This window comes from Crossiella sp. SN42 (assembly GCF_023897065.1).
GTDB lineage: Bacteria > Actinomycetota > Actinomycetes > Mycobacteriales > Pseudonocardiaceae > Crossiella.
This window is the reverse complement of the sequence record NZ_JAMHIV010000036.1, coordinates 1-108,237: the sequence shown is the minus strand read 5'-3', so window position 1 is coordinate 108,237 and position 108,237 is coordinate 1. Positions and strand designations below refer to the sequence as shown.

General features: G+C 71.1%; 94 protein-coding genes, 3 tRNA genes and 2 pseudogenes. 59 read left to right on the top strand and 40 right to left on the bottom strand.

Annotated features, from left to right (window positions below; all coding sequences use genetic code 11):
* Window positions 1-63 precede the first annotated feature (63 nt).
* Genes M8C13_RS35375 through M8C13_RS35365 form a run of 3 tightly spaced genes read left to right on the top strand, consistent with a single transcriptional unit; the run spans window position 64 to window position 2,498 of the window.
* Entirely contained in the window at window positions 64-690 is a 627-nt protein-coding gene (locus tag M8C13_RS35375; protein WP_252485143.1) for a TetR/AcrR family transcriptional regulator, read from the top strand.
* 27 nt (window positions 691-717) lie between these two features.
* Complete coding sequence (locus M8C13_RS35370; RefSeq protein WP_252485142.1) at window positions 718-1,662, top strand: ATP-binding cassette domain-containing protein; 945 nt, start codon at window positions 718-720, stop codon at window positions 1,660-1,662.
* An 11-nt stretch (window positions 1,663-1,673) separates the two neighbouring features.
* Complete coding sequence (locus M8C13_RS35365) at window positions 1,674-2,498, top strand: ABC transporter permease (RefSeq protein ID WP_252485141.1); 825 nt, start codon at window positions 1,674-1,676, stop codon at window positions 2,496-2,498.
* Between the two features lie 16 nt (window positions 2,499-2,514).
* Here M8C13_RS35365 and M8C13_RS35360 read toward each other — a convergent pair whose 3' ends face one another.
* A complete protein-coding gene (locus tag M8C13_RS35360) occupies window positions 2,515-4,479 on the bottom strand; it encodes a cytochrome c oxidase assembly protein (RefSeq protein ID WP_252485146.1) in 1,965 nt (654 codons plus the stop codon).
* A 152-nt stretch (window positions 4,480-4,631) separates the two neighbouring features.
* On the opposite strand from M8C13_RS35360, the gene M8C13_RS35355 reads away from it, so the two are divergent.
* From M8C13_RS35355 to M8C13_RS35330, 6 genes are all read left to right on the top strand, one after another.
* Window positions 4,632-4,705, top strand: a tRNA-Arg gene (locus M8C13_RS35355).
* A gap of 118 nt (window positions 4,706-4,823) precedes the next feature.
* Window positions 4,824-5,588, top strand: a complete 765-nt coding sequence (locus M8C13_RS35350) for an SDR family oxidoreductase (protein ID WP_252485140.1) — start codon at window positions 4,824-4,826, stop codon at window positions 5,586-5,588.
* 99 nt (window positions 5,589-5,687) lie between these two features.
* Complete coding sequence (locus M8C13_RS35345; protein WP_252485139.1) at window positions 5,688-6,419, top strand: SDR family NAD(P)-dependent oxidoreductase; 732 nt, start codon at window positions 5,688-5,690, stop codon at window positions 6,417-6,419.
* Between the two features lie 65 nt (window positions 6,420-6,484).
* The gene (locus M8C13_RS35340; RefSeq protein WP_252485138.1) at window positions 6,485-7,933 is read left to right on the top strand and encodes an MFS transporter; all 1,449 of its coding nucleotides are present in this window, start codon (window positions 6,485-6,487) and stop codon (window positions 7,931-7,933) included.
* 199 nt (window positions 7,934-8,132) lie between these two features.
* Window positions 8,133-12,002: a hypothetical protein gene (locus tag M8C13_RS35335; protein ID WP_252485137.1), complete on the top strand. Its 3,870-nt coding sequence runs from the start codon at window positions 8,133-8,135 to the stop codon at window positions 12,000-12,002.
* 14 nt (window positions 12,003-12,016) lie between these two features.
* Window positions 12,017-12,532 carry a DUF2165 domain-containing protein gene (locus M8C13_RS35330; RefSeq protein ID WP_252485136.1) on the top strand — a complete coding sequence of 172 codons (516 nt, stop codon included), beginning with the start codon at window positions 12,017-12,019 and terminating at the stop codon, window positions 12,530-12,532.
* On the opposite strand, the gene M8C13_RS35325 is transcribed toward M8C13_RS35330, so the two are convergent.
* From M8C13_RS35325 to M8C13_RS35315, 3 genes are read right to left on the bottom strand one after another with little or no spacing between them, the layout of a single operon-like run.
* Window positions 12,483-13,238, bottom strand: a complete 756-nt coding sequence (locus M8C13_RS35325; RefSeq protein ID WP_252485135.1) for a MerR family transcriptional regulator — start codon at window positions 13,236-13,238, stop codon at window positions 12,483-12,485. The two genes, M8C13_RS35330 and M8C13_RS35325, sit on opposite strands and share 50 nt — an antisense overlap.
* 5 nt (window positions 13,239-13,243) lie before the next feature.
* Window positions 13,244-13,861, bottom strand: coding sequence for a hypothetical protein (locus M8C13_RS35320; protein WP_252485134.1), 618 nt, complete (start codon window positions 13,859-13,861; stop codon window positions 13,244-13,246).
* Between the two features lie 46 nt (window positions 13,862-13,907).
* Entirely contained in the window at window positions 13,908-14,456 is a 549-nt protein-coding gene (locus tag M8C13_RS35315; protein WP_252485133.1) for an NADPH-dependent FMN reductase, read from the bottom strand.
* A 74-nt stretch (window positions 14,457-14,530) separates the two neighbouring features.
* Here M8C13_RS35315 and M8C13_RS35310 point away from each other — a divergent pair, with 74 nt between their 5' ends.
* From M8C13_RS35310 to M8C13_RS35285, 6 genes are all read left to right on the top strand, one after another.
* Entirely contained in the window at window positions 14,531-15,187 is a 657-nt protein-coding gene (locus tag M8C13_RS35310) for a 4'-phosphopantetheinyl transferase superfamily protein (protein ID WP_252485132.1), read from the top strand.
* Window positions 15,188-15,299: 112 nt separating this feature from the next.
* Entirely contained in the window at window positions 15,300-16,178 is an 879-nt protein-coding gene (locus M8C13_RS35305; protein WP_252485131.1) for a hypothetical protein, read from the top strand.
* 74 nt (window positions 16,179-16,252) lie between these two features.
* Window positions 16,253-16,924: a hypothetical protein gene (locus M8C13_RS35300; RefSeq protein ID WP_252485130.1), complete on the top strand. Its 672-nt coding sequence runs from the start codon at window positions 16,253-16,255 to the stop codon at window positions 16,922-16,924.
* A complete protein-coding gene (locus M8C13_RS35295; RefSeq protein ID WP_252485129.1) occupies window positions 16,921-17,625 on the top strand; it encodes a DUF4166 domain-containing protein in 705 nt (234 codons plus the stop codon). Before M8C13_RS35300 ends, M8C13_RS35295 begins: the two co-directional genes overlap by 4 nt.
* The gene (locus M8C13_RS35290) at window positions 17,618-18,262 is read left to right on the top strand and encodes a TetR/AcrR family transcriptional regulator (protein ID WP_252485128.1); all 645 of its coding nucleotides are present in this window, start codon (window positions 17,618-17,620) and stop codon (window positions 18,260-18,262) included. The genes M8C13_RS35295 and M8C13_RS35290 overlap by 8 nt, the downstream gene beginning before the upstream one ends.
* A 196-nt stretch (window positions 18,263-18,458) precedes the next feature.
* Window positions 18,459-19,202, top strand: coding sequence for a trypsin-like serine protease (locus M8C13_RS35285; protein WP_252485127.1), 744 nt, complete (start codon window positions 18,459-18,461; stop codon window positions 19,200-19,202).
* Between the two features lie 75 nt (window positions 19,203-19,277).
* On the opposite strand, the gene M8C13_RS35280 is transcribed toward M8C13_RS35285, so the two are convergent.
* The 3 genes from M8C13_RS35280 to M8C13_RS35270 are packed head-to-tail and all read right to left on the bottom strand — an operon-like array spanning window position 19,278 to window position 21,840.
* Entirely contained in the window at window positions 19,278-19,871 is a 594-nt protein-coding gene (locus M8C13_RS35280; protein WP_252485126.1) for a DUF6875 domain-containing protein, read from the bottom strand.
* Window positions 19,868-20,482 carry a hypothetical protein gene (locus M8C13_RS35275; protein WP_252485125.1) on the bottom strand — a complete coding sequence of 205 codons (615 nt, stop codon included), beginning with the start codon at window positions 20,480-20,482 and terminating at the stop codon, window positions 19,868-19,870. The genes M8C13_RS35280 and M8C13_RS35275 overlap by 4 nt, the downstream gene beginning before the upstream one ends.
* A complete protein-coding gene (locus M8C13_RS35270; RefSeq protein ID WP_252485124.1) occupies window positions 20,479-21,840 on the bottom strand; it encodes an aminotransferase class I/II-fold pyridoxal phosphate-dependent enzyme in 1,362 nt (453 codons plus the stop codon). The genes M8C13_RS35275 and M8C13_RS35270 overlap by 4 nt, the downstream gene beginning before the upstream one ends.
* 142 nt (window positions 21,841-21,982) lie before the next feature.
* Between M8C13_RS35270 and M8C13_RS35265 the strand changes: the two genes are divergently transcribed.
* The 4 genes from M8C13_RS35265 to M8C13_RS35250 all read left to right on the top strand — a co-directional run bounded on the left by M8C13_RS35265 (window position 21,983) and on the right by M8C13_RS35250 (window position 24,489).
* Window positions 21,983-22,639 (top strand): PadR family transcriptional regulator, encoded by a 657-nt coding sequence (locus M8C13_RS35265; RefSeq protein ID WP_252485123.1) that lies wholly within the window; start codon window positions 21,983-21,985, stop codon window positions 22,637-22,639.
* 137 nt (window positions 22,640-22,776) lie between these two features.
* Window positions 22,777-23,175 (top strand): SgcJ/EcaC family oxidoreductase, encoded by a 399-nt coding sequence (locus M8C13_RS35260; protein WP_252485122.1) that lies wholly within the window; start codon window positions 22,777-22,779, stop codon window positions 23,173-23,175.
* 70 nt (window positions 23,176-23,245) lie between these two features.
* Entirely contained in the window at window positions 23,246-23,734 is a 489-nt protein-coding gene (locus M8C13_RS35255; RefSeq protein ID WP_252485121.1) for a hypothetical protein, read from the top strand.
* A complete protein-coding gene (locus tag M8C13_RS35250) occupies window positions 23,719-24,489 on the top strand; it encodes an alpha/beta fold hydrolase (protein ID WP_252485120.1) in 771 nt (256 codons plus the stop codon). The genes M8C13_RS35255 and M8C13_RS35250 overlap by 16 nt, the downstream gene beginning before the upstream one ends.
* A gap of 50 nt (window positions 24,490-24,539) precedes the next feature.
* On the opposite strand, the gene M8C13_RS35245 is transcribed toward M8C13_RS35250, so the two are convergent.
* On the bottom strand, window positions 24,540-25,385 hold the full coding sequence (locus tag M8C13_RS35245; RefSeq protein ID WP_252485119.1) for a triacylglycerol lipase: 846 nt from the start codon (window positions 25,383-25,385) through the stop codon (window positions 24,540-24,542).
* Window positions 25,386-25,564: 179 nt separating this feature from the next.
* On the opposite strand from M8C13_RS35245, the gene M8C13_RS35240 reads away from it, so the two are divergent.
* The 3 genes from M8C13_RS35240 to M8C13_RS35230 all read left to right on the top strand — a co-directional run bounded on the left by M8C13_RS35240 (window position 25,565) and on the right by M8C13_RS35230 (window position 27,798).
* The gene (locus tag M8C13_RS35240) at window positions 25,565-26,764 is read left to right on the top strand and encodes a CdaR family transcriptional regulator (protein ID WP_252485145.1); all 1,200 of its coding nucleotides are present in this window, start codon (window positions 25,565-25,567) and stop codon (window positions 26,762-26,764) included.
* 2 nt (window positions 26,765-26,766) lie between these two features.
* The gene (locus tag M8C13_RS35235; RefSeq protein ID WP_252485118.1) at window positions 26,767-27,450 is read left to right on the top strand and encodes a TetR/AcrR family transcriptional regulator; all 684 of its coding nucleotides are present in this window, start codon (window positions 26,767-26,769) and stop codon (window positions 27,448-27,450) included.
* Between the two features lie 69 nt (window positions 27,451-27,519).
* A complete protein-coding gene (locus M8C13_RS35230) occupies window positions 27,520-27,798 on the top strand; it encodes a DivIVA domain-containing protein (protein WP_252485117.1) in 279 nt (92 codons plus the stop codon).
* Between the two features lie 39 nt (window positions 27,799-27,837).
* Here the strand turns inward: M8C13_RS35230 and M8C13_RS35225 are convergent, their stop codons facing one another.
* Window positions 27,838-29,913, bottom strand: a complete 2,076-nt coding sequence (locus M8C13_RS35225; protein ID WP_252485116.1) for a phosphocholine-specific phospholipase C — start codon at window positions 29,911-29,913, stop codon at window positions 27,838-27,840.
* Window positions 29,914-30,069: 156 nt separating this feature from the next.
* On the opposite strand from M8C13_RS35225, the gene M8C13_RS35220 reads away from it, so the two are divergent.
* The 4 genes from M8C13_RS35220 to M8C13_RS35205 are packed head-to-tail and all read left to right on the top strand — an operon-like array spanning window position 30,070 to window position 34,612.
* On the top strand, window positions 30,070-30,879 hold the full coding sequence (locus M8C13_RS35220) for an SAM-dependent methyltransferase (protein WP_252485115.1): 810 nt from the start codon (window positions 30,070-30,072) through the stop codon (window positions 30,877-30,879).
* Entirely contained in the window at window positions 30,876-31,679 is an 804-nt protein-coding gene (locus tag M8C13_RS35215; protein ID WP_252485114.1) for an SAM-dependent methyltransferase, read from the top strand. The genes M8C13_RS35220 and M8C13_RS35215 overlap by 4 nt, the downstream gene beginning before the upstream one ends.
* Window positions 31,676-32,491, top strand: coding sequence for an SAM-dependent methyltransferase (locus tag M8C13_RS35210; protein WP_252485113.1), 816 nt, complete (start codon window positions 31,676-31,678; stop codon window positions 32,489-32,491). Before M8C13_RS35215 ends, M8C13_RS35210 begins: the two co-directional genes overlap by 4 nt.
* 6 nt (window positions 32,492-32,497) lie before the next feature.
* Window positions 32,498-34,612 carry a bifunctional diguanylate cyclase/phosphodiesterase gene (locus M8C13_RS35205; RefSeq protein WP_252485112.1) on the top strand — a complete coding sequence of 705 codons (2,115 nt, stop codon included), beginning with the start codon at window positions 32,498-32,500 and terminating at the stop codon, window positions 34,610-34,612.
* Window positions 34,613-34,787: 175 nt separating this feature from the next.
* Here M8C13_RS35205 and M8C13_RS35200 read toward each other — a convergent pair whose 3' ends face one another.
* Complete coding sequence (locus M8C13_RS35200) at window positions 34,788-35,669, bottom strand: LysR family transcriptional regulator (protein ID WP_252485111.1); 882 nt, start codon at window positions 35,667-35,669, stop codon at window positions 34,788-34,790.
* A gap of 110 nt (window positions 35,670-35,779) precedes the next feature.
* Between M8C13_RS35200 and M8C13_RS35195 the strand changes: the two genes are divergently transcribed.
* The 4 genes from M8C13_RS35195 to M8C13_RS35180 are packed head-to-tail and all read left to right on the top strand — an operon-like array spanning window position 35,780 to window position 40,149.
* Window positions 35,780-36,175 (top strand): nuclear transport factor 2 family protein, encoded by a 396-nt coding sequence (locus M8C13_RS35195; protein WP_252485110.1) that lies wholly within the window; start codon window positions 35,780-35,782, stop codon window positions 36,173-36,175.
* A gap of 18 nt (window positions 36,176-36,193) precedes the next feature.
* Entirely contained in the window at window positions 36,194-37,285 is a 1,092-nt protein-coding gene (locus M8C13_RS35190; protein WP_252485109.1) for a quinone-dependent dihydroorotate dehydrogenase, read from the top strand.
* Between the two features lie 48 nt (window positions 37,286-37,333).
* Window positions 37,334-38,890, top strand: coding sequence for a glycoside hydrolase family 10 protein (locus tag M8C13_RS35185; RefSeq protein ID WP_252485108.1), 1,557 nt, complete (start codon window positions 37,334-37,336; stop codon window positions 38,888-38,890).
* On the top strand, window positions 38,890-40,149 hold the full coding sequence (locus tag M8C13_RS35180) for a C39 family peptidase (protein ID WP_252485107.1): 1,260 nt from the start codon (window positions 38,890-38,892) through the stop codon (window positions 40,147-40,149). The genes M8C13_RS35185 and M8C13_RS35180 overlap by 1 nt, the downstream gene beginning before the upstream one ends.
* 7 nt (window positions 40,150-40,156) lie before the next feature.
* On the opposite strand, the gene M8C13_RS35175 is transcribed toward M8C13_RS35180, so the two are convergent.
* Window positions 40,157-40,333 carry a hypothetical protein gene (locus M8C13_RS35175; protein WP_252485106.1) on the bottom strand — a complete coding sequence of 59 codons (177 nt, stop codon included), beginning with the start codon at window positions 40,331-40,333 and terminating at the stop codon, window positions 40,157-40,159.
* Window positions 40,334-40,472: 139 nt separating this feature from the next.
* On the opposite strand from M8C13_RS35175, the gene M8C13_RS35170 reads away from it, so the two are divergent.
* The 3 genes from M8C13_RS35170 to M8C13_RS35160 are packed head-to-tail and all read left to right on the top strand — an operon-like array spanning window position 40,473 to window position 42,921.
* Window positions 40,473-41,327 carry an ABC transporter substrate-binding protein gene (locus M8C13_RS35170; protein ID WP_252485105.1) on the top strand — a complete coding sequence of 285 codons (855 nt, stop codon included), beginning with the start codon at window positions 40,473-40,475 and terminating at the stop codon, window positions 41,325-41,327.
* Complete coding sequence (locus M8C13_RS35165; RefSeq protein WP_252485104.1) at window positions 41,324-42,175, top strand: amino acid ABC transporter permease; 852 nt, start codon at window positions 41,324-41,326, stop codon at window positions 42,173-42,175. Before M8C13_RS35170 ends, M8C13_RS35165 begins: the two co-directional genes overlap by 4 nt.
* A complete protein-coding gene (locus tag M8C13_RS35160; RefSeq protein ID WP_252485103.1) occupies window positions 42,172-42,921 on the top strand; it encodes an amino acid ABC transporter ATP-binding protein in 750 nt (249 codons plus the stop codon). The genes M8C13_RS35165 and M8C13_RS35160 overlap by 4 nt, the downstream gene beginning before the upstream one ends.
* Here the strand turns inward: M8C13_RS35160 and M8C13_RS35155 are convergent.
* The 6 genes from M8C13_RS35155 to M8C13_RS35130 form a co-directional block, all read right to left on the bottom strand.
* Window positions 42,918-44,048, bottom strand: coding sequence for a N(5)-(carboxyethyl)ornithine synthase (locus M8C13_RS35155; RefSeq protein ID WP_252485102.1), 1,131 nt, complete (start codon window positions 44,046-44,048; stop codon window positions 42,918-42,920). The genes M8C13_RS35160 and M8C13_RS35155 overlap by 4 nt on opposite strands.
* A 23-nt stretch (window positions 44,049-44,071) precedes the next feature.
* Window positions 44,072-44,230: a DUF6307 family protein gene (locus tag M8C13_RS35150; RefSeq protein WP_252485101.1), complete on the bottom strand. Its 159-nt coding sequence runs from the start codon at window positions 44,228-44,230 to the stop codon at window positions 44,072-44,074.
* Between the two features lie 11 nt (window positions 44,231-44,241).
* A complete protein-coding gene (locus tag M8C13_RS35145; protein WP_252485144.1) occupies window positions 44,242-44,373 on the bottom strand; it encodes an RGCVC family protein in 132 nt (43 codons plus the stop codon).
* Between the two features lie 140 nt (window positions 44,374-44,513).
* Window positions 44,514-45,014 (bottom strand): hypothetical protein, encoded by a 501-nt coding sequence (locus tag M8C13_RS35140; protein ID WP_252485100.1) that lies wholly within the window; start codon window positions 45,012-45,014, stop codon window positions 44,514-44,516.
* 49 nt (window positions 45,015-45,063) lie between these two features.
* On the bottom strand, window positions 45,064-45,759 hold the full coding sequence (locus tag M8C13_RS35135; RefSeq protein WP_252485099.1) for a M23 family metallopeptidase: 696 nt from the start codon (window positions 45,757-45,759) through the stop codon (window positions 45,064-45,066).
* A gap of 321 nt (window positions 45,760-46,080) precedes the next feature.
* Complete coding sequence (locus M8C13_RS35130; RefSeq protein ID WP_252485098.1) at window positions 46,081-46,557, bottom strand: MarR family winged helix-turn-helix transcriptional regulator; 477 nt, start codon at window positions 46,555-46,557, stop codon at window positions 46,081-46,083.
* 56 nt (window positions 46,558-46,613) lie between these two features.
* Here M8C13_RS35130 and M8C13_RS35125 point away from each other — a divergent pair, with 56 nt between their 5' ends.
* The 3 genes from M8C13_RS35125 (at window position 46,614) to M8C13_RS35115 (ending at window position 49,502) form a co-directional block, all read left to right on the top strand.
* On the top strand, window positions 46,614-47,699 hold the full coding sequence (locus tag M8C13_RS35125) for a serine hydrolase domain-containing protein (RefSeq protein WP_252485097.1): 1,086 nt from the start codon (window positions 46,614-46,616) through the stop codon (window positions 47,697-47,699).
* Window positions 47,700-47,736: 37 nt separating this feature from the next.
* Complete coding sequence (locus M8C13_RS35120) at window positions 47,737-48,417, top strand: hypothetical protein (protein ID WP_252485096.1); 681 nt, start codon at window positions 47,737-47,739, stop codon at window positions 48,415-48,417.
* An 89-nt stretch (window positions 48,418-48,506) separates the two neighbouring features.
* Complete coding sequence (locus tag M8C13_RS35115; protein ID WP_252485095.1) at window positions 48,507-49,502, top strand: sporulation protein; 996 nt, start codon at window positions 48,507-48,509, stop codon at window positions 49,500-49,502.
* Window positions 49,503-49,659: 157 nt separating this feature from the next.
* Here the strand turns inward: M8C13_RS35115 and M8C13_RS35110 are convergent, their stop codons facing one another.
* Window positions 49,660-50,412, bottom strand: a complete 753-nt coding sequence (locus M8C13_RS35110) for a thioesterase II family protein (protein ID WP_252485094.1) — start codon at window positions 50,410-50,412, stop codon at window positions 49,660-49,662.
* Between the two features lie 204 nt (window positions 50,413-50,616).
* On the opposite strand from M8C13_RS35110, the gene M8C13_RS35105 reads away from it, so the two are divergent.
* The 7 genes from M8C13_RS35105 to M8C13_RS35075 all read left to right on the top strand — a co-directional run bounded on the left by M8C13_RS35105 (window position 50,617) and on the right by M8C13_RS35075 (window position 55,588).
* Entirely contained in the window at window positions 50,617-51,258 is a 642-nt protein-coding gene (locus tag M8C13_RS35105) for a hypothetical protein (RefSeq protein ID WP_252485093.1), read from the top strand.
* Between the two features lie 100 nt (window positions 51,259-51,358).
* Window positions 51,359-51,925, top strand: a complete 567-nt coding sequence (locus M8C13_RS35100; protein ID WP_252485092.1) for a DUF3558 domain-containing protein — start codon at window positions 51,359-51,361, stop codon at window positions 51,923-51,925.
* 110 nt (window positions 51,926-52,035) lie between these two features.
* Window positions 52,036-52,365, top strand: coding sequence for a hypothetical protein (locus tag M8C13_RS35095; RefSeq protein WP_252485091.1), 330 nt, complete (start codon window positions 52,036-52,038; stop codon window positions 52,363-52,365).
* Window positions 52,366-52,375: 10 nt separating this feature from the next.
* Entirely contained in the window at window positions 52,376-52,963 is a 588-nt protein-coding gene (locus M8C13_RS35090) for a DUF3558 domain-containing protein (protein ID WP_252485090.1), read from the top strand.
* A gap of 13 nt (window positions 52,964-52,976) precedes the next feature.
* Window positions 52,977-54,230, top strand: a complete 1,254-nt coding sequence (locus M8C13_RS45175) for a WXG100 family type VII secretion target (protein ID WP_305884038.1) — start codon at window positions 52,977-52,979, stop codon at window positions 54,228-54,230.
* 3 nt (window positions 54,231-54,233) lie between these two features.
* Window positions 54,234-55,022, top strand: a complete 789-nt coding sequence (locus tag M8C13_RS35080; RefSeq protein ID WP_252485089.1) for an ESX secretion-associated protein EspG — start codon at window positions 54,234-54,236, stop codon at window positions 55,020-55,022.
* Complete coding sequence (locus M8C13_RS35075; RefSeq protein WP_252485088.1) at window positions 55,022-55,588, top strand: hypothetical protein; 567 nt, start codon at window positions 55,022-55,024, stop codon at window positions 55,586-55,588. Before M8C13_RS35080 ends, M8C13_RS35075 begins: the two co-directional genes overlap by 1 nt.
* A gap of 8 nt (window positions 55,589-55,596) precedes the next feature.
* Here M8C13_RS35075 and M8C13_RS35070 read toward each other — a convergent pair whose 3' ends face one another.
* Entirely contained in the window at window positions 55,597-57,306 is a 1,710-nt protein-coding gene (locus tag M8C13_RS35070; protein WP_252485087.1) for a thiamine pyrophosphate-binding protein, read from the bottom strand.
* Window positions 57,303-60,017 (bottom strand): aldehyde dehydrogenase family protein, encoded by a 2,715-nt coding sequence (locus M8C13_RS35065; protein ID WP_256510219.1) that lies wholly within the window; start codon window positions 60,015-60,017, stop codon window positions 57,303-57,305. Before M8C13_RS35065 ends, M8C13_RS35070 begins: the two co-directional genes overlap by 4 nt.
* A 736-nt stretch (window positions 60,018-60,753) precedes the next feature.
* On the opposite strand from M8C13_RS35065, the gene M8C13_RS35060 reads away from it, so the two are divergent.
* Window positions 60,754-61,203, top strand: coding sequence for a hypothetical protein (locus tag M8C13_RS35060; protein WP_252485085.1), 450 nt, complete (start codon window positions 60,754-60,756; stop codon window positions 61,201-61,203).
* Here M8C13_RS35060 and M8C13_RS35055 read toward each other — a convergent pair.
* The 4 genes from M8C13_RS35055 to sph all read right to left on the bottom strand — a co-directional run bounded on the left by M8C13_RS35055 (window position 61,200) and on the right by sph (window position 66,675).
* The gene (locus M8C13_RS35055) at window positions 61,200-62,255 is read right to left on the bottom strand and encodes a tetratricopeptide repeat protein (RefSeq protein ID WP_252485084.1); all 1,056 of its coding nucleotides are present in this window, start codon (window positions 62,253-62,255) and stop codon (window positions 61,200-61,202) included. The two genes, M8C13_RS35060 and M8C13_RS35055, sit on opposite strands and share 4 nt — an antisense overlap.
* A 44-nt stretch (window positions 62,256-62,299) precedes the next feature.
* The gene (locus M8C13_RS35050) at window positions 62,300-64,072 is read right to left on the bottom strand and encodes a GMC family oxidoreductase N-terminal domain-containing protein (RefSeq protein ID WP_252485083.1); all 1,773 of its coding nucleotides are present in this window, start codon (window positions 64,070-64,072) and stop codon (window positions 62,300-62,302) included.
* Window positions 64,072-64,968 carry a hypothetical protein gene (locus tag M8C13_RS35045; RefSeq protein ID WP_252485082.1) on the bottom strand — a complete coding sequence of 299 codons (897 nt, stop codon included), beginning with the start codon at window positions 64,966-64,968 and terminating at the stop codon, window positions 64,072-64,074. The genes M8C13_RS35050 and M8C13_RS35045 overlap by 1 nt, the downstream gene beginning before the upstream one ends.
* Window positions 64,969-65,724: 756 nt before the next feature.
* Window positions 65,725-66,675, bottom strand: coding sequence for a sphingomyelin phosphodiesterase (gene sph, locus M8C13_RS35040; RefSeq protein WP_252485081.1), 951 nt, complete (start codon window positions 66,673-66,675; stop codon window positions 65,725-65,727).
* 168 nt (window positions 66,676-66,843) lie between these two features.
* On the opposite strand from sph, the gene M8C13_RS35035 reads away from it, so the two are divergent.
* From M8C13_RS35035 to M8C13_RS35010, 6 genes are all read left to right on the top strand, one after another.
* The gene (locus tag M8C13_RS35035) at window positions 66,844-67,044 is read left to right on the top strand and encodes a hypothetical protein (protein ID WP_185002021.1); all 201 of its coding nucleotides are present in this window, start codon (window positions 66,844-66,846) and stop codon (window positions 67,042-67,044) included.
* Window positions 67,045-67,046: 2 nt separating this feature from the next.
* Window positions 67,047-67,571, top strand: coding sequence for a GNAT family N-acetyltransferase (locus M8C13_RS35030; protein ID WP_252485080.1), 525 nt, complete (start codon window positions 67,047-67,049; stop codon window positions 67,569-67,571).
* A 61-nt stretch (window positions 67,572-67,632) separates the two neighbouring features.
* Complete coding sequence (locus M8C13_RS35025) at window positions 67,633-69,537, top strand: SDR family oxidoreductase (RefSeq protein ID WP_252485079.1); 1,905 nt, start codon at window positions 67,633-67,635, stop codon at window positions 69,535-69,537.
* A 25-nt stretch (window positions 69,538-69,562) separates the two neighbouring features.
* A complete protein-coding gene (locus tag M8C13_RS35020) occupies window positions 69,563-71,197 on the top strand; it encodes an AMP-binding protein (RefSeq protein ID WP_252485078.1) in 1,635 nt (544 codons plus the stop codon).
* A gap of 248 nt (window positions 71,198-71,445) precedes the next feature.
* Window positions 71,446-71,967 carry a PH domain-containing protein gene (locus M8C13_RS35015; protein WP_252485077.1) on the top strand — a complete coding sequence of 174 codons (522 nt, stop codon included), beginning with the start codon at window positions 71,446-71,448 and terminating at the stop codon, window positions 71,965-71,967.
* Entirely contained in the window at window positions 71,964-73,580 is a 1,617-nt protein-coding gene (locus M8C13_RS35010) for a PH domain-containing protein (RefSeq protein ID WP_252485076.1), read from the top strand. The genes M8C13_RS35015 and M8C13_RS35010 overlap by 4 nt, the downstream gene beginning before the upstream one ends.
* On the opposite strand, the gene M8C13_RS35005 is transcribed toward M8C13_RS35010, so the two are convergent.
* Window positions 73,577-75,088 (bottom strand): helicase HerA-like domain-containing protein, encoded by a 1,512-nt coding sequence (locus M8C13_RS35005; RefSeq protein ID WP_252485075.1) that lies wholly within the window; start codon window positions 75,086-75,088, stop codon window positions 73,577-73,579. The genes M8C13_RS35010 and M8C13_RS35005 overlap by 4 nt on opposite strands.
* A 118-nt stretch (window positions 75,089-75,206) precedes the next feature.
* On the opposite strand from M8C13_RS35005, the gene orn reads away from it, so the two are divergent.
* The gene (orn, locus tag M8C13_RS35000) at window positions 75,207-75,827 is read left to right on the top strand and encodes an oligoribonuclease (protein WP_252485074.1); all 621 of its coding nucleotides are present in this window, start codon (window positions 75,207-75,209) and stop codon (window positions 75,825-75,827) included.
* Between the two features lie 66 nt (window positions 75,828-75,893).
* A tRNA-His gene (locus tag M8C13_RS34995) sits at window positions 75,894-75,966 on the top strand.
* A 218-nt stretch (window positions 75,967-76,184) separates the two neighbouring features.
* Here the strand turns inward: M8C13_RS34995 and M8C13_RS34990 are convergent.
* The gene (locus M8C13_RS34990; protein WP_252485073.1) at window positions 76,185-77,402 is read right to left on the bottom strand and encodes an Ig-like domain-containing protein; all 1,218 of its coding nucleotides are present in this window, start codon (window positions 77,400-77,402) and stop codon (window positions 76,185-76,187) included.
* A gap of 296 nt (window positions 77,403-77,698) precedes the next feature.
* On the opposite strand from M8C13_RS34990, the gene M8C13_RS34985 reads away from it, so the two are divergent.
* Window positions 77,699-77,771, top strand: a tRNA-Lys gene (locus tag M8C13_RS34985).
* 433 nt (window positions 77,772-78,204) lie between these two features.
* Window positions 78,205-78,682 (top strand): annotated as a pseudogene (locus tag M8C13_RS34980) (hypothetical protein); the annotation flags it as partial.
* A 4-nt stretch (window positions 78,683-78,686) separates the two neighbouring features.
* Here the strand turns inward: M8C13_RS34980 and M8C13_RS34975 are convergent.
* Window positions 78,687-79,471: pseudogene (locus M8C13_RS34975) on the bottom strand (IS5 family transposase); the annotation flags it as partial.
* Between the two features lie 182 nt (window positions 79,472-79,653).
* Here M8C13_RS34975 and M8C13_RS34970 point away from each other — a divergent pair.
* Window positions 79,654-80,016, top strand: a complete 363-nt coding sequence (locus tag M8C13_RS34970) for a hypothetical protein (RefSeq protein ID WP_252485072.1) — start codon at window positions 79,654-79,656, stop codon at window positions 80,014-80,016.
* A 185-nt stretch (window positions 80,017-80,201) separates the two neighbouring features.
* Here the strand turns inward: M8C13_RS34970 and M8C13_RS34965 are convergent, their stop codons facing one another.
* The 6 genes from M8C13_RS34965 to M8C13_RS34940 all read right to left on the bottom strand — a co-directional run bounded on the left by M8C13_RS34965 (window position 80,202) and on the right by M8C13_RS34940 (window position 86,520).
* A complete protein-coding gene (locus M8C13_RS34965; protein ID WP_252485071.1) occupies window positions 80,202-80,663 on the bottom strand; it encodes a hypothetical protein in 462 nt (153 codons plus the stop codon).
* Between the two features lie 30 nt (window positions 80,664-80,693).
* Window positions 80,694-84,848, bottom strand: coding sequence for a hypothetical protein (locus M8C13_RS34960; protein WP_252485070.1), 4,155 nt, complete (start codon window positions 84,846-84,848; stop codon window positions 80,694-80,696).
* Window positions 84,849-85,068: 220 nt separating this feature from the next.
* The gene (locus tag M8C13_RS34955) at window positions 85,069-85,413 is read right to left on the bottom strand and encodes a hypothetical protein (RefSeq protein WP_252485069.1); all 345 of its coding nucleotides are present in this window, start codon (window positions 85,411-85,413) and stop codon (window positions 85,069-85,071) included.
* Between the two features lie 4 nt (window positions 85,414-85,417).
* Window positions 85,418-85,792, bottom strand: a complete 375-nt coding sequence (locus M8C13_RS34950) for a hypothetical protein (protein ID WP_252485068.1) — start codon at window positions 85,790-85,792, stop codon at window positions 85,418-85,420.
* Between the two features lie 42 nt (window positions 85,793-85,834).
* A complete protein-coding gene (locus M8C13_RS34945) occupies window positions 85,835-86,170 on the bottom strand; it encodes a hypothetical protein (protein ID WP_252485067.1) in 336 nt (111 codons plus the stop codon).
* Window positions 86,167-86,520 (bottom strand): hypothetical protein, encoded by a 354-nt coding sequence (locus M8C13_RS34940; protein WP_252485066.1) that lies wholly within the window; start codon window positions 86,518-86,520, stop codon window positions 86,167-86,169. Before M8C13_RS34940 ends, M8C13_RS34945 begins: the two co-directional genes overlap by 4 nt.
* A gap of 319 nt (window positions 86,521-86,839) precedes the next feature.
* On the opposite strand from M8C13_RS34940, the gene M8C13_RS34935 reads away from it, so the two are divergent.
* Window positions 86,840-87,343 (top strand): DUF2690 domain-containing protein, encoded by a 504-nt coding sequence (locus tag M8C13_RS34935; protein WP_252485065.1) that lies wholly within the window; start codon window positions 86,840-86,842, stop codon window positions 87,341-87,343.
* Between the two features lie 708 nt (window positions 87,344-88,051).
* Here M8C13_RS34935 and M8C13_RS34930 read toward each other — a convergent pair.
* The 3 genes from M8C13_RS34930 to M8C13_RS34920 form a co-directional block, all read right to left on the bottom strand.
* Entirely contained in the window at window positions 88,052-89,512 is a 1,461-nt protein-coding gene (locus M8C13_RS34930) for an alpha/beta hydrolase (RefSeq protein ID WP_252485064.1), read from the bottom strand.
* A gap of 55 nt (window positions 89,513-89,567) precedes the next feature.
* Window positions 89,568-90,284 (bottom strand): MerR family transcriptional regulator, encoded by a 717-nt coding sequence (locus M8C13_RS34925; RefSeq protein ID WP_252485063.1) that lies wholly within the window; start codon window positions 90,282-90,284, stop codon window positions 89,568-89,570.
* A gap of 382 nt (window positions 90,285-90,666) precedes the next feature.
* Complete coding sequence (locus M8C13_RS34920) at window positions 90,667-91,887, bottom strand: YncE family protein (RefSeq protein WP_252485062.1); 1,221 nt, start codon at window positions 91,885-91,887, stop codon at window positions 90,667-90,669.
* 187 nt (window positions 91,888-92,074) lie between these two features.
* On the opposite strand from M8C13_RS34920, the gene M8C13_RS34915 reads away from it, so the two are divergent.
* The 3 genes from M8C13_RS34915 to M8C13_RS34905 all read left to right on the top strand — a co-directional run bounded on the left by M8C13_RS34915 (window position 92,075) and on the right by M8C13_RS34905 (window position 94,302).
* Window positions 92,075-92,458 carry an MmcQ/YjbR family DNA-binding protein gene (locus M8C13_RS34915; RefSeq protein WP_252485061.1) on the top strand — a complete coding sequence of 128 codons (384 nt, stop codon included), beginning with the start codon at window positions 92,075-92,077 and terminating at the stop codon, window positions 92,456-92,458.
* Window position 92,459: 1 nt separating this feature from the next.
* Window positions 92,460-92,822 (top strand): MmcQ/YjbR family DNA-binding protein, encoded by a 363-nt coding sequence (locus tag M8C13_RS34910; protein WP_252485060.1) that lies wholly within the window; start codon window positions 92,460-92,462, stop codon window positions 92,820-92,822.
* A 319-nt stretch (window positions 92,823-93,141) separates the two neighbouring features.
* Window positions 93,142-94,302, top strand: coding sequence for a serine/threonine-protein kinase (locus tag M8C13_RS34905; RefSeq protein WP_252485059.1), 1,161 nt, complete (start codon window positions 93,142-93,144; stop codon window positions 94,300-94,302).
* Between the two features lie 9 nt (window positions 94,303-94,311).
* Here the strand turns inward: M8C13_RS34905 and M8C13_RS34900 are convergent, their stop codons facing one another.
* The 4 genes from M8C13_RS34900 to M8C13_RS34885 form a co-directional block, all read right to left on the bottom strand.
* On the bottom strand, window positions 94,312-103,491 hold the full coding sequence (locus M8C13_RS34900; RefSeq protein WP_252485058.1) for a type I polyketide synthase: 9,180 nt from the start codon (window positions 103,489-103,491) through the stop codon (window positions 94,312-94,314).
* Between the two features lie 69 nt (window positions 103,492-103,560).
* The gene (locus M8C13_RS34895; protein WP_252485057.1) at window positions 103,561-104,604 is read right to left on the bottom strand and encodes a ketoacyl-ACP synthase III family protein; all 1,044 of its coding nucleotides are present in this window, start codon (window positions 104,602-104,604) and stop codon (window positions 103,561-103,563) included.
* 27 nt (window positions 104,605-104,631) lie between these two features.
* A complete protein-coding gene (locus M8C13_RS34890; protein WP_252485056.1) occupies window positions 104,632-105,822 on the bottom strand; it encodes a cytochrome P450 in 1,191 nt (396 codons plus the stop codon).
* Between the two features lie 75 nt (window positions 105,823-105,897).
* Window positions 105,898-108,165: an ATP-binding cassette domain-containing protein gene (locus M8C13_RS34885; RefSeq protein ID WP_252485055.1), complete on the bottom strand. Its 2,268-nt coding sequence runs from the start codon at window positions 108,163-108,165 to the stop codon at window positions 105,898-105,900.
* Window positions 108,166-108,237: the final 72 nt, after the last annotated feature.

Genomic DNA, 108,237 nt, shown 5'->3' with positions numbered 1-108,237 from the left:
GGGGATGTCGGTGGTGGGTGGTAGTGGGTTGACTGAGTGAGCACTCACTCATAAGTTGGTGGCATGGTGGTGGACGGAGAGGGCGTGGGCAGGCGGCGGCGGGCGCCTGCGATGAGTCCCGAGCAGCGGCGGGCGGAGATCGTGCGCAGCACGCTGCCGCTGCTGGCCACGCACGGTCTCAACGTGACCACCAGCCAGATCGCCAAGGCGGCCGGGATCGCCGAGGGCACCGTGTTCCGGGCCTTCGCTGACAAGTCCGAGCTGATCGCCGCCTGCGTGGAGGCAGCACTGCGGGTGGACGAGCTGGTCGAGCAGCTGGCCGTGATCCCGGCCGAGGGTCAGCTGGACCGGCGGCTGGCCGCGGCGGTGGGCACCATGGACGCCTACTTCTTCCGGATGGGCTCGGTGCTCAGCGCCCTGGCCACCAGCGGATACCGGCTCGACGACGCCAAGCACCGCGCGCAGACCAAGAAGAACGAGGACATGGCCCACTTCCGGCCGGTGCTGACCGCGGTGGCCGAGCTGATCGGCGCGGACGCCGGGCGGCTGCGCGTGCCACCGGAGCAGGCGGTGCGGTTCCTGTTCGGCCTGGTCATCTCCAGCGGACTGGGCGGCACGCCCAAGCAGCTCAGCGAACCGGAGATCGACGAGGTCGTCGACTTCTTCCTGCACGGCGCACTCACGAACTGACGTCCACACCTCTTGGGGGACTTTCCGATGACCGAACCGATGATCAGAGCCACGGCGGTGACCAAGACCTTCGGCAAGGTCACCGCGCTCGACCGGGTCAGCGTGGAGGTGCCGCAGGGCACCGTGCTCGGCCTGCTCGGCCACAACGGGGCAGGCAAGACCACGCTGGTCAACATCCTCAGCACGATGTTCCCGCCCACCTCCGGCACGGCCAGCGTGGCCGGGTTCGACGTGGTCGCCCAGCCCATCGAGGTGCGCCGCCGGATCGGCCTGACCGGGCAGTTCGCCTCGGTGGACGAGGACCTGACCGGCACCGAGAACCTGGTGCTGATCGCCAGGTTGCTCGGCGCGGGCCGGCGGGCGGCCCGGCTGCGCGCGGCGGAACTGCTGGAGACCTTCAACCTGGCCGACGCGGCCGGGCGGCCGGTCAAGACCTACTCCGGCGGCATGCGCCGCAGGCTGGACCTGGCCGCGAGCCTGGTCGGGCAGCCCAGCATGGTGTTCCTGGACGAGCCGACCACCGGCCTGGACCCCTCGGCCAGGGTCGGCATGTGGGAGGTGGTCGAGGGCCTGGTCGCCGGCGGCACCACGATCCTGCTGACCACCCAGTACCTGGACGAGGCCGACCGGCTGGCCGACTCGATCACCGTGCTGAACAAGGGCAGGGTGGTCGCCCAGGGCACCGCGGCGCAGCTGAAGGCCGAGGTCGGGCAGCGCACCGTGGCGGTCTCGCTGGAGCCCGGAGCCGACCCGTGGCAGGCGGTGGAGGCGATTCGCCGCGGCGGCAAGCAGCCGGTCTTCGACCCGGAGCGCAACTCGATCACCGTGCCGGTGCTGGCCTCCAAGGAGCTGGTCACCGTGGTGCGCGCGCTGGACGAGGCCGGCATCGAGCCCGCCGGGCTGGCGCTGACCGAGCCGACCCTGGACGACGTGTACCTGGCCCTGACCCACAGCTCTCCGAGCGCGGCCTGAGAGGAATCGTGATGACCACGACCATCGCCCGCCCGGAGGTGCCCGAAGTGGCCACCCCGTGGCGGGGCAGCAGCCTGTTCACCCAGATCATGGTGCTCACCGGACGTTCGCTGCGCCCGGTGCTGCGCGACCCCAAGACCCTCGTGTTCAGCCTGATGCAGCCACTGCTGATGCTGGTGCTGTTCAGCCAGGTGTTCCGGGTCATCGCCGAGGGGCCGATGTTCCCCAAGGGCGTCGCCTACATCGACTACTTACTGCCCGCGATCATGGTCACCACCGCGACCATGGTCGGCGTGCAGGCCGGTGTCGGCCTGACCAGCGACATGAAGAACGGCGTGCTGGCCAGGTTCCGCTCGATGCCGGTCAGCCCGGTGGCGGTGCTGATCGCGCGCAGCATCGCCGACCTGACCAGGGGCCTGATCGAGCTGGTGGTGATGCTGATCGCGGCCGCGCTGTTCTTCGGCTTCGCCCCGGCGGGCGGGATCCTCGGCGTCACCGGCGCGCTGCTGCTGGCGCTGGCGGTCGGCTGGAGCCTCGGCTGGCTGTTCCTGGCCGCGGCGGCCTGGCTGCGGGAGAGCACCACCGCGCAGATGGTGGGCATGATGGCGCTGTTCCCGCTGCAGTTCGCCTCCAGCGCGTTCGTGCCGATCCAGAGCCTGCCCAGCTGGCTGCAGGTGGTGGCCGAGGTGAACCCGATCTCCTACGCCATCAACGCCTCCCGCGACCTGGCGCTGAACAACCCGGTCGGCTCCGGCGTGACCTCGGCCCTGGTGGTCAGCGCGGGGCTCGCGGTGGTCGGCGCGGTGCTGGCCGAGCGCGGGTTCCGTCGCCCCTGAGCGAGGCGGCCGGGGGTCAGCCGTCGCGCTTGCCCCCGGCCATCCGCTTGAGCATCTCGTTGTACGCGGTCAGGTCGGCGTCCCCGTCGGCCTCGGCGTGCCGGTCGGAGCGCTTGGCGTCCCTGTCATCGGCCTTGGCCCACTGGGCGAGCAGCGCGATCACCACCACCAGCAGCGGCAGTTCGCCGGAGGCCCAGGTCAGGCCGCCGCCGAGGCGCTGGTCGGAGAGCAGGTCGCTCACCCAGGGCAGGTTGAGCTGGTGGTAGAAGGACTCGCCGATCACGGTGGAGCCGCTCATCAGCGCGATGCCGAAGAAGGCGTGGAAGGGCATCGAGGCGAACACCAGGCCGAGGCGGCCCAGCGGCGGCAGCCTGCGCGGCGCCGGGTCGATGCCGATCACCGGCCAGTAGAAGACGTATCCGGCGAGCAGGAAGTGAGCGTTCATCGCCAGGTGCGCCCAGTGCAGCGGCAGCGCGGCGTCGAACAGGCCGGAGAAGTACAGGCCGTAGAAGGAGCCGACGAACAGCGCGAGCGCGACCAGCGGGTGGGTCAGCACCCGGCTGACCGGCGAGTGCACCAGCGCCAGGATCCACTCCCTCGGCCCGCTCGGGGCGTCCTTGCCCGCGGTGGGCAGCGCGCGCAGGGCCAGCGTGACCGGGCCGCCGAGCACCAGCAGCACCGGGGCCAGCATGGACAGCAGCATGTGGCTGCCCATGTGCACGCTGAACATCGCGGGCGAGTAGCGGCCGATGCCGGAGCTGGTGGCGATCAGGATGGTCAGGCAGCCCGCGACCCAGGCGATGGTGCGGCCGACCGGCCAGCGGTCGCCGCGCTTGCGCAGGCGGCGGACGCCCAGCAGGTAGACCAGCGCGGCGGCGATCGAGAGCGTGCCGAAGAGCAGGTCGAACCGCCAGTCCAGCAGCAGTGCCAGGAAGGTCGGCGGGCCGTCCAGGTCGTAGCCGATGAGCAGTTCGGTGGTGCTCGGCCGCGCGCTGATCTCCCCCGGCGGCGGGGTGCCGCCCAGGGCCACCGCGATGCCGACGGTGGCCAGCATCAGCAGCATCTCGATGCCGCCCAGGCGCATCAGCACCGAGCGGGACTCCGCCGCGCCCAGTGCCAGCACCCCGCGCCGCCGCTGGAAGAAGCCGATCACGCCGAGCACGCCCAGCGCGCCGATCTTGGCCAGCACCAGCGCGCCGTACGGGGTGGTGAAGACCTCGGCCGGGGTGATCCGCACCAGCGCGTTGACCACGCCGGAGACGGCCAGGGTGATCCAGCAGACCAGGGCCAGCTTGGAGAAGCGGCGGTAGGCGAGCTGGAGGTGGCCGCCGCCGCGGTAGGCGTGCGCGACCAGCGCGACCAGGCCGCCCACCCAGAAGCCGGTGGCCAGCAGGTGGAAGATCAGCGAGTTGGTGCCGACGTCGTGCGAGCCGCCGGAGGCCGAGTGCCCGGTGACCGCGACCGGCATCAGGCAGAGCAGGCCGAAGGCGAAGGTGGCGAAGGTCCAGCCCCAGGACAGCACGATCCGGCAGGCGATGGCCAGCAGCCCGGCCAGCAGCGCGGTGGCCACCCACGCCTTGGCCTGCTCCAGCGCGTCGATGTAGACGATCAGCTGGGCCGGGTCGAGCACGTCGGTGACCGGCTTGCCCAGCGCGTTGGCCACGAACAGCGGCACCATGGCCGAGGCGGCCAGGAACCAGCCCAGCGCCGCCCAGCCCGCGGCCCGCACCGCGGCGTACCCGTCGGCGGCCAGCAGCCCGCTGCGCTGGGCCGGGGTGAGGAAGACCGCGAACAGCAGCGAGCCGACCGCGATCGCCGCGCACACCTCGGCGATGGCCCTGACCAGCGACTGGCCGAACCGGGTGACATCGCCGGGATCGGGTAGCCCGTACTCGGCGTACACCCGCCCGGGCGATAGCGCGGTGAGCGCGACCGCGACGCTCAGTGCCAGCAGGATCCCCACGACCACCAGCACCGCCATGCCGCCGGTGGGACGTCGAACGGGGGTGGGGTCGACCTCGTCGGTGCGCTCGGGTGCCACAGGACGAGCGTAGGCAACGAAGAACCTGGAAGGGGGCGCGACCCCGGGCCGGGTTCCGGCTACGATTTCGCCCGGCGGTTTCCAACCGCCGTGCCCTCATAGCTCAGCTGGATAGAGCGAGAGACTTCTAATCTCTAGGTCGCAGGTTCGAGTCCTGCTGGGGGCGCTCTCTCAGCACGCCTTTGTCCGCGGCGCCCCCGCCCCGAATTCGCCGGAGTTCCGGCCACTCACCGCATAGCCTGGACGGGCACCTGGCCCATCTGGAGAGAACGGTGAGTACTTCCGTGACCACTCAGGCGAAGACCGTGTTCGTGACCGGCGCGTCCACCGGGTTCGGGGCGGCGATCGCCCGCCGGTTCGCCGGTGAGGGCAGTCGTGTGATCGCGACCGCGCGGCGCAAGGACAAGCTGGCGGAGCTGGCCGGGGAGTTCGGGGACCTGGTGTTGCCGGTGGAGCTGGACGTGCGGGACAACCACGCGGTGGAGCAGGTGGTCGCCGGGTTGCCCGCGGAGTTCGCCGAGGTTGACGTCCTGGTCAACAACGCGGGGCTGGCGCTGGGGCTGGAGCCTGCGCAGCGGGCCTCGCTGGCGGACTGGGAGCAGATGATCGACACCAACTGCAAGGGGTTGCTCTACTGCACCAGGGCGGTGTTGCCGGGGATGGTCGAGCGGCGGCGCGGGCACGTGGTCAACATCGGGTCGGTGGCGGGCACGCACCCCTACCCCGGCGGCAACGCCTACGGCGGGACCAAGGCGTTCGTGCACCAGTTCAGCCTCAACCTGCGCAGTGACCTGCACGGCACCGGGGTCCGGGTGACCTGTGTGGAGCCCGGCATGTGCGGCGGCACCGAGTTCTCCCTGGTCCGGTTCCAGGGTGACGCGGGCAAGGCGGCCGGGGTGTACGACGGGATGCAGCCGCTGACCGCCGAGGACATCGCGGAGACCGTGCACTGGGTCACCGGGCAGCCCGCGCACGTGAACGTCAACACCATCGAGCTGATGCCGGTGGCGCAGAGCTTCGCCGGGTTCCAGGTGCACCGGGAAGCGTGACGGGGCGCACTTTTTAACGAACGGTACATAACGGCCTTGACGGGTAGGTGACACGTCGACTACTTCTGTACTTGCCATTACAGAAGTAGGGAGCTGGTCATGAGCAAGCAGCTTGCGGGCAAGGTCGCGCTGGTCACCGGGGGTTCGCGGGGGATCGGCGCGGCCACCGCGCTGGCGCTGGGCGCGGCGGGGGCGGAGGTCGCGATCAGCTACACGGCGAATCCGGACAAGGCCGAGGCGGTGGTCTCGGAGCTGAAGGAGGCCGGGGTCAGGGCACTCGCGGTGCAGGCGGACCAGGCCGACCCGGCACAGGTGAAGGAGCTGGTGCGGACCGTGCACGAGCACTTCGGGCGGCTCGACGTGCTGGTCAACAACGCCGGGGTGGCCGCGAGGGACACCGGGGACGAGGAGCTGGACCGGCAGCTGGCGGTCAACATCGGCGGGGTGGCGGCCACGGTGCGCGCGGCCACGCCGCTGCTCAGCGACGGTGGCCGGATCATCAACGTGGGCAGCGTGCTGGCCACCCGGCAGCCCTTCGGCGGCATGGCCGAGTACTCCGGCACCAAAGCCGCGATCACCGTCTTCGCCAAGGGCTGGGCACGGGACCTCGGCGGGCGCGGGATCACCGTCAACACCGTGCACCCCGGTCCGATCGAGACCGACATGAACCCCAACGAGGGCGAGGCCGCGGCGCAGCGGACCGCGCTCACCGCGCTCGGCCGCTACGGCAGGCCCGCCGAGGTGGCCGCCGCGATCGTGTTCCTGGCCGGGCCGGACGCCGGCTACATCACCGGCGCCGAGCTGCACGTCGACGGCGGGCTCGGCATCTGAGCCGAATCGTTCCCACCTGGCGGAACGAGTTGCCCACGGCGTGGCGGGGTTCGCAGACTGCCCCGGTGAGCCAGGCCGAACCCGTGCTGATCCGCTCGGCCCGCGATGTCACCGACCTGGTGAACTCGGGGGCCGCGCGGGGCAGCCACGCCACCATGATCGTGATCATCGCGCTGGGCGGCATCTTCATCGACGCCTACGACTTCAGCTCGCTGGCCTACGGCATGCGGGACATCGCCGCGCAGTTCGGCCTGAGTCCGGTGGGCGCGGGCGTGGTCAACGCCTCGATCATGGTCGGTGCGGTGGTCGGCGCGCTCGGGGGCGGCTACCTGGTCGACAAGATCGGCCGGTACCGGGTGTTCATGGCGGACATGCTGTTCTTCGTGGTGGCCGCGCTCGGCTGCGCGCTGGCGCCCAGCGCCGAGGTGCTGGTGCTGTTCCGGTTCCTGATGGGCGTCGGCGTCGGCATGGACCTGCCGGTGGCGATGGCCTTTCTGGCCGAGTTCTCCCGGCTGCGCGGCAAGGGCAGCAAGGGCTCGCGCACCGCGTCCTGGTCGGCGGCCTGGTTCGTGGCCACCAGCGCCTGCTACCTGATCATCCTCGGCCTGTACTTCCTGATCCCGGCCGAGAACCACGGCGTGCTGTGGCGGTTCACCGTCGGCTTCGGCGCGGTGCCCGCGCTGGTCGTGCTGCTGGTGCGGCACCGCTACATGAACGAGTCGCCTGCCTGGGCCGCCGGCCAGGGCGACCTGGAGGGCGCCGCGGCGATCCTGCGCAGGTCCTACGGGGTCAACGCGGTCGTGGCGCCGGAAGCGACCGTGGTCACGGCGCCGAAGCGGTCGGTCCGGGCGGAGTTCGGGCGGCTGTTCAACCGCACCTACCGCCGCCGCACCTGGCTCTCCCTCGCCGTGGCGCTGGCCCAGACCTTCGGCTACAACGCGGTCGCCTACGGCCTGCCGGTGATCATCGCCGGGTTCCTCGCCCAGGGGCCGCTGACCACGATCAGCGCCTCGCTGGTGCTCAACGTGTGCTTCGCGGTCACCGGCGGCCTGCTCGGCATCCGCTGGGTGCGCAGCCGGGGCGCGTGGCAGCTGACCGCGCTCGGGTTCGCGGTGCAGCTGGCCGCGCTGGTCGCGCTCGCGCTGATCGGGCGGCCCAGCGGGCCGGAGCTGGCGGTGGCCGCGCTGCTCGCGCTGGGGGCGTTCCTGTTCGCCCAGGGCTGGGGGCCGGGCGCGAACTACATGACCTTCGCGACGCTGAGCTACCCGACCTCGCTGCGCGGGATGGGTGTCGGGTTCAACCAGGGGATGCTGCGCATCGGCTCCACGGTGTCCCTGTTCCTGTTCCCGGTGCTGAGCGCGAGCCTGGGGACCGGCGTGTTCTGGGTCATCGCGCTCGCGCCCGCGCTGGGGCTGCTCGCCCTGCTGCTGGTGCGCTGGGAGCCAGTCGGGTATGACGTGGATGCCGAAGACGCGGAAGGTGTCCCGGTGGAGGAGGCAGAGACGCGCCGCTGAGAAGTACCCCCAGTTGGACTCTCAGCAGCGCTTCCCGCCGATCCCATGGACACCTCTTCGCTGGGTCAACCTTTCAAGCCCCGGTTGTCCGCCGCACTGTCCGCACCGGACCGGATGCCCGAAGGTGCAGGTCACCTGCATAGGATGAGTTTTCCGGTCCGGATTGGCGGAGCGCTGGGGAGCGGGGAGAGCATGTCGGTTGTCGGTCGCATCCGGGGCCCGCGCGGCCTTCGCCGAACGATTCGCGCTGCTGTACGCCGAAGCCGGTGACCCACCGCTGAAGCGGGTCGCCGAGTCGGTGGCGCGTGCCAGGCGCACCGACGAGCGCGGCAGGCCGGTCCAGGTGACCACCCAGCGGATCAGCGACTGGCGGCGCGGCCGCAACGTGCCTGCCCGGTTCGCCGGGCTGGCCGTGGTGCTGGAGATCCTCATCGGCGAGGCGCGGGCCCGGCGGTCGGTGCCCGTGCTGCCCGGCCTCTACGACCGGGACGGCTGGCGGGAGCTGTGGTCGGCCGCGCAGGCCAGCCCGGTGGAGGAGGCCGAGCCGCCGCCGGATGAGACGCTGTGCCCGTACCGGGGACTGGCCGCCTTCCAGCCGGAGAACTCGCCGCACTTCTTCGGCCGGGAACGGGCCACCGCCGCCCTGCTCCGCCTGCTGCGCGCCGGCGACGGGCTCGCCATGCTGGTCGGCGCGTCGGGGGCGGGCAAGTCCTCGCTGCTGCGGGCCGGGCTGGTGCCCGCGCTGGCCACCGGCGCCGAGACCGTGGACTGGCCGGTCACCCTGCTCACCCCTGGCGTGCACCCGGTCAAGGAGCTGGACCGGCACCTGCCCGGGATGGCCGAGGCGGAGACCGCGGCGCAGGTCCAGGAGGCGCTCGGCGAGCAGCGCCGGGTGATCATCGTGGACCAGTTCGAGGAGGTCTTCACCCTCTGCCCCGACCAGGAGGCCCGGCGCACCTTCATCCGGCTGCTGCACCTGGCCGCCACCGAGGGGCCCGCCCTGGTGGTGCTCGGGCTGCGCGCCGACTTCTACGGCCGCTGCCTGGACCACCCCGAGCTGGTCGCCGCGTTGCAGGACCGGCACCTGGTGCTGGGCCCGATGACGGTGGCCGAGCTGCGCGCCGCGGTCACCGCCCCGGCCCGCGCGGTCGGCCTGCAGCTGGAGACCGGGCTGGTCGAGCTGCTGCTGCGCGATCTCGGCGTGAGCGAGCGGCGCGGCCGGGTGCGCGGGGAGAAGGACACCTACGACGCGGGCGCGCTGCCGCTGCTCTCGCACGCGCTGCTGGCCACCTGGCAGCACCGCCAGGGCGGGCGGCTGACCGTGGCCGGGTACCGGGCGGCCGGCGGCATCCAGGGCGCGGTCGCGGCCACCGCGGAACGGGCCTGGGCCGAGCTGGACGCCGCGGGGCAAGCAGCGGCCCGGCCGCTGCTGCTGCGGCTGGTCCGGATCGGCGAGGACACCGAGGACACCCGCCGCCGGGCCAGCCGGGACGAGGTGCTGGCGCAGGCGCCGGACCGGGCCGCGACCGAAGCCGCGCTGGAGACCCTGGTCTCGGCCCGGCTGGTCACCCTGGACGCGGAGTCGGTGGAGATCACCCACGAGGCCCTGCTGCGGGCCTGGCCCCGGCTGCACGGCTGGCTGGACCAGGACCGCGAGGGCCACCTCACCCGGCAGCGCCTGGAAGAGGACGCCAAGACCTGGGCCGCGCAGGGCCGGGACGCCTCGCTGCTCTACCGCGGCGCCCGGCTGCAGACCAGCAGGCAGGCCGTGGCCAGCGCCGGGCCGACCGAGCTTGCCCGGCAGTTCCTGGCCACCTCCACCCGGCAGTGGCGGCGCGCGGTGTGGCTGCGCCGGGCCGCGGTAGCCGCGGTGTGCGTGCTCGCGCTGATCGCCTCGGTGGCCGCGGTGGTCACCCTGGAGCAGCGGGACGAGGCGCAGTTCCGCCAGGTGATGGCCGAGGCGGACCGGGTGCTGGACACCGACCCCTCGCTCTCGGCCCAGCTCAGCCTGGTCGCGCACCAGCTCCGCCCTGGCGACACCGAGGTGCGCAGCCGGGTGCTGGCCACCCAGCAGCTGCCCCTGGCCACCGGCCTGACCGGGCACAAGGGCGCGGTCTACCTGACCTCGTTCAGCCCGGACGGCAGGACCCTGGCCACCGCGGGCTACGACGGCACCGCGCGGCTCTGGGACGTCACCGACCGGACCCGCCCGCGCCAGCTCGGCCAGCCGCTGACCGGGCACGCCAAGTGGCTCAGCTCCGCGGTGTTCAGCCCGGACGGCAAGACGCTGGCCACCACCGGCGCGGACAACACCATCCGGCTCTGGGACGTCACCGACCCGGCGAGCGCGCGGCTGCTCGGGCGGCCGCTGAACACCGGCGGTGGCACCGCGTACCTGCTCGCGTTCAGCCCGGACGGCCGCACCCTGGCCACCGCGAACGAGGACCAGACCGCGCGGCTGTGGGACGTCCGCGACCCGGCCCGGCCGGCCAGGATCGGTGAGCCGCTGGCCGGGCACAGCGGCCAGGTCCGCTCGCTGGCCTTCAGCGCGGACGGGACCATGCTGGCCACCGGCAGCGACGACACCCAGATCCGGCTGTGGGACGTGCGCGATCCGGCGCGGGTCACCCCGATCGGCCGCCCGCTCACCGGGCACCTGGCCGGACTGCACTCGGTGGCCTTCAGCCCGGACGGCAAGCTGCTGGCCTCCGGCAGCGACGACCGGACGATCCGGCTGTGGGACCTCAGCGATCCGGCCGCGGTCAACCCGGCCGGTCCACCGGTGGTCGGGCATTCCGCGCAGGTGTGGTCGGTGGCCTTCAGCCGCACCCAGAACCTGCTCGCCTCCGCCTCCGCGGACGGCACCGCGCGGCTGTGGAACATCAGCAACCCGGCCGGGGTCACCCAGTTCGGGCCGCAGCTGACCGGCCGCAACAACGAGCTGTACGCGGTCGCGTTCAGCCCGGACGGGCGCAGCCTGGCCGTCGGCGGCGAGGACGGCGCGGCCCGGCTGTGGTCGCTGCCCAGCGGCGCGCTGGTGGGCCACGCGGTCGCGGTCGGCACGCCGGAGTTCCGCCCGGACGGCCGGGTGCTGGCCACCGGCGGCGGCGACCGCACCATCCGGCTCTGGGACGTGGCCGATCCGAACGCGCCCCAGGCGCTGGCCGCCATCGACAACGCGCACACCGACCCGGTGTGGTGGGTGACCTTCCGCGGCGACGGCAAGCTGCTGGCCTCGGCCTCCACCGACCGCACCATCCGGCTCTGGGACGTCACCGACCCGGCCAAGCCGGCCCCGGTCGGCGCGCCGATCCCCGGCGGGCAGAAGTACAGCCTGCCGATCCGGTTCAGCCCGGACGGCAAGCTGCTGGCCGCGCCCATGGACAACAACATGATCCAGCTCATCGACGTCAGCGAGCCGGCCCGCCCGCGCCCACTGGGCACGCCCACCGAGGCGCACACCGGGTCGATCACCTCGCTGCGCTTCACCCCTGACGGCAAGACCCTGGTCTCGGCCAGCGACGACCACCGGATCCGGCTGTGGGACCTGACCGACCCGGCCCGGCCGGCCGCGATCGGCGAGCCGCTGAGCGGGCACACCGAGGCGGTGCGCACCGCCGAGCTGAGCCCGGACGGCAAGACCCTTGCCAGCGGCGGCGGGGACAACACCATCCGGCTCTGGGACCTGACCGATCCGCGGCATCCGGTGCCGGGCAAGGTGCTGACCGGGCACACCGAGAGCGTCAACCGGGTCAACTTCAGCCCGGACGGGAAAACACTGGTCAGCGGCAGCGCGGATCGCACCGTGCGGCGCTGGTCGGTGCCCGGGGGCGAGCCGGTCGGCGTGCCGCTGACCACCAGCTTCGCCACCTGGAGCAGTCCGGTGTACAGCCCTGACGGCCAGTTCCTGGCCACCCCGGGCTCGGACAACACGCTGCGGCTGTGGGACCTGAACCTGGAGAACGCGCGGCAGCGGGTGTGCGCGCGCACCAGGGACGTGCTCACCGAGGACCAGTGGCGTCGTCACCTGCCCCAGCTGGACTACGAGCCTCCCTGCCAGGACCAGTGACCTAGAGTCCGGCTATGCGTCTCCTGATCGGTTTGGGCGGACCGCGCACCGTGGGCGCGGTGCTGACCGGCGTCACCGCGCTCTACCTGGCCCTGGTGGTCTTCAACAACCTCACCGACTTCGGCACCAACCACGCCTTCGTCCAGCACGTGTTCGCCATGGACACCACGTTCAAGTCGCCGAACACGATGTGGCGGGCGATCACCAGCCCCGCGCTGGTGAACATCGCCTACGTGCTGATCATCGCCTGGGAGGCGGCCACCGCGATCGTGCTGGTCATCGCCACGGTCAGCTGGGTGCGCGCCGATGTGGAGGTCGCGCGCCGGATCAGCGGCCTCGGGCTGAGCATGCAGCTGCTGCTCTTCGGCGGCGGGTTCATCGCCATCGGCGGCGAGTGGTTCTGCATGTGGCAGTCCAAGCAGTGGAACGGATTGCAGGCCGCGCTGCAGAACGTGATCATCGGCGGGCTGGTGCTGATCGTCACCCAGGTGGCCGGGCGGGTGCGGGCAGCCGTTCCGCCAGCAGCGTGAGCGCCCGGCGCTGGGCCGGGGAGAACCCGCTCAGGTAGTCGGCCATCAGCGCGGGGCCGTGCCGCTCGGCCGAGCCGCCGGTCACCGCGCCCCACTCCCCCGTCTGGACCAGCGCGGCCAGGTCCTCGACCAGCAGCTCGATCCCAGGGTCGTCCACCGGCGCGTCGGCGAGGGCCTGGAGGCGGTCGGCGATCCGCTGGGACAGCTCGCGGTGCTCCTGCCACACCTGCCGGCAGAACCCGGCCACCGCGCCGGCGTGCTCGGGGGCCAGCGCGTGCAGCAGCAGCACCGCGCTCTTCTCCAGCTCCAGCATCTCGGCCGGCACGCCGTCGAGCTCCAGCCGGTCGAAGACCGCGGCCACCGGCTCCGGCAGGTCGAGGTCCACTGTGGACGATCGCAGTTCGGCGATCTTCCCGCGCTGTTCCTCGATCTCGCGCTGCCGCCGCGCCAGCTCCCGGTCCAGCTCGTCCAGGGCCGCGCGCACGGTGGCCGGGCCGTCGCCGAGCAGTTCGCGGATCCGCGGCACGGACAGGCCCAGTTCGCGCAGCCGCCGGATCCGCAGCAGCCGGACCAGGGCCGTTGCCCCGTAACGCCGGTAGCCCGCGTGGTCGCGGCCGGGTTCGGGGAGCAGGCCGTGCGCGTGGTAGTGCCGCACGGCCTTCACGGTGGTGCCCGCGAGCCGGGCCACCTCCCCGATGGTCAGCACGATCCTCACGGTAGCCGGGCGCCGCTGAGCACCGCCACCGCGGCGGCCGGATCGTCGGCGTGCAAACGGATCCGCTCGATCCGGTGCCGTCCGCGCTTGCCGAGGTCGACCTCGTGCGGCTCGGTCAGCTCGACCAGCACGCCGGTGGTGCCCAGCGAGGCGAAGGACAGCGTGCCGCCGTCCACCTCGATCATCCGCTCGTGCCTGCCGCAGAACTCCTTGCGCGCCGCGCCGAGCTTGGTCAGCGGCACCACCACCTCGGTGAAGCAGGCGAACCGCAGCCGCAGCTCCGCCGGGCCGACCGCGTGCGGGTAGACCCTGGTGGCGGCGAGCAGGCCCAGCACCCACAGCAGGCCGTAGGCCCCGATCGCCAGCAGCACCAGCCGCAGCCAGAGCCAGGGCGCCAGCAGCTCACCGGCGACGATCTCGATCACCGCCGCCGCCACCGCGACCAGCAGCGGCGCGGCCAGCCCGCCCGCGTAGTCGATGGTCCGCGCGCCCGCCGGCACCAGCCGACGTCCGCGCAGCCGGTGCCACAGCGCTCCGAACACCTGGATCTCCCGCACGCTGTCCCCCTTCTCCTCGAGCGACAGCGTGCGGGCCTGCCCCAGGGACAGGGTCAAGTCACCCGGGCTGCGGACCCCCATCCGCAGCCCGCGGACCGCTCACTCAGGCCGCGTACGGCCGCTTGGCGCGCGCTTCCCGCAGTGCGACGCCCCACCAGGTCAGCTGGTCCAGCAGCACCTTGGCCGCGGTCGCGCTGTGCTCGAACTCGGCCAGCGGGCCGTTGGCGTCGAACTTCTCGTAGACGGAGTGGAAGCTGACGGTGTCCCTGATCGTGGTGGCGTGCATCTCCGCCAGCACCTGGCGCAGCTGCTCCACCGCGCGCAGGCCGCCGGACATGCCGCCGTAGGAGACGAAGGCGACCGGTTTTGCCCGCCATTCGGCGTAGGAGCTGTCGATCGCCTCCTTCAACGGGGCCGGATAGCCGTGGTTGTACTCGGGGGTCACGATGACGAAGGCGTCCGCGCCGGCGATCCGGGCGGCGAAGCCCTCGACCCCGTCGGCCACGTCGACCAGGTCCAGGTCGACGTCGTGGTTGGTCGCCGCCTCACCGAGGAACCAGCGGGCCACCGCGGGGCCGAGGCGGCCCTCCCTGGTGCTGCTGATGATGACGGCGATCTTGAGTCGGTCAGTGCCAGTGGCTGAAGTGGTCATGAGGTAAGCCAACAACCTCGACCTAACTTGAAGTCAAGCGCCGGATTCCGTGCGGGTACAGGTATTTTGATCGCGTGCTTGAGAAGATCCTGCCGAACAACATCGCGGTGTCCGAGGCCTTCGACGACCCGGCCGAAGCCGTGCTCTTCGCGGAGGAGGAGGCGCTGCTGGGCCGCTCGGTGGAGAAGCGGCGGCGCGAGTTCACCACCGTGCGGCACTGCGCCCGGCGCGCGCTGGCCGAGCTGGGCCGGCCGCCCGCGCCCCTGCTGCGCGGTGAGCGCGGGGCGCCGATCTGGCCCGCCGGGATCGTCGGCAGCATGACGCACTGTGACGGGTACCGGGCGGCCGCGGTGGCCGAGGACTCCGTTGTCCAGACCATCGGGATCGACGCCGAACCGCACGCCCCACTGCCCGAGGGCGTGCTGGAGGCGGTCTCGCTGCCCGAGGAGCGGAGCTGGCTCAACACCTTGTCCCGCACCGACCCCGAAGTTCACTGGGACCGGTTGTTGTTCAGTGCTAAGGAGTCGGTCTACAAGGCGTGGTTCCCGCTCGCCCGGCGCTGGCTCGGCTTCGAGGAAGCCAGGCTCACGGTCGACCCCTCCGGCGGCACTTTCCGCGCTGACCTGCTGGTTCCCGGTCCGGTCGAGGGCTTTTCCGGGCGCTGGCTGGTGGCCGACGGGCTGGTCGTCACGACCATCGCCGTCCCCCGATCGAATGGCCAAAATCTGTGACGAAATCTGTTAACTGAACGTGTACTCGGTGACGTCTCGCTGGAGTTTCCGCGAGGGCAAGAAGGTTGCCTTTCAACAGGTAGTCTCGCCCTCGCCGGAGGGAGGGGCGGGCATGACGGATCCGTTTTCGGACAAGGACTTCAGCAGCACGCGGGACCCGCTCGCCGGGGCCCTGGCCGACGGACCGTTCGGCCGGGCGCTCGACCTGGCCATCCAGCGCAGCGAGCTGACCCTTGAGCACATCCAGCGCGAGCTCTCCGCCCGCGGCGCCCGGCTGGATCCGAACACGCTCAGTGACTGGCGGTGCAGCGACGCCCTCCCGGCCGAGGACGGCGAGCGGCCGGAGATCGCGGCCCTGGAGAGCGTGCTCAGCCTGCCACCGGGTTCGCTCGGCGCGCTGCTGGCCGATGAGGACCCGGCGGATCCGCGCACCGACCTGGCCCAGTTGCAGCGCCGGATGCGCACGCCGCGACTGGAACGCCTGATGGTGCAGGAGAACTACCACCTCGGCCCGGACTTCCGGCACCGGCTGCTGCGGGTGCGCGAGGTGGTGCGGGCCAAGCGGGACGGCGTCGGCCGGGCTTTTGTCTACTACCACGGCGATTCGCCACTGCCCGCGCTGACCGCGGCAGGCGGCTGCCGGATCGGCCGGGTCCGCACCGACCCCAACGCCGGGCTGCTGCTGGCCGAACTGCTGCTGGAGCGCCCGCTCGCGGTGGAGGAGACCGCGGTGCTGGACTACGAGCTGGCCTTCCACGGTGGCAAGCCGGTCGACCACCACGAGCGGCGACTGCCACTGGGCGCGCGGGACTACCTGCTCCAGGTGCACTTCGACCCGGCCGCGGTGCCCGCCGACTGCCTCGGCTACCTGCGCCCGGACGGCGAGTCCGAGACCGCGCACCAGCTGTGGGTCGGCCAGTACCACACCACGCACCTGGTCGTGCCGCAGCCGGAACCCGGCAACTACGGCATCCGGTGGATCACCAGCTAGTTACTTGAGCACTCGCTCAAAAAGAGTTACGCTCCGCCCGTCGAATTGAGCAGACGCTCAAGAACGGGGCTGACATGCGGCTCTACATCGAGACCACGATCAGGGCGGACCTGGCGGAGCTGTGGGCTCGCACCCAGGACCCGGCCCAGCACCAGCGCTGGGACCTGCGCTTCCACCGCATCGAGTACCTGCAGGCGGAAGCCGGTGCGCCGCAGCGGTTCCGCTACGCGACCTTCGGCATCGCCGGGGTCGGCATCAGCGTCGGCGAGCGGCGCACCCCGGACGGATCGAGCACCTCGGCGCTGCGGTTCGCCTGCGCGCACCCGCTGTCGCTGATCCGCGCCGGCTCCGGTTACTGGCGCTACCGGCCGGGTCCGGACGGCGTCCGGTTCTGCACGGGCTATGACTACCGGCCCGGCTGGGGCAGGCTCGGACCAGCGGCCGACCTGGTGTTCCGGCCGCTGATGGGCTGGGCCACCGCCTGGTCCTTCGACCGGCTGCGGCTGTGGCTGGAACACGGCATCAGCCCGGAATCGTCGTTGCGCCGCGCCGTGTTCGAGCTCGCCGCCCGCCTGCTGCTGACCACCGCCGCCCTGCTGCTCACCCCGCTGCCGGTCGCGCTCGCGACCGCGGCCCTCGCGCTGTTCCTGCCGCCCTCGGCCCGCACGCCTGCTGCCCGGCGCTGCCTGCGCACGGCCCGCGACGCCACTCCCCCAGCCACCCTTGCCCGACTGGAGCTGCCATGACCACCACCCTGACCACGACCGGCTCGATCTTCCGCAAGGCGCTGGGCGAGGACTTCGACCGCCTGCACCCGCAGTTGCGGCGCCGTTTCGGCTTCAGCGCGGCCGACGGGGTGGCCTGCGTCGGCGAGGGCGTGATGGAGGAGATCTGGCGCGGCTCCGCGTTCACCGTGCCGTTCCTGCGCCTGGGCGCGACCCGCAACATCCTGTTCCCGGAGACCGGCAGGGACGTGCCGTTCGTGATCGAGAACTACGCCTACCTCGACGACTTCGGCCGGGACACGGTCACCTTCGTGCGCACCTTCGAACTGGGCGGCGGCCTGCGGCGGCGCTTCGACGCCACCATGGTGCACAGCGCGCGGCGCGGCCGCGTGGTCGACTACCTTGGCACGCACCAGCACGTCGCGGTCGACCTGGACCTGTCGGTGGACAGCAGGGGCGGGCTGGTGATCCGCAGCGGCGAGCAGCGGCTGCGCGCCGGCCTGCTCGACCTGCGGGTGCCCAGGGCGCTGCTGGCGCGGGCCGAGGTGCGCGAGTGGTATGACGAGCAGGCCGGGGAGTTCCGGATCGAGGTGCGGGTGGCCAGCAGCTGGGCCGGTCCGCTGTTCGGTTACCGCGGCAGGTTCACCGCCCGGTACTGGGACACCGCGGCGGCTCGGGTGCCGGCGACGGTCCGGCCCTATCGGGAGGAGCTGCGTGAGTAAGGACGCCCGCACCGCGGAGACCCGCAGGCGGCTGATGGACGGCGCGATCGACACCATCCGCGCACACGGCATCAGCGGCGTCTCGGCGCGCTCCATCGCGACCACCGCGGGCGTCAACCAGGCGCTGATCTTCTACCACTTCGGCAGCGTGGACGAACTGCTCGGCACAGCCTGCCTGACCAGCACCAAGGCCAGGGTCGAGGCCTACCGCGACCGCTTCGCCACCGTCTCCGACCTGCGCGCCCTGCTGAACCTGGGCCGCGCCCTGCAACAGGAGGAACGGGCCGCGGGCAACGTCACCGTGCTGGCCCAGATGCTGGCAGGCGCCCAGGGCGACCCGAAGCTCGCCGAGGCCACCCGCACCGCACTGGACCTCTGGGTCGCCGAGATCGAACTGGTGCTGCGCCGCATCCTGGCCGCCTCCCCGGTGGGCGAGCTGGCCGATCCGGCCGGGCTGGCCCGCGCGGTGGCGGCCAGCTTCATCGGCGTGGAGCTGTGGGCGGCGGCCGACCCGCAGGGAGCCGAGGACGGGCTGGCCGCGCTGGAACAGCTGGCGGTGCTGGCCGAGGTGGTGGACAACCTGGGACCGGTGGCCCGGCGCGCGCTCAAGGCCAAGCTGCGCGGGGTGCGGCAATAAAACACACGTTTGCGCTGACCGGACCCGGCCATAAGTAGGAACCGTTTCACTCCCCGGAGTGTGAAATTCCGGGCCTTCCCCTGGCGCGGACCGGTGTCGGATGCTCTGTGCGAAGCCCGAACACCACCGTCCGATTAACGGTCCCCGCTCTCCCCTGCTTCGCGGGGCATCGCGGACGGGAAGGAGCGCTTTTCTCATGAAGATCCGTCGTATCGCGATGAGCCTGTTCGTCGCCGCGGCCGCCGCCGTCGGTGGCCTCGCCGGTTCCGCCTCGGCCGCCCCCGCTCCGAGCGACGATGTGTCGCCGCTGATCGTGGGTGGCGGCAACGCGACCCAGACCTACTCGTTCATGGTGTCGCTGGACACCGGCTGTGGTGGCTCGCTGATCAAGCCCACCTGGGTGGTGACCGCCAAGCACTGCACCAACACCGCGCCGCGGCAGGTGCGGGTCGGCTCGCTGTACCGCAACCAGGGCGGCAGCACCGCCGCGGTGAAGCGGGTCGTCCGGCACCCCTCGATCGACCTGGCCCTGCTGGAGCTGTCCTCCCCGGTGAGCCAGGCGACCGTGCCGGTGGCCGCCACCTCCGGCCCGGTGGGCACCGCGACCCGCATCATCGGCTGGGGCGCCACCCGGGCGGACGGCTCGGGCGCGGCGACCTACCTCAAGGAGCTGAACACCTCGATCGTGGCGGACACCCGCTGCACCAACGGGATGAACGCGGCCGCGGAGATCTGCACCAACAACACCGGTGGCAACCAGGGCGCCTGCTACGGCGACTCGGGTGGCCCGCAGGTCAAGCAGGTCGGTGGGGCCTGGCAGCTGGTCGGCGCGACCAGCCGCTCCGGCAACGGCGACCCGCGCTGCGCCACCGGCCCGTCGATCTACGTGGACGTGCCCTACTTCCGCAGCTGGATCAGCCAGTACGCGGGCACTGTGTGATCTGTCCTTAGTGGACCGTCTGGCCCGGCTGCCCGCGCAGCCGGGCCAGACTGCGGAAAAGTGGCCGCTGCCGGTTCAGCGCGAGATGAGCTGGGCGCGCAGCCTGGCCGGGATGCCGGGGGCGAACCTGGCCAGATAGGCGTCCAGCTGACCGTTGTCGGCCAGCAGGAACGGCAGGTCCACCGGCAGCAGCCGCCGGATCGCCAGCAGCGGCACCGGCGAGCGCAGCGGGCGGAAGTCCTGGTTCCACAGGCCGGGTTCGGCGCAGTGCGGGTGGAACTGGCCGAGCATCAGGCCCTCGGCGACGAACTCCGGCTTGAGCTCCCGCTGCACCGCGTCGACCTGGCCGGGGTCGGCCGCCGGCAGCACCAGCAGGTAGGTGAGCAGGTCGGCGCCTTCGGGGTCCATTGTGGACAGTGTTGCGGTGTACTCGGTGCGCAGGGCGGTCAGGGCCTGGCGCAGGTCGCCGGAGCCGATGCCGAGGTGGAACAGGTCCCGGCGCAGCGCGGGGCGGGTGTACGGGCAGACCGGGCCGCTGCGGCCGAGGTCGGGGTGGCCGGGGATGAGGAAGTCCTTGGCCCAGCGCAGGACCAGCTCCAGCGGCGGTCGCTCGGCCAGTGGCGGCCGACCGGCTTCGACCTCGGAGGCGGTCCAGAGCCGGGGGTTCACCGGACTGTCCTGGGCGCGCGCCACATCGGTCGCAGACTCGGACCGTCGGGCAGCCGGATGTCCTGGCCGTGCGCGGTGAAGCCGAGCAGCCGGGCCGCCGCCTCGCCGCCCGGTGAGCTGGCCTCCAGGTAGATGGGCAGGTCCAGCTGGTCGCAGCGGTCGATGACGTACGGGGCGAGCAGCCTGCCGCGGCCGGTGTGCTGGAGGTCGGGGGCCACGCAGGCGAAGCTGAAGTAGCAGTGCGGCTCTTGTTGCGGGTGCGCGGCGTCCTGGAGCGCGCTGATGGTGCGCAGCCTGGCCGCGTCCTCGCCGAGGGCGGCGGTGAACCGGCGGTCCAGCTCGCGCTGCTGGAACTCGCTCAGCGCGGTGGCCCCCGGCGGCAGGGTGAGCAGTGCGCAGTCCAGGTCGACGGTGGTGTAGACGCCGTGGTTGGCCAGGGACAGGTCCAGGAACACCCGGAACATCCTCGGCGACAACCGCGCCCGCCGCAGGGGGTCCGGGAAGATCCATTCCACCAGTGGGTCGGTGGCGAAGGACTCGGCGAGCAGGCGGGTCAGCGCCGGGACGTCGGCCGGGGTGCCCTTGCGCACCAGGCGGTCCAGGGTGATCATGTGTCCTCCCGTTGTCGGACGAGTTGGGTGACCCGGCGGTGCAGCGCCTCGATCGCCGGCTCCGCCTCGGGTTTGAGCAGCACGCTGCGCAGCACCCGGGCCGCGGCGGCGTCGGCGCGCACGCCGGGGTGGCGGCGGCCCAGCTCGGCCGCGGTGACCCGCAGGGTGCTGAGGTAGATCGGATCGGCCTCATCGGCCATGCCCTCGGCCAGCGCCCGCGCCGATGCTCCGTCCACTTCGGACAGTGTGTCGCGGCGCGGGAAGTAGGTGAGGATGTCCAGTTCCGGCTGCTGGTAGAGCACCAGCTCCTCGGACTTCTCGATCAGCTCCGCCCAGTGCAGCGCGGCTCGCCGCCCGGCCGCGAGCACCTCGCCGAGGCCAGTCCTGGTCAGCGGCAGCACCTTCAGCGTCAGCCACAGCGCGGCCGCGGCGGCCCCGGCCCGGCTGCACTCCAGGGAGATCTCGCCCAGGTGCAGCTCGTCGGAGGTGAAGTAGGTGTAGGGCGAGTCGTGCCGGTAGAAGCGGCCGACCGCCGGGTCGGCGAAGAGGACCGCGCCGCAGCCGTAGGGCTGGAGGCCGTGCTTGTGCGGGTCGATGGTCACCGAGTCGCAGCGCCGGATCGCGGCGAACGGCTCGGCGGGCACGCCCAGTTCCCCGGCCAGCAGGGCGAAGAAGCCGCCGTAGGCCGCGTCCACGTGGATGCGCACGCCGTACTTCTCCTTCAGCGCAAGGACTTCGTGGATGGGGTCCACCGCGCCCAGTCCGGTGGTGCCGGGGGTGAGCACCACGGTGCCCACGTCGCCTCGGCGCAGTCTCCGTTCCAGCGCAACCAGATCCATCCGGCCCAGGCCGTCGGCGGGCACCGGTTCGCTGGGCACGCCGAGCAGCCGGCACATCCGGCCGTGCGTGTAGTGCGCCTCCGCGCTGTGCAGGATCAGCTTGCCGGGACGGGTTTCCCGCGCCACGAACAGCGCTTCCAGGTTGGCGATGGTGCCGCTGGTGGTGAGGTGTCCTAAATGGACTGGCAGGCCGAACATCCCGGCCAGCGCGGCGATCACCTCGCGTTCCATCCGCGCGGTCGCCGGGCCGCCGTCCAGGGCGTGGTTGTTCGGGTTGACCAGCATCGCGGCCAGGTAGCCGACCACGGCGGCCGGGTGCGGCGGCTTGACCATCTGCGCGGCGTAGCGCGGGTGGCCGAACGGGTAGTTGGCCCGCATCCGGTCGCCGAACTCGGCGAAGGCGCGGCCGAAGTCGGCGTCGGTGACCGCGTTCGCCGGGTGCGGGGCGACCGGGCCGAAGCTCGCCGCCCAGTTGTCCACCAGGTCGACCGCGCTGCCCAGCCAGTGTCGGAGATCCACGAGAACCAGCCTCGCCACTGGCTCCACGTGGAACCTCCCGCTGAGAGGGGACCCGCCACTACCGCAGCGGGAGCGGAGTCCCGGTTGCCACGGGACCTCCGGACCCGTATACTCGGATACGAGTACTCGGAACGGAGCAGAGATGGCCACCACCTACCGCCGCTCGAACCCGCTGGCCCTCGCCCTGCTGTCGCTGCTCTGGGAACGCGAGATGCATCCCTACGAGATGGCCACCACGCTGCGCGAACGGCACAAGGACGAGAGCGTCAAGCTCAACTGGGGCACGCTGTACACGGTGGTCGAGTCGCTGGCCAAGCACGGGCTGATCGAGGCGGCCGGGGCCGAGCGGGACGGGCGGCGGCCGGAACGCACCCCGTACCGGCTGACCGAGGCCGGGCTGGCCGAGCTGAACGACTGGCTGCGCGAGCTGATCGCGGTGCCGCATAAGGAGTATCCGCGGTTCGAGGCCGGGGTCTCCCTGCTCGGCATCCTGCCGCCTGAGGAGGCGGCGCGACTGCTCGGTCAGCGCGCGGAGACCCTGGCCGGACAGGCCGAAGGGCTGCGCTCGGTGATGGCCGACCTACGCGCCCAGGGCTTGCCCGCGCTGGCCTGGATCGAGCTGGAGTACCGGGTGGCCATGATCGAGGCCGAGCACCGCTGGGTCTCCGGCGTGGTCGAGGGCATCGAGCAGCACACCATCGAGGGCGCGGACTGGTGGCGCGACTGGCACGCGCGGGGCGCGAAGCCGGGTCAGCTGCCGCCGTTCGGCCCACCAGACGCACAGTCCGAAGTGGACTGACGCGCTTCTCGGCGCGGTGCGCCAACACCGCGCCGAGAAGTGGACACACAAGCACCGCGTGGCGGCCCTCGCGCCCGGTAACGCGAACCCAGGATAGCCGGGGACGCCACGCGGACCATCCGAGAAGGAGCATCCGCATGTCCGAGATCAACGAGACCTTCCAGCGCCTGGTCGAGGCCTGGAACAACGGCGACGCCACCGCCTACGCCGCGCAGTTCACCGAGGACGTCGACTACGTCACCTTCCACGGCCTGCACATCCGCGGCCGCGCGGAGCTGGCGGCCGGGCACGCCAAGCTGTTCGCCGGTCCACTCAAGGGCGTCAAGCTCGGCGGCGGGTCGGCCGGGGCGGTGCCGCCCTCGGTCAAGTTCCTCGCCCCGGACGTCGCGGTGGTGGTCAACTCCGGCGGCAGCAGCCTGCCGGGGCAGGACGCCCCCGCCCCGGAGCGCGACTCGGTGACCACCGCGGTCGTGGTGCGCACCGAGGACAGGTGGCTGATCAGCGCTTTCCAGGTGACCCGGCGGCAGGCACTCTGACGCACCGGCTCCTTGACGCCCGGTGTCAAGTACTTTACGTTTGCCGTCAAGTAGCAAGCGGAGGTACTCGATGCCCAGTCCGACGTCCGCGCACACCGCCCTGGTCGAGCAGCTGCTGCGACTGAGCGAGCAGCGGCTGCTCGACCCGCTGGAGATCCTGCTCCAGTCGGCCGAACCCCTGGCCACCGCGCGCACGTACCTGCGCGCCGCGGTGGAGACCCAGGCGGCGCAGCTGCTCGGGCGGGACGAACAGCTGGCCCGGCAGGCGGCCGCCAGGGTGATCGGCGCGCTGTACCCGGGTGATCAGCCGTTCGACCCGCCGCTGGAGTGGTGGCGGACGCCGCTGGGCCAGGTCGTGGCCCGCCGGGTCGGGCACCCGGCCACCGAGGCGGTTCCGTACTCGGTGGCCGGGGCGATGCTCGGCGTCACCCGGCAGGGCGTGCACGACCTGGTCAACCGGCACAAGCTCGACCGGCACCCCGACGGCGGCGTGCGCACCGAGTCCGTCCGCGCCCGGCTACTCGCCAGAGAGGACGGAAACACATGGGGGACAACATGATCGAGCTGACGGTCGAGTCGGGTCCGGTACCCATCGCGGTGCGGGACCACGGCGGCGACGGCCCGCCGGTGCTGCTGCTGCACGGGCTCGGCGGGTCGATGGCGCACTGGGACCCGGTAGTGCCGGAGCTGACCGGAACCCACCGGGTGGTGCTGATGGACCTGCGCGGGCACGGCGGTTCCGGGGTGGGGCCGTGGAGCTGGCCGGCCGCGCTGGCCGACGTCGAGGCGGTGATCGCCGCACTCGACCTGGGCAGCCCGGCGGTGGTTGGCATGTCGCTGGGGGGCATGGTCGCCACCCGCTGGGCGGCCCGGCCGGGCTGTCCCGGCGCGGTCAACCTGGACGGCCTGCGCGGGTACCTGACCGCGCCGGAGAACTACCCCGGCCTCGATCCCGCCTTGCGGGAGAAGGAACTCGCCCGGCTGCGGGCGCTGTTCGACGAGCAGGCGGCCGCGGTCACCGGGCCGCTGGCGGAGATCATCGACGACCTGCGGGCGGCCGTGGAGGAGGACCACCTCGCCGCCTGCCGGGCGGCCCGCTCACCGCTGCTGGTGGTCGCGGCCACCGAGAACCTGCCCGCACAGGACCAGTTCCCCGAGCTGACCGAGGCGTACCGCCGGGGACTGGACCGGGATCTGGCCACGCTGGCCGAGGTGTGGCACGTGCAGGTCGAGCGGATCGGCAGCAGTCACGCCATGGTCCGGGAGCACCCGGCCGAGGTGGCCAAGCTGATCAGGGAGTTCCTGGCGGTCTGAGCGCACCGCGGCCCACCATCCACAGTGGACGGTGGGCCGCGGTGGTCAGCTCAGCAGCGGATCGGCTTGGCGTTGGCCGGGTCCAGCGAGTTGGCCACCAGCTGGTGCACCAACGGGTCGATCGCGACCAGGATGTGCTCGGAGATGTTGAACCGGCACAGGTCCTGCAGCACGTAGTTGGTGGCGTTGGGCGCGTGCATGTACCCGCTGGTGTAAGGCACCACCGCCTCGTCGTAGCGGGTCATCACGTTGGTGTAGGTCACCCCCGGCACCGCGACGCCGTCCTGGTTGAGCTTGCGCAGGAACTCCGAGCCGTGCAGGAACTGCAGCGCGGAGGGGAACACCGGGCCCATGATGCCGTCGATGACCGGGCCGAGGCCGAGCTTGCGGGCGAAGTCCAGCAGCTTGGGCAGGGCGAGCAGCTGGCTGCCGTCCCACAGCGGGGTCAGCGCCACGTAGCGGTTGACCTTGTCCTTGCCGCCGAGGAACTTCACGTAGTAGTTGGGCATCAGGCTGCCCTCGGAGTGCCCGACGATGTTCACCTTGCGCGCACCGGTGTGCTTGAGCACCCGGTCCACGAACGCGCCGAACTCCTGGGCGCTCTGCTCCATGGGCAGCCGGCCACCGATCTGGTTGATCGGGAACGGAGTCCCGGCAGGCACCCCGTAGGTCAGCGCGAACACGCAGTGGCCCTGTGCCTTCAGCTTCGGCGACAGGGCGAACCAGTTGAGCGTCATGTTGGCGCTGGCGCCATGCGCGAGCACCACCGGTTCGGGGTGGGCCTTGCTCGGCTTGCACGCCCAGTCGTTGGCGCCGGGCGGCGAGCCCGGCTCGGTGGGCGGCACCGCGGCCGACGCCGCCCCGGCGCCCACCACCAGCACGGTCAAGGCTGTCACCAGGGCAAATACCAGGGCACGCAACGTCCTCATCGACACCAGGTGTCCCTTCCATCAGCGGGTGGCCCCGGGCTAATCGTGATCGTGGTCACGCTGTGGTGGAATGGGTGCGAGCACAGCCTTGGCCCGGCCGCGGTTGTGCTCACGCACAACGACGAGGTTGGGCGGTCCCCCAGGTGATGACTCCGACTTTCCCGGCCGCGGTGCGCAGGCTGGCCAGGGAGCTCGCCGGCCGCGTGCCCGAGCTGGCCTTCGCCCTGGCCACCCGGATCCGCGCCGAGGTGCCCGTCTACCAGGACGAACGGCTGGTCGCCTTCGCCGACCTGGTGGCCGAGTGCCAGGCCAACCTGGCGCAGGGCCTGCGCGATGTGGACAGCCCGTCCTGGAACGGCACGGACGCGGCCCGTCGCCTCGGCCGCCGCCGCGCCGAGCAGGGCTTCCCGGTGGAGGCGACCCTGCGCAGCTACCGCATCGGCGGGCAGTTCATGTGGGAGACCTTCGTCAGCGCGGCCGGCGCCGACCTGGGCGACCAGCGCGCGGTGCTGGCCGCCGCGACCACGCTGTGGACCTTCATCGACACCTACTCCGCCGCACTGGCCGAGGGGCACCGGCAGGCCAGCGAGGACCGGGCGCGCACCGACACCGAGGTCCGCTCCGCGCTGCTGGAGGCGCTGTTCGCGGGCAACTCCGCGGCCGGCCGCTCGCTGCTGGACTGCGCGGCCGACCTGCGGCTGCCCGCGGCGGGACGGTTCCTGGTGGTGGTCGCGGACACGCACGCGCTGCCCAGGATCGAGGAGCGGCTGCGGCTGCGCGGCACCGTGTCGGTGTGGCGGCAGGAGATCGACGCCCAGGCCGGCATCGTGCTGCTGCCGCCGAGCGGCTCGCCGGAGCAGCTGTGCGCGCACCTGGCCGGGCACACCAGGGCCAGGGTCGGGGTCAGCGCGGAGTACCACCAGATCGAGGCCACGCCCGGCGCCCGGCACGCCGCCGGACTGGCCCGCGCGGCGGTGGGCACGCACGGTCCCGGGGTGCTCCGGCACGACCAGGCCCCGGTGCCGATCCTGTTGGCCAGCGCGCCGGAGGCGGCCCGCGCGGTGGCCCAGGCCGCGCTCGGCCCGGTGCTCGACCTGCCCGCGCGGGACCGGGAGCTGGTGCTGGAGACCTTGCGGGTCTGGCTGGCGCACGACGGCGCGACCAGTGCCGCGGCGGCGGAGCTGCACTGCCACCGCAACACGGTCCGGTATCGGTTGCGCAGGCTGGAAGAGCTCACCGGACTGGCACTGACCAGCCCGAAAGCGTTGAGCCAGTTGCATTTGGCGTTGGAGGCACTGCGGTTGTCACCCCCGGCCGACCACCCCGCCGAGCGGGTAGGTTCTTGATCGTGACTACCCCACCGCCGACACCCGGCCGACGCAGGCCGGGTCCCGCACCCCGGTTGAGCCGGGACCTCATCGCCGAGGCGGTGCTGGGGGTCGGCTTCGAGGAGGTCACGGTCACCGCGGTGGCGCAGCGGCTCAACGCCACGCACGCCGCGCTGTACCGGCACGTCACCGACCGGGACGACCTGGTGCGGGCGGCGATCGAACGGGTCGCCGACCGCGCGCCGCAACCGCTGCTGGGCCCGGACTGGGAGGAGCTGCTGCGCGGCGAGGCCTGGGTGCGCTGGCGGATCTTCACCGAGTACCCGGGCATCCGCCAGGCCATCTCCGGCCTGGCCTCGCCCACCGATCCCTTCGCCGCCCGCGCCCTGCCCGTCATCCGGCACCTGGTGGTGCTGGGTTTCGCGCCGGACGCGGCAATGCTGGCCACCGACGTGGTGGTGGACATGGTGGACGAGTCGGCGGTGACCGCGGTGGACGCCCGGCGGCTGGGCCCGGACGCGGTGGCCGAGCAGCTGCGCGAGACCTTCCCCGGCCCGGACGACGAGGAGCTGCGCCGGATCGCCTTCGAGGCCATGGTCGAAGATCAGGACGAGTGGTTCGGCGCCAAGCTGGACGTGGTGCTCGCCGGGATCCGCGTCACACTCACTCCGGGGACAGCGGCTACCCCGAAGGGTGACGCCTGACCCACTCATGCCGCGCACACCCCCCGCCGGCGTGATACTGCCCCGGTCACCCACCCGGGGAGGACTGCCATGAACGAGCGGGGACTCACCCCCAAGGACATCCGCGAGGTGGAGTTCAGCATGTCCACGCTGCTCCGCCGCGGCTACGACGAAGGCGAGGTCGACGCCTTCCTGGACCGCGTCGAGGCCACCCTGCGGGGCGCCGACTCGGTCACCGCCCGCCAGGTCGACGAGGTCACCTTCAGCAGGCCGCCACTGGGCCGCCGCGGCTACAACGTCGACGAGGTGGACGCCTTCCTCGACCAGGTCGTGGTCACCCTCAGCGCGGTGGACGAAGCCACCGGCTGACCGCCCGCGGGCCGGGGCGTCCGGCCCGCGGGAGCCGGGTCAGCCGCTGGTGCTGTCGCGGCCGTTCTCGATGTGGCCGCACAGGCGGCGGTGGAAGGCGCCGTCGCCCTGGACGCGGATGGTCAGGTCGTACCAGCCGCGGGTGGCCGCGGCCGAGTGGTGCACGGTGCGGCTGGACGAGGGCGCGACCCGGATCTTGCGGCCGTCCAGGTCAAAGGTGAGCGGGGTGCCGCCGGTGTTGCGCAGGGTCAGGCGGAGCAGGCGGGAGATCGCCGCGATCTCGCTGACGACCTCGGCGGCGGAGTTCTTGTCGCCGCCGAACTCGCGGCGGAAACCGTTGGGGCCCAACAGGGTCAGCCGGTACGCGGAGCCAGTGAGCGGGACTGAGTCGGTCTTCGCGCCCGCCACGTCGTAGTGCCGGGGCGCCGGGAACTCGCCGCCGTAGGAGTGCAGGGACAGGTGCGCGCTGGCCCGGCCGGAGTTGGTCAGGCGCAGCAGCAGGTGGGTGCCGGTGGCGTCCAGGGCGGCCGTGGCGTCCGGCTGGTAGGGCAGCGGGCGAGCGGGGCGGGCGCCCGGTTCGGGGGTGGGCAGCACGCCCTTGGCCGGGGGCGACGGACGCCAGCGGGAGATCGCGGGCGGGGTTTTCACCGGCTGCGCGGGCACCCGGCCCGGACGGCGGCCGTGGAAGTCGAAGACCGAGGTCAGGTCGCCGGTGACGGTGCGCCGCCAGGTGCTGATGTTGGGTTCGCGGACGCCGAGCCAGGTCTCCAGGAAGCGCAGCACCGAGGTGTGGTCGAAGACCTGGGAGTTGACGTAGCCGCCGACCGTCCACGGGGACACGATGGTCGCGGGCACCCGGAAGCCCAGGCCGATGGGCAGGCCGTCCACGAACTCGTCCGCGGTGCCCGGCGGCGGGACCGGCGGGGGCACGTGGTCGAAGTAGCCGTCGTTCTCGTCGTAGTTGATGATCAGCGCGGTGTGCCGCCACACCTCCGGGTCCGAGGCCAGCGCGTCCAGCACCTGGTAGGTGATGCCGGCGCTGGCCGCGGGCGAGGACGCGCCGGGGTGCTCGGAGTCCAGCGCCGAGGGCACCAGGTAGGACACCTCCGGCAACCGGCCCGCGGCGATGTCGGCGCGCAGCGAGGCGGCCAGCTGACCGGTCGGCACCCGGTGCAGGCCGCGGTCGTAGAGCGCGCGCTCCTCGGCGGTCAGCGTGGCCACGCCCTTGGCCAGCAGGTCCAGCAGTCGTTGCCGCTCAACGGGTTCGGCCTTGCGGACCTGGCCGAAGAAGGTGTCCATGCTCTTGAAGTCACCGGCCGGCGCCAGCGCCTTGCGCGCGATCGCCTTGAAACGACTGAAGAACTCCAGCGCGTTGTCCTGGAAGTTGTCCCACTCCTGGTAGACCTGCCAGCTGCGGCCCGCTTCCTGCAGGCGTTCCGGGTAGGTGGTCCAGTCGTACCCGGGGTGCTTGTCCTCGTCGTAGGCCCAGTTGCGCACCGCGCGGCGCTGCTGGTTCGGCGGCGGCTCGAAGCCGACCGTGCCGCTCATCAGGTACATCCGGTTCGGGTTGGTCGCGCCGAAGACCGAGCAGTGGTAGGCGTCGCACAGGGTGAAGGTGTCGGCCAGCTCGTAGTGGAACGGGATGTCGGCGCGGTCGTAGTAGGCCATGGTGGCCGGGGACTTCGCGGCGATCCAGCCGTCCAGCCTGCCCTGGCCCCAGGCCTTGTGCCCGCCGTCCCAGTCGTGGTCCAGGTCGCCGATGTAGTGCACCGCGTCCCCTGGCCGCTGGCTGTCCTTGGCCGCCTGCCGCACCGAGAACGGCAGCACCGGCTCGCCACCGGCCCTGGGCTGGGCGAAGACCGAGCCGCCACCGGGCAGTTCGAGCGCGTTGCGGTCGCCGAAGCCGCGCACCCCGCGCAGCGTGCCGTAGTAGTGGTCGAAGGCCCGGTTCTCCTGCATCAGCACCACCACGTGCCGCAGGTCGCGCAGGCCCCCGGCCGGGGCGGGCAGGGCGAGCGCGCGGTGCAGGGACGGGGGCAGCAACGAGCCGAGCGCGGCGGCGCCGAGGGTGGCGGCTCCGGTGGTGAGCACCCGGCGGCGGGAGACAGCGGTCATTCCGCCAACTTCACCCGGCAGGCGTGGGTTGGGTAGGGGCGAAGGGATGACCATCGAGTGAATGAATGGCCCGCGCCGCGCCGGTCAGTACACTCACCGCTACGGACCGGGCGCACTCGGTTCCGTTCGGTCACCGGTGTCAGGGGAAGGTGAGCCGTGGAGCAGCGGCCGAGCTGGGTGCCGAAGGAAGTCGATGTGTCCAAACCGAGCGCGGCCAGGGTCTACGACTACTTCCTGGGTGGCAGCTACAACTTCGCGGTGGACCGCGCCTTCGCCCAGCAGCTGCTCTCGGTCGCGCCGACCATGCCGATGGTGTGCAGGCAGAACCGCTCCTTCCTGCGCCGCGCGGTGCAGTACATCCTCGGCCACGGCGTGCGGCAGTTCCTGGACATCGGCTCCGGCCTGCCCACCACCGGCAACGTGCACGAGATCGCCCAGGCGGCCTACCCGGACGCCAAGGTGGTCTACGTGGACAACGAGCCGGTCGCGGTGGCGCACAGCGAGTTGATGTTGAAGGACAACGACAGCGCGACCATCCTGCACGCCGACGTGCGCGACCCGGACTGGATCCTCAACGCCCCGCAGACCAGAGCCCTGATCGACTTCGACCAGCCGGTGGCGCTGCTCATGGTGGCCCTGCTGCACTTCGTGCCCGATGCCGACGAGCCCGCGGCGTTCATGCGCCGGTACCGGGAGGTGCTCGCGCCGGGCAGCTTCCTCGCGCTGTCCCAGGGCACCGAGGAGCGGCAGCCGCCACAGGTGCACGCGGTGCGCGACCTGTACAACCAGCGGGCCAACCGGGTGACCACCCGCACCAGCGCGGAGATCACCGCGTTCATGGGCGACTTCGAGATCGTCGAGCCCGGTCTGGTGTTCACCCCGGAGTGGCGGCCGGAGTCGCCCTCGGACGTGCCGGACGAGCCGGAGCTGGCCGGGTTCTACGCGATTGTGGGGCGCAAACCGTGACCGTGGCAGACCGCCGGCTGTGGGTGCCGACCGAGGTGAACGTGGACGCGCCGAGTGCGGCCAGGGTCTACGACTACCTGCTGGGCGGCAGCTACAACTTCGCCGCCGACCGGGCCTTCGCGCAGCAGGCCATCGCCATCCACCCCGGCCTGCCCATGGTGTGCCGGGAGAACCGCTCCTTCCTGCGCCGCGCGGTGCGTTTCTGCGCGGACAACGGGATCCGGCAGTTCCTGGACATCGGCTCCGGCCTGCCCACCTCCGGCAACGTGCACGAGGTGGCCCCGGAGGCCAGGGTGGTCTACGTGGACAACGAGCCGGTCGCGGTGGCGCACAGCCGGATGATGCTGCGCGGCTCGGACCGGGCCGCGATCGTGCACGCCGACCTGCGCGACCCGGACACGATCCTGAACGCGCCGGAGACCAGGCGGTTACTCGACTTCGACCAGCCGGTCGGGCTGCTGATCGTGGCCGTGCTGCACTTCGTGCTGGACACCGAGCTGGTGAAGTCGGTGCTGGCCCACTACCGCGAACAGTTGGCGCCGGGCAGTGTGCTGGTGCTCTCGCACGGCACCCTCGAGGAGCAGGCGCCCTCGGCCCGGAAGATCCAGGAGCTCTACAACCGCAGCCCCAACAAGGTCATCACCCGCACGAAGCAGGAGTGCGTCGAGCTGATGGACGGATTCGAGATCATCGAGCCCGGCGTGGTGTTCACCCCGCTGTGGCGGCCCGAGCCGCTGGCCGAGCGCCCGGCGCGCCCGCAGGACGCGGGCTGGTACGGCATGGCGGGCAGGTTGCCATGACCGAGAACCCGAGGTCGAGCTGGGTGCCCCAGGGCGTGGACGTGGAGCGCCCCAGCGCCGCGCGCATCTACGACTACTACCTCGGTGGCGGCTACAACTTCGAGTCCGACCGGCAGTTCGCCCGCAAGGCCATCGCGCTGCTGCCCAGCCTGCCGATGATCGCCCAGCAGAACCGGGTGTTCCTGCGGCGGGCGGTGCGCTTCTGCGTGCAGCACGGGATCCGGCAGTTCGTGGACATCGGCTCCGGCATCCCGAGCGTGGGCAACGTGCACGAGGTGGCCCAGCAGATCAACCCGGAGGCCAGGGTGGTCTACGTGGACAACGAGCCGGTCGCGGTGGCGCACAGCCGGATGATGCTCTCCGGCGACCCGCGCACCGCGGTGGTGCAGGCCGACGTGCGCGACCCGGACTCGATCCTCAACGCCCCGGAGACCAGGGCGCTGATCGACTTCGACGAGCCGGTCGGGCTGCTGATGGTGGCGCTGCTGCACTTCATCCCGCCCGCCGACGAGCCCAAGGCGTTCCTGGCGCAGTACCGGGACGCGATCGCGCCGGGCAGCTACCTGGCCCTCTCGCACGCCACCGTGGAGCACCAGCCCGCGATCACCGAGCAGGTCCGGCAGCTCTACGAGAGCAGCCAGAACCCGATGACCTCGCGCACCAAGGCCGAGCTGGAGGTGCTCTTCGACGGGTTCGACCTGGTCGCGCCGGGCATCGTGTTCACCTCGGCCTGGCGGCCGGAGAGCCCGGAGGAGGTCGGTGACGACCCGGAGCGGTCGGTGATCTACGCCGCGGTCGGGCGACGGCGGTGACCGTGGATGCCTGACCACGCGGCGTTCGCCAGGGCCTGGACCGCACAGGTCTACGGCACCAGCTTCGTCTCGATGTCCCGGCCGGAGACCGAGCACTTCCTGCTCGGCCTGACCGACCGGCTGGTCGCCGCGCTGACCGCGGAGCCGTTCAGCGCGGTGCCCGCCGCGCAGGTGGCCGAGGACCTGGTCGCCGCGCACTACACCGGCCCCACCGTGCTGGACCGGACGTTACGCCTGGTCGGCGACCAACTTCTGTCCACAGTGGACTTACCTGCGCACGGCGAGCTGCCCAGCCGGGTGGTCGCGCTGATGGCCGCGCTGGCCGCCGGGTACGCCGATGCCTTGCGCGAGCGCACCTTCGACGAGCAGGAGACCATCAAGCGGGCCGTGCTGCGCGCCCGTGACGACGCCGAGACCGCCTTGCGCGCCAGCGACGCCCGGTTCCGGGCGGTGTTCTCGGTCTCCCCCATCGGCATCGCGATCACCGACCTGCACGGCCGGATCGTGGAGGCCAACGGCGCGCTGCAGGAGATCCTGCGCAGCCAGGCGAGCGCGCTCATCGGCTGCACGCTGGCCGAGCTGGTGCACCCGGAGGACGCGGCCGCGCTGACCCGGTGCGAGGCCGAGCTGGAGCGCGGCGAGATCGAGCTGTACCGCACCGAGAAACGCTTCCTGCTGCCCGACGGCGACCTGGTGTGGGCCTTCCTGTCGGTGGCGCTGATCCACAACGCCCGGGGCCTGCCGACCTACCGGATGGCGATGGTGGAGGACATCTCCCAGCGCCACCTGCTCTACGAACAGCTGCGCAGGCAGACCCTGCACGACCAGCTCACCGGCCTGCCCAACCGGGCCAGGTTCACCAGCGCGGTGGACGGTCTGCTCAGCCAGGCCGGGCCGAACGCGCGGGTGGCGCTGTGCCTGTTCGACCTGGACGGGTTCCGGGTGGTCAACGGCGGGCTCGGGCCGGTGGTGGGCGATGAGGTGCTCAAGGAGGTCGGCGGCCGGATCAGCGACGGCGTGGCCGCCGAGCCGGAGTCGCTGGCCGCCTACCTCGGCGGGGACCGGTTCGCGGTGCTGCTGCCCCGCAGCTCCGGCGCGCAGGCCGCGGTCGCGCTGACCGAGCGGGTGCTGACCGCGATCGGCGAGCCGATCCAGGTGGTCGGGCACCGGCTGACCGTCTCGGCCAGCGCCGGGGTGGTGGAGCGCCCCGCGGCCGGGGTGCGCACCCCGGACCTGTTGCGCGACGCCGACCTCACCCTGCACTGGGCCAAAACCGACGGGCGTGGGCAGTGGACGCTGTTCGACACCGAGCGGGCCCGGCGGGAGCGGGTGCGCTACGAGATGGCCACCACCATGGCGCTGGCCATGGACAACGAGGAGTTCTACCTGGAGTTCCAGCCGGTGGTGCGGCTGCGCGACGGCCTGGTGCGCGGGGTGGAGGCGCTGCTGCACTGGGACCACCCGGAGCTGGGCGTGCTGGTGCAGGACGACTTCTGCGAGCTGGCCGAGGACATCGGGCTGATCGTCCGGCTGGGCCGCTGGGTGCTGCGGGAGGCCTGCGCGCAGGCCGCGGCCTGGGCCGCCGAGCTGGGTGAGCGGGCGCCGGCGGTGAGCGTGAACCTGTGCCCCCGCCAGCTGCGCGACGCCGACCTGGTGCGCGATGTGCAGGCCATCCTGCGGGACACCGGGCTGGCCCCAGACCGGCTGTGGCTGGAGATCCCGGAGAGCGCTGTCCCGGTGGAGGCCACCGAGGCCATCGAGACGCTGACCATCCTGGCCGAGATGGGCGTGGAGATCCTGCTGGACCGCTTCGGCAAGTCCCCCGCCGACCCGGCCCACCTGCGCAACCTGCCGCTGCACGCGGTGAAGGTGCACCGGGTCCCGCTGTCGGGCTCCGGCAACGGCGCCGACCCGGCGCGGGAGCGGATGGTCGCGGACCTGATCGCGCTGGCGCACGTGCTGGAGCTGCCGGTGATCGTGGCGCACGTCCGCGACGCCGAGCAGGTGCGGCGGCTGACCGAGCTGGGCTGCGACGCGGCCCAGGGCCCCTACTTCGGGGTGGCCGGCACGCCGGAGGACGCGCGGGCGCTGCTGTCCGGGCAGTCCCCCAGCCGAGGTTGAGTAGTTCCCCGCTGTGCCGCGCCGCCGGTCTCGGCGAGTATTTGCCGCAGACGACGCGCCCGGACCTCAGGGGGAGGGCGATCATCAGGGGGATCCGGCGCGGGGAGGCGCTGGTCGGGGGTGATCCGGTCGGGCGCGTCGTCTATGGGGGCTCTGCCGCTACGAGACTCTGCCGCTACGAAGACTCCGCCGCCAGCTCCCGCGCGATCCGCAGGAACCGCGCGATCCAGGGGGCGCGGGAACCGGCCGGCCAGGCCAGCACGGTCCGGTACGGGGCGGCGTCGCGCACCGGCCGGTACTCGATGTCCGCCCGTGCGCTGTGCCTGGCCAGCGAGGACGGCACCAGGGCGATCGCCTGGCCGAGCGCGACGGTCTCCAGCAGCAGCGAGTTGTCGTGCGCCTCGGGCCCGTCCGGCAGATCGTGGTCCCGGCCCGCCCAGTAGGCCCGCGCGGCCGGGGTCGCGCCCGGCCACTGCGGCATCGGGTGGCCGCGGAGGTCGGCGCAGTCCAGCACCGCCCGCGCGGCCAGCGGGTGCCCCAGCGGCAGCGCGGCCACCCTGGGTTCGCACAGCAGCGGCTCGACGTCGAACCCGGTGTGCTCGGCGGGTGAGCCGATCAGGGCCAGGTCGGCACGGCCATCGCGGAGCATGGCGGTCTGCTCGCCGTACCCGCTGATCACCACCTCCACCCGCGGGGCATCCGGCAGCGCCGCGTGCGCGGTGACCATGCGGCGCAACAGTTCGGTGGCCACGCCGGCCTTCGCGGTGATCACCACCGTCGGGGTGGGCGCGCCCGCGCGGCGGGTGCGGTGCACCGCGGCGGAGAGCGCGTCCAGCACCCGGCCGGTCTCGGTGAGCAGGGCCTGCCCGGCGTCGGTCAGCTCGACCCTGCGGGTGTCCCGCAGGAACAGCGGCACGCCGAGCCGCCGCTCCAGCTGGCGGATCGCCCTGGACAGCGCGGGCTGGGCGATGCCGAGCCCGGCCGCCGCCCTGGAGAAGTTGAGCTGCTCGGCCACGGCGCGGAAGTACCGCAGCTCGCGCACCTCCACCTCGCTCATGCCGCCAGGGTATAAGCACAGACCAAGCCGGTATTTCCGGCCGCGCCCCGGCCCTGGTGGGGTGAGCGCATGAGCAATTCGGTGGCGCTGGTGACCGGCATCATCCCGTGGTGACCGAGGTGGGAGAGATGAGCGAACAGCACAAGCGGACCGTCCAGGACTTCCTCAACCTGGCCTTCAACTACAAGCGCCCGGCGGAGGCCTTCGCCCGGCACGTGCACCCGGACTACGTCCAGCACAACCCGCACGCCCCGGACGGCGCCGCCGCCTCGGCCGCGCACCTGACCGACTTCGTCGCCCGGTTTCCCGCGCTGAGCCTGGAGATCAAGCGGGTCTTCGCCGACCGGGACCACGTGATCACGCACTGCCACCTGAAGCTGACGCCGGAGAGCAGGGGCACGGCCATCATGGACATCATGCGGCTGTGGGAGGGACGGATCGTGGAGCACTGGGACGTGGCGCAGGAGGTGCCTGAGCAGGCGGCGAACAGCAACACCATGTTCTAGGACCTAAGCTGGGCACTCGTGCTCTACCGACTGATCCTCTCCCTGGTGCTGCGGCGGTTCGACGCCGAGCGGGTGCACCACCTGAGCTTCGGCGCGCTGAAGCTGCTGGCCGCGATTCCCGGGGTGCTGCCGCTGGTGCGCCGCCTGCTCGCGCCGAGGGACCCGGCGCTGCGGACCAGGGTGCTCGGGCTGGACCTGCCGGGGCCACTGGGGCTGGCCGCCGGGTTCGACAAGGACGCCACCGGGCCGGACGCGCTGGCCGCGCTGGGTTTCGGGTTCGTGGAGATCGGCACGCTGACCGCGCACGCCCAGCCGGGCAACCCGAAGCCGCGGCTGTTCCGGCTGTTCGCCGACCGGGCCATCGTGAACCGGATGGGCTTCAACAACGGTGGCGCGGCGGCGGCGGCCCAGCGGCTGCGGGCCCGGCGAGCACGCGGGCAGTCCGGGGTGGTCGGGGTCAACATCGGCAAGACCAAGGCCACGCCCGAGGCCGAGGCGGTCGGCGACTACGTGACCAGCGCGAAGCTGCTGGCCGGGGTCGCCGACTACTTCGTGGTCAACGTCAGCTCGCCCAACACCCCCGGCCTGCGCAACCTCCAGGCCGTGGACCAGCTGCGACCGCTGCTCACCGGGGTGCGGGCGGCGCTGGACGAGGCGGGCCGGCGGGTGCCGCTGCTGGTCAAGATCGCGCCGGACCTCTCCGACGAGGACGTGGACGCGGTCGCCGACCTGGCGCTGGAGCTGGGCCTGGACGGGATCATCGCGACCAACACCACCATCGGCCGGGACGGGCTGGCCAGCCCCGCCGCCGAGGTGGCGCGGGCCGGGGCCGGCGGGCTGTCCGGGGCGCCGCTGAAGCAGCGGTCGCTGGCCGTGCTGCGGCGGCTGCGCGCCCGGACGGGTGACCGGCTGGTGCTGGTCTCGGTCGGCGGCATCGAGTCGGCCGAGGACGTGTGGCAGCGGCTGCGCGCCGGTGCGAGTCTGGTGCAGGGCTACACCGGCCTGATCTACGGCGGCCCGCTGTGGCCGTGGCGGATCCACCGAGACCTGTCCAGGAGGCTGCGTGCCAGTGGTTACCGCTCCCTCGATGAGGTGGTTGCCCGCGACTGACCCGGTCAGCGGTTTACAAGGTCGGGCCGGTTCTTGAAAATCACCGGCATGCTCCGCCTCCTGCGCATGCTCCTGTGCCTGCTGCTGGTGGCGCCGTTGCTGGCCTCCGGACCGGCGGGCGCGACCGCTCTGGCCGCCTGCCCGGAGCCCGCCCAGCCCAAGCGGCAGCTGCGCGGGCTGTGGATCGCCAGCGTGTCCAACATCAACTGGCCGTCCCGGCCCGGCCTGACCGTCGCGCAACAACAGGACGAGTACCGGCGGCTGCTGGACCGGGCCAAGCAGCTGCGGTTCAACGCGGTGTTCGTGCAGGTCCGCCCGGCTTCGGACGCGTTCTACCCGTCCACCCTGGAACCGTGGTCGCAGTACCTGACCGGGACCCAGGGCCAGTCCCCCGGCTACGACCCGCTGGCCTTCCTGATCGCCGAGGCGCACGCCAGGGACCTGGAGTTCCACGGCTGGTTCAACCCGTACCGGGTGAGCACCCAGCCCGATCCGGCCAAGCTGGTGCCCAGCCACCCCGCACGGGTGAACCCGGACTGGGTGATCCGCTACGGCAACGGGCTGGTCTACAACCCCGGCCTGCCCGCGGTCCGCGCGCACGTGCGCAACGTGATCAGCGATGTGCTCGGCCGCTACGACCTGGACGGCGTGCACTTCGACGACTACTTCTACCCCTACCCGGTGGCCGGTCAGGAGTTCCCGGACGAGGCGACCTACCGCCAGCACGGCGCGGGTTTCCCGGTGAAGGCGGACTGGCGGCGGGACAACGTGAACCGGCTGATCAGGGAGATCGGCGAGCAGATCGGCGCGAGCAAGCCCTGGGTGTCCTTCGGGGTCAGCCCGTTCGGCGTGTGGCGGGACAAGCGGCACGACCCGACCGGCTCGGAGACCACCGCTGGCGTGCACAACTACGACGACCTCTACGCCGACACCCGGACCTGGATCCGCAACGCCTGGATCGACTACGTGGCGCCGCAGGTGTACTGGAGCATCGGCTACCCGCCCGCCGCCTACGACAAGCTGATCCCCTGGTGGGCCAAGGAGGTCGAGGGCACCGGGGTGTCCCTCTACATTGGACAGGGCGCCTACAAGATCGGCACCAGCAACCCCGCGGCCTGGACCGACCCGGAGGAGATGCCCAAACACCTGGCGCTCAACCGGTCGCACCCGCAGGTCGGCGGCGACATCTACTACAACGTCAACAGCGTGTTCGCCAACCCGCTGGGCTTCGCCGACCGCCTTAACACCGACCAGCACCGCTACTCCGCGCTGGTGCCGATCCGCCGCACTGTCCCCGGCACCGCGCCCGGCGCACCGGTCTCCGTACGCGCCGAACCGAACCCCGGCGGCGGCTACCGGCTGAGCTGGCAGGCCACCGCGGGCGCGAGCGGGTACGCGGTGTACCGGCTGCCCGGCCACCAGTCCGTCACCGAGTGCTCCACCACCGACCCGGCCACCCTGCTGGGCACCACCCGCGACCTGTCCCTGCTCGACGCGGGCGCGCCGCCCGACCGCCGGTTCACCTACCTGGTCACCGCCCTGGACCGCACCCACCGGGAGGGCACGCCGCGCCCGGTCTGGGTGCCCGCCTTCTGGGAGTTCTGATGCGCCGAATCCTCGTTGCCCCACTGGCCGCGTTATGCGCTCTGCTCGCGGCTCCCGCCTCGGCCACCGCCGGAAAGTCCACCATGATCGACTTCCATGCCTGGCAGTCCGTGCACGACTTCCACCAGGGCGCCAACGAGGGCACCGCGGCCACCCCGAACGGGCTGACCATGGCCAAGCCCGCGGGCACCACCGACTACGCCGATCCGCACACCGGGAAGACCCAGCAGTTCGAGTACGCCCGCTGGACCTCCTCCCGGCGCGCGCTGTCCTTCCCCGCCACCGAGCTCATCGCCTCCTGGAACGCGAGCACCCCGGCCGAGACCTGGTTGCAGGTGGAGCTGCGCGGCCGCGGCGGGTCGTCCACTGTGGACAGCAAGTGGTACGTGATGGGCCGGTGGGCCTCGGCGGACTCGCTGATCAAGCGGACCACGGTGCCGGACCAGGGCGACGCCAACGGGTTCGTGGACGTGGACACCTTCAAGGCCGCCACCCCGTGGACCTCCTACCAGCTGCGGGTGACGCTGTACCGGGTGCCGGGCGCGAAGTCCGCCGCCCAGGTGACCAAGGTGGGCGCGATGGCCTCGGCCATCCCAGACCGGTTCATCGTGCCGGCCAGCGGGCCGGGCGGGGCCTGGGGCATGGAGCTGCCGGTGCCGCGCTACTCGCAGAACGTGCACCGCGGCAACTTCCCGGAGTACGGCGGCGGCGGTCAGGTGTGGTGCAGCCCGACCTCCACCCAGATGGTGCTGGAGTACTGGGGCCGCAAGCCCTCCGCCGAGCAGATGTCCTGGATCCCGCAGGGTTACACCGATCCGAGCGTGGCCTACGCGGCCCGGCACAACTACGACTACGACTACCGGGGCACCGGCAACTGGCCGTTCAACACCGCCTACGCGGCCTCCTTCGGGCTGGCCGGGCACATCACCAGGCTCAGCTCGCTGACCGAGCTGGAACGCTACATCCGGCAGGGCATCCCGGTGATCACCTCGCAGTCGTTCCTGGCCGCCGAGCTCGACGGCGCGGGCTACGGCACCACGGGGCACATCATGGTGGTGGTCGGGTTCACCCGCACCGGTGACGTGATCGCCAACGACCCGGCCTCGCCGGACAACCCGGCGGTGCGGCACGTGTACAAGCGGGCGCAGTTCGAGAACATCTGGCAGCGCACCAAGCGGTACCGGGCCGACGGCTCAGTGGCCGGCGGCCCGGGAGGCATCGCCTACGTCATCCATCCGCGCTGGCTGCCCTTGCCTTGACGCACGGTCAGGGCCGGTAGTGACCGCCACCGCCACCCCGGCCGCGGCCGGTCAGGCGGGCGAGCAGGCGCTGGAGCTTGGCCCGGTTCTTCGGCTTGGACGCCTGCGTGCGGGCCTGGTGGATCAGTCGTTGGCCCTTCGGGCTGGAAGCGAACCGGGCGAGCTTGGAGAACAGACCGGCCATCTCAACTCCTCAAGTTCAGCGGTCGGGTGTTCCCGGTCTACCCGAACGAGCCATGTCCGAATCGCCGGAAACGTGTCCGCCCATTGGAACGAACGCATGGCTGCTCCGGTTCCCGGCGGCGCTGCGGTTAGATGCGCGCATGCGCGTTTCCCTCCTCGCCGCCACACTGGCCCTCGCCGTGGCCGCCACCGCCTGCGCCCCGGCTGACCAGGGCGGATCACCGGGGGCCAGCGGTCCCTCGGACTGCGCCAAGGGCTCACTGAAGACGGTGGCCGCGGGCAAGCTCACCTTCGGCACCGACGAGCCCGCCTACGAGCCGTGGTTCACCGGCAACGACCCGGCCAACGGCAAGGGCTTCGAGTCCGCGGTGGCCTACGCCGTGGCTGGCAAGCTCGGCTTCGCCAAGGAGGAGGTCAGCTGGGTGCGGGTGCCGTTCAACGCGGCCATCCAGCCCGGCCCGAAGACCTTCGACGCGGACCTGAACCAGTTCTCCATCACCGACGAGCGGCGCAACGCGGTGGACTTCTCCGCCCCGTACTACACCGTGCGCCAGGCCGTGGTGGCGCTGAAGGAGTCCCCGGCGGCGACCGCGAAGTCGGTGGCCGAGCTGGCCGGGTTCACCGTGGGCGCCCAGGTCGGCACCACCAGCTACGACGCGGTGACCAACCAGGTCAAGCCGAAGAAGCAGGCCTCGGTCTACAACACCAACGACGACGCCAAGCAGGCCCTGCGCAACAACCAGATCCAGGCGCTGGTGGTGGACCTGCCGACCGCGTTCTACATCACCTCGGCGGAGATCTCCGAGGCGGTCATCGTCGGCCAGCTGCCCGCGGGCGGCGGCAAGCCGGAGCAGTTCGGCGCGGTGCTGGACAAGGGCAGCGCGCTCACCGGCTGCTTCACCAAGGCGGTGGAGGCGCTGCGCGCGGACGGCACGCTGGCCAAGCTGGAGCAGGAGTGGCTGGCCGCGGCCGGCAAGGCGCCGGAGCTCTCGTGACCACAGTGGAACCCAGCTCGATCCAGCGGGAACGCCTGGCGTACCAGCGATCCCGCCGCCGCAAGTCCACTGTGGTCGCTTTGCTGTCCACAGTGGTCTTCGCGGTGGCGGCCTGGCTGACCATCACCAGCGCGCCGGGCTGGCCACGGGTGCGCGACTCGTTCTTCAACTACGAGGCCGCGGTCAAGGCGCTGCCCACGGTGCTGGACGGGCTGTGGCTCAACGTCAGGGTGCTGGTGGTCTGCGAGGTGCTGATCCTGGCGCTGGGCCTGGCGGTGGCCGCGCTGCGCACGCTGCGCGGCCCGGTGTGGTTCCCGCTGCGCGCGCTGGCCACCGGCTACGTGGACCTCTTCCGCGGTCTGCCGCTGATCATCGTGCTGTACCTGGTCGGCTTCGGCCTGCCCGGACTGCGGCTGACCGGCATCCCGAACGAGCCGGTGATCCTGGGCTCGATCGCGCTGGTGCTGGTCTACTCCGCCTACGTGGCCGAGGTCTTCCGGGCCGGCATCGACTCGGTGCACCCCTCGCAGCGCGCCTCGGCCCGCTCGATCGGGCTCACCCACGCCCAGACCATGCGGATCGTGGTGCTGCCGCAGGCGGTGCGCCGGGTGCTGCCGCCGCTGCTCAACGACTTCGTGGCGCTGCAGAAGGACTGCGGCCTGATCTCGGTGCTGGGCGCGGTGGACGCGGTGCGCGCGGCGCAGATCTCCTCGGCCACCGCCTACAACTTCACCCCGTACGTGCTCGCCGGGCTGCTGTTCGTGCTGCTGGCGGTGCCGTCCGGCCGACTGGCCGACTGGGCGAGCGCGCGGGCGGCGCGCCGGCAGTCCGGCGGAGGTGTGGCATGAGCGAACCCGTGCTCCGGGTGCGCAACCTCGTCAAGCGCTACCACGGGAACCCGGTGCTCGGCGGGGTCGACCTGGACGTGGCCGAGCACGAGGTGGTGGTGCTGATCGGCGCCTCCGGCTCCGGCAAGTCCACCCTGCTGCGCTGCGTGAACCTGTTGGAGGAGCTGGACGACGGGCAGATCCTGCTCGACGGCGAGGACATCTCGCACCCGCGCACCGACCCGGATGTGGCCAGGCGGCGGATGGGCGTGGTGTTCCAGGCGTTCAACCTGTTCCCGCACCTGTCCGTGCTGGACAACGTCACCCTGGCGCCCAGGGTCGTGCACAAGGTCGACCGGGGACAGGCCGAGGAGCAGGCGCTGGCGCTGCTGGCCAGGGTCGGCCTGGCGGACAAGGCGAGCAGCTACCCGGACCGGCTCTCCGGCGGCCAGCAGCAGCGGGTGGCCATCGCCCGCGCCCTGGCCTACGAGCCGCGCCTGCTGCTGCTGGATGAGATCACCAGCGCCCTCGACCCGGAACTGGTCGGCGAGGTGCTCTCCCTGGTGCGCGAGCTCGCCGGGCAGGGCCGCACGCTGCTGATGGCCACGCACGAGATGGGCTTCGCCAAACAGGTCGCCGACCGGGTCTGCTTCCTCGACGGCGGCGTGCTGCTGGAACAGGGCCCGCCGGAGCAGGTGCTCGGCGATCCGGTCGAGCCCCGCACCCGGCAGTTCCTCAGCCGCATCATCGCGGCCGGACGGCTCTAAGCGACGCCGGGCAGGACGAGGTGCGGGTAGTCCGCCGACCGGTGCTGGAAGGACAGGATGTCCGGGTTCTGGATCACGCCGTCGCGGATCTCGGTGGCGCGCCGCAGGATGTCGTCGCCCTCCCAGGCCTCCGGGCCGTCGAGCACGGTCGCCAGGTGCGGCAGCACCGCCTGGCTGATCTCCCAGGTGGCCGAGTTCCACAGGTGCGAGGGGCTGTGGTCGACGCCGTAGTAGTGGATGTTGTCGCCCACGGTGAACATGGGCTCGGTGAACGTGGTCGGCCGGGCCCAGCTGAACCCCATGCCCTCGTCGCAGGAGACGTCCACGACAAGGGTGCCAGGGGTCAGGGCGGGCAGGTCCGCCTCGGTCAGGAAGGTCAGCGGCGCGTCGGTGCGCTGCAGCACGCAGTTGACGATGATGTCGTGCTCGCCGAGGAACTCCGCCAGCGGCACCCGGCCCTGGTCGGCCAGCACGTGGCTGCTCTGCGGATCGCCGTTGTGCTCCAGGTGCTTGATCCGCGCGGAGTGGATCGGTGAGCCGACCGCGGTGACCCCACGGCCGGTCAGCACGGTCACCTCGTGCACGCCGTGCGCGTTGAGCGCGGTCACCGCCCCGCGCGCGGTGGCGCCGAAGCCGATCACCACCGCTCGCAACCGCCTGCCGTAGTCCCCGGTGCTGCCCACGAGCTGCATGGCGTGCAGCACCGAGCAGTAGCCGGCCAGCTCGTTGTTCTTGTGGAAGACGTGCAAGCTGAACCCGCCGTCGGCGGTCCAGTGGTTCATCGCCTCGAAGGCGATCAGGGTCAGCTTCCGGTCCACCGCGAGCTGGGTGATCTCGGCGTTCTGCACGCAGTGCGGCCAGCCCCACAGCAGCTGGCCCTCGCTCAGCGCGGCGACGTCCGTCGGCATCGGCTTGAGGTGCAGGATCCCCTCGCACTCGGCGAGCAGCCACTCCCGCGAGCGCAGCCCGCCGACGTGGGGTGCGAGCTCCTCGTCGGAGATGCCGAAACCGGCGCCGTAGCCGCGCTCCAGGAAGATGTTCTCCCGGAGCGCGGCATCGATCAGCCGCAGGTGAGCGGGGTGGATCGGCAGCCTGCGCTCGTTTTCCTTGGTTGAGCGCGCCAGCACGCCGAGGTTGAGCCGGGCCGCGCTCAGCGGACGGTCTCGGCGATATGGTCCATCGCGTGCAGCACGTGTGCGGCCAGCGCGGTGGCGTCCTTCTCGCTGAGCTTGGAATTTTCCCGCAGCGTGTTCTTGACCAGTTCGATCCGGCGGTCGTAGCGGGACATGGGGGTAATGGTGGTGGTCATGGGGAGTTCTCCTAACCCGGGCAGACACAACCTCGGTTGAGTCCGCTGCTCGCGGACGCCGCGCAGTACCGCGCGGCGATCTGGTCGTGGTCGTGCCAGGCGTGCGGGCAGGCTAGGCAAACCGGCTCTTTGCCGGCGGCCATACGTGGTTCCGAACTCATCCCGGCGCTCCCGCCTCCGGCCAGCGAATGCCGACCGGGAATCGTGGTGCGCCCAAGGCGGCGTCAGCTTGATTGCCTCCGCGCGACATACCCTCGGTAACAACAACCTTACCCGGTAATCGCTAGACCCGGGTCAGCGCCTCACGCAGGCTGCGGGTGAGGCCCTGCGGGGACAGCTCCTTGGTGAGGTCGTTGAGGCACTGACACTCCGCGGGCGGCCGCTGCATGCGGACGCAGGCGTAGACGCCGAGCACCTGGAGCGCCCGCGCGGTGGCCAGCCTGCCCTGCTCGCCGGGCAGCCGGCAGCCGCGGCGCACCCGGTTGGCGATCTTGCGCTCCACCGACCACCGGCCGGGCAGGAACCCGCCCGCCCTGGCCGCGGCCCGGCGGAACACGTTGGGCGAGAGCAGCCTGCGGGACTGCCGGGCCAGGCGGCGGCAGCTGGCCGGGCGCAGGCCGAACTGGAACGAGGTCCACAGCTGCTGACCGGCCAGCTCGATGACGCGGCGGCGCACCAGGCGCTTCCACTCGGCGGTGGCGATCACCGCGACCAGCTGCTCGGCCTGGGCGTCGGACAGTGGACGCGCGCGATGCCGCGCACGTCCACCGCCCACCCGGATCATGGTCCGAGACTGCTACGAACCCAGGGGCTCTCACCAGCCGCTATCGGGGTTAGAGGCGAATGCCCCGTTCGGCCAACCAGGTGCCGGGGTTCACCTTTTTGCCGCCTGGCGCCCACACCTCGAAGTGCAGGTGCGGTCCGCTGGACTGGCCGCGGTTGCCCATGGTCGCGATCTGCTGCCCGGCCTGCACCTTCTGGCCCGCGCGGACCATGGAGGCGTTGATGTGGCCGTAGACGGTGATCGTGCCGTCGTTGTGCTGCACCCGCACCCACAGGCCGAAGCCGCTGGCCGGGCCGGACTCGACCACGGTGCCGTCGGCGGCGGACAGGATCGGGGTGCCGATCGAGTTGGCGATGTCCACGCCGTAGTGCATGGTGCCGCCGCGCATGCCGAAGTTCGAGGTGAACCGGCCCTCGGCGGGCCGGACGAACTCGCCGCCGGGCTTGCTGGCGGACTTGGCCGCCGCGGCCGCGGCCCGCTTGGCCGCCTCGGCGGCGACCTTCTCGGCCTCCGCCTTCTCCGCCTCGGCCTTGGCCTTCTCGGCTTCGACCTTCTCCGCCTCGGCCTTCTGGGCGGACTGGCGCTCGTCGGCGATCCGCTCGGCCTTGGCCAGCTTGGCCAGTTCGATGCCGGGGTCGGTGGTCACCGCCCTCGGCAGGACCTCCGGGGCCGATCGGGCGACCCCGGCGAAGTTCGCCTGCAGGTCGGCCGGCTCGGGGTTGGCCTCCGAGGTCGAGGAGGTCATCAACTGGAATGGGCTGCCCACCACGACCGTCGTGGTCAATGCGGCGGCAGCCGCCATCGTGCTTCCGCGCCACTTCGGGGTGGTGGCGCGGGCTCTATGTCGAGCCACAGACTCGTTGCCCTTCCGTCTCGGGGAGCCCGGTCGAGACACCCGGCGGGGGATCCGGGTCTGTGGCGGATTCGGGGTCCACCACAGGTTGTCTCGCGTGACCGAACCGTGACGTTCGGCCGGGACGGTAACCACCTGCGATAACGGGAAGCAAGCTTTAGGGGTTCAAAGGGCGAAGTTTGGTGACAGATACCACTGGGTAACCACGGAGGGTCAGGTCCCGTGTATGGGCCGCAACCGGCGCGCGGTCAGCTCAGCCAGCGCCCCGGTCCGCACCGCCAGCCTGCGCAACCCGGACAGCACCGCCTCGGCCGCGGCCGGGCCGAGAACCTCCTGGTAGTGGGCCCGAAGATCAGCTCGCGCGGTGCGGGCCGCCTCGACCGCGCCGAGTCCCCGCTCGGTCAGCTCGACCACCCGGCCCCGCTGGTCGCCCTCGTCCACGCTGCGCCGCGCGTATCCCAGACGCGCCAGCTCGGTCACCGTCTTGGACACCCCCTGCGGGGTCATGCCGAGCTTGGCCGCCAGCTCGGAGATCCGGGCCGGACCGGGGATGAGGTGCTGGAACAGGTAGCCGTGCGCCTGCCGCAGCCCGGTGAACCCGGCCGCCTCCACCCGGCGGCGCACCTCCGCGTCGGCGGCCGCGGACAGCGCGGTGAACAGCAGCACAAGATCGTCGGCCGGGTCGAGCACGGCGGTCCCTCCGAATTTACGAAACCATGGTTGCGCAACTGTGGTTGACTAGTTGCGTGGAGCTTACGGTCAACGGCCACTGCGATCCCGCCTTCGCCGCGGTCCGGGAGGCCTTCGCGGCCGGGTTCGCCGCAGGTGAGGACTCGGGCGCGGCGGTGTCGGTCCGGGTGGCCGGTCGCACCGTGGTCGACCTGTGGGGCGGGCCCTGGCAGCGGGCCACCGTGGTGAACCTGTTCTCGGTGACCAAGGGCGTGCTCGCGGTGTGCGCGCACCGGCTCATCGAGCGCGGGCAGTTGGACCCCGAAGCGCCGGTGACCCGGTACTGGCCGGAGTTCACCGCGCCGGCCACGGTCGCCGACCTGCTCGCGCACCGCGCCGGACTGCCCGCACTGCGCGCTGCCCAGCCGCCGGGCGCGCTGTTCGACTGGGCGCACCTGACCGCCGCGCTGGCCGCTGAACAGCCCTGGTGGGAGCCGGGCACCGCGCACGGCTACCACCCGGTGACCTGGGGCTGGCTGGTCGGCGAGGTGCTGCGCCGGGTCTCCGGCCGCACCCCGCGCGAGCTGGTCGCACAGCTCGGCCTCGACCTGCACATCGGCCTGCCGCTCGCGCAGGCCCACCGCGCCGCGCCGATCACCGCCGCGCCGCTGGTCCCGCCCGGCCCCGGCCGGCCCGGCCGCGAGCTGCTGGCCGCGCTGGGCGACCGCACGTCGATGGCCGCGCTCGCCTTCGTCAACCCGCCCGATCTGCTGACCCCCGATCTGGTGGCCGACCCGCGCTGGCGGCAGGCGGAGATCCCGGCCGCCAACGGCCACGGCAACGCCCGCGCGCTCGCCGAGCTCTACGGCGCTCTGGCCTGCCAGGACCTGCCCGGCGCGGTCGAGGAGCGCTCAGCGGGCCGGGACGCGGTGCTGCTGGGGCACACCAGGTTCAGCCTCGGATTCATGCTCCCCGGCGAGCTCAGGCCGTTCTCCCCCGGTCCGCGGGCCTTCGGGCATCCCGGCGCGGGCGGCGCGCTCGGGTTCGCCGATCCGGACGCCAGGCTGGGCTTCGGGTTCACGCCGAGCCGCACGATCACCACCTTGCACGGCGCGGACCCCCGATGGCAGCGGCTGGTACCGGCGGTTTACTCCTGCTTGTGATGTTGTGGGCCACGCGCGCGCCTGCCAGGGTGAGCGCGTGGACTGGAACGCCCCGCTGGACAACTACTGCGAACGCGTGGCGCCCGGTCTGTGGGGCGAACCGCTCAACGCGGTCAGCAACGCCGGGTTCATCATCGCCGCGTTCGTCCTGTGGTGGCTGATGCGCCGCCGGTCCGCACCGGCCAGCCTGCACACACTGGCCGCGCTGCTGCTGCTGATCGGCCTGGGCAGCCTGGCCTTCCACACCTTCGCCAACGGCTGGTCGGTGCTGCTGGACGTCGGCTTCATCGCGCTGTTCATTCACTTCTACGTGGTCTGCTTCCTGCACTGGTTCTGGGGCCTGGACTGGAAGTGGGCCTGGCTCGGCGTGCCCGCCTACCTGGTCATCGGCCAGCTCATCTCGCTCACCCTCGGCAGGCTGGTCGGCGGGGGCGGCGGCCAGTACCTGCCCGCGCTGATCACCATGATCGTCTTCGCGGTCGCCCTCGGCCTGCACCGGGACCCGTCGCTGCGGCCCTACCGGAAGTGGTTCAGCCTGACCGCGGGGCTGTTCGCGGTCTCGCTGTTCCTGCGCACGGTGGACGGCCCGGTGTGCGGCCAGTTCGTCATCGGCACCCACTTCCTGTGGCACCTGTGCAACGCGGGCGTGCTCTTCCTGGTCGCCTACGCGCTGCTGCTGCGCTGGCGCGAGGTGAACGAGCGCCGAACTCTCCAGTGAACCACCGAAGCCGGGAACGCGTTCTTCGTCCCGTTCGTTGGCCTTACGCTGGGCAACACAATCCTCACAGGGAATAAGGACGGTTACTGGTGTTCAAGCGGATGCTCCAGGCTTTCGGCGTTGGCGGGCCGACCGTGGACACGGTGCTCCACGACCCGAACTGCCGGCCGGGCGGGCAGCTCTCCGGTGAGGTCCGCCTCGCGGGCGGCAGCGCCGATGTCGACATCGAACACGTGACACTGTCCCTGGTGACCCGGATGGAGGTCGAGCACGGGGACAGCGAGCACAACGCCGTGGTCGAGTTCTTCCGGGTCGCGGTGGCCGGCCGGTTCCGGCTGCGCGAAGGCGAGCAGCGCAGCATCCCGTTCCAGCTCCCGGTGCCGTGGGAGACCCCGGTGACCCTGGTCGGCGGCGCGCCGCTGCGCGGCATGTCGGTGGGCGTGCGCACCGAGCTGTCCGTGGCCAAGGCCGTGGACAAGGGCGACCTGGACGCGGTGCACGTGCACCCGCTGCCCTCCCAGGACGCCGTGCTGAACGCCTTCGGCCGCCTCGGTTTCCAGTTCAAGAACGCCGACGTCGAACGCGGTCACCTGCACGGCGTGCGCCAGGAGCTGCCGTTCTACCAGGAGATCGAGTTCTTCCCGCCGAGCCAGTACGCGGGCCGGATCAACGAGGTCGAGCTCACCTTCGTGGCCAGCCCCGGCGAACTCGCCGTGGTCCTGGAAGCCGACAAGCGCGGCGGCCTGTTCCGCAGCGGCGGCGACGCCTTCGGCCGCTTCCACCTCAGCCACCAGGAAGCCGAGCGCACCGACTGGGCCGCGCACATCGACGGCTGGCTGGGCCAGGCCGCGGGCCGGATGGCCCAGCACTACGGCCAGCAGCCGGGTTACGGCCACCAGCAGGGCTACGGCCACGGCGGCGGCCACCAGCGGCACTACGGCGACCACGACGACCACCGCCGCGGCGGTGGCGGAATGGGCATGGGCGGCATGGTCGCGGCCGGTGCCGCCGGCGTGGTCGGCGGTTTTGTCGCGGCGGAGATGATCGACGAGGTGGGCGACTTCTTCGGCGGCGACGAGGAGTGAGAGTGGGGCGCTCCACCCGCGGGATCTTTCGCGTCGCGGGTGACGGACCCGCCGTGTCGCTGACGCGCACGCCTCTTTCACAACAAGCGGCGGGCGGTTGAGCTTCGCGAGCCGCAAGTAAGGGACGGTCCTGCGTGGACCGTCCCTTTTCTTTGTCTCAGGCCAAGTTCGCGCCGGTGACGGCGGCCATGTGCCGGGGCAGCTGCTGCCACACCTCCGGCGTGTAGAAGTGCGCGCCGGGAAGCTCGTCCACCCTGAAGTCGCCGGTGGTCATCTCCTGCCAGCGGCGTGCGCCCGCCAGGGTCACCGGGTCCTGGGCGCCGATCAGGGCCTGGACCGGGATGTTGACCGTGGTTCCTGGCTTGTAGCGGTAGGTGCCGTGCAGGGCCAGGTCCGCGCGGAACGCCGACAGCACCACCTGGGCCAGGTCCTCGTCGGCCAGGATCTCCTCCGGCAGCGTGCCGTACTCCCGGATCCAGGCCAGCAGTTCGGCGTCGGCGTGCCGGGCCACCGGGCCGGTGTCGCCGGTGAAGCGCAGGTACGGCGGGGCGTGGTGGCCGGAGACGACCAGCGCGGTTGGCGCTTCCGCCGTGTCCGCCAGGCGGACCGCGGTCTCGAAGGCGACCAGCGCGCCCATGCTGTGGCCGGCGAGCACGTACGGCAGCCGGGCCACCGCGCGCACCGCGGTCACCACGTCGGCGACCAGGTCCGCGAAGTCGGCCGGCATCGGCTCGGTGAACCGGCGTTCCCGACCCGGGTAGCAGATCAGCACCAGCTCGGTGTCGGCCGGCAGTGCCCGCGCCCATGGCCGCAGTGGCGCGGTGCCGCCGCCGGCGTAGCTCAGGCCGATCAGCATCCGGGTGGCGTCCGGGCGAGGCAGGGGCCGCGCCACTGAGGTCAGTCCGCTCATCGTCCCAGCACACTACGGGCCGCCCGCCTTGATGCGGATGCCGCGCTCCCCCGCGGACGACACCGGCGTCCCGGGGGTCAACCGTCAGACCGATTTGTGCCGCCGCGCGTCGACGACCGCCGCGCCGCTGGGTACACCTTGGCCGACAGCTTGGACAACGGGACCCGGTCCCTCATCCCCGCAGTGGAGAGAAGAGCGTTGACAGTGAAGCTTCCCGCACGCCTCGCGGGTGTCGTGCTCGCCGGATCCGTCGCCATCGCCGCCGGCGGTTGCGCCGTGGTCAACAAGGTCACCGAGACGGTGGAGAGCCAGTCCGACGAGTTCGGCCCCGAGATCACCGCGATCGACCTGACCAACCTGGTCGGCACCATCAAGATCACCGGCGGCGACCGGCTGGTGGTGAAGCGGGAGCTCACCCAGCAGACCACCCGCAAGTCCCAGGCCGAGGTGGTCAAGGAGGGCGGCACCCTGCGGCTGACCGGCACCTGCGCGGGCGCGGGCGGCGACTGCGCGGTGGACTGGGACATCGCGCTGCCGGGCGGCGTCACCGTGAAGGTGGTCAACAAGACCGGCAGCATCACGCTGAACGCGGTGGCGGCCAAGGAGATCGAGGCCAGGACCAAGCTCGGCGAGGTCGTGGTGGGCGCCACCGGCGAGTTCGACCGGCTGGCCGCGCACACCGAGGGCGGCGAGGTCACCGTGACCGTGCCGGGCGGCCGGTCGTACCAGGTGACCACGAAGGTCAAGGAGCGTCTGGGCAAGGCCACCGTCGAGGTGCCGAACGGGCCCGGCCCGCGCATCGAGGTGGGCTCCGACCGCGGCGACGTCACGGTGAAGCACACCTGAGCGCCCCGCCCGCGGACGCTGCCCCAGCACACGTTCGGTAATCTGCGCGGCACGCAGGGTCCGGATCCGGACCGGACCGCGCAAGCGCCAGGAGACCCCCGTGCCCGCCGTGTTCGCCAGCCGCCCGCTCGTCGCCGCGACGATCGCCGCTCTCGCCCTAGGCCTGGCGGGTTGCGGCAGCTCCACCGCGGACCCCGGCCCGAACAACTCCCCGGCCCGCCCGCGCGAACTGGCCTTCGACAACGTCAAGCCCTGCGCGCTGCTGTCCCAGCCGCAGCAGACCGAGCTCGGCGTGGACCAGCCAGCCGAGGACGGCACCAGCCCCACCTTCAACGCCCCCAGCTGTGTTTTCGTCAGCCACAAGGAGAAGGTGAGCCTGTCGGTGGTCCTGGTCGGCGACCGCGGCATCGCCGAGTTCGGCCCCGGCAAGGCCACCGGCCAGGCCGACCCGGTCACCGTGGCCGGTTTCCCCGGCTTCCGGATCCGCACCGACCAGCCCGCGGGCGAGCAGTTCTGCACCGTGCACTTGGACGCCGCCCCGAACCGCGTGCTCACCGCCGCCTACAACGAGGAAGGCCGCGACAAGCCCCTCGCCAAGGACGAGGTCTGCCAGCGCGCCACCAAGGTCGCCGAGGCCGCGGTAGGGACCCTGACCAGCGCTAAGTAGTTGCACGTCACCCGAACGAGTGGAGTCGCCCGAGCAGGCTGAACAGGCCGGTGAGGGTCGTTTGCCGCGGCTACGATCTGAGATGAGCTGATCTCAGGGGGTAGTTGAAAGTGGCACCACAAGGCAGCGTCTCGGTGGACGGCATGAAGATCGACCTGGCCCAGGTCCCGGCCGCGATCCAGCTGTACCGGGAGACCAGGGACCGGATGAACGACCTCGCTGGACGTGCCGGCGCGGATCTGCAGATCGAGCCGATGGGCAACGACGACGTCAGCAGGGACGTCGCGCACGAGTTCAACACGCGCAACCTGCAGAGCACGGGTTCCGTCGCCGCGGCGATCACCGCCTTCCGCGACCGGCTCAACACGATCATCGACCAACTCACCGCGGTGCAGCAGCAGTACCGGCTGACCGATGACAGCAACAAGACGAAGTTCTAGGGAGATCCGCGTGCCGCATCGCCGCATCGTCGTCGCTGTCACCGCGGGAATGCTCGCACTCGGCTTGGCCGGGTGTGGTGGTGGCAACGCCGCGCCGACCACCACGGCCACGGCCCAGCCGACCACCAGCAGCGCACCGGCCAAGCCTGCCCGGCCGCGCGACCTCGACCTGTCCGCCGTCAAGGCCTGCGACCTGTTGTCCGCGCAGCAGCAGGCTGCCTTCGGCATCGACACCCCGCCGAAAGCCGGGCGCAGCACCACTTTTGACGCCGATGACTGCTTCTTCACCGCGGGCCAGGACCGCATCAGCTTCTTCCTGGTGCCGATCACCAAGCAGGGCATCGAGCGGTTCGCCCCCGGCCGGGTCAACGGCGAGGTACGCGAACTGACCGTCTCGGGCTACCTCGCCTACGAGGCGTGGACGCCGCTGGCACCCGGCAACCAGTTCTGCGCGGTGCACGTGGATGTGGCTGACGGGCAGGTGCTGCGGTCGCACTACGCGGAGAACGGTCGCAAGCAGCCGTTGGGCCGGGAGGAGCTGTGCAAGCGGGCGGCTCAGGTGGCGGAGAACGCGTTGGCCACGTTGGTGAAGAAGTGACAGGGGGAAGGGCATGATGAACTCGTTGGACGTGTGCCGGAACTGGATGGCCGTTCCGCACCAGAAGCTCTACGACGATCTGCAGCAGGGCCGGGGGCCGGCCACCGCGGAACCGGCCAAGCGGTTCCACAAGGAGCTGGCGCAGGGGTTCTTCGACGCCGTCAACGACCTCAAGACCGGGTTGAGCAAGCTCGGCGGGGTCTGGCAGGGGCAGGCGGCGGACAACGCGCAGGCCGCGATCGGTGGGCTGGGGCCGTGGCTGGAGCTGGCCAGGACCGCGGTGGAGAACGCGGGCAAGGCGACCGGTTCGCAGGCGGATGCGTTCAGTGCGGCCAAGACGGCGATGCCGAAGCCGGTGGAGGTGAAGTCCGGGGAGGACTGGGCGCCGGTCAAGGGGGTCAAGAACTTCTTCGGGGTCAAGACCGATCGGCAGGAGGAGGAAGAGGCGGCCAAGGAGGCGCACATCCGGGCCGCACAGGTGATGTCGACCTACTCGACCTCTTCCAGCGCCAACGTGCGGGCCTTGCCGACGATCGCCGAGCCGCCGCTGGTGGCGGTGGACCAGCAGGTCACTCCGCCGCCGCCGGGGCCTGGTGGCGGGCGACGGCCGATTGGGGCGCCGACCCGGCGTGGTGGTGGCGGGGGTGACGACCAGAGCTATCCCGGTGGGGTTGGCAGCGGCCGGGATGGGACCGATCCTGTTGGGCCGCAACCGCAGGAGCCGCGGGATCCACAGCGGCCGGACCAGCCGACGGGTGACCGGCCAGTGGGTGATCGGCCGGTGGGTGACCGGCCCGGCGGGACCGAGGATCCGACCAGGGTGGCGGCGGTGACGCCGAGCCAGTACTCGCCGGTGCCGACGCAGGGGGCGGCGAACGTGCCGGGGAACTTCGGGCCGACCGGGGGCGGTGGCGGGACCAGCGGGGGCGGGTTCGGCGGCGGGTTCGGCGGCGGCTTTGTCGGTGGTGGGTTCGGCGGCGGCAGCGGCAGTGGTGGCGGTGCTGGGGCCGGGACTGGGACCGGGAACCAGGTTGGGCGGGGTGGGGCGGCCGGGGTTGGTGGCTCGCCGCAGGTGCCCGCCTCGCGGACCGGGTCGCCGGGTGCCGGGCGGACCGGGCAGTTCATGCAGCAGGCGGCGCCTGCCGGGGCGGCGCGACCCGGCGAGGAGGACGAGGAGCACGAGAACCAGTACGTGCTCGACTCCGACGAGATCTTCGTCGACGATCGGCTGGTCGCGCCGCCGGTCATCGGCGAGCACCAGGAGTAGGCGATGCTGGAAACCTCTGCCGCGCCGGAGTTCCGGCTCTCCGCCTCGGCGTACCAGGTGCTGTGGGAGAAGCTGCGGCTGACCGAGATGCCGATCGTGCTGCACGTGAACCCGCGCGGCTACGAAGAACACGAGCGCACCGAGGCGGTCAACGAGGCCTGGGACGAGCTGCACCGCAACGAGTTGGTCAGCAACGGCGGGGTGCGGCCGGAACTGGTGGACGCGCTGACCCTGCTGGCCAAGCCCGCCCGCGCGGTGGACGCGCGGCTGTGGCTGGGCCGGGAGGTGCGGGCGCTGGCCGTCAGCGCCGGGGAGGACGCGGTGCTGGCGGTGCTCAGCGAGGACGAGCTGAGCCTGCGGCCGATCTACCCCGGCGGGCTGGCCAGGGCGGTGGTGGGGCTGCTGCCCGCGCGCAAGGCCGGGCTGGGCCACTCGATCTCGCTGCCCAGCTCGGTGATCGACACCGCCGCGCGGGATGTCGGCACCTCGGTCAAGGCGTTCGCGGAAGCCTTGCGCGACAACGGGATCAGCGCCGCCGACGCGCAGAGCGTGGCGACCATGATCGAGGGCGCCGAGCAGAGCGGTCAGTTCGGGGCGACCGTGACCGACCGGCTCGGGCGGCGCAACCGGGCCGACCACGTGGTGGCCTTCTACGACACCCCGGCCGGGCGCTACCTGATGGAGGAGCACCGGGGGTCCGACGGCACGCCGTGGACCACGATGAGCCCGGCCGACGGCAACCGGCTGACCGGGCAGATCGAGCGCCTGCTGGGAGAGCTGGACCAGGACTGATGCTGTTCACCAGCGCCGCCCTGGACGGCATCGCCACCGGGGCGGTCACCCTGGCGTTCCGGCGCTGGCGGCGGCCGAGCGTGCGCGCGGGCACCGTGCTGCGCACCGCGGCGGGGCTGGTGGAGATCCTCGCGGTGGAACCGGTCGAGGAGGTCGGCGAGGACGAGGCGGTGCGAGCCGGGTTCGCCGACCGCGCGACGCTGTTGCGCAGCCTGCGGAAGGGCGAAGGCGGCACGCTGTACCGGGTCGAGCTGCGGTTGGGCGGCGCCGACCCGCGGGTCTTGTTGCGCGAGCAGGCTGAACTGTCCGAAGTGGACAGAGCAGCGATCGCGCGGAAGCTGTCCGGAATGGACAGCCGGGCCAAGCACGGGCCGTGGACGGCCGTGGTGCTCGGGCTGATCGCGGAGTGTCCCGGCGTCCGGGCGGCTGAGCTGGCCGCCCGGATCGGCCGGGACACGGTGCCGTTCAAGAACGACGTGCGCAAGCTCAAGGAGCTCGGGCTGACCGAGAGCCTTGAGGTCGGCTACCGCCTCTCCCCGAGAGGAGAGGCGTACCTGCGCGGCTAGGGCGTGTCCTAGTGCTTCTCGTTGCCGCCGGGGAAGTCGCCCTCAAGGTCGCTGATCCCGGGCGGGGCGTCGGAGAGCTCGACCGGCACGTGCACCACGGTGACCCGGCCCTCCAGTGAGGCGGTCACCGCCTGGCCGAGCGCGTCGGTGAGCGTCGCCTTGTCGGTGATCACGACCTGCTCGACCTTCGGCGGGGTGGCGTGCGCGGCGGCGGCCAGCTCGCTGGAGACGAACGGGTAGCGCTCGGCGGGCAGGCCGTGCTGGTCCAGCTGGGACTGCAGCCAGCCGTAGCCGCCGTTGCGCAGCACCACGTAGACCACCCCGATGCCTTCCCGGCCGAGGGTTTCCAGGTCGCTGCGGAACAGGTTGAACGCGCCGTCGCCGACGAAGGCGATCACCGGGCGGTCCGGCGCGGCGATCTTGACCCCGGCGGCCGCGGCCGCGCCGAAGCCCAGCGTGGTCTGCTCGGAGGGGACCACCGAGCCGCCCTGCGCGCCGGTGGAGTAGTACGGGTAGATGTAGGACCACATGTCCTGCAACCCGTTCTCCTGCACCAGGATCCGGGAGGCCGGGGCCACCGCGTCGATGGCCGCGAGCACCTCGGCCACGTGGGTGTAGCCGTCCTCGCCGAAGATCTTCAGCCGGTCCTGCGCGGCGGCGGCCGTGGCGGCGCGGCAGCGGGAGATGGTGGCCACCCAGTCGGCGTCCGGGGTGTGCCCGGCCAGCGCGGTCAGCCAGGCCGCCACGGTGCCCGCGCCGTCGCCGATCACCTTGGGACCGGCGAACTCCACGGACAGCCCGGCGGCGTCGATGTTGACCTGCACCACCGGCACCGTGGAGCCGATGCCCTCCCAGCCGAAGGTGGCGGTCTCCTCAAGGCGGGAGCCCAGCGTGATCAGCAGGTCCGCGCCGCTCCACAGCTCGGCGGTCTGCTGCGGCGAGTACAGCCCGGCCAGGCCGCAGAACTGGGCGTGGCTCTCGTCCACAGTGGAGCGTCCGGTGGCCGTGCTGTAGATCCCGGCGCCGATGGTCTCGGCCAGGCGCTCGACCAGGCGGTCGGCGTTGCGGTGCCGCATGCCGCCGCCGACCAGGATCAGCGGCCGCTTGGCCGCCTTGATCGCCTCGAGCGCGGCGCCCTCGGCCGCGCCGGGGGCGTGGTCGGCCCTGGCCACGTCGGCCAGGGTGTTCCACGGGCGGGTGCGCGGGATCTCTTCCTTGAGCAGGTGGTCCGGGAACTCCAGGTACACCGGGCCGGGCTGGCCGGAGGTGGCGATCAGCAGCGCCTTCTCCAGCGCGGCGGCCACCCGGTCCGGGTGGTCCACCCGGTGCGCCCACTTGGTCAGCGGGGCCACCAGCGCGAGCTGGTCCAGCTCCTGGAAGGCGTTGCTGCCGCGCTGTTCCACGCTGGTGCCGCCGGCCAGCACCACCACCGGCGCGGCCGAGCAGTGCGCCTCCAGCAGGCCGGTGACCGCGTTGGCCACGGCCGGGCCCTTGCCGATGACCGCGATGCCGGGCTTGCCGGACTGCAGCGCGTACCCGGTGGCCATGAACACCGCGTTGCGCTGGTCCCGGCACAGCACCATGCGCCGGTCGGTGGGCTCCAGGGCGCGCAGCATGCCGAGGTCGTCACCGGGCAGGCCGAAGATCGTCTCGACCCCCGCCGCGGTGAGGAAGTCGACAGCGGCGTTCCAGGCGCCCTGGTAGGTCTGCTCGGTCATGCGTTGGCCATCCTGCTCTGCTTGGCTGCGGGGAGGTGCTCGGCGACCGCCTTGGAGATCAGGATCGGCTCGGCGTGCCGCTCTCCCTGGTAGGCGACGTAGTTGGCGGCCACGCCGTGTCCGCCGAACGGCTTGTTGCCGTTCTCCACCTCGAAGATCGTCATGTTGGCGCACACCGCGTGCCGCTTGGCCAGCAGCTCGGTCGCCGCCTGGTCCTCGCCGTAGATCATCGCGGCCATGGCCCGCTCGTTGACCAGCGGCGAGTTGATGAACGACTTGAGCTGCTGCGCGTTCTCGTAGACCACCACGTTGAAGATGGGCGAGAACGTCTCCTCGATGGGCATCTTCTTGTTGTACCTGCGCACGAGCACCGTGGGCTCCACATGCCGCGACCGGAAGTCCACCCGGCCGCCCTGCACGATGTGTTCTCTGTTGGTTCGCAGGTAGTCCGCCGCCGCCTCTAGCGCGGTGTCGTAGCAGAGGGAAGAATAGTCCGCTTCGGGGTCGGTGTAGCTGCCGTAGCGCAGGTCGGCCACCCGCTTGACCAGCTGGTCGGTGAACCGTTCCGCCTCGGCGGCGTTGACCATGAACACATCCGGGCCGAAGCAGTCCTGGCCGGAGTTGACCATGCGGATGCGCAGCGCGTCGGTGACCGCCAGGTCGATGTCCGCGCCGGGGGCGACGATGAACGGGTTCACGCCCTGGCCGAAGAACAGCAGCATCTGGTCATCGCGCAGCTCGGAGCGGACCAGCTCGGCGTTCTGGTACGCGCCGGTGAAGACCAGCACGTCCGCCTCGGCCACCGGGACCTCGACGAACTGGCGCTGGCTCAACGTGGTCAGCTCGATCGACTCCAGATTGTGCACCGGGGCCAGCAGCTCGTGCACGCGCTTGGTGGTGCCCGCGACCTGGCTGGACGGCCGGAAGATGATCTCGTCGGTGTACAGCGACGGGATCAGCATGTACAGCGCGTAGGAGTAGAGCAGCACGTTGGAGGACATGAACACGGCCATCTTGTCCACCTGGCCCGGCCGGTAGGTCGAGACCTCCTCGACCGCGCCCTCCAGCGCGCTGATGGTCGCCTCGATCTCCTCCAGCACCGCCTTGTGGTTGGAGATCTCGGTGAGCACGTCGATGACCTGCTGCGGGTTGGTGCGCAGGAAGTCCAGCACCGCGGTGAGCGCCTGGACCCGCTCCGGGTAGTGCAGCGCGGACAGGTCGGGGACCGGCTCGGGCTCGGTGGTCCGGGTCACCCGGTCCTTGGCGCCGGGCAGGGCTTCCAGCACGAGCTGCTCCAGCTGCCGGGGGTCGGGCTTGCCGTTGGCGTTGAGCGGGAACTCGGGCAGCACCAGCACCTGGTTGGGCTGCTCGAAGGGCGGCAGCTCGGCGCAGATCAGCTCGCGCCAGTGCCGGGCCTCGCGCAGCTCGGGGTCGGCGACCACGAACACCAGCTGGCTGCCGCGGCGCGGGTCGTCCAGCGCGACCACCTTGATCGGTGCGCCCACCACCTCGGCCTTGCGGGCCAGGGCCTCCGGGTAGAGCGTGTGGCCCATCCGGTGCACGGCGAACTTGCGGCCGACCACGTAGAGGTTGCCCTCGGCGTCCCGGTAGCCGATGTCGTTGGTGCGGTAGGTGTCGTTCTCCCGCGGCGTGACGCTGCCGTCGGCGGCCAGGTAGCCCTGCATGAGGCCGCTGGAGCGGACCAGGATCTCGCCGATCTCGCCGGGCGCGGCGGTGACCCCGTTGTCGTTGATGATCTGCAGGTCGACGCCGTCCAGTGGCTTGCCGCAGCCGACCGGGTTGTCCGGGGCGGCCAGCGCGATGTTGCCCAGCTCGGTGCTGCCGTAGCCGTCCAGCAGGGGCTGGCCGGTGGCCGCGATGAACTTGTCGGCCAGCGCGCGGTCCAGCGGCGCGCCGCCCACGCACCACATCCGCACCCCGCGCAGCCCGGTGGCGAACTCCGGCCGGCGGCGGAGCAGGTTGAGCATGGTGTGGTAGGTCGCGGGGGTCGCGTCCACCACGCTGACGCCGTAGCGGCCCGCCATGTCGACCGCGTGGTCCAGGCGGGTGTAGGGCGCGACCACGAAGGAGCAGCGGGCCACCCACCACAGCAGCACGAGCGAGAGCCCGTACTGGTGGGAGAAGGGCAGCAGCGGCATGAGGACGTCGGCCTCGGTGTAGTTCATCCGCTGCTGGGTGCGCTCGATGTTGCCCAGGAAGGAGCGGCCCGAGCGGACGATGCCCTTGGGCTCGCCGGTGGTGCCCGAGGACCAGGCGATCAGCGCGTCGGAGCGGGAGAACCAGTCCACGAAGGAGAGCGAGCCGAGCACGTCCTGGCCGTTGGCGGCCTCGGCGATCAGCTCGTCGAGCAGCAGCGTGCCCACCTCGGCGGTGGGCAGGGCCGGCTGGAGCACTGCCCACCGTGCCCGAGCCAGCCCCGCGAACCGAAGGGTCTCCTCCGGGGTCTGCCGGTGGTCCACCAGCACGATCGAGACGTCCAGGTGCACCAGCGCGAGCAGCGCGGTGACATAGCCCGCCGAGTTGTCCGCCTTGAGCACCACCCGGTCGCCGGGCGCCACACCCCGGCTGCGCAACACCGCCGCCACCCGGAGCGCGTCCTGTTCGACCTCGCCCACCGAACGCACCGAGTCAGCCGTCACCAACTTCGCTGCCACAGGATCCACTGCCGCTCTCCCGCTTCCCACATCCATCGCCAGTATCGACGTCGCCACTCGCCGCCGGGATCATCGAGATCCCCTTGCTACCGGGGCAGCCGGCGGGCGCGACGACGCGCACTCAGTTCCGGCCACTGACAGACACACCCCAGATGGATCGATTGCCAGCCTAACGAGCCGAGTGGGCGCGGTGGAGGGCACTTCCAAAAGTTGGGGCGAACGGAGCAGGGCGCGCATCAAGATTTTCAAAGGCATTAACGCTGTGTGACAGCAGTAATACGCGCAGCACAGCCGAGGCCAACTTCGGCCAATGTCAAAGCAATGTCAAAGAAACGTCGGCCGCTCATTTGTTCTCGTACAGCTGCACAGAGAAAAGGAATTCACGCAACTGTCAGGAAAGTGTCAGTAAACAACGCGAAAGCCCCGGGTGACCTGCGTTGGAGGCAGGTCAGCCGGGGCTGCGCAGAGCGTGGGCGACCGGTACCGCTGGGGGACAATGCCGGGCAGCCCAACTCGGCGAACGATCGCACGTGGGCCCGGCGATGTCCAGCCGAGTGGCCAGAAATCATTCTGGAGGCTTACCTCCAGGTGGTACTCAGGTCTTCTGCTAGGCCGTCCGGGGACGAGTCGGGTCTGTGCAGGTAGAGCGCGGATCAGCAACCTGTTTGAATCGTGCCTTGTGTTGTACTTCGTCATCATCGCCTGCGAAATCGCGTTTTGGGTGATTCTGTTCACCGGTTTGCTGGTGCGCTACGCACTGCAGTGGCCAAGAGTGTCGACGCTAATTCTGCTGTTGACACCGGTGGTCGACGTGGTCTTGCTGGCGGTGGCGACCTGGGACCTGCTCGGCGGTGGCACCGCGAACCTGGCGCACTCGCTGGCGGCGATCTACCTCGGCTACTCCATCGCCTACGGCAAGCGGCACATCGGCAAGCTGGACCGGAAGTTCCAGGCCCGCTACGCCCGCAAGCGCGGTGAGCCGGTGCCGGAGTTCACCGACCCGGAGCAGGCATGGCCGCGCTCGCGGCGGGAGCGCGCGGCCTGGTTCCGGCTGCTGCGGATGTACCTGGTGCTGGCCGCGCTGATGGGCGGCGCGATCCTGCTCACCGGCGACCCGGCCCGCACCCAGGCCCTGCACAGCCCGTTGATCATTTGGACGCTGATCGTGGTGATCGACGGCCTGGTCAGCTTCTCGAAGAAGGACGAGCCGGCGCGCGCCTAGCCACGGCGCAGTCTGGCCAGCACCGCGGCCACGGCGGTGCTGAGGCAGGTGAGCACGGGCAGCTGGATGTCGCCGGGCTGGAACAGCGAGATGGCGGTCCAGGCGAGCAGGCAGAGCGTGCCGAAGCCGAGCAGCAGGGTGGTCAGGCCGAGGCGGGGGCGGCCGGCCAGGATGCGGACCAGCCTGGGCCGGACCGTGGCGGGCAGGCGGCGCAGCGGCAGCGCGGCCAGCACCGCGGTGGCGGCCAGCAGCAGCACGCCCAGCCAGACGTGGCCGGGTCCGGGTTGCGGCAGTCCGGCGATGACCAAGGCCAGCGAGCCGAGGCTGAGCACCAGGGTGAGGGTGCGGGCGGTGGGCCAGAGCAGGCGGGCCACGGCGTCCGCGGGGGGCGGCGGGGGTTCGCCGGTGGGCAGCTGGCCATCGCCCGCCGATCCGGCGCGGGTCTGCGGACGGTGGGCGGTGCCCGGGGCCGTCCCGGCAGCTGGCCCGGCCCCCGGTGCTGGCCCAGCCCCCGCCCTCGAACCGGCCCCCGGCTCGCCTGGCCGACCGGTTGGCCGGGCGTTCTTGGCGCTCTTGCGCACCAGGTCCAGGTTCAGCTTGGCGTGCTTGTTGCCGGGGTCCAGGCGGAGCGCGGCCAGGTAGGCCTGTTCGGTGATGTCCCAGCGGGTGGCGCGCAGCGCGATGTCGCCGAGCACCTCGAAGCAGCGCGGTTCGGCCGGGGCCAGCTCCACCGCGCGGCGGGCCGCGGCCACCGCCTGGTGGCCTTCGGGCCGCTGTGGGTCGAGCATCGCCCCGCCCGCGCCGAGCGCCTCGGCGAGCGCGACCTGTCCCCGCCAGTCCCCCGGCGCCAGCCGGACGGCTTCCCGCGCGGCGGCCACCGCCTCGGCGTGCCTGCCCAGCTCGGTGAGCGCGATGCCGCGGAGCCGGTGCGGCGCTTCCGCGTCCGGGGCAAGTTCGGTGGCCCGCTCGGCGGCGTGGAGGGCGCGCTTGGGTTTGTTGTTCGCCAGGTAGGCCGCGGCCTGGCGGCACAACGCCTCGGGCTCCTCGGTCACGGGGTGGAGTCTCGCACGTGCGCCAGGTGACCCTGGCCGGGGCGTCACAGGCCGAGGCGACCGAGCGCCTGGCTGATCCGGGGGTCGGTGGAGACGATCGGCGACTCGGTGCGCACCCACGGGGACCCGCCGAAGTGGGTCTGGAAGATGTGCTCGGCGGTGCGGGTGGCCAGGGCCTGGGTGGTCAGGGTCGGGTTGGGGCCGCCGAGGGCGTTGGCCAGCGCCGAGTTGTCCGCGATGTAGAGGCCGCGCACGGCTCTGGACTCGCCGGTCGGCTGGGTGACCGAGTTCTGCTCGGACAGGCCCATTCGCATGGTGGACTGCACGTGCAGGATCAGCGGCGCCCAGTCGATCCGGAACACCTTCTTCGCGCCCGCGCCGCGCAGCAGCTGGGTGGCGCGCTTGGCCAGGTACTCGCGGTTGCGCTGGGTGCGGGCGGTGCGCTGGCGCTGACGGAACTCGACCTTGGCGATCGGCCCGTGCTCGTCGGCGGGCAGCACCGAGGGCAGCACCCGGTTCTGCGCCTCCACGTCGTCGTCGGTGATCACCAGCACGTTGAGCAGCCGGTTCACCCCGCCGGCCAGCACCTCCTTGAGCTCAGGGCCGATCAACCGGCCGGCCGGTCCGTCCCAGGGCCCGGTGGCGCCGCGGCCGTTGCCGTAGCGGCCGCGGATGCCACTGTCGCTCAACGTCATGCTGAAGGCCTGCAACGCCGGTGGCAGGCCGACGTTCTCCAGGCCGCCGTAGCCGGGGAACTCGCAGCGCGCGGAGGACCCGACGCCCTTGGTGGAGTCGGTGTCCCGGTCGAACTGGCCGATCACCCAGTCGAAGTGGTGGTCGGTGTAGCCGCGCCCGACCCAGCCGTTGGGGTTGGGCAGCCCGCTGTTGAGCCACAGCCGGGGCGTCTCGGTGCACCCGGCGGCCATCACCACGACCTTGGCGTCCTCGCGGTGCTCCACGCCCGCCCCCGTGCGCCAGGTGACCCCGGTGGCGGTGAGCCCGGTGCCCCTGCGCTCGGTGTGCACCCGGGTGACGAAGGCGTCGGTGATCAGCGTGGCCGGCTTCGCGCCGGGCCGGACCGCGTCGGCGGTGATGGCCAGCGGCACGTAGCTGTTGTCGGTGGAGCGCTTGGCGAACTGGTTGCGCGGGGCGCGCACGGGCTGCATGCAACCTTGGAAGCAGTAGCCGCAGAAGGTGCACCCGGTGGCCATCGGGAAGACCAGCTTCGACGCGTCGGTGGTGCGGCCCGCGGTGCCACCGGGTTGCAGGATCGCGTTCTCCTGCGGCCGGTAGGAGGCGCCAAGCGTGGTCTTGGTCTTCTGCACCGGGATGCCGAGGGTCTCACAGCCCCGGAAGAAGGTCTCCTCCTTCAGGCCCATGGCCGCGGTCTGCACCGGCAGGGTCGCCTCGGCCCACTCGTAGTAGGGCACCAAGTCCTTGTAGGCGAACGGAAAGCGGTGCTCGACGTCGTAGTTGGCCGCGTCCGGGCCGTCGTAGCCTGCGAACACCCCGGGGTAGGCGCGCGGGCAGTTGCCGTAGTAGTGCTGGGTCGTGCCGCCGACCCCGGAGAGCTGCCACAGGAAGGAGTTCTGCGGCGTCTCCCGGAACCAGGCGGGCTTGTTCCGGTCCTGCGGCCCGAACCGCAGGTACCCGGTGAGCGGGTTGTTGGCGTCGTTCTCGAAGTGCGTCCACTCCTCGCGCGGCTTGGCATGCCGGGGCCCGGCTTCCAGCAACAGCACGTCCAGCCCACGCCCGGCCAGCTCCGCGGCCACGACCGGCCCACCGCCACCGGCGCCGATCACGATGACGTCGCGCATCAGTCCTCCACCGAGGTTCGACCCTGGTAGTACCCACGGAAGTCGTCCCAGCCCTCAACCGGACCGGCCGGCTGGTACCCGGTCAACTGCCAGCCAACGGGCCGCGCCCGCAGCTTCTTGGTCCGCTTGTCGAAGACCTTCCACTCGGAGTAGGCCCCGAACGCGGGAAACTCCAGCAGCGCCCCACCCACGAACTTCAACAGCCCGGACACACTCCCCCGCAACGGCTGCGGCAAGTTCTGATCCAGCAACGCCACCAAATCCGCATCCGGCCCCTCCAGCAACGCGAACGCTTTGGCCTTGTCCGCAAAGGACAACCGAGCGAAAGGAGAGAGGAACGGCCCGTTGAGCGCGAGTGGGTTCACCTGCGTCGCCAACAGGTTGAGTAGCAACGCGATCACCAGGGAGAGTGGAAGGGTTTCGTCGTTCTGCAAGACGAGCGCGAGAGCCTTGTCCAATGTGGACACTTGCAGGTCGATCAACCCGAGCAGGCTGTCCGGCAGCTTGATCCCGGTGTCCGCGAGAGCGGTGACAAAGGCCATGGACAGCGGCTTGGCCAGCTGATCGGGAAACGGCACGAAGTGGTCAAGCGCCTCGATCATGAAGTCGGTGGCGCCCATCTCCATCGCCCCGGGACTCGAGACGGGCGTGCCCTGGGCGCGGGAGTAGCCGTCCGGACCGGGCACCACAAAGGTGGTCAGGCCGTTGAGGGTGTCCCGCGCCAGCTCAGCGAGGATCGGGCGAAGCAGGTCAACGAGGATGGGCAACGGCGGCGCGGCGACAGCGGCGGGCGTGGCGCCCAGCACGGGCGGCAACAACACCCCCGCACCGGTGACCGCACCCAGAACGCCAATCCGGGCAAGGAAAGCCCGGCGCGCCAGGTCAGCAGAAGACATGTCCGCGTCCTTGCGGCAGGAGGTGTGGTGGTACCCCGGTGGGGCGGGGTGTTGGCATACGTACCGGGGAGCGGAGGGAGCGGCAAGCAGGGGACGCGGAGACCACTCGGATGGGTGGCAACGATGGTGGGAAGGAACGCGCCATCCGAGGGATACCGAGGGTTAGCCCGGGGTGAAAACCCACAAAGCGGGCCTCTCGTCTTCTCCGTACGGCCTGGAGACTGCTGACCGCGCCTCCCCACCCGGCCCTGCAACACAAACCGCCGCCAAGGCCTCGCAACGTGACGGGGGCCGGGTGGGGAGGTGTGGTTTGCTGTCGGAAGGTCGTACGGAGAAGACGAGAGGGTCGCGAGCACGCTGGAATCGGCCCCGGCAACCTGCTCAGCCCCGCAACCTGCTTGTCCCGGCTTTTGACTTGTCCCACCCCTCCGGGGGTCTGCCCGTCCGGCGAGGACGCTTTTGATCTTCGGGGTTAAACCAAGAGCGAAGATCAAGAGCGTCCTCGCCGGACGGGCAGAGATCAAAGCATGGGGGGGGAAAGTCAAAAGCAGAGACGCAAGCGGGTCTTGAGGTTCCCCATGCCCGTCAACCTTCCGAAATCGAACCACATCCCAGCGAGCAGCCGCCGTCACGTTGCGTGGCTTTGGCGGCGGTTGCTGTGAGCGTCTGCTCGCTGGGATGTGGTGCGATGTCTCCAGGTTGACGGGCATGGGGAACCTCAAGACTTCGGACAGGTTTTGAAAAGCCAGCCCCTCGCTAGCTTCCTGTCGCGAACACCGGGTAATGGTCGGAGTAGTCGGTGTACGTGTGCTCCTTGCCCCACGACTTCACTGTCCACTTAGGAGAGTGGATCGCGCGGGTCTCGTTGACCCAGTTCGCCGGGCCCCGGTGGCCCTTCACCAGGAGCACGTAGTCGAGTTGCTGCCGAGGGCCGGTCGCGTCCCGGTCCTTGGCGATGGAGTTTGTCTGCGGGTCGTAGGAGTACGGGTGGCCGGTGTGCGCCGGGGCGTTGGCGTTGAGGGTCACCAGGGCCGCTGCGTGTTCCGGGGTGCCCAGGACGACGTTCAGATCGCCCGCCACGATCACCGGTTCGCTTGCCGGGATGTTGCGCTCGCGGATGTAGGCGGCCAGTTCGGCCAGCTGAGCGGCGCGGACTTCCGGGGCCTTGCCGTTGCAGCCGCCGTCGTCGGCTTGCAGGTGGGTACCCAGGACGTGCACCGGGCCGGTGGGTGAGTTGATCTTGGCGTGGGCGAAGCCCTTGGCGGAGAGGGCGTCGGTGCCGCATTTTGGTTTGTAGACGTGCTGGACCCGTTCCGTGATGGGCCAGCGGCTGAGGATGGCCACGCCGCCGTCCTCGGGGTACAGGTCGGTGTAGTCGCCTCGGGTGGTGTCCCAGCCTGCCTTGCTCCGGCCTACCACGGGGGTGCGGTGGGGGTAGGGGTCGGACAGGTTGGTGAACAGGCGCTCGGAGGAGGAGTTGTCGAAGGCCTCCTGGAGGACGACGACGTCTTGGCCGGCCAGGACGGCCTGGCTGTCGAGGAGGTCGGCGCGCTGGTCCTGGCCCCAGTTGGGGTAGATCAACTTGGAGAACAGGAAGACGTTGTGGCTGGCGATCCGGGGGAACTGCTGCTCGGCCTGCGCCATGGGGGTCAGCGCTGCGGTGACGCCCAGGACCAGCAGGAACGTGAGAAGCGTTCGGGTTCGCATGGGCATCAAGGATGAGTGTGCTGGGTCACCCTGTCGATACCTCTATCGGTCAAGTGGGCGAACGGAGCAAGAAACCTGCGCGAAGGTGCGTCACGAAGCGCGACCCGAGACGTCCCGGTTCCGCGAGCGTCCTTGGACGTGAGACGGCAAGGCTGGAGGTCGGGGGCCGTGGTTGTCCGACGGGAATGGCAGGTGTGGTGCCGGGACGTGGCTGGGCGGAGACGTGAGCTGACCGTCTTCGTCAAGCAGGGCTCGGTCGTGATCGTCGCGCCACCTGGCGAAGCCGCTGTGCTGGAGCCACTGGAGGTGGGACGGTTACGGGCCGCCCTACGCGAGGCGGCCATCTACGCGGCGGTGACTACGGAGTAGTGATGACAGAGATCTGGGGGACCCTGACCGTGCGGCGCGGCACGGTCAGGGACGCGGACACGATGCTGGCGCTCTTCGACGACGCCGTGCGCTGGCTGACCGAACGCGGCCGCACCGGCCAGTGGGGCACCGCCCCCTTCTCCGCCATCCCGCAGCGCGTCCAGCAGGTCCGCGGCTGGGCCGAGGCCGGCGCGCTGCGGGTGGCCGAGCGGGACGGGCTGACCCTGGCGGTGAGCTCGGTCGGACCCGCGCCCGCCTACGTCTCCCCCGCCACCGAACCCGAGCTGTACGTGATGGGACTGGTCGGCCGCCGCACCCCGGACGCCAGGGGCGCGGGGGCCGCGCTGCTGGCCGACGCGCGGGCCGAGGCCGTCCGACTGGGACTGAAGAAGGTCCGGGTGGACTGCTGGGCAGGCGGCGGCGGGGCACTGGTCCAGTACTACGTGCGGGCTGGGTTTACGCCGGTGGAATCGGTTCAGGTGGAGGCTTGGCAGGGCCAGGTTCTTGAGCTTCGGGTGGACCAATGAGCAACTGGGACTAGCTACTCGCGAGTAGGTAGTGTCAGAATCACCGCCAAGGGAGGTGGCGGTGAGCACCTACTTCGTGACCGGGGCTACCGGGTTCCTTGGCAGTGCGCTGGTCGAGCGGCTACTCGCCCGCGAGACCTGCGACCGGGTATACGTGCTGGTCAGACCGGCCTCACAGGACAAGCTCGACCGGATCGCGGCCCGCTGGCCGCGGCGGGAGCTGGTCATGCCGGTGCTGGGCGACCTGGCCGAGGACGGACTCGGCCTCAGCGACGTGGACCGCAGGCGGCTGGCCGGCGGGATCGACCACCTGCTGCACCTGGGCGCGGTCTACGACCTCACCGCCACCGAGGAGCACAACAGCGCGGTCAACGTGGACGGCACCCAGCGCGTGGTCGACCTGGCCGCCGAGCTCGCGGTGTCCTGGCTGCACCACGTGTCCTCGGTGGCCGTGGCCGGCGAGCACCGCGGCGTGTTCACCGAGCAGGACTTCGACCTGGGCCAGCGGTTCGCCTCGCCGTACCACGCGACCAAGTTCGCCGCCGAGCAGATCGTGCGCTCCCAGCACGCGGTGCCGTGGCGGATCTACCGGCCCGCGGTGGTGGTCGGCGACTCCCGGACCGGGGAGATCGACAAGGTGGACGGGCCGTACTTCTTCTTCCCCACCTTCGCCCGGCTGGCCAAGCTGCCCAGCCGGTTGCCGCTGGTCGGCGCGGACCTCGGCGCGACCAACGTGGTGCCGGTGGACTACGTGGTGGACGCCATCGACCACCTCGCGCACGCCGCGCACCCGCCCGGCCGGACCTTCCACCTGACCTCGCCGCGCCCGCAGCCGATCACCGAGGTCTACAACGCCTTCGCCGCGGTCGCGGGCGCGCCAACGATGGCGTTCTCCCTGCCCGGTCCGCTCTCCGCGCCGCTGCGCGCGCTCAGCGACCGGGGCCTGCGCGCGCTCAGCCGCGCCGCCGAACGCGTCCCCGGCGCGAAGCTGGTGTTCGAGCGGCTCGGCGTGCCAGCGGAAGCGCTGCCGCACCTGACCCTGACCGCCACCTTCGACAGCACCGCCACCCAGGGCGCGCTGGCCGGCAGCGGCCTGCGGGTGCCTGAACTCCGCGAGTACTCGGACACGCTCTGGCGGTACTGGCGTGACCACCTCGACCCGGACCGGGCCCGCCGTCCCCGCTCCGGGGGCGCGCTCGGCGGGCGGACCGTGATGATCACCGGCGCCTCCTCCGGCATCGGCAGGGCCACCGCGCTCGCGGTCGCCCGGCACGGCGGCATCCCGCTGCTGGTGGCCCGGCGCGCGGAGGAGCTGGCCCAGGTGCGCGAGGAGATCACCTCGGCCGGGGGCACCGCGTTCACCTACCCCTGCGACCTCACCGACGCCGAGGCGGTGCGGGCCATGCTCAAGGACGTGCTCGCCCAGCACGAGGCGGTGGACATGCTGGTCAACAACGCCGGGCGGTCGATCCGCCGCTCGCTGCTGCGCTCCACCGACCGGCAGCACGACTTCGAGCGGACCATGGCGATCAACTACCACGCCCCGGTCCGGCTCATCCTCGGCCTGCTGCCGCACATGACCGCGCGCCGGTTCGGCCACATCGTCAACATCTCCACCCAGGGCACCCAGGTCGGCACCCCGCGCTTCGCCGCCTACCTGGCCTCCAAGGCCGCGCTGGACGCCTTCACCAGGGTGGCCAGTGCCGAGGCGCACGGCAACGGGATCACCTTCACCACCGTGCACATGCCGCTGGTGCGCACGCCCATGATCGAACCGACCAAGGTCTACCGGCGGCTGCCAGCGGCCTCCCCGGAACAGGCCGCCAACCTCGTGCTGAAAGCGCTGATCAAGCGGCCCACCAGGATCTCCCTGCCGGTGGGCACGCTCGGCGCTGCCTCCTACGCCATTGCCCCCAAGGCGGTGGACCGGGTGATGAACGTGATCTATCGCCTGGGCGCCGTCTGATCAGCACCTGCCGAAGGAGTTGAGCGTGACCACCGTGGTCGCCACCGCCCGCCGACTACTCGGTCAATGCGGCACCAGCCTGCTCGGCCTGCTGGTGCTGGCCCGCACCGGAATCGTCATGCCGGTCCGCCCCGACCGGCTCTACCAGATGGCCCGCGCGCTGCGCCGCTGGTCGCTGACCCTGCCCGGCGGCTACGCGGTCGGCGCGCACCGCCACCCGGACGCCCCCGCGATCATCGACGAGCTGGGCACCCTGACCTGGGCCGAGGTGGACACCCGCAGCACCAGGCTGGCGCACGGCCTGGCCGGGCTGGGCCTGGCCACCGGGGACAAGCTGGCCGTGCTCTGCCGCAACCACCGCGGCCTGGTCGAGTCCATGGTCGCCGCGGGCAAGCTCGGCGTGCACCTGGTGCTGCTCAACACCGGCGCGTCCGCGGCCCAGGTCGGCGCGGTGCTCAAGGAGGAGGACATCAGCCTGGTGGTGGCCGACGCGGAGTTCCGCCCGCTGCTGGCCAAGGCCCCGCGCGGGGTGCGCCGGGTGACCGCCTGGCCGGATGAGAAGACCCGCAGCGAGACGATCGAGTCGCTGATCGAGTCCTCCCCCGCCACCGAACTGCCGGTGCCCTCGGCGCACGGCCGGGTCATCGTGCTCACCTCCGGCACCACCGGCACGCCCAAGGGCGCGCGCAGGCCCGAGGTGCACGGCCTGTTCTCCGCGGCCACCCTGCTGTCCCGGATCCCGCTGCGCTACGGGCAGCGGCTGCTGGTGGCCGCGCCCATGTTCCACACCTGGGGCCTGGCCGCCCTGCAGCTCGGCCTGCTGCTGGGCTGTCCCCTTGTGCTGCACCGCCGGTTCGACCCGGAGTCCACAGTGGAGGCCCTGGAGAAGGAGCAGTGCGCGGTGCTGTTCGCGGTTCCGGTGATGCTGCAACGCATCCTGGAGCTGCCGCCGGAGGTGCTGCGCAAGTACCACCCAGCACAGCTGAAGATCGTCGCCTCCAGCGGCTCCGCGCTGCCCGGCGAGCTCGCGGTGGAGTTCCAGCGCCAGTTCGGGCCGGTGCTCTACAACCTCTACGGCTCCACCGAGGTCTCCTGGGTCAGCGTGGCCACCCCGGCCGAGCTGACCGCCGCCCCGGCCACCGCGGGCAAACCGCCACTGGGCACCCGGCTGGCGATCCTGGACGAGTCGGGCGACCCGGTGCCGCACGGGGGCACCGGACGGATCTTCGTGGCCAACGGGCTGCTCTTCGACGGCTACACCAACGGCAAGTCCAAAGAGGTCCGCGACGGCATGATGTGCACCGGCGACGTCGGTTACCTGGACCCGGCAGGCCGGTTGTTCGTCGCGGGCCGGGACGACGACATGATCGTCTCCGGCGGCGAGAACGTGTACCCGCGCGAGGTGGAGGACCTGCTGGCCCGGCATCCCCAGGTGCGCGAGGCGGCCGTGCTCGGCGTGCCGGACCGCGAGTTCGGCCAGCGGCTGGCCGCCTACGTGGTGCTCGACGAACAGGCCGAGCTGGACGCCGAGGCGGTGCGCGAGCTGGTCAAGGCCAACCTGGCCCGGCACTGCGTGCCACGGGACGTGGTGTTCCTGGAAGCCTTGCCGCGCAACGCCACCGGCAAGGTGCTCAAGCGCGAGCTGCCCCGCCCGAGCTGACCCACCCCCGCCCGCGGTGACCCCCGGCACACCGGGCAGACTGGAGTTGATCAAGGACTCCGGTCGGTCCGGCTTTGCCGGGTCGACGCCCCCCGAGGCCCGGGGACCGGCCGGTCGGCGCGGCAGGGTGATCCCCCGAACACACACCACCCTGTCGCGCCCCACCAAAGTCGAGCCCGGCGTCACCAAAGTCGGGCACCGCGCCGAACGCATGGCATCGCCCCCGCAACTGGGGCACAGTTGCCCCTGTGAACGTGGCATCAACTCCGAACACCCGTGATCGCCTCCAGCTCCGGCTGCGCGAACCGGCCAACCAGGTCAGCCCGCAGGCCAAGACCTGGTGGGCGCTGCAGAGCGTGATCGTGTGGGTGTTCGCCCTCATCGCGCTCGTGGTGACCGTCCTGATCTGGGGCGTGACCATCTGGTGGTCACTGGCCGCGGCGGTGGTCGTGGTCTGGGCGGCCCTCGACCTGATCTTCGTGCCCCGGCTGCGGTACCGCTGGAACCGCTGGGAGACCACCGACCAGGCCGTCTACACCCAGACCGGCTGGTTCTCCAGGGAATGGCGGATCGCGCCGCTGTCCAGGGTGCAGACCGTGGACACCGAGCGCGGGCCGCTGCAACGGGCGCTCGGCCTGTCCACGGTCACCGTGACCACCGCCTCGGCCGCGGGCGCGCTGAAGATCGAGGGGCTGGACAAGGACGTGGCCGCCGCGCTGGTCGACCAGCTGGTGGCGATCACCGAGGCCACCCCTGGTGACGCGACATGAGCCACGAGGCACGTCCGTCCGAAGTGGACGGCTTCCCGGTCGCGCCGGAGGCCCCGGACGCGGTGCTGGTGGAGCAGGACTGGCAGCGGCTGCACAAGCGGACCGTGGTGGTCGCGCCGCTCTCACAGATCGCGAGCCTGCTCGGCATCGCCTTCCTGCTGCTGGTGGTGCGCGGGTTCTCCGGGCTGCGGCCGTGGGAGATGGGCATCGGCATCGCGGCCGCGGTGGCGCTGATCGTCCTCGGCGTGCTGCGCTGGTACACCACCCGCTACCGGGTCACCGCCACGCACGTCGAGCTGCACACCGGCCTGGTCTTCCGCAAGGAGCGCTCGGTGGCGCGGGACCGGCTGCGCACCGTGGACGCCACCGCGGACATCTTCCACCGGATCTTCGGCCTGTCCGTGGTCAAGATCGGCACCGGCCGCCAGGACCAGGGCAACGAGGACGAGCTGTCCCTGGACGCCATCGACAACGCCGAGGCCGAACGGCTGCGCACGCTGCTGCTGCGCAGGCTGCCCGCGCCGGTGGCCAGCACCGAGGCGCTGCCGCCGGTGCGCGCGGACGGCACCGTGGCCGACGCGGTGGTGACCGACCCGGAGACCGGCCAGCCGGAGCGGGTGCTCTCCCAGCTGGACCCGAGGTGGCTGCGCTACGCGCCGTTCACCCTGTTCGGCCTGATCGCGGTCGGCGCGCTGGGCGCGGCAGGCGCCTGGCTGGCCCGCACCCTGGACATCGACGTGCGGCACCTGCCCGTGCTGGAGGCCCTGCTCAACTGGGTCCGGCACACCCCGATCGCGCTGGTCGTCGCGGCCGCGCTGGGCGTGCTGCTGGTGCTGGCGGTGCTCGGCTCGCTGGTCGTCTACGTGCTCTCCTACTGGAACTACAAGCTCACCCGCCGCGACGACGGCACCCTGCACGTGAACTACGGCCTGCTCACCCTGCGCTCGGTGACCATCGAGGAGAACCGGGTCAAGGGCGTGGAGCTGCACGAGCAGCTGCTGCTCCGGCAGGTCGGCGCGGCCACGGTGAAGGCGGTGGCCACCGGCCTGGGCACCGGCGAGGACAGCGGCATGCTGCTGCCGCCCGCGCCGGTCACCGAGGCGCACCGGGTGACCGCCGAGGTGCTCGAGGTCGAGCCCGCGCCCACCCAGACCCCGCTGCGCAAGCACCCTCGGGCGGCGCTGCGCCGGTTGCTGCTGTGGGACTTCATCCTGCTGCCGCTGATCATCGGCACCCTGGCCGTGCTGGCCTGGCAGGACGTGCTGCCGACGTGGCCGTGGGTGGCCGCGCTGGCGCTGATCCCGATCGTGCTGCTGATCAGCTGGGACGAGTACCGCAACCTCGGCCACGCGCTGACGGAGAAGTACCTGGTCAGCCGCTCCGGTTCGGTGGTGCGCACCACGGTGGTGCTGCAACGCACCGGGATCATCGGCTGGAAGATCCGGCAGAGCCTGCTGCAACGACGGGTGGGCCTGCTCACCGTGGGCGCGACCAGCGCCACCGGGGCCGGGCTGTACGAGGTGCAGTACGTGGACCAGACCGACGGGCTGACGCTGGCCGAGGACGCGGTGCCGGAGCTGCTGACCCCGTTCCTGGAACGGGACACGGCCTAACGACGGCGCCGGGCGGTGCCAAACACGCCCCTGGTGATCTCCCGGCCCAGCGCGCTGGCCGCGGAGCGCAGGAAGGACTTCACCGCGGAGTTGCCGAGCACCTGCTGGACCAAGCCGGGCTCGGCCTTCGCCGGGGGTTCTTCGCTGGGCCGCTCGGCTTCGGTGCCGGAGACCTTCGCGGTGAGCTTCTCGTAGGCGGACTCGCGGTCGATGGACTCGGCGTAGCGCGCGTGCAGCTCGCTGTCCCTGGCCGCCTGGCCGATCGCCTCCGGCCCGATGGTGTCCATCAGCGAACGCGGCGGGCGCAGCCGGGTCCAGGCCACCGGGGTCGGCGCGCCACGCTCGGAGAGCACGGTGACGATCGCCTCGCCGATGCCCAGCGAGGTCAGCGCCTCGGCCAGGTCGTAGTGCGGGGTGCGCGGGTAGGTCTTCACGGTCTGCGCGAGAGCCTTGGCGTCCTCCGGGGTGAAGGCGCGCAGGGCGTGCTGGATCCGCGCGCCGAGCTGGGAGAGCACCGGGTTCGGCAGGTCGGTGGGGAGTTGGGTGCAGAAGAACACCCCGACACCCTTGGACCGGATCAGCTTCACCGTCTGGGTGATCCGCTCCACGAACGCCTTGGACGCGCCGTCGAAGAGCAGGTGCGCCTCGTCGAAGAAGAACACCAGCTTGGGTTTGTCCAGGTCACCCTCTTCCGGCAGGTGCTCGAACAGCTCGGCGAGCAGCCACATGAGGAAGGTGGAGAACAGGGCTGGCTTGGTCTGGAGGTCGCCGATCTCCAGGAGGTTGATCACGGCTCGGCCGTCGGTTTCACGCATCAGGTCCGCGACGTCGAGCTCGGGTTCGCCGAAGAAGGTGTCGCCGCCCTGGGACTCCAGGTTCACCAGTGCGCGCAGGATCACCCCGGCGGTGGAGCTGGAGACGCCGCCGATGCCGGAGAGGTCGGCTTTGCCTTCGTCGCTGGTCAGGTGCTGGATGACCGAGCGCAGGTCCTTGATGTCGAGCAGGGCCAGGCCCTGCGAGTCGGCCCAGTGGAAGATCAGGCCGAGGGTGGACTCCTGGGTCTCGTTGAGGCCGAGGACCTTGCTGAGCAGGAGCGGGCCGAAGCCGGTGATGGTGGCTCTGACCGGGACGCCGAGGCCGGTGGAGCCGAGGGAGAGGAACTGGACGGGGCAGGCGGTGGGCTGCCAGTCGTCGGCCAGTTCGGTGGCGCGTTTTTGTAGCTTGTCGCTGTGCTCGCCGGGGCGGGCGAGGCCGGACAGGTCGCCCTTGATGTCGGCCATCAGGACCGGGACGCCGGCCGCGGAGAGCTGCTCGGCGATCAGCTGGAGGGTCTTGGTCTTGCCGGTGCCGGTCGCCCCCGCGACCAGGCCGTGCCGGTTCAAGGTGGCCAACGGCAGGCGGACGCGGGCATCCGGGGTCGCGGCGCCGTCGATGACCACCGCGCCCAGCTCCAGCGCGGCGCCCTCCGAGGCGTACCCGGCGGCGATCTCGTGTGCCTGCTCGGCCATGCCGACCTCCATCCAGCCCGTGCGGATACCCGCCGATCGAGCGTAAGACGGAAAAACGCCGCCGACCTGCTGTGCGCCACGGGAGTGTGACGCGCCGACGCGGGATAGGCTCACCCGGGTGACAGACCGTCTAGTGTGGATCGACTGCGAGATGACTGGGCTGGACCTGAGCAAGGACGCCCTCATCGAGATTGCCGCTTTGGTCACCGACGCGGACCTCAACATCCTCGGTGACGGGGTGGACATCGTGATCCACGCCGCGGACGAGGTGCTCGACAGCATGCCGGACGTCGTGCGCGACATGCACGCGCGCTCCGGCCTCACCGACGAGGTCCGCCGCTCCACGGTGACCCTGGCCGACGCCGAACGGCAGGTGCTGGACTACATCAAGGAGTACGTGCCCGAAGTGCGCTCCGCGCCGCTGGCAGGCAACTCCATCGCCACCGACCGCGGCTTCATCGCCAGGGACATGCACCTGCTCGACGCCCACCTGCACTACCGCATGGTCGACGTCTCCAGCATCAAGGAGCTCGCCCGCCGCTGGTACCCCAAGGTCTACTACGGCCAGCCGGCCAAGGGCCTGGCCCACCGCGCCCTCGCCGACATCCGCGAGTCGATCACCGAACTCGCCTACTACCGCCGCACCGTGTTCGTCCCCCAGCCCGGCCCCACCACCGAACAGACCCTCGCCGCCGCCCGCGCCCTCGGCACCCACCGCCCCAAGAAGGCAGCCGATTAGAATCTTGTGGCACCGGCACGCTAGTATGTCTCCGTACCGCTCACCGGCACCGGTGAGCAGCACATGGTGGGTGTAGCTCAGCTGGTAGAGCACTCGGTTGTGGTCCGAGATGTCGCGGGTTCAAGTCCCGTCACTCACCCGCTCTGGGACCCCCCTCTCTGCGCTTCGCTTGAGAGGGGGGTTTCGCGTTTTCGTAGCTTCACCGGGGGCCGAGCCCCCGGACCCCCACGGTGCGGGCGGTGCTGAACCAGCGGGGGTGGGTTGAGATGTCGGTCACTCCCTCCCCTTCCCTCCTCGCTCAAAGTGAAGGGCCCCGCGGGTGCGGGGCCCTTCACTTTGTTCTTGTCGTTCTTGTTGTTACTTCTTGCCGCCCTTGAGCCATTCCTCCCAGGGGACCTGCCAGTCGCCGAAGCCGTCCCAGGGCTGGAGGTTGGGGCCGCCGGTGTTGGTGACTACTACGATGTCGCCCTTTTTGGTGTTGTCGTAGAACCACTTGGCGTTGTCCAGGGAGGCGTTGATGCAGCCGTGGCTTACGTTGCGGTGGCCTTGGTCCCGGACTGACCAGGGGGCGCCGTGGACGAAGATGCCGCCGTTGCTGATGCGGGTGGCCCACTTGACCGGGGTTTTGTAGCCGCCCTGGTCCAGGGAGAGGCCGTAGGTGGTGGAGTCCATCAGCTTGCTGGCGTGGCGTTCGGTGACGACGTGGGTGCCGTTGTTGGAGGGGAAGGCGGGGCGGCCCATGGAGATGGGCATCTCCTTCACGACCTGGCCGTTCACCTTGATGATCATCTGGTGCGACTTGCCGTCGGCCTCGGCGATGAACTCGTCGCCGATGGTGACGTCAGCCTTGCGGTCCTCCATGCCGAAGGTGTTGCCGCCCAAGCTCTTGCCGTAGATGGCCGCGTTCACCTTGATCTTGGTGCCGGGCTTCCAGTAGTGCTGCGGGCGCCACCGGACCTCCTTGTCGGAGAACCAGTAGAAGGCGCCCTCGACCTTGGGCTCGGTGGTGATCTGGATCGCGCGCTCGGCTGCCTTCTTGTCTGGCGGCGGGCTGGAGAAGCCGAACTGCAGCGGCATGCCGACGCCGACGGTCTCGCCGTGCTTCGGGTTGAACACGTTGATGGCGATCTGCTTGCCGGGCTTCACCGTGCTGAACGCCGACTTGGCGGTGGCGTCCTTGCCGTCGGTGCCCTTGCCCGCGGCGGTCAGCGTGTACTTCTTGTCGTAGCCCAGCGCCTCGGTGGAGGTCCACTTGGTCTTGTCGGGCGCGAACTCGCCCGCGACCTGCTTGCCCTCGGCGTTGACCAGCGAGACCTCGCCGAGCGTGCCGTTGGTGGCCGCCACCGTCACCGGCTCACCCGGTGCGACGTTGCCCGCCGCGTCCGCGGGCGTGAGCGCGAGGTTGATCGGCAGCTTGGGCGCAGCCGCCGCAGAGGTGTCGGCCGCCTGCTTCGGCTGCGTCTCCGCGGGCGCGTTGCCCGTGCAACCAGCAACCAGCACGGCTGCCAAGCCCAGCGTCGCCACCAGCAGCGCGCGAGGCGTGCGGCGCACCGCGGGGCTACCGAACACCACCATGGTCAGTCCGTCCGTTCGAAGTTCAGAGGGGGAGCACAGTGTGCTACACGAACACACCCGTGCGTGGCGGAACCGCAAGACCAACGGACGATGAGTCCAGATCGGACGGACCGCACTCTTCTACCCCAAAGGACGCCACGGCGGCTTACCGGGTTGCCCCCGGTCCTTGATCACCCAAAGATCGCCTGAACGGAGTAGCCGCAGGGCGATGACCAGCCGATTTCTAGTCTGCGAAACCCCTGTGCTAATGTTCTCCACGTCGGACGGGGAGCCCTCCGGACGACGCGGAAAACCTAGCGCCGCTAGCTCAACTGGCAGAGCAGCTGACTCTTAATCAGCGGGTTCGGGGTTCGAGTCCCTGGCGGCGCACAATACAGAATCGACCCCACCTGCATCAGTAGGTGGGGTCGTTTATTTTGGACTGTCCACAGTGGACGCGTGGTTGCTCCGTGGTTGCTCGGCTGCGGGCAGCCAGCGGAACCCAAGATCATCACGGCCGAAAGATGCGGCCATCGGACCGCGTCGGCGCCCGCGTCGGTTCGGCACCGAATGCTGTGACGGTGATCGCCTTCCAGTAGCGCACCGCTGAACTCGTGGCCCCGGACACCCGCGATGGGAATCCCGGCAAGCGGGCGCAGCCACCGGCAGACCAGCGCCGGCCGTGCCGGGTAAACCGGTGGCCCTCGACGACACGCTCAGGACCGGGGAAACATCTGGTCAGCCGCCGGGGTTGCGCCGCTCGGCAAGCCGCAGGGGGTGATCTTCGGCAGGCTGCGTCCGGTGTCTGATGATCTTGTCTGGACGACGGTATCGGTTTCCTGGCCGCTAGCCGGTCGGTGACCGTGCCGTGCCGGCGGGATCGGTTCGTACTCAAGATTGGAATCGCCTGGAACCAGCTACCGGTCTCGGTGGCGGGCTGGCCAGGAGTGACTTGCTGGCGGCGGCGGCGACCGCCACGACGTCACCCAGCTCCTGCCACTGCCGAAGGTCGTCCACCCGATCGGCGGCCTTCGCGGGCGGCCACTCCGCAGGCCTGGCGAACTGTTCGCCGACCGCGGCGACGACTTCGACAACCAACGGCGCCTGCTCGGAGAATGCGGCATGCCTCCTCGTATCGCCCGACGGGGCACCGAGCATGGTTCCGGACTCGGCGAGGTCCGCTGGGTCGTCGAACGCGCTTTCGCCTGGCCGCCCGCGTTCAACGACTCCGCACCCGCTGCGAACGCCGCGCAGACATCCATCTCGGGCTACTCCAGCTCGCTTGTGCCCGTTCAGAATGAGTTTGCGGAGGCAGATGATCGCGCAGGCCAGGCTGAGCATCGCCTGGTGAACATCCGACCGTCGTTCGGTGCGTACGCGTAGCCGCCGGAAGCCTCTGAGCCAGACGAAGGTGCGTTCGACCGGCCAGCGGAGTTTGCCGAGACCGGAGCCGTGTTCGACGCCGCGGCGCGCGATGACCGGCGTGATGCCACGGGCACGGACCAGGCGGCGGTACTTGTCGTGGTCGTAGCCGCGGTCGGCGTAGAGCCGGCGCGGGCGCCGCTTGGGCCTGCCGACCACGCCACGGATCGGCGGGACGGCGTCGATCAGCGGGATCAACTGAGTGACGTCGTTGCGGTGCCCGCCGGTCAGGGTGACGGTGAGCGGGATGCCGGTCGCGTCGGTGATCAGGTGGTGCTTGGAGCCGGGCTTGCGCCGGTCGACCGGGCTCGGGCCCGTGTGGTCCCCCCTTTGAGGGCGCGCAGGTGGGTGGAGTCGACCAGCATGGCGGAGAGGTCCAGCAGCCCGGCCACGCGCAACTCGGCAAGCTGGCGTTCATGCAACTGCTGCCAGACGCCGGTCTCGTGCCACTCGGTCAACCGTCGCCAGCAGGTGGTGCCCGAGGCGCCGAACAGTGTGGTGGGCAGCCGGTTCCACCCGATGCCGGTGCGCACCGCGTACAGGATCCCCTCCAACGCGGCCCGGTCGTCGGCACGCCTGCGCCCCGGATGGCGAAAGCGCCTCGGACGCACCGGGATCAGCGGTTCCAGACGGGCCCACAACTCCTCGGTCAAGACCTCCTCACGCACACGGCGATCTTGGAACACCGTGCGGCATCGGCAAAGCCGACACGCCAGCTCATTCTGAACTGATCACTTAAGGCATATGTGAAACCGGCACGGCAATTTCCGGACATGCTGTTGTGGGAAGCCGCCTCTGTTAGCGTCCCTGCCGTCCAGTTATGGAGGACTTGAGAACTTTGGGAGAGGGAATGTCCCTGCGCGTGAAAGTTTCGGCTGTCGTGATCGGAGCGGCGGCGATTGCCGGGATGCTTGTCACCGCGCCCGGTGCTTCGGCCCAAGGCTGCGCGAGGCAGCCGAGCGGCACCCTGATCTGCACCGAATACCCCAGCAGCGGTGGCACCCTCCGCCTCTACGTGTACAACAACTCCACCGTGCAGGGCGAGGACACCTCGGGCCGGGACGTCCACCTCGACAAGGCAATCCCGGGTGGCTGGGAAGGCCCGCTCGGCGGGGGCAAGGGCTGGACCTCCATTCTGAACCGTCAGGGCACGTCATGGCGGGCCTGCGTGAACGTGGGCGGCGGTCGCTACCACTGCACCCCCTTCGCCTGATCGTCAGCAGTTCGATGTGGTCTGAGGGCTGTCTCCACCATGCGGAGACAGCCCTCGCGTCGTTGGGACCTCAGCGAGCGGCGCCGCATCTCCAGGGCGACCGCTTCGACCTGGAGATGTCGGTGCGGGTCAAAGCCACCCGCCCGCCACCCGGAGCGGGGGCGGGCGGGTGGCACCGGGACCGGCTACCACCAGGCCGAGCACCGCACGGTCGGGTCGGGGTAGACCGAACCGCAGACACGGAAGCTGTAGTCGGGATGGGTGCGCTGGGCCGGTGTGGTGGCCGGCCCACCGTTGCTGTTGTTGGCGAACGGTCCACACTGGAGCCACGGCGTCACCCGCCCGCCGGAGAAGTCCATCCAGAACCGGTCGCTGCCCGCCGGGGAGGTCTTCCCGGCCAGGTGCGCCCAGCCCCGCTGCACCCCGTTGACGGTGCCGTAGTACAGCGAGAAGTACACCGGGTTGGCACCGGCGTTGACCGTGAACCCGGTCGCGTACGTGCCGGTCGCGTTGTCCGGCATGTCCACGAACCCGTTGGACCCGCTCCGGCACTCGGCCGCTGACGCGCTGGCCACCCCGGTCGGTCCGACGGCCAGCACGCCAAGGGCGAGTGCCAGTGCGGCGGTCGCGCTGAAGATCTTCCGCATGGTTGTCTCCTCTCGAGTCAGGGGTTCGGCTCAGCCGTAGTCGTGGTGCGGGACGGTGCCGTCGGAGCAGAACACCATCCGGGTCGGGTTGGCGTCCGCGGCATCCGCCAGCGCCATGCCCCAGGGGTTGCCCTCCTGCTCACCGCGCGCCGGGGTCTCGCCCTGCGGCTGCCGCTGGCAGAAGCCCCACTGGTGCTGCCGGGGCGGCAGGGCGACGAAGTTGCCGTAGTTGCCGCTGATGACCGGACCGGCCGAGGTGCGGGACGAGCCGTCCAGGTTCATCGCCTGGCCATCGCGGTAGAGGTACTGGTCCGGCATGAAGCTGTTCAGCGCCACCGGGGTGGAGGCGTTGACCTTGCGCAGCGACTGGTCCGCGCAGGAGGCGAAGTGCAGCTCCTGGTGGATCGGGGAGGCGTGCACGAACGGCGAGCCGGTGGCCGGGTTCGGGTCGAAGAACAGGTTCTGCAGGTCCAGCGCGGTCTGCGCCACCCCGTGCGGGATGTTCTTCAGGTCACGCCCGGCCTTGATCTGGTTCGCCCACCGGGCCACCTGCGCGGTGAGGTAGTCGCTGCCGAGCGCGGTGCGCAGCGCGATCGCACCGCCGCCGGCACCGTGCGCGACCACGCAGTCGACCGTGCCGCCTGACGCCCCCGGCAGCTGCACCAGCTGGGGAGGCGCCCCGCCGAAGCGGTAGGCCCGTGCGTTGAACGCACCGCTGGTGTTGCCGTTGACGTGCGTTGTCCTGTGGTTGTGCTGGTTGGCGTCCACCAGGTCGAACTGGAGGTCCGGCGGCACGATGCCGTAGTCGCGGTGCAGCGCGCCGAAGAGGGGCAGCAGCACCGGCGGGAGGTGGGTGTTCCCGGTGCGGTGCTGGTAGTCCACGTCCTCCGAGCCCGGCACGATGCGCCCGTCGTCACCCCGCAGGAATGACGCGGTCGCCTGGGTGCGGATCTTGTACGACAGGTCGTCGTTGAGGAACCAGTCGGGCAGGTAGGCCGAGGCCGGCCGCTGGCTGACGGGGTTGGAGAAGCCCAGCCACTGCGACATGCTCTTGCCCGGCGGATGGTTGACCGGGTCGGTGCCCGCCTGCACGATGTTGTCCCGCCAGGCGGTGAACACGTCCTTGACCGCGGGCCGGACGCACTGGTCGCTCGCCACCTCACCGCAGACCGGCTTCGAGACGACCTGGCCGGTCAGGTCCATCGCCCAGTTGTAGATCGACTGGCGGCTCTCCAGCTTGCCCGCGATCCAGCTGGCCGGGATCAGGGTGTCCAGGTTCTGGTTCTCGTCGAAGTAGGCGATGTTGTCGACCTTGTCCTCGAAGTACGTGCCCTGCACCGGAACCAGTGCGAGCGCGTCCCAGGCCACCGTGCCCACATCGGCGGTGGTGTCGGTCTTGGTGATGTTGCTCAGCTCGACCGTGGAACCCGGGCCCAGCACGTGGACGCCGAGGGACTTCCAGTGGTTGAAGTGCTCGTGCTGGTTGATCACCTTCTCCGAGACCGTGCCGTTGGCGGTCTTGATCCGGTACACCGCGCTGCCCGCCGACGCGCCCGCCGTCGGGATGTGCGCGCGGACCATGTAGGTGCCGTTCGCACCGAGGTTCGGCTTCCAGGTGCCGGTCACCCGCTTGGCGGGCTCACTCGCCAGCGCGTTGCCCGCGAACCAGGTGTGCGCGCCCATGCCGGTGGCCACCTGGTGGAAGTTGATCTCCGAGATCGGCATGCCGGCCGAGGTCTTGCCGAAGTCCAGCGTGAACGTGCCGCCGCTGGACCAGTCGACCCCGTTGCAGAAGATGTTCGTGCGGGGCGAGTTGGTCTCGTCGACGATGATCGCGCCCGAGGGCAGGCCCTTCGAGCACGCGGGCGGCCACGGGTTGTCCCCCGCGGGCTCCGGGTCGCCGGCCCGGAAGGCGTACGGCGAGGCCGCGCACACCTTGACGCAGTCGACCTGCATGGTCACCGGCGAGTGCCACCAGCAGTGGAAGGCGAGGTCGCCCTCGGTGTAGTTGCAGCGCTTGGCGGTGTCCGGGTTGCAGTTGTTGGCACTGGTGCACAGCAGCTTGCGGTCGGGGTAGGTGATGGTGCCGCTGCTGGTGTTGCCGGGGCTCTTCAGCGCCGGGCGGTAGGCGTCGACGCCCTTGAAGTCCTTGATCGGCGTCTCGGTCCAGCCCAGCACCCGCTCCTGGTACGGCCACTCCCACGGGCGCGCCGCGTCGGCGTAGCTCTGCCGCAGGAAGACCGTGCGACCGTCGCGGTAGGAGTCGTTGTTCGGGTTGTTCGTCCAGCCGAGGCCCCAGTTGCCCGCGCGGTCGGTGCAGGACGGGCTCGGGGTGCAGCCGGTCGGGTTGCCGGTGGCCGCGCTCGGCTGGATGCCGGAGTTGTACGCCCACAGCGCGAAGTACCAGTTCTCCACCAGCTCCGGGTTGCTGTTGTTCATCCGGATGCCCATGTCCTGGAGGGTGTTCCACTTGTCCGCCAGGATCTGCATGCCCGCGGTGATGTTCTCCGCGTAGTCGACGGCGATCTTGGCCTTGCCGTTCGGCGTGATGCTGGTGTCCGAGGCGCTCATGCCCGTGGTCACCTGCGCGATGCCGTAACCGCAGTCGGCCTGGTCGTAGTCGATGTTGTCCAGTCCGCCCTTGGCGCCGTAGTAGTCGCCGATCAGCGGGTTGCCGCCGGAACCGGGCAGCGCGCGCCAGGTGGCGTGCTTGTAGGCGCTTTCCTGTGCCAGCACACCGTTCATCACCACCGGCGGCACCCGGCCGCTGTTCGGCTTCAGCGCCGCCACGGGGAAGTCCGAGCTGGGGCTGTAGGCGGGCAGCCCGGTCTCCCGGTAGTTGGCGGGCCGTGAGGGCAGTGACTTGAGGGTGGCCAGGTCGACCGCCCAGGCGGCCTGGTTGGCGATCGGGCCGTAGGCCTGGCGGTTGGGCTGGTTGCGGGGCACGGCGCACTTGGGCGTGGTGAAGTTGCCCTGCGCGCTCCGCTCGCCCGCCGCGGTCATCCGTTGCGGCGGCACGCCGGTGCCGACCTTGGTACCGGGCGTGAGCTGCACACCGGTGCGCAGCGTCTCGCCGTTGCCGAGCCAGACCAGCGCGACCCCGCTGCCCAGCTCCTCGCTCCGGCCGCGCTTGTCCTGCACCGACTTGGGCAGGTCGGTGAGCCCGATCCTGCCCTCGGCGCTGACGTCGCGCACGCGCATCTCGGGGCCGGGCTTGGCGGCCTTCTCGTACTGCTCAGCCTTCGGCTTCGCGGCGGCGACACCGGTGCTGGACGCCCGCTCGGTGCCGAGCAGCTTGGTCGGGCCGGCCGCCGGGGTCAGCAGCTGTGCCCCCGGGTCGGCGGTGGTGGCCTGCTCGGTGAGCTCGCGGCTGGCGAGGTTGAGCGCGCGCAGCACGGTGCGCTCACCCGCGCGTTCGGCGAACTCGAGCGTCCGGCCGCGCACCCCGGCGATCTCGATGCCGCCCTTGGCCTCGTGCACGACCTCGGCCTGCTCGGGTTTGGCCGTGGTGACGCGCACGATCTGGTTGCCGCGGCGGAGGAAGGTCTGCGCGCCGTCGAGCACCGGGTCGACGAACTGGCCGTCGAGCTTGGCGACCTGGGTGGTCTTCGCGGCGGCGGGATCAATCGCGAAGACACCGGTCCTGGTGGTCTCGGTGTCGCTGTAGGAGAGCACGGCGGCTCTGCCGTCCTGGCCGCAGCGCAGGCTGGCGCTGTTGACCGCGGCACCGGTGGCGACCGGCTTGACCACGCCGTCGGCGAGGGCGACCGAGTAGACCAGGCCGCCGGCGGCGAGGTACTTCGGCTTGTTCACCGCGCGGCTGGTGATGAGGCTGACCACCACGTGCGCGCGGTCGCTGGTCAGGCAGTACTGGCCGAGCCACCGGTCGTCGGCGTCGAAGGGCTTCACCGTGGCCAGTGAGCGGAATGCGTAGGAATCGCGTTCCCGGCCGACGAAGAGGTGGAACCCGTCTTCGTCACCATTTCCGGTGACCAGTACGTCGTCACCGTTCGACCATTCCGGCGCCAGCTTGTCCAGCCGGTCCAGCACCTTCAGCTGGCTGTCGTTCTGCGCTTGCGGCGGATTCTCGTGGACCGGTCCGTGCGCCTGCGCCACCGCCGGCGGGAATAGCATTGCCGCCGCGACCACGGCCGCCGCGCCAGCAGCGTGCTTGGGTCTTTTCACGCCCGTTCACCTTTCGGTTCGGATTGACGAAAAACTAGTCCGCAGCCGAAGATGGCGGAGGCAACGGTTTTTTAAGCGGGAATTGATTTGCTCGCGCGTGTTGCCGACGACGGGACAGGTGCGGCCGGCCGGGCCCGCGAACGCCACCTGCGGCAGGGCGGTGGCAGCGCCGGTGACGACGGCGCCGGTGACGAGGACCCGGCTCAGCGTTCTCCTCGCGCTACCAGCGGATGCCGATGTTGGACGGCCCCCGCGGTCCGGAGACCTTCACCGTGTAGTGGCCGGTGGGGTAGTTGGAGCAGGTCCAGGACCGGGCCGGGTCCTCGGCGCGGAACGTGGTGCTGCAGGTGCGGCCCTGACCGGACACCGACCACGTGGCCGTGCCGCTGCCGTGCACGTCGGCGTCGACGTGGAAGGTGGTGGCCTCGATGGTCAGGCCGAACTCGCAGGAGGCGGTGGAGCAGTCGGTGTACTTGCCGCCCGCGTGCGCGACCTGGGGGATGAGCACGAAGGCGCTCACCGCGACGACGGCCGGAAGGACTCCCCGGAAGAGCTTCTCGCGCATCGGCTCAGCTCCCGGTCGGGTTGTCGAGCCAGCGCAGGCCGATCGTCGTCGGACCCGCCGGGCCGGTCACCCGCGCGTGGTAGCGGCCCTTGGGCGACCAGCTGCGCAACCACGAGCCGGGCCCTGCGGCCGCGTCGAAGTCCTGCACGTGGTACCAGTTCTCGTCCAGGCTCCACAGCTCCCAGCGCCCGGTGCCGCTGCCGTGCACGTCGGCGTCGATGGACAGGCCGCCACCCTTGTAACCAGAGACGTAGAGGTCGCAGACCGTGGCCTGGCAGGTGGAGGAGAAGGCCGCGGCCGAAGCGGCCTGGGGGAGGAGCACCGCGGCGGAAGCGGCGATCACGCCGACGACCGCGCCGCGGGAAAGGATCTTGCGCATCGATATCCCTGAGTTGTTGCGGGCAAAGGAGGAAGCGCCTGGTCAGGCGAGGAAGTACCGGCAGTCGACGATCGCGTCGGTCCTGCTGCTGGCCGGCTGCTTCCCGGAGCCCGGCGCGTATGCCTGGATCCGGTACAGGGTCCCGCGATCCCAGTCCGCCGTGCACATGGCGACGTCGGTGGCGTTGAAGAAGTACCGCAGCCCTTCCTGGTGGACCTCCGCGGGCAGGTCCAGGTACCACCGGTACCAGAAGGTGTTGCTGACGTTCTGGCTGCTCACGGTATAGCTGCCGGTGTCCGCGACCGCCACTGCGGGCAGACCCGCGAGCGCGGCCCCCGCGGCCAGCGCGACCGCCGCGACCCGAACCCGCGCGCTCACCAGCGGAGGCCGATGCTCGAGGGGCCCTGCGGGCCTTCGACTCGCGCGCTGTAAGTGCCCGCGGGCACGTTGTGGCAGAGCCACGAGGCGGGGCCCGCCGAGGCGTGGAAGGTGTTGCTGCAGTTGTAGCCGTTCGGCCCCCAGACGTACCAGCGGCCGATCCCGACGCCGTGCACGTCGGCGTCCACCGAGAGGGTGCCACCCGGGAAGCCGGGGACGTCGAAAAGATCGCAGTCGCTCACCGAACAGGTCGCGCTCTCCGGCCCGGCCATCGCCAGCGGCGAGGCCAGCACCAGGCTGGCGCCCACCACCGCGGTCACGACCGCGCCACGGGAAAGGATCTTGCGCATCAATGCTCCAGGATTGTTGCGCCCCGGGGAGGAAGTGCTGGACAGCGCAGCGCGCGGCATGGATTCACGCATCCGTCTTCCCCGGGGTCGAAAGCCGCTGACGGGGCGACTTTAAGACAGCAACCAGCGTTGTGGTTGCGGTTTCAACCCTGGATGAAGTCCTTGCCGTGTCCCCCGGCCCGACCGCACGATAGCGCCGCCCGTGCGTCTCCGCGGCCACCGGAACCTTCACGAAAGATGTCGCGGTGCCTGTGTTTCCGACCATACCGCCGCGCACGAACTCCCCGCCACCCGAGCAAGAAATGCGAGCTGAACCAGCATGAGCCTGACCTCTTTCCTCGGCAAGGCAGCGGCCGCCGCGGCCCTGCTCCTCGCCTCGCTCTCCCTGCAGCAGGCACCGGCCAGCGCCGCGCCCGCCGCCCCCCAGCCCGCCACCTCCCAGCAGGCCGCCTGCTGGGGCCAGGGCTGCGCCGGGCAGGACCCGCAGTCCTCTGGCTGCGCCGCCAGCGGCTACACCGTCGAGTCCTTCTACGCCCACTGGGGTGACTTCGTCGAGCTCCGGCACAGCTGGGACTGCGGCGCCTACTGGACCCGCGTCACCGCCAACAGCGACAACCGCCCGTACCGCACCGCGACCCAGTCCGGGCGCGACAACGGCACCGTCATCTACGAGCACACCGTCTCGGGCAACTGCTGGCCCAACGGCACCGGCGCCCCCTGCGCCGCGACCTGGACGCCGATGGTCGCTGGGGCCCTGATCCGCACCTGCCACAACGCCGACGTGCTGAACTGCACCGCCTGGCGCGTGACCAGCTCGGGCTGAGCCCGCTGCGGGCCGGCCGTCCCGCCGGCGGCCGGCCCGTGCTCACAGCCCGCCACGGTCAACGTCCGCCCACGCCCATGGGGATGTTCCAAGGCGATAGCAGCTCAGTCCACCGTGGACGCCATGTCCGCCGATCGCCTCCCGCCCAAGCCACCAATCTGTGCGCGGCTCCAGCAACCGATCAAACCAGGCGTGCTTGCTCCGCGGTCGCTCCACTGCGGCGGACACGCCCTCACCGCACGGCACGAGGCAACACGTCGATCGTGAACTGAACTGAGCTGACTCTTCATCAGCGGGTTCGGGGTTCGAGTCCCTGGCGGCGCACAATACGGAATCGGTCCCACCTGCATTAGTAGGTGGGACCGTTCATTTTGGACTGTCCACTGTGGACATGTGGTCGCTCCACTGCGGCTGCCCTGCGGAATCCAAGATCATCAACGTCGTGCAGCCATACCGTTGCCTCTACGGACACGCTTCCACTGGCCTCTCACACACCACAAACGCTGAGCTGTCCGCCGCTGTCGCAACAGGCCAATCCAGCCGGATCGGCTGCGGCGCAGTTCGACTCGGGCGGGCCACGGGACGTGCTGCTGGTGACAGCTACCCGGGCCCGCCCGAACCAACCTCAAACGCGGCCGGATACTGCCTTCGGCGGTTTTGCGGCCGCCGGTGCCGGTCTGGGTGGTGAGCGAGCCGGCCCTTCGGGAATCAGCCGGTTTCAGCCGCGCACTTCACATCGCTCGGACGCTGTCCACCGAGCAGGTACTCGGTGACCTTGTCGTTGGCGCAGTTGTTCTTGCCGAACAGGTAGGCGCCGTGCCCGCCCTGGTCGACGGTGATCATCGCGGCCCGGTCACCGAACGCCCGGCGCGTCGAGCGGGCGCCGACGAGCGGCGTGGCGGGGTCGCGCTCGTTCTGCACCATGAGGATGTTGCGCGGCCCGCGGTCAGACGGCAGCACCTGCTTCTCCACCGGCTTCGGCCAGAACGCGCACGGGTAGATGTTCGCCCCCGCGGCACCGAACATCGGGTACCGGAGGCGGTCCACGGCGACGTTGCGCTCGTAAGTGCTGACAGACGAAGGCCACTGGGAGTCACCGCAGATCACGTGCAGGCGGCCGGAGATCAGGCTTTCCACGCGCGGGAGCTCCGGTACCTCCGTGGGCGGCAGCGGCTGGTCGTTGTCAAGCGCCTTCCACTGCGCGGCCATCTTCGAGAACGCCGCGTCACCGGTTTTGTAGAGGCCGCCGAACACCAGACTCCGGAAGTGCTGACCGGTGACGCCCTCGAAGGACGGCTTCGCGTCCAGCCTGCCCGCGAGCTCGAAGTACTTGGCTCGCACCTGCTGCGGCGTGGTGCCCAGCCCGTACTCGGGGTGTGCCGCCGCCCACTTCGCGAAGTCCGGGAACGTGTCCTCCACTCCGAGGCTGTACATGCGGCCACCCTCGACGTCCCAGCCACCCTTGGAGAGGTTGCTGTCGAGCACGACGCGGTCGCTGGTCCTCGGGAACAGCGTGGCGTAGACCGAGCCCAGGTACGTGCCGTAGGAGTGGCCGAGGTAGGAGGCCTTCTTCTCACCCAGTGCGGCGCGGACGCGGTCCAGGTCGCGGGCGATGTTCGCGGTCGTGTTGTACGGCAGTTCGTCGGCGGTTGAGGACTTGAGGCACTGCTGTGCCATCGTCTTGACCTCTTCAGCCCGCTTGCGCACATCGGCCTGCGTCACGGCGTACGGCGGCACGCTTCCCGTAGCCATCTGCGCCTCGGTCAGGTCGCACGTGGCAGGCGAGCTGTAGCCGATGCCGCGCGGGTCCATGCCGATCACGTCGTAGGCCTCCAGCACGCTCTGCGGCATTCCCTGTGCCTTCAAGGAGAACGGGAACGTGAGGCCCTCGGCCGGCCCGCCGGGGTTGGTCAGCAGGATGCCCTTGCGCTTGTCAGGGCTCTTGCTGGCCAGCCGGGTGATCATGATCTCGGTCTGGCGGCCCTCCGGCTTGCGGTAGTCCAGCGGCACCTGGAGCTTTCCGCACTCCAGTCCGGCAAGCGCCACGTCAGCGGGACACGCGACCCACTGCACCTGCTTCACCGGCGGTGTGGCGGATGCCACCCCCGGTACCGCCACCAGCGCCGCGGCGGCGGTCACCACCGTAGCCAGCGACAACGATTTTCGCATTAGCGAATACCTCCCCGACGACGCGCCCCCTTCGGCGCGCCAAACCAATGAAATGTCAGCCGTTCATGCGGATCAGGACGTCGATCTGGGCCTTGTTGTAGAGCTCGGCCACGACCTTGACCATCGTCTGCATCACGAACTTCTCGCCCCGCGGCGAATCCCCGTACATGCCGACGGCATCCGGGAACGCCGCACGCATCTCTTGGACGTACGGGAGCGCGCTCATGCGGTCGGCCAGGCGTTGGCGGGTCTCCTCGTCCGCGTCCGCGGGCAGGTTGTCGAACTCCACGATCGCGATGTCCTTCGAGTGGCTCCTCAACACCTCGCTGTAGGTGGCCAGCGCCTCTGGTGAGAGCAACTGGGCGATCACCACGGTCGCCGCGCGGTCCTGCGGTGACAGGTTCGCCTCCGCGACCGTCGCCGAGATGCCGGGCGGCAGGTCGGTCGATGCCTCCTGGCGCAGGATCAATGCCAGTTCCACGCGGATCCGTTGCAGCCGTTGGATCGTCGCGGCCAGTTCGGCGTCGAGTTCGCGCAACGCCTCGCCGGGATGTTCGTCCCCGTCACCGAGTTCCGCGATCTGCGCGAGCGACAGGCCGAGATCGGTGAGGCGCTTGATCCTGAGCACCCGCACGAGATGGGTCATGCCGTAGCTCTTGTAGCCGTTGGAGCGGCGCTCGGGCTCGGCGAGCAGGCCCACGTCGTGGTAGTGCCGGATCGTGCGCAACGTCGTGCCGGCGAGATCGGCCACCTGGCTGGTGCTCCACCCCACGACCTCTCCCTCCGTTCGGCCCTGACACGACCCAGTTGAAACCATGCCGCTACGGCATGGTCAAGGCAGGCCGGATCTTTCAGGCGAAGGTGTCGGGAAGAGTCCACTTTCGTCGCAACAAAAGGCCCCGGTCAAGCCGACCGAGGCCTTTTGTTGCGTTACAAGGACTTACGTCGAATGCCAGCGTGCGGCCCAACTCGGCGCGAACCGCGGAAACGGCATGGGGTGAACCGACGTGACATCAGGCGATACGACACCACGCCGTCTTTTGATCAGCGGGTTCGGGGTTCGAGTCCCTGGCGGCGCACAATACAGAATTGGTCCCACCTGCACCGGCAGGTGGGACCAATTTTTTGTGCCGTCCACAGTGGATTCTGGACGCTCAGCTTGTTCCGGTCCAGCCCGCCGGCACGTGGCCCAGCCGCACCCGCTGCGGGTGGTCGCCCACCGGCACCGACGCGATCTTCTTACCCGTGGCGAAGTTGATCGAGGTGACCCGATCGGCGCCGCTCTCGGAGATGACGCAGGCGGTCCCGTCGCCGGTGACTGTCGCCCAGTACGGCTTCGAGGCCTCGACGAGCGGGCCCTCGGCGAGGGTCGTGGAGTCCACCACAGTCGCGTAGTCGTCCATGGTGCCGGCGACGCACAGCTTGTTCCCGGCGGGACTCATCGCGATGCCGTGATGCCGGGAGTCGTTGACCCACTTGGTGCGGTCCTCGGTGGTGTTCGGGTTCTTCGGCAACACCTTCTCCCTGGTGATCCGGTCGCTCGCCACGTCGTACTCCAGGAATCCGTTGAAGAAGGAAACCTGGAAGTAGAGCTTCGAGAAGTCCGGGGAGAACGCCGCCGGCCGCACCGCGTCGGAGTAGCCGGAGCGGCCGAACGCGTTCAGCCGCTCCCGCATGTCGATGATCTTGACGACCTTGAAGGTGGTCGTGTCCACAACAGTGATCTTGCGGTCGCCCTTGGTCCAGTCGAGGCTCGGGTCGTCGAGCGCGGTGTTGACCTCACCGATGGACATGTTCCACAGGTAGCGGCCGTCCGCGGTGAAGACGTTCTCGTGCGGCTTGTCACCGGTGCCGAACGAGCCGAGTTGCTTGCCGGTCTTGATGTCGAGCACGTGCACGGTGTTGGACGTCGACGCGGACACCGCGACCCTGGTGCCGTCCGGCGACACCGCCATGTGGTCGGCGCGGTAGCCGGACACCGGGAACCGCCAGTTGATGTTGCCGGAGGCCAGGCTGATGGACACCACGTCGGCGAAGCTCGGCCGGGACACGACGACCGCCGAGGCGTCCGGCGTGGTGTACATGTCGTCGACGAACTGGTCGTGGCCCTCGCCGACGGTTGTCCGGATACCCAGGAAGTACAGGAGCTTGATCGGGTCGAGGTGGATCTCCCGCAACCGCTCTTCCTTGTCCGGGATGATGTTGAGCCGGCCGATCGGCCGCAGGTCCGAAGTGGACGCGAGGACGTCCGCGGTGCCGGCCCAGTTGTTTCCCACCAACAGCACCTCGCGGGTGCCCATTGGCTGGGCGGAGGCGGGAACGAAGCCGGTTGCGACCGTGATGGCGGCCAGGCACGCGGCGATTCGGGTGAGCATCGGCGATCTCCGATCCGACTAGGATTTTGTAGACCGGTGAGATGCAGCGAACCAGCGTTGCGGCGGCGGTCAATAGAGGACGGCGGCCAACGCTGGGCACACCCGTTGTGGGCCGGACACAATGTCGTGCTCGAGACCATGGCCGATCCCGGTGAACAGTGGCTGGTGTCGCCAGTAGGAGATGATCATGGACGGAGAAGAGTTGCTGAAGACCGCGGCCACTCACGCCGGGCAGCTGCCTGGGGCCGGCCTGGAGCACCCCTTCGGTCCGGACTGGGAGGTGTTCAAGGTGCGCGGCAAGGTCTTCATGCTGATGACCGAGGTGCCCGGACGCCCCGTAGTGATCCTGAAGTCGGACCCGGCCGAGGCCCGGGCGCTGCGGGAGCAGTACGAGCACATCACCCCCGGCTACCACATGAACAAGAAGCACTGGATCACCGTCGAGGGCGGGGACGCGGTCGATGAGGAGCTGGTCGGGGAGCTGGTGACCGAGTCCTACCGACTGGTGGTCGGCGGGCTGCCCAAGTCACAGCGGCCGGTTGACCCGCACACCTACGGCCGCCGCTCCTGACATGCCGGTCAGCGGCGAGCAGCTCCAAGACACCGCGCGCGAGACCGCGGGAGGGCTGCCCGGAGTCGGCCACGGGCGCCCGTTCACCGAGCAGCTGGATGTCTACAAGGTCGCGGGCAAGGTGTTCCTGATCGTCACCGACGACCCGGACGAACTCATCATCACCGTCAAGGCGGAACCGGAACACGGCTGGATACTGCAGGACCGGCACACCTCGATCACCCCGGGCCGCTACCTCGACAAGCGGCACTGGATCTCCGTGGGCGCCGGCCCTGGCGTCACCCGGGACGTGGTCGCCGAGCTCGTCGAGGACTCCTACCACCTCGTCCTGGCGACGGTTCCGCGCAACCGCCGTCCCGGATGATCACCAACAAGCGCAACGCCGTCCCTGGCGAGGTCGTCGTCCGCCCGCACCCCACCAAGGTCATCGCCTACGGCGGCATCACCGACTGACGAACGGTCCTCGGGGTTCTTGCTCCGCGCGTGCTGTTCCGTAAACCCTGAGTGGGCGCCTGCGGACGAACGCGTTGGCGGGGCCGCACACGCCTCGTCCGGTGGTTGAAAATAGGGGAATCACTCACGAGCAGGCCGGTGCCGGGCTGCTCGGCTTCGGCGTGGTGGTGGTTTGTGGTGGTCGGCCGCCGGGCACTCCAACATGTCCTGAGGGCGGTGGAGGTGCGGTGGTGTCGGTGCCGTGTGATGCGGAGCTGGTGGCGGGGCGGTACCGGCTGGGCGAGTGCCTGGGCACCGGGGGCACGGCGGAGGTTCGGCGGGCCTACGACACGGTGCTCGACCGCCTTGTCGCGATCAAGCTGTTCCGGCCGGGGTGGGATGTCGCGGCTGGTCGCCGCTTTGACAACGAGGTCCGGACCCTGGCGGGGCTGTCCCATCCCGGGCTGGTCGGCGTGCACGACGCGGGCACCAGCGACGGGGTGATGTTCCTGGTGTTGCAGCTTGTCGAGGGGGACACGCTGCGCGATCGCATCGCGGACGGGCCGCTGCCGGCGGGCGTGGTGCGCAGGTTGGGGGCGCAGGTTGCCGAGGCGCTGGCGTACGTGCACGAACGGGATGTGGTGCACCGCGACATCAAGCCGTCGAACATCCTTTTTGACGGCGCGGACAATGCTCATCTCGCCGACTTCGGCTTGGCTTATCTGTTGGGCAGTACCCGGTTCACCCGGGCTGACGAGATCGTGGGCACGGCTGCCTATCTGGCCCCGGAACAGGTTCGCGGGACCGAGGTCGGGCCGCCTGCCGACATCTTCGCGCTGGGGTTGGTGTTGCTGGAATGTCTGACCGGGCGGCAGGAGTACCGGGGTGGCGAGGCGGAGGTGGCCGTTGCCCGGCTGCACCGTGCGCCCGACATTCCCGAGGACCTACCCGCGGACTTGGCCCAGCTGCTGTTGATGATGACGTCGCTGACGCCGAAGCGGCGGCCCAGCGCGCTCGACTGTGCGCGGGTCCTGCGCGGTGAGCAGGTCGCCGGTCCCACCCTGCCGGTCGACGTGGCGGAGGTCGGGGCGGAGCGGACGCCGGTGTTCTCCCGGACCGCGCTGCTCACCGGCGCGGCCGTTCTGCTCGGCGCGATCGCCGTCGTCTGGAGTGCCACCCCGGGGTCCGAGTCGGACAGTTCGGCCCCTCCCCCGGTGACGGGCACCAGCACTGCCCCACTCACCACCGCGCCTGCGCCGCCGCCTGCCACCTCGACGGTGCCCACCTCTTCCGCGCCGCCGCCGGTGGTCACCGTCCGGCACAGCGAACCCACGACCGTCCTGGACAAGCCTGGGAAGAAGGCCAAGGGCGGCAAGGACAAGGCCCCGGGGCAGAGCAAGAAGAAGGGCTGATCCGGCTGCTCAGTCTCCTTGGGGCATGAGGGTGGCGAGTTGGTCGGTGAGGTGGGTCAGGGGGCGGTTGCCGGCGGCCGCGGCGGTGAGGAGTTCGCGCAGGTGGGCGATGGCGGCCAGGACCGGGGCGTCCGGGTCTAGTTCGGGGAGGTCGAGCTGGGTGAGCAGGTGGGTGGCGAGCTCGGTCGCGGAGGGGTGGTCGAAGGCGACCGTGGTGGGCAGCCGCAGGGTGGTGGCAATGTTGAGGCGGTTGCGGAGCTCGACTGAGGTGAGGGAGTCCAGGCCCAGGTCGTCGAAGGACTGTTCTGGGGTGATGTCCTCGGTTGAGTCGTGGCCAAGGACGGCGGCCAGGTGGGTGCGGACCAGGTCGATGAGCAGGTGTTCGCGGGCGGGAGCGGGGAGCGGGAGCAGGCGTTCGGCGAGGGTGGTTTCGGTGTGGGGCTTGGACTCTGGGGTGTGGCGGCGGGCGGTGGGGGTGACCAGGCCGCGGTAGAGGGCGGGGAGCGGGGCGGGGTTTGTTTGCAGGGTGGACTCGTTCAGGGGAGCGGTGATCACTAGTGGTTCGCCCAGGGTTTGGGCGGAGTCGTAGAGGGCCAGGCCGGTTTCCGGGGTGATGGGGATGAAACCGTTGCGGGTCATGCGGTCGAGGTCGGTTTGGCTCAGGTGGGCGGTCATGCCGCTGGCTTGCGCCCACAGGCCCCAGGCGAGGCTGGTGGCGGGCAGGCCATCGTGGTGGCGGTGCTGGGCCAAGGCGTCCAGGAAGGTGTTGGCGGCGGCGTAGTTGGCCTGGCCCGGGGTGCCGGTGACCCCGGCGATGGAGGAGAACAGCACGAAGGAGGTGAGGTCCAGGTGCTGGGTCAGCTCGTGCAGGTGCCAGGCGGCGTTCACCTTGGGGCGCAACACGTTGGTCAGCTGGGCCGGGGTCAGTGCGGTGAGCATGCCGTCGTCCAGCAGGCCCGCGGCGTGCACCACGTCGGTGAGGGGGCGGTCGGGTGGGATGGTGGCCAGCAGGGCGGCCAGGTCGGCTCGGTTGGCGGTGTCGCACGCGGTGATGGTGACCTGCGCGCCCAGGCCGCGGAGCTCGGTGGTGAGGTCCGCGGCACCGGGGGCGTTGAGGCCGCTGCGGCTGGTCAGGAGCAGGTGGATGCCGGGGTGGCGGGTGGCCAGGTGGCGGGCTACCAGGGCGCCCAGGGTGCCGGTGCCGCCGGTGATCAGCGCCGTGTGGTGGGTGGTGGGCGGGATGGTCAGGACGACCTTGCCGACGCCCTTGGCCTGGGCCAGGAAACGGAACGCCTCCTTGGCGCGGCGGATGTCCCAGGTGGTCAGCGGGGAGGGGTGCAGCACGCCCTTGTCGAACAGGACGAGCACCTCGGCGAGGATGTCGCGCAGGCGTTCCGGGTCGGCACCGGGGAAGTCCGGTTCGGGGCGGGCCAGGGTGGTCAGGTCGAAGACGCGGTAGGTCACGCCGGGGTGCGCGGCCTCGACCTCGGCGGGCTCGCGGATGTCGGTCTTGCCCATTTCCAGGAACCGGCCGCCCGGGGTGAGCAGGCCCAGGGAGGCGTCGATGAACTCCTCAGCGAGTGAGTTGAGCACCACGTCCACGCCGGCGCGGAACCGGTCGCGGAACTCCAGGGTGCGGGAGCTGGCGATGCGGTCAGCAGGCAAACCCATGGCGCGCAAGGTGTTCCACTTGGCGGGGCTGGCGGTGGCGTAGACCTCGGCGCCGAGGTGGCGGGCCAGTTGCAGGGCGGCCATGCCGACTCCGCCAGCGGCGGCGTGGATCAGCACCGACTCGCCTGGCTGGAGCCTGCCCAGGTCGACCAGGCCGTAGTAGGCGGTCAGGTAGACCATCGGCACGGCGGCGGCCTGGGCGAAGGTCCAGCCCTCGGGCATGAGGGCCAGCAGGCGGCGGTCGGCGACGGCCTCGGGGCCGAACGCGCCGTTGAAGTAGCCCATGACCCGGTCGCCCGGCGCCAGGTCGGTGACCCCGGGGCCGGTCTCGATGACCACGCCCGCGCCCTCCGCGCCCATGGTCACGTTGCGCTCCGGCACCATGCCCAGGGCGATCAGCACGTCGCGGAAGTTCAGGCCCGCGGCGCGCACCGCGATCCGGACCTGGCCTGCGCCAAGGGGTTCCGGGTCGTGTGCCACCAGTGCGAGGTCGTCGGGGGCGGTGTGCGCCACCGGGACCAGTCGCCAGTGGCCGGTGGCGGGTGGGGTGAGGGTGTCGGTGGCGGCTCTGGCGAGTCTGGGTGACTGGAGCGCGCCGTCGCGCAGGGCGAACTGGGCTTCGCCGGTGGCCAGCGCGCCGGGCAGGGCGCGGGCCGAGGACTCGCGGCCGTCGGTGTCCACCAGGACCAAGCGGTCCGGGTTTTCCGTCTGGGCGCTGCGGATCAGGCCCCAGACGGCGGCCACGACGGGGTTCACCGGCTCGGTGCTGGTGGCCACGGCTTCGCGGGTGAGCACAACGAGGCGGGAGTTGGTGAAGCGTTCCTCGGTCAGCCAGTGCTGAAGGGTCGACAGGAGGTCGTGCAGCAGCATCGTGGTGCGGTCGGCCAGGTCGGGTTCACCGCTGTCGACGATCGGCAGCAGCACCGTGGCCGGGACGGTGCTCGCCGCGGCCAGCGCGGTGAGGTCCGGGTGTGTGGCGAGCGGGCGGGCGAGGGTGGCCGGGGTCAGCGACTCGTCCTGGCCGAGGACGGCCCAGGGTTCGGCGGTGGCCGCGGGGGCGGTGGGCATGGTGGTCCAGGCCAGGCGGTAGAGGCCGTCCGGGCGGGTGGTGCGCAGGCCGTCCGCGGTGATGGGGCGCAGCAGCAGGGAGTCGACCGTGGCGACCACGGTGCCCGCGGTGTCGAGCAGGGTGAGCGTGGCGGAGACCGAGTCGGTGGCGTCGGTGTCCAGGCGCAGGCGCACCCGGGAGGGGCGCGCGCCGAGTGCGTGCACGGTGACGCCGGACCAGGCAAAGGGCAGCACTGCGGGGCCGGTGCCCTCAATCACGCCGAGCAGCAAGGGGTGCAGGGCCGCGTCCAGCAGGGCCGGGTCGAGGACGAACTCGCCGGACTGGCCGCGTCGTTCGGGCAGCTCGATCTCGGCGAGCAGGTCCGTGCCCTGCCGGGTCAGCCTGCGCAGGCCACGGAAGGCCGGGCCGTAGGTGTAGCCGTGCTCGGCGAGCCGGGGGTAGAACTCGGCCAGGTCGACTTCCGCGCCTGGGTCGGACGGCCAGTCCGGCGTGGTGACTGGCGGAGTGGCGGTGGCGAGGATTCCGGTGGCGTGCCGGGTCCAGGGCCGGTCGGTGTCGCGGCTGGAATCCGGGCGGGAGTGCACGCTCAGCGGGCGGCGACCGGAATCATCCGGCTGGCCGACCACCACCTGGAGGTCCACGCCGCCCTGCTCCGGCAGGATCAGCGGCTCCAGCAGGGTCAACTCGTCCACCCGGTGGCAGCCGGTCCGCTCCCCCGCGCGCAGCGCCATCTCCAGCAGCGCCGCGCCTGGCAGCAGCACCGCGTCCAGCACCCGGTGGTCGGCGAGCCAGGGCTGAGCCTGCTGGGAGAGCCAGCCGGTGAGCAGGGTGTCCCCGCCGGTCGCGCTGTCCACGGTGGCGCCCAGCAGCGGGTGGCCGGGCGCGCTCAGCCCGGCGCGTGCGACCTCGCCGGAGCCGGTTTTGGCGGTGAGCCAGTAGCTCTGCCGCTGGAAGGCGTAGGTGGGCAGGTCGGCCCGGTGGGCGCCGGTGCCGGCGAAGGCCGCGGTCCAGTCCACCGCCACGCCCTGGGTGAACGCGGTGGCGAACGCGGTCAGCAGTTGGGCCGGGCCGCCGAGGTCGCGGCGCAGCGTGCCGGTGACCATGGCCTCGGCGCCGGCGTCCTCGATGGTCTCCTGGATGCCGGTGGTGAGCACCGGGTGCGGGCTCATCTCCAGGAACGCGTCGTATTGCTCGGCCAGCAGCGCCCTGGTGGCCTCCTCCAGCCGCACGGTCTGGCGCAGGTTCCGGTACCAGTAACCGGCATCGGCCTCGTGGTCGGTGAGGAACCGGGCGGTCACCGTGGACAGCAGCGGCACCCGCACCGGCAGCGGTTCGATCGGCGCGAGCAGTTCGGCCAGTTCCTGCTGGACCAGCTCGACGTGCGCGGAGTGCGAGGCGTAGTCCACCGGGATCCGGCGGGCCTGCACACCAGCCGCGGTCAGTTCGTCGAAGAGCTGCCCAAGTGCCTCCGCGTCACCGGAGACCACGGTGGAGGACGGGCCGTTGACCGCGGCCACCGAGATCTGTCCGTCCCAAGTGGACAGTCGCTGGTCCACCTCGGCGCGGGGCAGCGGGATGGAGACCATGCCGCCCTTGCCCGCCAGCGCCAGCAGCGCCTTGCTGCGCAGCGCCACGATCCGGGCGGCGTCGGCCAGGGAGAGCGTGCCTGCCACGTGCGCCGCGGCGATCTCGCCCTGGGAGTGGCCCAGCACCGCGGCGGGTGCCACCCCGTGCGCGCGCCAGAGCGCGGCCAGCGAGACCATCATCGCGAACAGCGCGGGCTGCACCACGTCCACCCGGTCCAGCTCGGGCGCATCCGGCTCGCCGCACACCACGGCACGCAGCGACCAGTCCAGGTGCGGGGCCAGCGCCCGTTCGCAGTCGGCCATCGCGGCGGCGAAGACCGGTGAACTGGCCAGCAGCTCCTTGGCCATCCCGGCCCACTGCGAGCCCTGGCCGGGGAAGACGAACACGACCTTGCGCCGCTTGACCCCGGCGTGCCCGGTGACCAGGTTGGCGGCCGGGGTGCCGGTGGCCAGCGCGGACAGGCCCTCGGTCAGCTGGGCGCGATCGCCCACCAGCACCGCGCGGTGCTCGAACACCGCGCGGCCCGAGGCCAGCGACCAGCCGACGTCCACAGTGGACAGATCGTCGACCGCGCTGTGCAGCCGTTCCGCCTGTGCCCGCAACGCTTCCGGGCTGCGGGCGGAGAGCACCCAGGGCACCGCCGCCGGTTCCGGCTCGGCACTGGACCGGGCCTCCTGCTCGGGCGCCTCCTCCAGCACGAGGTGCGCGTTGGTGCCGCTGATGCCGAAGGAGGACACCCCGGCCCGCCGCGCGGTGCCGTGCCGCGGCCAGGGCTGTGCCTCGGTCAGCAGCCGGATGCCGCCGGACCAGTCCACCAACGGCGTCGGCTCGGTCACGTGCAGCGTGCGCGGCAGCACGCCGGCCCGCATCGCCTGCACCATCTTGATCACGCCGCCGACCCCGGCCGCGGCCTGGGTGTGGCCGAGGTTGGACTTCAGCGAGCCCAGCCACAGCGGGCGGTCCTCGGGGCGGTCGCGGCCGTAGGTGGCCAGCAGCGCGTCCACCTCGATCGGATCGCCCACCTTGGTGCCGGTGCCGTGCGCCTCGACCACGTCGACGTCCACAGTGGACAGACCGCCGTCGGCGAGCGCCCGCCGGATCACCGCCTGCTGGGCCACGCCGCTGGGCGCGGTCAGGCCGTTGGACGCACCGTCCTGGTTCACCGCGGAACCGCGCACCACGGCCAGCACCCGGTGCCCGTTGCGGCGGGCCTCGGACAGGCGTTCCAGCAGCACCAGGCCCACGCCCTCGGCCCAGCCGGTGCCCTCGGCGGCGGCGTCGAAGGCCCGGCAGCGGCCATCCGGCGACAGCCCGCGCAACCGGCTGAACTCCAGGAACGCGCCCGGCGAGGACATCACGGTGACGCCACCGGCCAGCGCCAGCGAGCACTCCCCCGAACGCACCGAGCGCACCGCGTTGTGCAGGGCCACCAGCGAGGAGGAGCAGGCGGTGTCGATGGTGATCGCGGGGCCGGTGAAGCCGAACTGGTAGGCCACCCGGCCGGAGGCCACGCTGCCCAGGTTTCCCGTGTAGAGCAGGCCTTCCAGGTTCTCCGGCATCCGGTCGTAGGCCGGGCCGTAGTCGTGGTACATCAGCCCGGCGAACACGCCGGTGTCGCTGCCGCGCAAGGACTCCGGGTCGATGCCCGCGTGCTCCAGGGCCTCCCAGGCGGTTTCCAGCAGCAGCCGCTGCTGCGGGTCCATGGCCAGCACCTCGCGCGGGGACAGCCCGAAGAAGGCGGCGTCGAACTCGTCGGCCTGGTGCAGGAAACCGCCCTGGCGCACCGCGCTCTTGCCCGCCTGGGCCGGGTCCGCGTCGAAGAGGTCCGCGGGCCAGCCCCGGTTGTCCGGGAAGCCGGAGATCGCGTCCACCTCCTCGGCGACCAGCCGCCACAGCTCCGCCGGGGTGCTGACCCCGCCGGGGAACCGGCAGGCCATGCCCACGATGGCCACCGGCTCGTCCACCTCGCTGGTGCGCGCGGGGGCCGCGGTCTCCGCCGCGCCGGTGAGCGAGTCCAGCAGGTGCCCGGCCAGCGCGTGCGGGGTGGGGAAGTCGTAGACCAGGCCGCTGGGCAGGCGCAGTCCGGTGGCCGTGGCCAGCGCCTCGCTCAGGCTGACCGACATCATCGAGTCGAAGCCCAGCTCGGTGAACGGCGTGCGCGGCTCGACCGGGGTTGCGGCCGAAAGACCCAGTGCCACCGCGACCTGCGCCGAGACCAGGTCGGTCACCGCCTGCTGACGCTCCATTGTGGACATACCAGCCAGCGTTGCGGCGAGGCCAGTCGGCGCAACGGAAACCGGGGCCGACGCGGTGTCCAGCCAGTGCCGTTCGCGCTGGAAGGCGTAGGTGGGCAGCTTGACCCGGTGGCCCGCGCCGGTGGTGAAACCGGCCCAGTCCACCGCGGTGCCGCGGACGAAGACCTGGCCGAGCGCGGCCAGGAAGCTCTCCCGTTCCGGCCTGCCCTTGCGCAGCACGCCGGCCGCGATGCCGGGTTCGGCCTCGGGCAGGCAGCGGGCCACCATCGGGGCCAGCACGGCGTCCGGACCCAGTTCCAGGAAGGTGCCCACGCCTTCGGCCCGCAGCGCGCGGACCGCGTCGTAGAAGCGGACCGGCTCGCGCACGTGCCGCACCCAGTACCCGGCGTCGGGGGCCACCGGCTCGCCGGTCACCGTGGAGATGATCGGGATCCGCGGCGGGTGGTAGGTCAGTCCGGCGCAGACCGCGCGGAACTCGGCCAGCATCGGCTCCATCAGCGGTGAGTGGAAGGCGTGGCTGACCCGCAGCGGCCGGGCCCGGTGGCCGAGCGAGCGCAGCCGCTCCACCACCTCGGCCACCACGTCGGCCGCGCCGGAGAGCACCACCGCGCGCGGACCGTTGACCGCCGCGATACCCAGCCGGTCCTCGTGTCCGGCCAGCAGCGGCGTGACCTCCTCCTCGGGGGCGAAGACCGCGACCATCGCCCCGCCGGTCGGCAGCGCGCCCATCAGGCGGCCACGGGCGGCCACCAGCGCGCAGGCATCGGGCAACGACAGCACCCCGGCCACGTGCGCGGCGGCCAGCTCACCGATGGAGTGCCCGGCCAGGAAGGCCGGTTCGATGCCGCGCGAGCGGGCCAGGTGGAACAGCGCGACCTCCACCGCGAACACCGCGGGCTGGGCGAACTCGGCCTGGTCCAGGCCTTCACCGGAGTTGATGACCTCGCGCAGCGGGCGGCCCAGCAGCGGGTCCAGCTCGGCGCACACCTCGTCAAAGGCGGCCGCGAACTCGGGGAACGCCTGGTACAGCTCACCTCCCATGCCCGGCCGGTGCGCGCCCTGGCCGGTGAACAGCATCGCGGGCACGCCCTCGGCGACCCGCCCGCGCACCACGCCCGGCGCGGGCCTGCCCTCGGCCAGTTCGGCCAGGCCGGCGAGCAGCTGCTCCTGGTCCTCGCCCAGCACCACCGCGCGGTGCTCGAACACCGTCCTGGTGCCCAGCAGCGCCCGGCCCACCGCGGCCGGGTCCAGCTCGGGGCCGGCCAGCACGAACTCGCGCAACCGCTGGGCCTGGGCGGTCAGCGCCGCCTCGGTCCGTCCGGAGAGCACCCAGGGCGCGGCCGGATCTCCGCGTCCCACCAGGGTTTCCGGCCGCGGCCAGTCGGTGACCACCAGGTGGCAGTTGGTGCCGCCCATGCCGAAGGAGCTGACCCCGGCCACCAGCGGCCGGTCCGGCTCCGGCCAGTCGCCGAAGTCCTGGCGCACGGCCAGGTTCAGCCGGTCCAGGTCGATGGCCGGGTTGGGTTCCCGGAAGTTGAGGCTGGGCGGGAGACCGCGGTGGCGCACGCTCAGCGCGACCTTGATCAGCCCGGCGATGCCTGCCGCGCCTTCCAGGTGGCCGATGTTGGTCTTGACCGAGCCGACCTGCACCGGCGGCCCCGATCGCCGCGCGCCGAGCACCTCGCCCAGCGCGGCCGCCTCCACCGGGTCGCCTGCCTTGGTGCCGGTGCCGTGCAGCTCGACGTACTGGACCTCGCCCGGTTCGACGCAGGCGTAGGCGTAGGCGGCGCGCAGCACGGCGCCCTGGGCCTGCTCGCTGGGCACGGTCAGGCCGCTGCCCGCGCCGTTGTTCACCGCGCTGCCGCGGATCACGCAGTAGATGTCGTCCCCGTCGGCCACCGCCCGCTCCAGCGGCTTGAGCAGCACCGCGCCGCCGCCCTCGCCGCGGACGTAGCCGTTGGCCCTGGCGTCGAAGGTGTAGCAGCGGCCGTCGGGGGACAGTCCGCCCCAGGCCGCCGAGATGGCCGCGGTCTCGGCCAGCAGGGCCAGGTTCACCCCGCCCGCGATGGCCAGCTCGGACTCGCCGTTGCGCAGGCTCTCGCAGGCCAGGTGCACCGCGACCAGCGAGGAGGACTGCCCGCTGTCCACCGCCATGCTCGGCCCCTGCGCGCGCAGGAAGTAGGACAGCCGGTTGGCCAGGATGCTGCGGTGGATGCCGGTGGTGGTGTGCTGCGCCGCCTCCTCGGCCTGCCGGTAGGTCAGCTGCGCGTAGTCGTCCCAGATGGAGCCGACGAACACGCCCAGCCTGCTGCCCGCGACCGTGGCCGGCACGATCCCGGCGTCCTCCAGCACCTCCCAGCCCAGCTCCAGCATCAGCCGCTGCTGCGGGTCCATCGCGGCCGCTTCCCGGGGCGAGATGCGGAAGAACGCCGGGTCGAAGGTGTCGATCTCGTCCAGGAACGAGCCGAACTGGCCCTCGGCGGGCCACCGTCGTGCGGGCACCTCGCCGATGGTGTGCCGCCCGTCCTTGAGCAGCTGCCAGAACTCACCGGGAGCCGCGGCTCCGGGGAAGCGACAGGAAATGCCGACGACGGCGATGCCATCCATATTGGTGTCTCCACAGTGGCGGGGAAAAAGCCGTTGTGGCGACGGTAAAAACCCGGGCCGGACTACGGCTCAAGAACGACTGATCTCCAGCGAGGGCATGGGCTCCTCGATTTCCACTACAGCGCAGCCCCAGCTGTACCCGGCGCCGACACTGACCAGCACGCAGCGGTCGCCCGGCCTGGCCTGCCCGGTGCGCACCAGGTGGTCCAGACCGGCGAACTGGTCGCCCGCGCCCAGGTGGCCCACGGTGCGGCCCCAGTCCCAGGCGGTGCGCGCGGGCTCGATGCCGAACCGGTCGTAGTACAGCGACTCCAGCCGGAGCCTGCCGAAGTTGGGCAGCACCACCCAGTCCGCCTCGGCGAGCTCCAGCTCGGCCTCGGCCAGCGCGTGTTTCAGCACGGTGGTCTGTCCCTGCGCCAGCCGCCGCATGGCGAAGGACATGCCGTGCTTGCGGTTGAACGCCTTGGTCACCTCCTCGAAGCTGACCGGGGTGCGGTGCGACAGCGGCGCCTCACCGAACGGATCTTCACCGCGGTGCAACGGTTCCAGCTCGGGGTCGGCGTAGGTGGCCAGCGACCGCAGCCGGGCGAACCCGCCGCGCCGGGACAGCACCACCGCCGCGCCGCCGTCCCCGTACGGCGTGCCGGGATCGGCCCGCCAGCGGTCGAAGCCGGGCAGGCAGTACCGGTCGCCGGTGGTGAGCAACGCGTCCCTGCGGCCGGGCCCGGCGAGCAGGTAGGAGGCGGCCAGGTCCAGCGCGGCCAGGCCGCCGTTGGACATCTGCCGGATCTCGATCGCCGGGCACTGGTTTCCGACGGTCTCGCGCTGCACATAGGAGGCCACCGCCCAGACGTCGTGGCCCTGGTAGTAGGTGTCGGCGTGCAGGATCAGGTCCACATCGCCCGGCCCTGACCCGGCACTGGCCAGCGCGGACCGCGCGGCCAGCACGGCCATCTCGGCCGCGGACTCCCCCGCCGAGACCGCCACCGAGTCCATGCCGGTGCGTTTGGCCGACATCGCCGGGCACTCGCCCGCGGCCACCGCCTCGGTCAGCGAACGCCGGGGCGGCAGCCAAGATCCGGTCGCGCGCAGGTAGATCTCGTCATATCGCACCGGGCACCTCCGGGCTGGGTAAGGGGTTCACCAGGTGACCTTCAGTTCCCACAGGCCGTAGACGATCGCGCGCTCCTTGGCCGGGATCTTCTCCACCGGGTCCACCAGGCTCAACGTGGGAATGCGCTCGAACAGCCGGGACAGCACGACCTCCAGCTCCAGCCGGGCCAGGTCCGCGCCGATGCACAGGTGCGCGCCGTAGCCGAAGCCGATGTGCCTGCGGCTGCCGCGGCTGATGTCCAGCTCGTCCGGCCGGTCGAACTCGCCGGGGTCGCGGTTGGCCGCCTGCAGCAGGCACAGGATGCCCTCGCCCGCGCGGATCACCTCGCCGCCGAGCTCGATGTCGGCCAGCGCGACCCTGGGCACCGCGAGGTCGCCGAGGCTGAGCCAGCGCACCAGTTCCTCGATCGCGGGCTTGAGCAGCGCCGGGTCCGCGCGCAGCCGGTCCAGCTGCTCGGGGTGGGACAGCAGCGCGGCCACGCCCATGGTGATGTGGTTGGCGGTGGTCTCGTGGCCGCCGTTGATCAGCATCCGGCACATGTGCACCAGCGAGGCGACGTCGAAGTCCTCCTGCTCCGCGCGGTACTCGGCGATGGTCCGGCTGATCAGGTCGTCACCGGGCTCGACCATCTTCTGCCGCACCAGCTTTTCCAGGTACTGGGCCACTTCCACCATCGCGGCCCGGCGCTGCTCGTGCGAGGTGCTGCCGCCGAAGAGGTTCTCGCCGTGCTTCTGCAGGAACAGCTGGTCCTCGCGGGGCACGCCGAGCAGCTCGCAGATCATGGTCATCGGCGCGGGCAGCGAGACCAGCTGGTGCAGGTCCGCGCCGGGACCGGCGGCCAGCAGGTTGTCGATGCACTCGTCGGTGTTGCGCTCCAGCGCCCCGCGCAGCTGCTGCACCCTGCGGTGGGTGAAGGAGGCGGCGACCTTGCGCCGGGAGGAGGTGTGCTGCGGCGGGTCGTAGGCGATGAAGGAGGTGTCGGTGCGGAACTCGGCTGGCGGGTCGAAGTAGAACGGGTAGCCGGGGTGCTTGCGCGAGGCGCTCACCCTCGGGTCGGTGAGCAGCTGCCTGGCCTCGGCGAAGCCGGAGATCAGCCAGGCGTCCAGCCCGGTGGCCAGCCGCACCTTGGACACCGGCTTGACGCCGATGATCTCCTCGTACTGCGCCGGCGGCGAGAACGGGCATTTCCGTTCGTAGGGAAAGGTTTCAGCTGCCATCGGTGCCCCCGGGTCGGCTTGGTCCTTGATCGGCCGAAGCCTTCCCGGGGCACCTTGGAGGCGGGTGGAACCGAACTAGAGCGCTTCGGCCAGGTACCGGCGCAGGTGCTCGCCGGTGCGGGAGTCGTTGGCGGACAACAGCTCGCGCGGAGTGCCGGTGAACACCACCTGTCCGCCGTGCTTGCCGCCGCCCGGCCCGAGGTCGACCACCCAGTCGGCCTGGCGCACGATGTCCAGGTTGTGCTCGATCACGATCACCGTGTTGCCCCGGTCCACCAACCGGTTCATCAGCGCCACGATGGTGTCCACATCGGACATGTGCAGGCCGGTGGTCGGCTCGTCCAGCACGTAGATGTTGCTGGTCCCGGCCAGCTGGCCGGCCAGCTTCAGCCGCTGCCGCTCACCGCCGGAGAGCGTGCTCAGCGCCTGGCCGAGGCTGAGGTAGGACAGTCCGACGTCGAGCAGTCCGGCCAGCTTCCCCGCGATCTCCGGTTCGGTGAAGAACTCCACCGCGTCCTCGGCGGTCAGCTCCAGCACATCGGCGATGGACTTGCCGCGCAACCGGTGCGCCAGCACCTCCGCCTTGAACCGGCGGCCGTCGCAGGACTCGCAGTGCATCCGCACCGGGTCCATGTAGGCCAGCTCGGTGACCAGCTCGCCGCGCCCCTTGCACTCCTCGCAGGCCCCGGCGGAGTTGAAGCTGAACTGCCCGGCCTGCGCGCCGCTGGCCTTGGCGAACAGCTTGCGGATCGGGTCCATCACGTCCAGGAAGCTGGCCGGGGTGGACCGGGAGGAGGCGGTGATCGCGGACTGGTCCACGAAGATCGTGCCCGGGTACGCCTGCACGAACGCCTCGGCGACCAGCGAGGACTTGCCCGCGCCCGCCACCCCGGTCACCGCGGTCAGCACCCCGGTGGGGAAGCTGACCGAGATGTCCTTGAGGTTGTGCAGCGAGACGTTGTCCACCGGCAGCTTCCCGGTGGGTGCGCGGAAGGTGTCCTTGATCGAGCCGCCGCGACGCAGCGCGGTGCCGGTGCGGGTGCCGGAGTCGCGCAGCTCGGCGAAGCTGCCCGCGAAGACGATCTCGCCGCCGTGCACGCCCGCGCCGGGGCCGACGTCCACCACGTGATCGGCGATCTCCATGACATCCGGATCGTGCTCGACCACGACTACCGTGTTGCCCTTGTCCCGCAGGTCGCGCAGCAGGTCGTTGAGCCTGCCCACGTCCGCCGGGTGCAGCCCGGTGCTGGGCTCGTCGAAGATGAAGGTCATCCCGGTCAGGCTGCTGCTGAGGTGGCGCACCATCTTCAGCCGCTGCGCCTCGCCGCCGGAGAGCGAGGAGGTGGCCCGGTCCAGCGAGAGGTAGCCGAGGCCGATGGAGGCGATCCGCTCCAGCGAGGTGCGCACGCTGCGCGCGATCGGCGTGGCCACCGGGTCGTCGATCTCGCCGAGCACCTGGATCAGCTCGCTGACCTCCATCCGCGTGTAGTCCACGATGGTGCGGCCGCCGATGGTCGCGGCCAGCGCCTCCGGGTTCAGCCGCGCGCCCCGGCAGGCGGTGCAGTCGTCCAGGGTGATGAACTGCTCGATGGCGGCCCGCTTGCGCTCGTTGAGCGAGCTGAGGTCCCGGTTGAGGTTCTGCCGCGTGAAGCGGTCCACCAGGCCGGTGTAGGTCAGCGCGCTGGTGCTGTTGGCAGTCCGCACGGTGACCTTGCCACCGCTGCCGTGCAACAACATCTGCCACTCGGCCTCGGTGTAGTCGCTGAGCTTCTTCGCGGTGTCGAAGTGCCCGGAGTTGGCGTACTGCTGCCAGTCCAGGCTGCCAACCTTGTGACCAGGCAACAGGATCGCGCCCTCGTCAAGGGACTTGGTCCGGTCCACCATCCGATCCGCATCGGCCTGCCGCTGCTGCCCAAGCCCCTCACAGGCCGGGCACATTCCCTGCGGAGCGTTGAAGGAGAACATGAACGGCGGCAACGAAGGCGTGGCGTGCCGGGAGAACAACATCCGGATGACCGAGTAGATGTCGGTCATGGTCCCCACGGTCGAGCGAGCGTTGCCCCCCACCGGCTTCTGGTCCACCACCACCGGCGTAGTGAGGTTCTCAATGGCGGCAACATGCGGCCGCTGGTACTTGGGCAGCTGGTTGCGGATGAACCAGCTGAACGTGCCATAAAGCTGACGCCGCGCCTCCACCGCCAGCGTGTCGAACACGATCGAGGACTTCCCCGAACCGGAGACGCCGGTGAACACGGTGATCTTGTTCTTCGGAATGCGCAGCGACACATCCTTGAGGTTGTGCTCGCAAGCCCCGACGATACGAATGTCGTCATGATCGGTCACGCGCGCACGGTAGGCGAAGCCGCTCAAGTCACACTCGAGCCCCCTGTGCGAAAGAGGCGTGGCGCGCCAGCG

Bases quoted from the DNA above. Each gene is read 5' to 3' on its own strand.
- M8C13_RS35375 (WP_252485143.1), top strand. From the start codon at position 64: ATGGTGGTGGACGGAGAGGGCGTGGGCAGGCGGCGGCGGGCGCCTGCG.
- M8C13_RS35370 (WP_252485142.1), top strand. From the start codon at position 718: ATGACCGAACCGATGATCAGAGCCACGGCGGTGACCAAGACCTTCGGC.
- M8C13_RS35365 (WP_252485141.1), top strand. From the start codon at position 1,674: ATGACCACGACCATCGCCCGCCCGGAGGTGCCCGAAGTGGCCACCCCG.
- M8C13_RS35360 (WP_252485146.1), bottom strand. From the start codon at position 4,479: ATGGCGGTGCTGGTGGTCGTGGGGATCCTGCTGGCACTGAGCGTCGCG.
- M8C13_RS35345 (WP_252485139.1), top strand. From the start codon at position 5,688: ATGAGCAAGCAGCTTGCGGGCAAGGTCGCGCTGGTCACCGGGGGTTCG.
- M8C13_RS35330 (WP_252485136.1), top strand. From the start codon at position 12,017: ATGCGTCTCCTGATCGGTTTGGGCGGACCGCGCACCGTGGGCGCGGTG.
- M8C13_RS35315 (WP_252485133.1), bottom strand. From the start codon at position 14,456: ATGACCACTTCAGCCACTGGCACTGACCGACTCAAGATCGCCGTCATC.
- M8C13_RS35305 (WP_252485131.1), top strand. From the start codon at position 15,300: ATGACGGATCCGTTTTCGGACAAGGACTTCAGCAGCACGCGGGACCCG.
- M8C13_RS35300 (WP_252485130.1), top strand. From the start codon at position 16,253: ATGCGGCTCTACATCGAGACCACGATCAGGGCGGACCTGGCGGAGCTG.
- M8C13_RS35295 (WP_252485129.1), top strand. From the start codon at position 16,921: ATGACCACCACCCTGACCACGACCGGCTCGATCTTCCGCAAGGCGCTG.
- M8C13_RS35285 (WP_252485127.1), top strand. From the start codon at position 18,459: ATGAAGATCCGTCGTATCGCGATGAGCCTGTTCGTCGCCGCGGCCGCC.
- M8C13_RS35275 (WP_252485125.1), bottom strand. From the start codon at position 20,482: ATGATCACCCTGGACCGCCTGGTGCGCAAGGGCACCCCGGCCGACGTC.
- M8C13_RS35265 (WP_252485123.1), top strand. From the start codon at position 21,983: ATGGCCACCACCTACCGCCGCTCGAACCCGCTGGCCCTCGCCCTGCTG.
- M8C13_RS35260 (WP_252485122.1), top strand. From the start codon at position 22,777: ATGTCCGAGATCAACGAGACCTTCCAGCGCCTGGTCGAGGCCTGGAAC.
- M8C13_RS35255 (WP_252485121.1), top strand. From the start codon at position 23,246: ATGCCCAGTCCGACGTCCGCGCACACCGCCCTGGTCGAGCAGCTGCTG.
- M8C13_RS35250 (WP_252485120.1), top strand. From the start codon at position 23,719: ATGGGGGACAACATGATCGAGCTGACGGTCGAGTCGGGTCCGGTACCC.
- M8C13_RS35240 (WP_252485145.1), top strand. From the start codon at position 25,565: ATGACTCCGACTTTCCCGGCCGCGGTGCGCAGGCTGGCCAGGGAGCTC.
- M8C13_RS35230 (WP_252485117.1), top strand. From the start codon at position 27,520: ATGAACGAGCGGGGACTCACCCCCAAGGACATCCGCGAGGTGGAGTTC.
- M8C13_RS35225 (WP_252485116.1), bottom strand. From the start codon at position 29,913: ATGACCGCTGTCTCCCGCCGCCGGGTGCTCACCACCGGAGCCGCCACC.
- M8C13_RS35210 (WP_252485113.1), top strand. From the start codon at position 31,676: ATGACCGAGAACCCGAGGTCGAGCTGGGTGCCCCAGGGCGTGGACGTG.
- M8C13_RS35205 (WP_252485112.1), top strand. From the start codon at position 32,498: ATGCCTGACCACGCGGCGTTCGCCAGGGCCTGGACCGCACAGGTCTAC.
- M8C13_RS35200 (WP_252485111.1), bottom strand. From the start codon at position 35,669: ATGAGCGAGGTGGAGGTGCGCGAGCTGCGGTACTTCCGCGCCGTGGCC.
- M8C13_RS35185 (WP_252485108.1), top strand. From the start codon at position 37,334: ATGCTCCGCCTCCTGCGCATGCTCCTGTGCCTGCTGCTGGTGGCGCCG.
- M8C13_RS35180 (WP_252485107.1), top strand. From the start codon at position 38,890: ATGCGCCGAATCCTCGTTGCCCCACTGGCCGCGTTATGCGCTCTGCTC.
- M8C13_RS35175 (WP_252485106.1), bottom strand. From the start codon at position 40,333: ATGGCCGGTCTGTTCTCCAAGCTCGCCCGGTTCGCTTCCAGCCCGAAG.
- M8C13_RS35170 (WP_252485105.1), top strand. From the start codon at position 40,473: ATGCGCGTTTCCCTCCTCGCCGCCACACTGGCCCTCGCCGTGGCCGCC.
- M8C13_RS35160 (WP_252485103.1), top strand. From the start codon at position 42,172: ATGAGCGAACCCGTGCTCCGGGTGCGCAACCTCGTCAAGCGCTACCAC.
- M8C13_RS35150 (WP_252485101.1), bottom strand. From the start codon at position 44,230: ATGACCACCACCATTACCCCCATGTCCCGCTACGACCGCCGGATCGAA.
- M8C13_RS35145 (WP_252485144.1), bottom strand. From the start codon at position 44,373: ATGGCCGCCGGCAAAGAGCCGGTTTGCCTAGCCTGCCCGCACGCCTGG.
- M8C13_RS35140 (WP_252485100.1), bottom strand. From the start codon at position 45,014: ATGATCCGGGTGGGCGGTGGACGTGCGCGGCATCGCGCGCGTCCACTG.
- M8C13_RS35135 (WP_252485099.1), bottom strand. From the start codon at position 45,759: ATGACCTCCTCGACCTCGGAGGCCAACCCCGAGCCGGCCGACCTGCAG.
- M8C13_RS35110 (WP_252485094.1), bottom strand. From the start codon at position 50,412: ATGAGCGGACTGACCTCAGTGGCGCGGCCCCTGCCTCGCCCGGACGCC.
- M8C13_RS45175 (WP_305884038.1), top strand. From the start codon at position 52,977: ATGATGAACTCGTTGGACGTGTGCCGGAACTGGATGGCCGTTCCGCAC.
- M8C13_RS35080 (WP_252485089.1), top strand. From the start codon at position 54,234: ATGCTGGAAACCTCTGCCGCGCCGGAGTTCCGGCTCTCCGCCTCGGCG.
- M8C13_RS35075 (WP_252485088.1), top strand. From the start codon at position 55,022: ATGCTGTTCACCAGCGCCGCCCTGGACGGCATCGCCACCGGGGCGGTC.
- M8C13_RS35070 (WP_252485087.1), bottom strand. From the start codon at position 57,306: ATGACCGAGCAGACCTACCAGGGCGCCTGGAACGCCGCTGTCGACTTC.
- M8C13_RS35065 (WP_256510219.1), bottom strand. From the start codon at position 60,017: ATGGATGTGGGAAGCGGGAGAGCGGCAGTGGATCCTGTGGCAGCGAAG.
- M8C13_RS35050 (WP_252485083.1), bottom strand. From the start codon at position 64,072: ATGCGCGACGTCATCGTGATCGGCGCCGGTGGCGGTGGGCCGGTCGTG.
- M8C13_RS35045 (WP_252485082.1), bottom strand. From the start codon at position 64,968: ATGTCTTCTGCTGACCTGGCGCGCCGGGCTTTCCTTGCCCGGATTGGC.
- sph (WP_252485081.1), bottom strand. From the start codon at position 66,675: ATGCGAACCCGAACGCTTCTCACGTTCCTGCTGGTCCTGGGCGTCACC.
- M8C13_RS35030 (WP_252485080.1), top strand. From the start codon at position 67,047: ATGACAGAGATCTGGGGGACCCTGACCGTGCGGCGCGGCACGGTCAGG.
- M8C13_RS35010 (WP_252485076.1), top strand. From the start codon at position 71,964: ATGAGCCACGAGGCACGTCCGTCCGAAGTGGACGGCTTCCCGGTCGCG.
- M8C13_RS35005 (WP_252485075.1), bottom strand. From the start codon at position 75,088: ATGGCCGAGCAGGCACACGAGATCGCCGCCGGGTACGCCTCGGAGGGC.
- M8C13_RS34990 (WP_252485073.1), bottom strand. From the start codon at position 77,402: ATGGTGGTGTTCGGTAGCCCCGCGGTGCGCCGCACGCCTCGCGCGCTG.
- M8C13_RS34970 (WP_252485072.1), top strand. From the start codon at position 79,654: ATGTCCCTGCGCGTGAAAGTTTCGGCTGTCGTGATCGGAGCGGCGGCG.
- M8C13_RS34965 (WP_252485071.1), bottom strand. From the start codon at position 80,663: ATGCGGAAGATCTTCAGCGCGACCGCCGCACTGGCACTCGCCCTTGGC.
- M8C13_RS34955 (WP_252485069.1), bottom strand. From the start codon at position 85,413: ATGCGCGAGAAGCTCTTCCGGGGAGTCCTTCCGGCCGTCGTCGCGGTG.
- M8C13_RS34950 (WP_252485068.1), bottom strand. From the start codon at position 85,792: ATGCGCAAGATCCTTTCCCGCGGCGCGGTCGTCGGCGTGATCGCCGCT.
- M8C13_RS34940 (WP_252485066.1), bottom strand. From the start codon at position 86,520: ATGCGCAAGATCCTTTCCCGTGGCGCGGTCGTGACCGCGGTGGTGGGC.
- M8C13_RS34935 (WP_252485065.1), top strand. From the start codon at position 86,840: ATGAGCCTGACCTCTTTCCTCGGCAAGGCAGCGGCCGCCGCGGCCCTG.
- M8C13_RS34930 (WP_252485064.1), bottom strand. From the start codon at position 89,512: ATGCGAAAATCGTTGTCGCTGGCTACGGTGGTGACCGCCGCCGCGGCG.
- M8C13_RS34920 (WP_252485062.1), bottom strand. From the start codon at position 91,887: ATGCTCACCCGAATCGCCGCGTGCCTGGCCGCCATCACGGTCGCAACC.
- M8C13_RS34915 (WP_252485061.1), top strand. From the start codon at position 92,075: ATGGACGGAGAAGAGTTGCTGAAGACCGCGGCCACTCACGCCGGGCAG.
- M8C13_RS34910 (WP_252485060.1), top strand. From the start codon at position 92,460: ATGCCGGTCAGCGGCGAGCAGCTCCAAGACACCGCGCGCGAGACCGCG.
- M8C13_RS34900 (WP_252485058.1), bottom strand. From the start codon at position 103,491: ATGGATGGCATCGCCGTCGTCGGCATTTCCTGTCGCTTCCCCGGAGCC.
- M8C13_RS34890 (WP_252485056.1), bottom strand. From the start codon at position 105,822: ATGGCAGCTGAAACCTTTCCCTACGAACGGAAATGCCCGTTCTCGCCG.